Origin of the sequence: Streptomyces sp. NPDC018693, assembly GCF_044391385.1 — a bacterium.
Classification (GTDB): Bacteria; Actinomycetota; Actinomycetes; order Streptomycetales; family Streptomycetaceae; genus Streptomyces.
In genome coordinates, this window is sequence record NZ_JBIRZZ010000017.1 from 1 (window position 1) to 113,274 (window position 113,274).

Genomic DNA, 113,274 nt, shown 5'->3' on the forward strand with positions numbered 1-113,274 from the left:
CGACTGGCTGCACACCTACAATCACCACCGCGGACACACCGCGCTCAAGGGCCAGCCACCCGCCAGCCGCGTTCCGAACCTCACAGGGCAATACACCTAGGCGCGGTACAGGGCGTCCACCTCGTCGGCGTATGCCTTCTCGATGGCCTTGCGTTTCAGTTTCAGGGACGGCGTCAGCAGCCCCTGTTCCTCGGTGAAGGGGTGGGCGAGGATACGGAACGTGCGGACCGACTCCGCCTGCGAGACCTGGGTGTTGGCGGCGACCACGGCCCGGCGCACCTCGGCCTCCAGATCAGTGTCGCGCACCAGTTCGGCCGGGGTCATCCGGGGTGTGCCGCGCATGCGCAGCCAGTGCTCCACGGCCTCCTGGTCGAGGGTGATCAGCGCGGCGACGAACGGCCGGTCGTTGCCGACGACGACGCACTGGTGGACCAGCGGATGGTCGCGCACCCGCTGCTCCAGCAGGCCCGGCGAGACGCTCTTGCCGCTGGAGGTGACGAGGATCTCCTTCTTGCGGCCGGTGATGGTGAGGAAGCCGTCCTCGTCGAGGCTGCCGAGGTCGCCGGTGGCCAGCCAGCCGTCGCGCAGGGTCTCGTCGGTGGCGGCGGCGTTGTTGAGGTAGCCCTGGAAGACGGTGGCCCCGCGCAGCCAGATCTCCCCGTCGTCCGCGATGTGGACGGTCATTCCGGGGATGGGCTGGCCGACGGTGCCGTAGCGGGTGCGGCCGGGCGGGTTGGCGGTGGCGGCCGCCGTCGACTCGGTGAGCCCGTAGCCCTCGTAGATCTGGACGCCCGCGCCGGCGAAGAACAGGCCCAGCCTGCGGTCCATGGCCGAGCCGCCCGACATCGCCTGGCGCACCCGGCCGCCCATGGCCGCGCGCACCTTGGAGTAGACGAGCTTGTCGAAGAACTGGTGCTGCATCCGCAGGCCCGCCGAGGGGCCCTGACCGATGCCCCACGCCTTCGCCTCCACCGCGTCCGCGTAGTCCACGGCGACCTCGACGGCCTTCTCGAAGGCCCCGGTCCTGCCCTCCTGGTCCGCCTTGCGGCGGGCCGCGTCGTACACCTTCTCGAAGATGTACGGCACGGCCAGGAAGAACGTCGGCCGGAACGCGGCCAGGTCGGGCAGTAGCGCCGCCGCGTTGAGCTGCGGCTGGTGGCCGAAGCGGACCCGGCCGCGGATCGCGGCGACCTGCACCATCCGGCCGAAGACATGGGCGAGCGGCAGGAACAGCAGGGTCGCCGCCTCGTCGCCCTTCCGGGACCGGAACACCGGCTCCCACCGCTGGATGACGGTGTCCGCCTCGTGCATGAAGTTGCCGTGGGTGAGGAGACAGCCCTTGGGGCGGCCGGTGGTGCCGGAGGTGTAGATGACCGTGGCGACCGAGTCGGCGGTGACCGCCTCGCGGTGCCGGTGCACCAGCTCGTCCTCCAGGTGGGCGCCGGCGTCGTACAACTCCTGCACCGCGCCTGTGTCCAACTGCCACAGCCGGCGCAGCCGTGGCAGTCGGTCGATGACCGTGGCGATGGTCATCGCGTGGTCCTCGTGCTCCACCACCGCGGCGGTGACCTCGGCGTCGTGCAGCATCCAGTGGCACTGCTCAGCCGACGACGTCGGGTAGACCGGCACCACCTGCGCGCCGATCGTCCACAGCGCGAAGTCGAACAGTGTCCACTCGTAGCGGGTCCGCGACATGATCGCGACCCGGTCGCCGAACCGCACCCCCTGTGCCAGCAGCCCTTTGGCCAGCGCCAGCACCTCGTCGCGGAACTCGCCGGCCGTCACGTCGCGCCATCGGTCCGTCTCGTCCTTGCGGCCCAGGGCGATGCGGAGCGGGTCCTGGCGGGCGTGTTCGAAGACGACGTCGGCCAGGCCGCCCACCGGCGGTGCCAACGCCGACGCAGGATTGGCGAACTCACGCAAACCCGGCTCCCCGCTCTCTGGCCGCAGCGCGGTGAAAGCTACCCCACCCCGACAGGGGGCGGGAGGGGGCGCCACGGCGAGCAGGGCTCTCGTTCGCGCACGTCAGGGGAGGGGATTTGCGCCCATAAGCGGAGGTGTCGGACGCGGAACTGACGGTTCAGTAAGTATCGGCGTCATGATCTCCACCGAATCTGCTCGCTGTGCTCACGGGGCGGCCCTCAGCCCCGGCCGGCCGAGCGGCCGTCACTTTTGTCAGCGTACCGACGGACGGTGGCGTCACTCCTGGGTCCGGGGGCGACGGTCGGCTACCGGCGGTCGACCGTCGATCGTCGACCATCGACTACGGACTGTCTGCGATCGGTTGCCGGCTGTCGACCATCTGTCGCCTACCGTCGCCCATCGCCTGTCGACGGTCCCCTAACGCCGGTGCAGCCGGTCGCCGCCTCCCAGGATCGCCGCCGCCAGCGCGTCCGCGGCGCCCTGGGCCGCCGTACGTCGTCGGCCGTGCACCAGGACGAAGTCGACCCGGCCCAGCTCCGGCAGGCCGGCCCGGTCGGGCACGCGGACCAGGCCCGGGGGGATCAGGCCGCGTGAGTGGGCCATCACACCGAGGCCGGCGCGGGCCGCGGCGATCAGCCCGTTGAGGCTGCCGCTGGTGCAGACGATCCGCCACGGACGGCCCTGCCGCTCCAGCGCCTCCAGCGCGAGCGCCCGGGTGATGCCCGGCGGCGGGAAGACGATCAGCGGTACCGGTCGGTCCGGGTCGAGCCGCAGCCGGTCCGCACCGATCCACACCAGCTCGTCGTGCCGGACAAGCTCGCCGCGCGAGTCCTCGGGGCGCCGCTTGGCCAGCACCAGGTCCAGCTTTCCGGCCGCCAGCCGCTCGTGCAGTGTGCCGGAGAGCTCCACGGTCAGTTCGAGATCGACCTCTGGATGGTCGTAGCGGAAGCCCTCCAGGATCTCCGGGAGCCGGGTCAGGACGAAGTCCTCCGAGGCGCCGAAGCGCAGCCGGCCCCGTACGCGTGTACCCGTGAAGAACGCCGTGGCCTGCTCGTGCACCTCCAGGATCCGCCGGGCGAAGCCGAGCATCGCCTCGCCGTCCTCCGTGAGTTCCACGGAGTGCGTGTCCCGGCTGAACAGCGTCCGCCCGGTGGCGTCCTCCAGCCGCCGTACGTGCTGGCTGACCGTCGACTGACGCAGCCCGAGTCGGCGCGCGGCCTGCGTGAAACTCAGCGTCTGTGCCACCGTGAGGAACGTGCGCAGGTGAGAAGGGTCGTACACACTGTCTACGGTATCTCGGTCATTGCATACAGCGATGGCAGTCAGAGCGGTATGACGGATTCCCGATCACGGGTCAGGCGAGGACGATGGAGAGGGGATTCCCTACCCGCGATACGCGCACGTCCGAGCAAGTGGAGCACAGTGAAACGCCTGCAATGGCCGAGTTGGCTGCCGATCGACCCGTACATCCTGCTGTTGCTGGGCACGGTCGGGATCGCGGCGCTCCTCCCGGCGCGCGGCACCGGCGCCGACGTGGCGTCCGGCGCCTCGACGGCCGCGATCGCCTTCCTCTTCTTCCTCTACGGCGCCCGGCTGTCCACCCGCGAGGCGCTGGACGGCCTGCGGCACTGGCGGCTGCATGTCACCGTGCTGGCATGCACGTTCGTCGTGTTCCCGCTGCTGGGCCTGGCCGCCCGCGGACTCGTGCCGGTCCTGCTGACCCGTCCGCTCTTCGAGGGCCTGCTCTTCCTCACCCTCGTCCCGTCGACCGTCCAGTCGTCGATCGCCTTCACCTCCATCGCCCGTGGGAACGTTCCCGCCGCGATCTGCGCCGGCTCCTTCTCCTCCCTCGTCGGTATCGTCCTGACCCCGCTGCTGGCGGCCTCCTTGCTCGGCAGCAGCGGCGGGTTCTCCGCCGACTCGCTCATCGAGATCGTGCTGAAGCTGCTGGTGCCGTTCCTGGCGGGGCAGGTGCTACGGCGGTGGATCGGCACCTTCGTCGCACGGCACCGGAAGGTGCTCGGGTACGTCGACCGCGGCTCGATCCTCCTCGTCGTCTACGCGGCGTTCAGCGAGGGCATGGTGCAGGGCGTCTGGAGCCAGGTCAGCGCGGCGCGGCTCGGCGGGCTGCTCGCCGTGGAGGCGGTGCTGCTCGCGGTGATGCTGGCCCTGACCTGGTACGGGGCGAAGGCGCTGCGCTTCGGCCGGGAGGACCGCATCGCCATCCAGTTCGCGGGCTCGAAGAAGTCCCTCGCCGCCGGACTGCCCATGGCGAGCGTGCTGTTCGGCGCGCAGGCGTCGCTGGCCGTGCTGCCGCTGATGCTCTTCCACCAGATGCAGCTGATGGTGTGCGCGGTCATCGCCAGGCGGCGCTCCCGCGACCCGCTGCCCGAGCCGGACGGTCACGCGGCCGCGGACGGCGCGACGTCCGGGCGGCGGGGGCCGGGCGGTTCGCCGCCGTCGGGAGCGGCGTCACGGGCCGCGGTCGACACGAGGGCGCCTGGTTCGAGCTGATCCCGTAGGCCGGGGCGCGCGGCCCTACGGAACGAGCGCGACCGTTGCGGCTGTTCACGGGCGATCAGCGCCATCAGGAGGCCGTCGTCGGCACCCTCGACGCCGCCAACGACGACCTGCTCGTCCCGCTCGACGCCGCCGAACGCGATCAGTTCACGGGGTTGTTGATCCGGATTTCCGGTACGGAGGGCTGATGACGGATAACGTTCCGTCATGACCGCACCTCATGCGCTGGATCCCGCGCACACCGCTCTCGTCCTCGTCGATCTGATGGACCGGATCGTCGCATTGCCCCTGGAACCTCGCAAGGGCACCGAAGTGCTCGACACCGCCGAGGAGTTGGCGGCCGTGTTCCGCGCGGCCGGTGCCCTCGTCGTCCTCGTCCGTGTCGAGCGCCCCGGTGTCCCCGAACAGCCGCCGGGCAGCGGGCTGGTCCGGGGGCTGCTTCAGGACGGTGACCTCGAGGTCGTGAAGCGGACCGTCGGCGCCTTCCAGGGCACCGGACTTGACGAGCGGCTGCGCCGATTCGGCATCACCACCCTCGTGTTCGGCGGCATCGCCACCAACCTCGGCGTGGAGTCCACCGCCCGTGCCGCCGGCGACCTCGGCTACGACCTCGTCTTCGTCGAGGACGCCATGGCGGCGTTCACCGAGGCCGAACACCGGGCGTCGGTGACGCTGGACTTCCCGCGGCTGGGGTCGGTGGTGAAGGCGGGCCAGGTGACGTTCGCGAGGGCGTGAGCGTGCGGGACGTGGAGTACGGCGGGGCCCCGGCGGCGCAGGGGGCGCTCCCCGCCGGGACGGGGCCCCGCCGTCGTGCCGCGTGAACCTGTCAGCCCCGGGCAGCCGCCGTCCGCAGGTCCAGCCGGTGTTCGCCCGCGTACACGTTCATGGAACTGCCCCGCAGGAAACCCACCAGCGTCAGTTCCGTCTCCGCCGCCAGGTCCACGGCCAGCGAGGAGGGGGCCGAGACCGCCGCCAGCACCGGGATGCCCGCCATCACGGCCTTCTGCGCCAGCTCGAAGGAGGCCCGGCCGGACACCAGCAGGATCGTGCGGGACAGGGGCAGGTTTCCGCTCTGCAGGGCGCGGCCGACCAGCTTGTCGACCGCGTTGTGCCGGCCCACGTCCTCGCGGACGTCCAGCAGCTCGCCGTCCTCGGCGAACAGGGCCGCCGCGTGCAGACCTCCGGTCCGGTCGAAGACCCGCTGTGCCGCGCGCAGCCGGTCGGGGAGGCCGGCGAGCAGCTCGGGGTCGAGCCGGACCGGGGGAGTTTCGGCGAGGGGCCAGCGGGCTGTCGTACGCACCGCGTCCAGGCTGGCCTTGCCGCACAGGCCGCAGGAGGAGGTGGTGTAGACGTTGCGCTCCAGGGTGAAGTCGGGGAGCGTCACGCCGGGGGCGGTCTTCACGTCGACGACGTTGTAGGTGTTCGAACCTTCTGCAGTCGCCCCGGCACAGTAGACGATGTTCAGCAGATCGGATGCGGTCGACAGCGCGCCCTCGCTCACCAGGAAACCGGCGGCCAGCGCGAAGTCGTCCCCCGGCGTCCGCATGGTGATCGCGAGCGGCTTGCCGTTGAGCCGTATCTCCAGCGGTTCCTCGGCGACGAGGGTGTCCGGGCGAGTGGAGACCACGCCGTCGCGGATCCGGATCACCTTGCGACGTTCCGTGACACGTCCCATGTTCTGATCAGCCCCGGTTCTGTACGTGCTGGTAGCCGAAACGGCCCTTGATGCGGAGGTTGCCGTGGGTCACCGGGTTGTCGTGCGGCGAGGTGACCTCCACGACCTCATTGTCCTGCACAGGGAGCGTGAGGTTGCAGCCCACTCCGCAGTACACGCACGCCGAGTCGGTCGGGTCGTCAGTGGTGTGTGCGCGGGCAGTGAAGTCCCTGCGCGGGCTGAGCACTTGGAACCGAGAACTGCGACTTCCACCGGGAGCAGTCCGTTCGGATTGAGGGATACCGCGGAGGTGGGGGCGGGAGGTCAGGAGATCCGGGAGGCCGGGATCCGATCCCAGAGAGCGAAGGCTGTCGACGAAATATTGTCTACAGTATGGAGCCGACCCGGGCGGTCAGGGGTCTGAAAGAAGCCGACAACCCCGGCGCGCGTTTCCTGTCGCTTCACCTGCCCTCGTACCCGTGAGTCACTGATCAGACTGGTGGATCCCGCAGACCCAGGCAACAAGGGGGACCACTCCTATGAACGGCTCGCGCATCGCCGCCGTCGGCCACTACCAGCCCGCCAAGGTGCTCACCAACGAGGACCTGGCGAGCATGGTCGACACCAGCGACGAGTGGATCAGGTCGCGGGTGGGCATCCGTACCCGGCACATCGCGGGACCTGACGAACCCGTCGACGAGCTGGCCGCGCACGCCGCCGCCAAGGCGCTCGCCGCGGCCGGGCTCACCCCCGGTGACATCGACCTGGTGCTGGTGGCGACCTCGACGGCCGTCGACCGGTCGCCGAACATGGCCGCCCGGGTCGCCGCGCGGCTGGGCGTCCCGAGGCCGGCGGCGATGGACGTCAACGTGGTGTGCGCCGGGTTCACCCACGCGCTGGCCACCGCCGACCACACGCTGCGCGCGGGCGCCGCGACCCGTGCCCTGGTCATCGGAGCCGACAAGATGTCCGAGGTCACCGACTGGAGCGACCGCACCACCTGTGTGCTCGTCGGTGACGGGGCGGGGGCCGCCGTCGTCGAGGCGTGCCCGGACGGCGTCGAGCCGGGCATCGGGCCGGTGCTGTGGGGGTCGGTGCCCGAGATGGGGCACGCGGTCCGCATCGAGGGGCAGCCGGCGCGCTTCGCTCAGGAGGGGCAGAGCGTGTACCGGTGGGCGACCACGCAGCTGCCGCCGCTCGCCCGGCAGGCGTGCGAGCGGGCCGGACTCGCCCCGGAGGACCTCGCCGCCGTGGTGCTGCACCAGGCGAACCTGCGCATCATCGAGCCGCTCGCGGAGAAGCTGGGCGCCGTCAACGCGGTGGTCGCGCGCGACGTCACCGATTCGGGTAACACCTCCGCGGCCAGTATCCCGCTCGCCCTGTCCAAGCTGGTGGAGCGGGGTGCGGTCACCGGCGGTGATCCGGTGCTGCTGTTCGGGTTCGGCGGCAATCTGTCGTACGCCGGACAGGTCGTACGGTGCCCGTGAACGGGTGTGCGTGACCAGTGAGCGGTGTGCGGGCGTGGATGTGACGAGCCCAACGGCGCTCGGCTCTGGCTACTGTGGCCCGTGGACTGTAGACGAAAGACAAATACTGGGTCGTTGCCAGCTTTCGGTTGACTCGGGACCGCAAGTCCGTGGCGCAACCCAGGAGGGGGACCGCGATGTTGTCGACAGGACTGCCGCAGGGTTCGGTGCCCAGGCTGGAACGGCCGGGCCCGCTGCGCGACCGCGTCTACGAGGCGCTGCTCGAACTCATCACCACCCGTGCCCTGCAGCCGGGCCAGCACCTCGTCGAGAGCGAACTCGCCCATCACCTCGGTGTCTCCCGCCAGCCGGTGCGCGAGGCGCTGCAGCGGCTGAACACCGAGGGGTGGGTGGACCTGCGGCCCGCCCAGGGCGCCTTCGTGCACGAGCCGACGGAGGAGGAGGCCGACCAACTCCTCACTGTCCGTGCGCTGTTGGAGGCGGAGGCCGCCCGGCTCGCGGCCGTCAACGCGGACGAGGAGAGTATCGGGGACCTCGACAGGATCGTCGAGCAGGGCTTGTCGGCCGTCCTCGACGACGACGTGGAGGCCGCGGTCGCCCTCAACGCCCGCTTCCACGCCAAGATCATGGAGCTGGCCGGGAACGCGGTCCTGGCCGAACTCGCCGCCCAGGTCGACCGGCGGGTGCGCTGGTACTACACGCCCGTGGCCCGGCAGCGCGGACAGCAGTCGTGGATCGAGCACCAGCAGTTGATCACCGCCATCCTCAACCGGGACGAGCAGGAGGCCACGCGGCTGATGCGTGAACACACCGAGCACACCCGGCGCTCGTACCACGCGCGGCCGAAGTAACTCGCCTGTTCGTTCGGCTCCCTGAGGGCTCCCGGCATCCGCCGGGAGCCCTCGCGTGTAGGGCTGCCACCCCTCCTTTGTCCTGCGAGTGGAGAAAGTCTGGGGCAATCCATGCGCGACTTCTTCCCAGGCCCGGCAGCCGCTGCTACGTTCCCTTCGAAAGCCCGGCAGTGGTGGCCGAAACCAGGCGGGGAGGGGCTCGTGAGACGCATGACGGCTCGACCGGCGAACGCGCACCAGGCCCGCCTGCTCAAGCTGCTGCGGGACGGCGGCCCCAACTCCCGCGCCCAGCTGGGCGATCAGGTCGACCTGTCCCGGTCGAAACTCGCCGTGGAGGTGGACCGGCTGCTGGAGACGGGCCTGGTGGTGGCCGACGGACTCGCCGCCTCCCGCGGCGGCCGCCGCTCCCACAACGTCCGGCTCAATCCGCACCTGCGCTTCCTCGGCGTCGACATCGGCGCGACCTCGGTCGACGTCGCCGTCACCAACGCCGAACTCGAGATCCTCGGCCACCTCAACCAGCCCCTGGACGTACGCGAGGGACCCGTCGCGGTCTTCGAGCAAGTCCTCTCCATGGCCGCCAAGTTGAAGGCGACCGGGCTGGCCGAGGGGTTCGACGGCGCGGGCATCGGCGTCCCCGGACCGGTCCGCTTCCCCGAGGGCGTGCCGGTCGCACCGCCGATCATGCCCGGTTGGGACGGCTTCCCCGTGCGGGAGGCGCTCAGCCAGGAACTCGGCTGCCCGGTCATGGTCGACAACGACGTGAACCTCATGGCGATGGGGGAGCAGCACGCCGGAGTCGCCCGGACCGTCGCCGACTTCCTCTGCGTCAAGATCGGCACCGGTATCGGCTGCGGCATCGTCGTCGGCGGCCAGGTCTACCGCGGTACGACGGGCAGCGCGGGCGACATCGGACACATCCAGGCCGTCCCCGACGGGCGACCCTGCGCCTGCGGCAACCGGGGCTGCCTGGAAGCCCACTTCAGCGGCGCGGCCCTGGCCCGCGACGCGGTGGAGGCGGCCCAGCAGGGCCGGTCGGCCGAACTCGCGACCCGGCTGGAGGCGGGCGGCACGCTCAGCGCGGCCGATGTCGCCGCCGCGGCCGCCGCGGGCGACGCCACCTCCCTCGACCTGATCCGCGAGGGCGGCAACCGCACGGGCCAGGTCATCGCCGGCCTCGTCTCCTTCTTCAACCCCGGCCTGGTGGTGATCGGCGGCGGGGTGACCGGCCTCGGCCACACCCTGCTCGCCGCGATCCGCACCCAGGTATACCGCCAGTCGCTGCCCCTGGCGACCGGCAACCTGCCCATCGTCCTAGGGGAGTTGGGACCGACCGCCGGCGTGACCGGCGCGGCCCGGCTGATCAGCGACCACCTGTTCTCACCCGCGTAGGCAACTCCCGTACGACACCCAGCTCTTGTACGGCAACCAGCGACCGTACAAGACCCGCCCGTACAGCGCCCTGCTCTGCCCTGCCCTGAAACCGGCCCGCACGCCCGCCGAGGGGAACCGCCATGGCACCAGAACCACCGCTGCTCAGCATGTCCGGCATCACCAAGTCGTTCCCCGGCGTCCGCGCCCTGGACGGCGTCGACCTCGACGTCCAGGCCGGTGAAGTGCACTGTCTGCTCGGCCAGAACGGCGCCGGGAAGTCCACCCTCATCAAGGTCCTCGCCGGTGCGCACCAGCCGGACGGCGGCACCATCCGCTGGCGGGGCGAACCGGTCACCCTGCGCTCGCCGATCGCCGCCATGCGCCTGGGCATCGCCACCATCTACCAGGAACTCGACCTGGTGGAGCACCTGTCGGTGGCCGAGAACGTCCACCTCGGCCATGAGCCCACGGCCGCCGGGTTCGTCGTACGGGGAAAGGCAGCCAGGCGATCAACAGCCCTGTTGCTCAAGCGGCTTGGACACTCCGAGATCGATCCGGCCTGCCTGGTGGGGGAGTTGTCGGCGGCGCAGCAGCAGATCGTGTCCATGGCGCGGGCGCTGTCCCACGACGTCCGCCTCATCGTGATGGACGAGCCGTCCGCCGCCCTCGATCCCGACGAGGTCGACAACCTCTTCCGGATCGTCGGTGACCTGACCGCGGGCGGCGTCGCCGTCGTCTACATCTCGCACCGCCTGGAGGAGATCCGGCGCATCGGCGACCGGGTGACCGTACTCAAGGACGGGCGCGCGGTGGCGGGTGGACTTCCGGCGAAGACCACCCCGACGCGAGAGGTCGTGGCGCTGATGACCGGGCGGAACGTCGAGTACGTCTTCCCCGAGCGCCCGGCGTCGCCGCCTGCCGGTGCGCCGGTGCTGCAGGTGCGGGGGCTGACCCGGGAGGGCGAGTTCGCGCCGCTGGATCTTCAGGTGCGCGCGGGGGAGATCGTCGGGCTCGCGGGGCTGGTCGGGTCGGGGCGGTCCGAAATACTGGAGACGGTATACGGTGCGCGGAAGCCCACCGCCGGGCAGGTGATCGTCGGCGGTCGACCGTTGCGTGTCGGCAGTGTACGGGCGGCCGTCCGCGCCGGCCTCGGCCTCGCCCCCGAGGAGCGCAAGGCCCAAGCCTTGCTGATGCTGGAGTCCGTCACCCGCAACGTCTCCGTCTCCTCGCTCTCCCGCTTCTCGCGTGGCGGCTGGATCGATCGCGGTGCCGAGCGCGGCGCCGCCCGGTCCGCGACCCGCGAGCTGTCGTTGCGGCCCGACAACCCGGCCGTGCCGGTACGCACCCTCTCCGGCGGCAACCAGCAGAAAGCCGTTCTGGCCCGCTGGCTGCTGCGCGGCTGCCGGGTGTTGCTGCTCGATGAACCGACCCGCGGCGTCGACGTCGGCGCCCGCGCCGAACTGTATGCAGTCGTCCGTCGACTGGCGAACGAAGGTCTCGCCGTCCTCCTCGTCTCCAGCGAGGTCCCCGAGGTCCTCGGTCTCGCCGACCGTGTGCTGGTGCTGCGCGAGGGGCGCGTCGTCCACACCGCGCCCGCCCGTGAACTCGACGAACACCGCGTCCTCGACCTCGTCATGGAAGGAAGCCCGGCGTCATGACGCAGCCCGTCTCCCCGCCCCGGGACACTGCCGACAAGACACCGTCGGCCGGTCAACTCCCCGCCTGGCGCGGCCTGCTGGCCCGCGCCGACGTCCGCACCCTCTCGCTCCTCGGCGTCCTCGCCGCGCTCGTCGTCATCGGCGGCGTCACCAAGCCGGACGAGTTCCTCGACACCCGCAACCTCCAACTCGTGCTCACCCAGGCGTCGGTGATCGGTGTCGTCACCGTCGGCATGACCTTCGTCATCACCTCCGGGGGCATCGACCTGTCCGTCGGCGCGATCGTCGCGCTGGCCTCCGTGTGGGCGACCACCGTCGCCACCCAGGAGTACGGCTTCGCCGGCATCCTCTTCACCGCCGTGGTCGTCGGTGTCGGCTGCGGTCTGGTCAACGGGCTGCTCATCGCGTACGGCGGGATGGTCCCGTTCATCGCCACCCTCGCCATGCTCGCCTCGGCGCGCGGACTCGCACTCCAGATCACCGACGGCCGGACCCAGATCGTCACGGTGGACGGCATCCTCGAACTCGGCGAACGGGACTCCTACGTGCTGGGCATCCCGCCCCTGGTACTGGTCTTCGCACTCGTGACGATCGTCGGCTGGCTGGTGCTCAACCGGACCACCTTCGGCCGCCGCACCGTCGCCGTCGGCGGCAACGCCGAGGCCGCCCGGCTCGCCGGTATCGACGTACGCCGCCAGCGGCTCTACCTCTACCTGCTGTCCGGACTGTGCTGCGGCATCGCCGCCTTCCTGCTGATCATCCTGTCCGGCTCCGGCCAGAACACCAACGGCAACCTGTACGAACTCGACGCCATCGCCGCCGCGATCATCGGCGGAACCCTGCTCAGCGGGGGGCGCGGCACCATCACCGGCTCGGTGCTCGGCGTCCTGATCTTCACCACGATCACCAACATCTTCGCCCTGAACAACCTGCAGAGCGACGTCCAGCAGATCGCCAAGGGCGCGATCATCGTCGCCGCCGTGCTGGTCCAGCGCCGTACCGCGAGCTCGACCTGAGGAAAGGGTTCACCGCCATGACACAGCTCACCAGCCGCAGAGGACTGCTCTTCGGGACCGCCGCCGTGTCCGCCGGCTCACTTCTCGTGGGCTGCACCAGCAACGACACCAAGGACGACTCGTCGACGGCCGGAGACACCCAGCCCGCCGCCGACGACCAGCCCGGCAAGCCGGTCACCATCGGCTTCGCCGGCCCTCAGGCCGACCACGGCTGGCTCAACGCCATCAACGACAACGCCAAGAACCGGGCGAAGAAGTACTCCGACGTCACCCTGGAGATCACCGAGGGCTTCAACGACACCGCGCAGCAGATCGGGCAGATCGAGACCCTCATCAACAAGAAGGTCGACGTCCTGGTCGTGCTGCCCGCCGACGGCAAGGCCCTCACCCAGGTCGGACTGAAGGCGATGCGTGCCGGGATCCCAGTGGTCAACCTCGACCGGATCTTCAACTCTCCTCAGGCATACCGCTGTTGGATCGGCGGCGACAACTACGGCATGGGTCTCAACGCCGGGCACTACATCGGCGAGAAGCTCAAGGACAAGTCCGACGCCCGCGTCATCGAGCTGGCCGGACTCGACAACCTCGAACTGACCCAGCAGCGCACCCAGGGCTTCGACGACGCGCTGAAGAACTACCCCAACATCCGCAAGGTGGCCCGCCAGGCGGCCGAGTTCACGGTCGAGTCGGGGCAGGCCAAGATGGCCCAACTCCTGCAGGCCCAGTCCAAATTCGACGCCCTGTGGAACCACGACGACGACCAGGGCGTGGGCGCGCTGCGCGCCATCGAGCAGGCCGGGCGGGACGACTTCCTGATGGTCGGCGGGGCGGGCGCGCTCGCCGCGTTCCAGGCCATCAAGCAGGACAACGGCGTGCTGAAGGCGACCGTCCTCTACCCGCCCACCATGGCCGCCTCCGCCATCGACCTCGCCCGCGCCCTCGGCCAGGGCAAGGGCGTCGGGGGCCTCGCCGAGTTCGAGATCCCCGCGTCGATCACGCTCTACTCGGCCGTCGTCGACAAGGACAACGTCGATCAGTACATGTCCACCGGCTTCCGGTGAGGCGCCCGCCGTCAGCCCCCCCCACCGCGCGCCACGACGAAGAGGAGGACCACCGCATGGAACAGCCGCAGCAGTCATCGGGACCGGAGTCACCCTCCGGACCGCAGACGCCCGCCGGTCCCGGGGCCACCGGCTCGAAGACGGCCGGTCCGCCGACCTCTGCCCCGGAGACACCCGCCGGACCGCAGGCGAGGGCCGCGACCGACGGGCTGCCGCAGAGCGGGTCGCACGGCCCTGCTGCGACCGGCCGCCCGGTGGGGGCGTCGGCGGTCGGGTCTGCTGCCGACGAGCGGTGGGCGGTTGTCGGGTCGGATGTCGCCGTCGCCGTCGGCCGCGCTGCAGATGCTGGGCCAGGTCGGTCTGTTGGTGCTGCGGGGCCAGTAGGGGCGGGACCGGACGGGCGAGCCGCCGAGGAGCGGTCGGCGGGGCCTGTCGCGGCCGGCCGCCCCGCGGGCACCGAGGCAGGGGGGTTCGCTGCGGACGAGCGGTCGGCGGGTGCCGGATCGGAGGTGTCCGTCGCGGTCGGCCGCACCGAGGGCGCGGGATCGGGCGGGTTCGGCGGTGGCGAGCGGGTGGCCGGTGTCGGGTGGGAGGTGTCCGGCGGCGCGGTCGGGCGGCCGCCGCTGCGGGTCGGGATGGTCGGGTACGCGTTCATGGGTGCCGCTCACTCCCAGGGCTGGCGGACCGCCGGCCGGGTGTTCGAGCTGCCCCGGCAGCCGGTTCTGGCCGTGATCTGCGGGCGGGACGCCGACGCCGTGCGCGCGGCGGCCGAACGGCACGGCTGGGCGGCCGCCGAGACGGACTGGCGGGCGCTGATCGCCCGGGACGACGTCGACCTCGTCGACATCTGCACCCCCGGCGACAGCCACGCCGAGATCGCGATCGCCGCGCTGGCGGCCGGCAAGCACGTCCTGTGCGAGAAGCCCCTCGCGAACACCGTCGAGGAGGCTCAGGCCATGACCCGCGCCGCCGAAGAGGCCGAGCAACACGGTCAGTTGGCGATGGTCGGCTTCAACTACCGCCGGGTGCCGGCCACCGCGCTCGCCCGCCGCATGGTCGCCGACGGCAGACTCGGCGCCCTGCGCCACGTGCGAGTGACGTACCTTCAGGACTGGCTGGTCGACCCGGACTTCCCGCTGACCTGGCGGCTGCGCAGGGAACTGGCCGGCTCCGGCTCCCTCGGCGACCTCGGCGCGCACATCGTCGACCTCGCCCAGTACGTCGCGGGGGAGCGGCTGGCCGGCGTGTCCGCGCTCACCGAGACCTTCGTACGGCAGCGTCCGCTGCCCGCGGGCGCCGGCCGGGGCCTGACCGAGCCGGTGTCGGCCGCCGGCACCGGCTCGGTCACCGTCGACGACGCCGCCCTGTTCACCGGCCGCTTCGCCTCCGGCGCCCTCGCCTCCTTCGAGGCCACCCGGTACGCCACCGGCCGCAAGAACGCCCTGCGCCTCGAACTCAACGGCGAGCGCGGCTCGTTGGCCTTCGACCTGGAGCGGCTCAACGAACTCTGGTTCCACGACGGCACCGAACCGGGTGCCGAGGCCGGCTTCCGCCGCATCCTCGTCACCGAACCCGACCACCCCTACCTGGACGCCTGGTGGCCGCCGGGCCACGGCCTCGGCTACGAGCACACCTTCGTCCACCAGGCCCGCGACCTCGTCCACGCCGTCGCCGAGGGCCGCCGCCCCGAACCCTCCTTCGCCGACGGACTGCAGGTCCAGCGCGTCCTCGCGGCGGTGGAGGAGAGCGCCGAGAAGAACTCCGTCTACACCCCGATCGCGCACTGAGGAGGCCGTCCATGCCGCGCCCGTTCACCCTCTTCACCGGACAGTGGGCCGACCTGCCCCTGGAGGACGTCTGCCGTCTCGCCCGCGACTTCGGCTACGACGGTCTCGAACTCGCCTGCTGGGGCGACCACTTCGAGATCGACAAGGCACTCGCCGACCCCGCGTACGTCACCTCCCGCCACCAACTCCTCGACAAGTACGGCCTGAAGTGCTGGGCGATCTCCAACCACCTCGTCGGACAAGCCGTCTGCGACGCGATCATCGACGAGCGCCATCGGGCGATCCTGCCGAACGAGGTGTGGGGCGACGGCGATCCGGAGGGGGTGCGGCGGCGCGCGGCGGACCGGATGAAGGACACCGCGCGCGCCGCGGCCGCCCTCGGCGTGGACACCGTCATCGGCTTCACCGGCTCGGCCATCTGGCACCTCGTGGCGATGTTCCCGCCCGCGCCCGCGACGATGATCGAGCGCGGCTACACCGACTTCGCCGAGCGTTGGAACCCGATCCTCGACGTTTTCGACGCGCAGGGGGTGCGGTTCGCGCACGAGGTCCACCCGAGCGAGATCGCATACGACTACTGGACGACCGTACGCACCCTGGACGCGGTCGACCGTCGACCGTCGTTCGGCCTCAACTTCGACCCCTCCCACTTCGTCTGGCAGGACCTCGACCCGGTCGGCTTCCTGTGGGACTTCCGCGACCGTATCTACCACGTGGACTGCAAGGAGGCCCGCACACGTCTCGACGGCCGCAACGGCCGCCTCGGCTCCCACCTGCCCTGGGGCGACCCGCGGCGCGGCTGGGACTTCGTCTCCGCCGGCCACGGCGACGTCCCCTGGGAGGACGTCTTCCGCATGCTGCGCTCCATCGACTACCAGGGCCCCATCTCGGTCGAGTGGGAGGACGCCGGCATGGACCGGCTGCAGGGTGCCCCCGAGGCACTGGCCCGTCTCAGGGCGTACGACTTCGAGCCGCCGTCGGCATCGTTCGACGCGGCGTTCGGCGGCAACGACTAGGCCGCATCAGTGAGTTCCGGGATGACGGCGCATCCCGGCGTACCGCACCCGCCTGTACAACTCGCCCCATTATGGAGGCATCCGTGCACGGGAACGACCGCACAACCCGCACCGACGGGAACGAGACGCGCAGACGACGCCCGTTCCTCCGCAAGGCGGTGGCCCTGCTCACCGGGGCCCTGCTGGCCGGCGCGTCCCTCACCCTCACCGCTCACCCGGTCGGCGCAGCCGTCACCGACCGGGACACCACTGCGGCCGAGGACTTCCAGCAGGTCACCCTCGCCAAGGGCGAGCCGGAGGTCGGCGAGCCCATGTCGCTCGCCGTCCTCCCGGACCGCTCCGTCCTGCACACCTCCCGCGACGGCGAGCTGCGCCGCACCGACGCCGCCGGCAACACCCGCCTCATCGGCAAGCTCGACGTGTACACCCACGACGAGGAGGGCCTCCAAGGCATCGGTGTCGACCCGGACTTCACCACCAACCGGTTCATCTACCTCTACTACGCACCCCCGTTGGACACGCCGGCGGGCGACGCCCCGGAGACCGGCACCGCCGCCGACTTCGCCCCCTTCGACGGCGTCAACCGCCTCTCCCGCTTCGCCCTGAAGGACGACGGCACCCTCGACACCGCCGGCGAGACGAAGATCCTCGACGTCCCCGCCACCCGCGGCCTGTGCTGCCACGTCGGCGGCGACATCGACTTCGACGCGGCCGGCAACCTGTATCTGTCGACGGGCGACGACACCAACCCGTTCCAGTCGGACGGCTACACCCCGATCGACGAACGCGCCGACCGCAACCCCGGGTTCGACGCCCAGCGCACCTCCGCCAACACCAACGACCTGCGCGGCAAGATCCTGCGCATCAAGGTGAACGCCGACGGCTCGTACACGGTCCCCGACGGCAACCTCTTCGCACCCGGCACCGCGAACACCCGGCCCGAGATCTACGCCATGGGCTTCCGCAACCCGTTCCGCTTCAGCGTCGACCAGGAGACCGGCATCCTCTACGTCGGTGACTACGGCCCCGACGCCGGCACCGCCGACCCGGCCCGAGGGCCCGCAGGCCAGGTCGAGTTCGCCCGGGTCACCGGCCCCGGCAACTTCGGCTGGCCTTACTGCGTCGGCGCCAACGACGCCTACGTCGACTACGACTTCGCCACCGGCGGCTCCGGCGCCGCCTTCGACTGCGCCGCCCCAAGGAACACCTCGCCGCACAACACCGGCCTGACCGAGCTGCCGCCGGCCCAGCCCGCCTGGATCCCGTACGACGGCCCGTCCCTGCCCGACTTCGGCGACGGCTCGGAGTCCCCGATGGGCGGCCCGGTCTACCACTACGACCCCGACCTCGACTCGCCGGTGAAGTTCCCCGAGGCGTACGACGGGGACTTCTTCGCCGGGGAGTTCGGCCGCCGCTGGATCAAGCGGATCTCAAGCGACGCCGACGGGACCGTGCGCTCCATCGGAGACATCCCCTGGACCGGCACGCAGGTGATGGACATGGCCTTCGGGCCCGACGGGGCGCTCTACGTCCTCGACTACGGCGTCTCCTGGTTCGGCGGCGACGAGCACTCGGCCCTGTACCGCATCGAGAACGCGACCGACGGGCACTCCCCGGTCGCCCAGGCGTCGGCGAGCCGCACCTCGGGCCATGCCCCGCTGATGGTCCGGTTCTCCTCCGCGGGCACGACCGACCAGGACGGCGACGCGCTGACCTACCGCTGGGACTTCGGCGACGGTATGCAGTCGACCGACGCCAGTCCGCGGCACACGTACCGCAAGAACGGCACCTACACGGCGACCGTCACCGCTGAGGACCCCTCCGGCCGTACCGGCAGCGCCAGCGTGCAGATCGTCGTCGGCAACACCGCCCCCATCGTGGTGCTGGAGACCCCGAAGGACGGCAAGCTGTTCAGCTTCGGCGACCCGATCCCCTTCAGGGTGAAGGTCACCGACCCCGAGGACGGACGGGCCGTCGACTGCGCCAAGGTGAAGGTCACCTTCGTCCTCGGCCACGACACCCACGGTCACCCGCTCACCTCGGCCAACGGCTGCACCGGCACGATCCGGACCAGCGCCGACGGCGGCCATGACGAGAACGCCAACGTCTTCGGCGTGCTCGACGCCGAGTACACCGACGGCGGAGGCGGCGGCCAGGCCCCGCTCACCTCGCACGACCAGAACGTCCTGCAGCCCCGCCACCGTCAGGCCGAGCACTTCGACACCGGCTCCGGCGTCTCGGTGCTCGCCAAGACCACCGCACACGGCGGCAAGGTCGTCGGCGACATCCACGACGGTGACTGGATCTCCTTCACCCCCTACGCCCTGAGCGACGCCAGGAGCATCACCGCCCGCGTCGCCTCCGCCGGCGCGGGCGGCACCCTGGAGGTCCGGGCGGGCTCGCCGAGCGGCACCGTGCTGGGCCGGGCGACCGTGCCGGTGACCGGCGGCTGGGAGACCTTCCAGGACGTCGCCGCGGCCCTGTCCCGCGCACCGCGCGGCACCACCACGCTGTACCTGGTCTTCAGGGGTGGCAGCGGCGCCCTGTTCGACGTGGACGACTTCACCTTCACGACGGGATGAGAGGAGAACCGCATGCGCACAGTGAGTGCCCTCGCCGGGGCGGCACTGCTCCTCGGCGGTGTGTCGGCCGTACCGGCCGCCTCGCACCAAGTGGTCGACGGTAAACGGGTGTTGGTCTTTTCCAAGACGGCCGGCTTCCGCCACGACTCCATTCCCGACGGCATCGCCGCCGTCCGCGAGCTGGGGGCGACGGGCGGCTTCTCGGTCGACGCCACCGAGGACGCGGCGGCCTTCACCCCGTCCAACCTGCGGCGCTACGACGCCGTCGTGTTCCTCTCCACCACCGGCGACGTCCTCGACGCCGCCCAGCAGCGGGCGTTCGAGGACTACATCCACCGGGGCGGCGCCTACGTCGGCGTCCACGCGGCCGCCGACACCGAGTACGACTGGGCGTTCTACGGCGGCCTCGCCGGCGCCTACTTCGCGTCGCACCCGGCGATCCAGCCGGCGGTGGTGAACGTCGAGGACCACGCCCACCCGGCGACCTCGCATCTGCCGGGCGCCTGGGAGCGGACCGACGAGTGGTACAACTACCGCTCCAACCCCCGGGAACGGGCCCATGTCCTCGCCTCGCTCGACGAGTCGTCGTACACCGGCGGCACCATGGGCGGCGACCACCCCATCGCCTGGTGTCAGACCTACCAGGGCGGCCGCGCCTTCTACACCGGGGGAGGGCACACCAAGGAGTCGTTCGCGGATCCTTTGTTCCGGCGGCATCTGCTCGGCGGGATACGGTATGCGATCGGCGATGTACAGGCCGACTGTCGACCGGAGATTGCATACACCACTCTGTTCGACGGCACCTCGCTCGACGGCTGGCGCCAGGCCGGCCCCGGCTCCTTCACCCTCTCCGACGACGGCACCCTGACGTCGTCGGGCGGCATGGGCCTGCTCTGGTACGCCGACCGAAGCTTCCGGTCGTACTCCCTGAAGCTCGACTGGAAGGTGGCCGGCGACGACAACTCCGGTGTGTTCGTGGGCTTCCCGCCCTCGGACGACCCGTGGTCGGCCGTGCACCAGGGCTATGAGGTCCAGATCGACGCCACCGACGTACCCGCGAGGACCACGGGATCCGTCTACGGCTTCCGCTCCGCCGATCTGAGGAAGCGCGACCGCGCGCTGAACCCGCCGGGCGAGTGGAACACGTACGAGATCCGGGTCGAGGGCGAACGCCTTCGGATCTGGCTCAACGGTGTGAAGATCAACGACTTCACCAACACCGACCCGGCCCGGAGCCTGCGCGACGGACACATCGGCCTGCAGAACCACGGAGCCGACGACCAGGTGTCCTTCCGCAACGTCCGGATCAAGGAACTGCCCGCCAAGGGCCACTGAGACGGCGGCGGGCGGGAGACGCCGGACTCCCGCCCGCCGTCCCGAACCCGCGTCCCTCCCAAGGCAGTTCACGCACACCGCAGTTCGCGCACGACAAGGAGGCTGCCCATGTCCGCGCCCCGCTCCCGTCCCGCGCGCGTCGGCGTCTGGCTGATCGGGGCCCGCGGCTCCGTCGCGACCACCGTCGTGGCGGGCTGCGCCGCCCTGACCGCGGGCCTGCGCCCACCGACCGGCCTGGTCACCGAGACCCCGGACTTCGCCGGGAGCGATCTCGCCCCGCTGTCGGCCCTCGTCTTCGGCGGCCACGACACCACGGACTGCCCCCTGCCCAAGCGCGCCGAACACCTCGCCGCCGGCGGCGTCCTCCCGCCCGGCCTTCCCGCCGCCGTCACCGCCGACCTCACCGCGGCGGACCGCGAGATCAGAACCGGCGGCCCCCTGCCCGGCGACACCCGCGGCGAGGAGCAGCTGATCGCCGCGTTCACCGCGGACCTACGGGACTTCCTACGACGGCGGGAGCTGGACCGCGCGGTGGTGGTGAACGTGGCCTCCACGGAACCCGCCCCGACCGGGCCCGGCCTCCCGCCGAGCTCCCTGTACGCGGCCGCCGCCCTGCGCGCCGGGTGCCCGTACGTCAACTTCACCCCCTCCACGGGGCTGCACCACCCGCGGCTCGCCCCGTTCGCCGCGTCGAGCGGGCTGCCGTACGCCGGCCGCGACGGCAAGACCGGCCAGACCCTCCTGCGGTCCGTGCTGGGGCCGATGTTCACGCGGCGGGCGCTGGACGTGCGGGCCTGGTCCGGCACCAACCTCCTCGGCGGCGGGGACGGTGCCGCCCTGGCCGACCCGGCCGCCGCCGCGGCGAAGAACGCGGGCAAGGAACGCGTCCTCGCCGAAACCCTCGGCACCACGCCCGAGGGCGAGGTCCACATCGACGACGTCCCCGCCCTCGGCGACTGGAAGACCGCCTGGGACCACATCGCCTTCGACGGCTTCCTCGGCACCCGCATGGTCCTGCAGACCATCTGGCAGGGCTGCGACTCGGCCCTCGCGGCCCCCCTGGTGCTGGACCTCGCCCGGCTCGTCGCCCGCGCCCACAAGAGGGGGCTGACCGGCCCGCTGGGCGAGCTGGCGTTCTTCTTCAAGGACCCGGTGGGGCAGGCACCGGCGGGGCTGGCCGAGCAGTACACGTCGCTGACGGAGTTCGCGCGACGGCTGCGGGAGCAGGAGCACACCGCGGGCAGCCCCAAGGGAACCGCGGCCCCCTCGAGGGGAGGGGAGCGGGGATGAGCGGGGGAGCCATACGGGGGGAGCGCGCAGCCGCAACAGAAGCCGCCGTGGACGGCGCTGCCACGCAAGCCGCAGCCGCCGAGTCAGCCGCCGCCGTGAAACGCGCAGCCACGCAAGCCGTAGCCGCCGCGCCCCACACCGAGGGCCGGCCGCCTGCCCTCGCCGCCCGCTCCGGAGCCATGGCCGGCGCCCCGGGCACGGCCGCGCCGGCCCCGTTCGCCCGTCGGCCCGCGCGGCGGGTGAGCGTCACATGAGCCCCCTCCCGTCCGGCACCACCACCCCGCTCCGCTTCGGCTACGGCACCAACGGCCTCGCCGACCTCCGCCTCGACGACGCCCTCGTCCTGCTCGCCGACCTCGGCTACGACGGTGTCGGTCTGACCCTGGACCACATGCACCTCGACCCGCTCGCCCCCGGTCTCGCCGCCCGCACCGGGCGCGTCGCGCACCGCCTGGCCGAGCTGGGACTCTCCGTCACCGTGGAGACCGGCGCCCGCTACGTCCTCGACGCCCGCCGCAAACACGGTCCCTCCCTGCTCGACCCGGACCCGGACGCCCGGGCCCGACGCGTCGACCTGCTGCTGCGCGCCGTCCGTGTCGCCGCCGATCTCGGCGCCCACGCCGTGCACTGCTTCAGCGGCACCGTCCCGCCCACGACGGACCGCGCCACCGCCTGGGAACGCCTCGCCGCCTCCCTCACCCCCGTCCTGGACGCCGCCGCCACCGCCGGCCTCCCCCTCGCCGTCGAACCCGAACCCGGTCACCTCCTCGCCACCCTCGCCGACTTCCACGTGCTGCGCCGCGCCCTCGGCGACCCGGCGTCCCTCGGTCTCACCCTCGACATCGGCCACTGCCAGTGCCTGGAGCCCCTCCCTCCCGCCGACTGCATCCGTGCCGCCGCGCCCTGGCTGCGGCACGTCCAGATCGACGACATGCGCCGCGGCGTCCACGACCATCTGCCGTTCGGCGACGGCGAGATCGCCTTCCCGCCCGTCCTCGCCGCGCTCGCGGCGACCGGCTACCAGGGACTGACCGTCGTCGAGCTGCCCCGCCACTCCCACGCCGGCCCGCACTTCGCCGAGCTCTCCCTTCCCTTCCTCCGCCGCGCCGCGACCGCCCCCGCTTGCCCCGCCCCACCCGTCGAGCCCACCGCCGCCCCGGAAGGGAGTGCCCCATGACCCAGCCCCGCACCGGCCCGGGCATCCCGGGTGCGGGCACCGAGGGTGCCCGCACCCCGGCCTCCCCCGAGACCCTGCGCCGCCACCTGGACGCGCACCTGCCCGCCCCGGCCCGCGCCTGGCTCGCCCGGGCCCTGGACGAGGCGGCCGCGCATCCCGGCACCCACGGCCCCATCTCGGTGTGGGAGCTGCGCCTGGCCGAGGCAGGCCGCCGCTGCGGCCGCCGCTACGCCGACGCCGTGCGCGTGCTGATCCTGCACGCGGCCCGCGCCGACGCGGACGCCGTCACCCGCGTCTACTTCCAGGGCACCGCGGACGAGCGCCGCGCCGTCCTGCACGCACTGCCCCACCTCGTGCCCGGCCCCGAGGCCCTCCCGCTGGTCGAGGACGCCCTGCGCACCAACGACACCCGCCTCCTCTCCGCCGCCGTCGGCCCCTACGCCGCCCGGCACCTGGACGCCCACGCCTGGCGGCACGCCGTACTGAAGTGCCTGTTCACGGGGGTGCCCGTGGACGTGGTGGCCGATCTGGCGGACCGCGCCCGCGGGGACGCCGAACTCGCCCGCATGCTCGCCGACCACGCGGCCGAACGCACCGCCGCCGACCGCCCCGTCCCCCAGGACCTGTACCGCGTCCTGGCCCTGACCGACACCGCCGAAGCCGGGAGCGCGACCACCCCCACCGATCTCCTCCCGCCCCGCGACACGGACCACCACCCCCACGGCAAGGAGTCCTGATGCGCCTCTTCGACCCCCACATCCATATGACCTCCCGCACCACCGACGACTACGAGGCGATGCGCGCCGCCGGGATCCGCCCTGGTCGAACCCTCCTTCTGGCTCGGCCAGCCCCGCACCTCCCCCGCCTCCTTCCTCGACCACTTCGACTCCCTCCTCGGCCGGGAAGCCTTCCGTGCCGCGCAGTACGGCATCGCCCACCACTGCACGCTCGCCCTCAACCCCAAGGAGGCGAACGACCCGCGCTGTGTGCCCGTCCTGGACGAGCTGCCCCCGTATCGGCCATGAGCACGCCTCACGCCACCGGTCCCACCTGCTCCGCCTCTCCCTCCGACCCGACCGCTCACCAGTGAAGCACTCACCACTGACAACGCCCTCCGAACCCGAGGAGCTCCAGGCATGAGCCGCATTCAGCCCGACCTCGAACTCACCCACCGCCTCACCAGACGAGGCATGCTCGGCGTGGCCACCGGCGCCACCACCGCCGCCCTGCTGGGCGCCGCCGCGATCCCCGCCGCTGCCGCGACCCGCGCCGCCGAGACGGCCGTAGGCCGCGGTCGCCCCGTCCTGCCGCCGGGCCGCCTCGGCATCCAGCTGTACAGCCTGCGCGACAAGGTCTCCACCCTCGGCTTCGCCCCCGTCTTCGCCGAGCTGGAGAAATACGGCTACGACGAGGTCGAGTTCGCCGGCTACACCCAGGGCTCGGCCGGCCCGATCACCCTCGCCCAGCTCAGACGGCTGGCCAGGAACCACGGCCTGAACCCGATCGGCAGCCACGTCGGCTACTACTCCAGCGACCCCAACGCCTACACCTTCGCCCAGAACCTCACCAAGGTCCTCGACGACGCCGAGGCCCTCGGCCTCAGACACATCGGCACCGCCGCCGGACCGTTCCGCTACGGCGACACCATCGACGCGTGGAAGCGGGCCGCCGAGGACTTCAACACCTACGGCGCGGCGGCCCGGGCGCGCGGCATGAAGTTCTACCAGCACAACCACTCCGACGAGTTCGGCTTCGCGAGCGACGACCCGACGGTCCGTCTCTACGACGTCCTGCTCGCCGAGACCGACCCCGACCTGGTGTTCCTGGAGATGGACATCTTCTGGGCGTACGCCGGCCAGTTCCGTTTCTCGCGGCGGCCCGACGGCACGCCCGCCCCCTTCGACCCGCTGGACTACGTACGGAAGCAGCCGCACCGCTACCCGCTGTTCCATGTGAAGGACGGAGTCAGCGACCCGGACAACCAGTTCGGGTACCGCATGGTCGACGTCGGCGACGGCGACATCGACTACCGGCGGTTCATCTCGGCCGTGACCCGGCTGCCCGGTGAGCGTTTCGCCCACCACTGGCAGGCCGAACACGACCAGCCCGCCGAGTCGTTCACCTTCGCCCGGCGCTCCAGCGCCCATCTGCGCTCGCTGCGGGAGAAGTGCTGACCGCACCACATGAGGAGGGCCTCCCCGATACCCGGAGAGGCCCTCAGAGTCAGCGCCGTTGTCGGTGACGGCGTCGGACAGCAGGACGCCGCTGCCGCCGGCCCCCGTGATGATCACGAGGTTGTCCCCGGACGACGACCGGCTTCTTCGGTACGGTCGCCCGCGGGGCCTCGACGAAGGCGCGCCCGTCCTTGAGGTCCTCCAGGTGCGTCGCGATGCACTCGGTGTGCGGGTCCTCGCCGAACCAGGTCAGCAGGTCGTCCTCGTCCAGGTCCCACTCGTCGCCGAGGCCGACGATCGCCGAGACACAACGGCGCGCTGCTCGCCACGCTGTCCACGGACGACCGTACGACGTACGAGCGGCTCGCCCCGCAGATCCGCGCGTTCAAGGTCGGGCACGGCACGGCGCGCTCCCGTGGCGATCCGCACCCGGCGGGTGCCGGTCGGCCGGGGCCGCCGGGTGTGAGCCGTTGCCGCAGCCGGAGGTGGTCTTGCCGCGGAGGAGCCCACCGACGGGTGATCGAGGGATCACCCGCAGTGATGATCGACAATCACCGGCCGGCCGGCGCCCGCAGGGGGCCCTGCCTGCGGATACGCAGGTGAAAGGCACTGCGAAACCTTGGTATGGTTGTCCATGTCGCCGCGGGGAACACTCCGCGAACGGCAGACACCTCGTCCGGGTGGCGGAATGGCAGACGCGCTAGCTTGAGGTGCTAGTGCCCTTTATCGGGCGTGGGGGTTCAAGTCCCCCCTCGGACACATCGTTGATCCACCGTGTGCGGGTCGAGGGAAACCTCGACCCGCACACGGTGTTTTTCGTGCGTTCCCCCCTTCTTCCGGAGTCCTTCCCACCGCGTCAAGCACAAGCAAAATCGTGTATTCGTGCGACTGGGGGCAACCGATGGGGCTCGTCGGTGGTCTGAGCAAGGTGAGACGTCCGGGTCTTCCGTACGTATGTCAACAGGGATGCAGAGTTCGGCCGTCCGGCGAGAACCCGCGCCGGAGCGATCGGGCGCGGCGCACGACGGCGGCGACGGCCGGGCGGAGGGGCGAGCGAGGGTGGGCGGAACGGGCAGGCGCAGGGCGACGAAGTCCGGCACAGGTGGCGGCAGGCTCACGCGGCGGGGCCGGATCCTGGTGTGGGGCGCGGGCGTGACCGGCGTGGTCGTCCTCGGTGTGGTCGGGGTGGGTGCCTGGATCTACCAGGACCTCAACGACAACATCACGTCGGCCAAGGTCGACGACAAGCTCGGCGAGGACCGCCCCGAGAACCTCAGCCCCGGCTCCAAGAACATCCTGGTCGTCGGCTCCGACACCCGCAAAGGCGCCAACGCCAAGTACGGGAAGAACCTGGACACCATGCAGTCGGACACGCTGATGGTGCTGCACATCCCCGCGAACCGGGAGTGGGCCACCGTGGTGTCCTTCCCGCGCGACTCCTGGGTGCGGATACCGGCGTGCGAGAAGGGCGACGGCAGCACCTCCGACCCGCACCACTTCAAGATCAACGAGGCGTTCGCGCTCGGTGGCAGCACCGGCGATCCCGCCTCGGCCGCCGCCTGCACCATCAAGACCGTGGAGGCCAACACCGGGCTGCGCATGGACCACTTCATGGCGGTCGACTTCCAGGGCTTCAAGGGGATGGTGGACGCCCTCGACGGCATCGAGGTCTGTCCGGAACAGGCCATCCACAACAAGGCCGCGAAGCTGGACATCGAGCCCGGCTGCCAGACCGTGAGCGGCGAGAAGGCGCTGGGCTACGTCCGGGTCCGTTACGGCGTCGGCGACAACTCCGACATCGGGCGCATCGGACGCCAGCAGGAGTTCATGGACGCCCTGGCCAAGAAGGCGAAGTCCAAACTGACCGACGCCCAGGCGATGTACAGCTTCCTGCAGGCGGCCACCAAGTCCCTGACCACCGACCCCCCTCTGGCCGGCATCAAGCCGCTGACCGGTCTCGCCAACGAGCTCAAGGGCATCCCGAGCGACCGGCTCACCTTCCTGACCGTGCCCAACTACCCGCGTGAGGCCGACAAGCCCAGTGACAAGGCCAACGTGGTCTGGCAATTCCCGCAGGCCGCCGACCTGTTCACCTCCCTCGCCCACGACAAGGAGGTGACCAAGGAGCAGTTGACGGCCCAGACGAAGAATCTGGTCTACGCCTCCAATGTGCGCGTCCAGGTCCTCAACGGCACCGGCATCGGCGGGCGGGCCGCCGATGTCGCCGCGAAGCTGACCGCCGCCGGCTTCACCGTCGTCGGCACCGGCAACGCCCCGCAGAACGCCGCCAGTACGACGGTCAGTCATCCGGCCGGCCTGGAGGGGCAGGCGCGGGTCCTGTCCACCTGGCTGCCCAAGGCCACCACGGCGCAGGACGCGCAGGCGGCCGCCGGAGTGGTGACCCTCGTCGTCGGCAAGGACCTCGACCTCGAAGCCCTGCGCTGAGAGTCGTACGTCTGGATTGGCGTCCGATGGGGCGGAAGCCCGTTTATCGGTTGTCTTGTCGCGGTGGCACCAAACCGTCAACTGACCGGTCGTCAATGTTCAAGCATCGCGGCTAACTGACGGTCAGTGACTGGTTCCTGCGATGATACGATCACGCTCGCTTGTAGAGCGGGCGGATGGGTGCAGGACGACATCCCCGACTGCGGGGACGGTCCGGGCGGTTGACCCCGGTGCGGGCGGTCCGCCGGTCCACCCGCGTTGACGGGAATTCAGCAACTGTCCGTCAGTCGCCTGAAGAGAGTCTTATGACGCATTACATACCGGACCCTGTGGCCTGGGTTCTCTTTGTCGCCGTCATCGCCGCCGTCGCCCTGATCGTTCGTCAGCGCAGGGTGGCGCGCACGTTAAGGCAGGAGGTCTCAGGGCTCAGGACTCACTACTCCGAGCTGGAGAACGAGTACACGCAGTCCGTCGCGGCCGCCCAGGAGCGCGCCGAGGAGGCGACGAAGACGGTGCTGAAGTCGGCGATGCGCACCCTGCAGGGTCTCGCCGCCGAACAGCAGTTGATCGTCTCCCGGCTGCAGACCAAGTACGGCGAGTCGGTCATCCTCCAGGACCTGCTGGAGATCGACCACACCAACTCCCAGTTCGGCCGCCGCGCCCAGTCCATCGCCGTCCTGTGCGACGGCTGGCTCGGCCGCCAGCGCGACGTGGCCTCCGTGTACGACGTGGTGCGCAGCGCCCAGGGCAGGATCCGCCATTTCCGGCGGGTGGAGATTCTCTCCCAGGTGGACTTCGGCATCACCAGCCGCGCCGTCGAGCCCGTGGCACTGGCGCTCGCCGAACTGCTCGACAACGCCACCAGCTATTCCAGCCCCGACACGGTCGTCGAAATCAATATCCGCACCGTGCCCAAGGGTATTTGCATCGTCGTCGACGACGCCGGTGTCGGCATGAACGACGAGGAGCGCGCCCGCGCGGAGAAACTCCTCTCCAGCGAACGAGTCTCCGGGGTCTCCGGCCTCGGTAACCCGCCGCAGTTCGGCTTCGCCGTGATCGGTGTGCTCGCCGAGCGCTTCGGCTTCGAGGTGTCCGTCGACTCCACCTCCCCCTACGGCGGTGTCCGCGCCGTCCTCCTGTTGCCGCACGACCTGCTCACCAGCGCGCCCGAGCAGAGGGAGCCCGCGCCGGTCCTCCCCACCGTCGCCGCCGCCTCGGTCAACGGCGGCCCCGAGCCCGCGCTGGCCGGCGCCACCACCACCGCCGACGGCCTGCCCAAGCGGCGCCGCAAGCGGCCCATGGCGGTCGTGCCGAACACCCCCACCGCCGCACCCGCACCCGCACCCGCACCCGCCCCGGCCGCCCCGGCCACCGCGTCCCGGCGCACCGGCGCGGAATCGGCGGCGATCATGGGCGCCTTCCAGCGCGGCACGCAGTCGGGCCGGGCCACACAGGGCGGCGCGGCGGACCAGACGAGCAGCACACGTGGTGCGAGCAGTGAAGGGCATGAGGTCTCGTGAACGACGATCTGTCATGGATGCTTGACAGCGCCCTGGAGATTCCCGGGGCCCTGCACGCGGTCCTGATCTCCGCCGACGGCCTGTTGATGGCCCGGACGAAGGACTTCGACAAGGACAACGCCGACCGGGTGGCCGCCGCGATGAGCGGGGTGCAGTCACTCAGCCGCTCCCTCGGCTTCTTCTGCGAGGACCCCGGCCACCGCTGGCGGCAGACCCTCGTCGAGTTCGACGGCGGCTGGGTGTTCCTGATCTCCGCGGGGGAGGGTGCCTACCTCGGCGTGTCGGCCACCCCGGACGTCGATATGCAGGACATCACCTTCCGTATGCAGCAGCTCGTCGCCCAGCTCGGCAAGGCGCTCACCACGCCGCCGCGCGAGAACCTCGGCGCGCGCTCATGACCGGGTTCGACGAACTGGAGCCGCAGACGCCGGAGTTAGTGCGACCGTACGTCATCACCAAGGGACGCGGGCTGCCCGACGAGGAGCAGCTCTCCCTGATCACCCTGGTCACCGCGGCGGCCGACACCCAGCAACGGCCGACCCGCCTGTCACCGGAGGAACAGAACCTGTTGGAGCTGTGCTCGGCCGGCTACCTGTCGGTGGCCGAGATCGCCGGACACACCCACCTGCCGCTCGGCGTGGTCAAGATCCTCCTCGCCGCCCTCACCGAGGGCGGCTACCTCATCACCCGCCCGCCGGTGCAGCGGGCTCCCCTCGCCGACAGGGAGATCCTGGAGGAGGTGCTGAATGGTCTCAGGGCCAAGTTTGGATGAGGCGGCGTATGTGCGGGCCGGCGAGAGCCAGACCGCCGTGAAGATCCTCGTGGTGGGCCACTTCGCGGTGGGCAAGACCACGTTCATCGGGGCGATCTCGGAGATCGAGCCGCTGTCCACCGAGGAGACGATGACCCGGGCCGCGGAGGCGGTCGACGACCTCAAGGGCGTCCAGGGCAAGACCACCACCACGGTCGCCATGGACTTCGGCCGGCTCACCATCAGCGACCGCGTGGTGCTGTACCTGTTCGGCACGCCCGGACAGCAGCGCTTCGTGCAGATGTGGGAGGACATGGCCCGCGGCGCGCTCGGCGCGCTGGTGCTCGTCGACCCCGAGCGGCTCGCCGACTCCTTCGCCGTGATCGACCTCATCGAGCAGTACGGACTCGACTACGCCATCGCCGTCAACCACTTCGACGGCGCCCCGCTGCGCGACGAGTCCGCCCTGCGCGAGGCGCTCGACCTCCTCGACGACACCCCCGTCGTCACCTGCGACGCGCGAGACGAGAGGTCCTCGGCCGACGCGCTCATCACCCTCGTCCGCCATCTGCAGGAACGTGCCCACTAGGAGCAACCATGGACGCCCAGTCAACCCCCGTGCCCCCGCCCGGGTGTCCCGCACACCACACCGGCGCCCGAGTACCGCTGTACGGCCCGGAGTTCGCCGCCGACCCGCAGGCGTACTACGCCTACCTGCGTCACTACGGCGCCACCGCTCCCGTCGAGCTCGCTCCCGGCGTGGAGGCCACCCTCGTCACGGACTACGGCGCGGCCCTGCAACTCCTCCAGGACTCCGCCTCGTTCCGCAAGGACGCTCGGCGCTGGCGTGCCCTCAATGAGGGCAAGGTGGCCCCCGACAGCCCGGTCGCACCGGTGCTGGCCTACCGGCCGAACGCCATGTTCAGTGATGGCGCGGAGCATCTGAGGCTGCGTCAGGCCATCGCGGACAGCATGGCCAAGGTGGACGGCCGCCGGGTGAGCCAGTCCACCGAGCGCGTCTCCGACTTCCTCATCTCCCAGTTCAGCGCGCGCGGTTCGGTCGACCTGCTGAACGACTACGCCAAGCAGCTGCCGCTGTTCGTGTTCAACGAACTGTTCGGCTGCCCCGCGGACATCGGCGACCGCGTGGTGTTCGGCATCACCAACATGTTCGACGGTGTCAACGCCGAGAAGGCGATGGGGGTGCTGTTCCAGGCCGCCGGTGAGCTGGTCGCGCTCAAGCGGTCCAGGCCCGGCGAGGACGTCACCACCTGGCTGATGCAGCATCAGGCCAGGCTGACCGACGAGGAGATGGTCCACCAGCTGGCTCTGCTGATGGTCGGCGGCAACGAACCGCTGCGCAACCTCATCGGCAACACCCTGCACCGGCTCCTCACCCACGACGCGTACGCCAACCAGGGCGGACTCATCGACGAGGCGATCGACGACACGCTGTGGGAGAACCCGCCCATGGCGAACCTGGCACCCCACTACCCGGTCGCCGACATGGAGTTCGCCGGGCAGCACCTGCAGGCCGGCGACCTGGTGCTGGTCAGCTTCGCCGCCGCCAACACCGGCCCTGCGCTGTCCGCCGCCCGGCAGGCCGGCAGCAACCGGGCGCACCTGGCGTGGAGCGCGGGCCCGCACGCCTGCCCCTCCAAGGAGCCCGCCCGGCAGATCACGGTCACCGCCATCGAGAACCTGCTCAACAGGCTCCCCGACGTCGAACTCGCCGTCCCCTCCGACAGCCTGACCTGGCGCCCCGGCCCGTTCAACCGTGGTCTGGTCACGCTGCCCGCCCGGTTCACCCCGGTGGAGGCCGTACGGCGGACCGCTCCGCAGGTGCGCACCGAGGCACCGGCGCAGCACGAGTCGGCGTCAGGCCGCAAGACCGAACGCGCCGGCATGTGGAGCCAGTTCCTCAACTGGCTGACGAGGTGATTCACACAACACCCGACAACTCTCCACAGCTGCATGACAATTCAACCTCTGGGGTAGTGAGGAACGCGTCAATCCGCGTTACTCACGATTCGAAGGAGGTGTCGTGGACCTCATATTCCCCGACGCCGCTCACCTACAACGCCCCAGCGTCATGCGTCCCCTGATACCCGCCGAGAACGGCGGGTATCTTCTTGTCCGCTCCGGCTTTGTCGCCTCCGGCCAGTGGTGGGAGGCGCGGTGATGTCCTTCCGTCACGGCGCACCGGCCGTTCCCGACGCGGACACCCTCGGCGGTCACACCACACGCCAGCTGCTGCGGCTGTGCGAGGTCGCGGGTCTGGGCGGCGGCGACGCCTCCGTCTACGCGCGCATACTCCTCGGGGCGCTGGGCCCGGTGGCCGAGCGCCCGCTGGACCTGCCGCCCGCCACCGCCAGCTTCCTGTCCGACGACCACACGCCGGTGGAGTTCTCGCTGTCCTGTGTGCCGAACGCCGCCCCGACCCTGCGGGTGCTGCTGGAGCCGGGGTGCGGCGCAGGCACCCTGGCCCAGAACGGTCGTGCGGGACTGGCGTTCCTCCGCGAGGCGGCACAGCGCTGGGACTTCGCCACGGACCGGCTCGACGAGCTGGAGGACCTCTTCTTCCCCGACGCACCCGAGGGGCCCCTGGCGCTCTGGCTGGCGCTGGAGCTGCGGCCCGGCGGGGTGCCCAAGGTCAAGGTGTATCTGAACCCGGCGGCGTCCGGGCCGGAGCGGGCCGCCGACACGGTGCGTGAGGCGCTGGAGCGGCTCGGCCACCGGGAGGCGTTCGACGCCCTGCCCGAGGGGGACCGCCATCTCTTCTTCGCCCTGGACCTCGGCGACTGGGACGAACCCCGGGTGAAGGTCTACCTCGCCCACCATGACCTGTCGGCCCCGGAGGCCGGCGGGCTGTCCCGCATGCCGGGCGGGCCCGACGCGGCGGACACAGAATCGTTCTTTCGCATGGCGGGCGGGCTCGACGGTGACTCAGGGCCGGACGGACGTCTGGGCCGCAGGCCGGTCCAGTCCTGCCACGCGTTCACCGAGACGGCGACCGGGCTGCCCAGCGGCTTCACGCTGTACGTCCCGGTCCGGGACTACGCCGCGCATGACGGCGAGGCGCTGGAGCGCGCCACGGCGCTGCTGGAGCGGTACGGCATGGATGCGGGGTCGCTGCGCTCGGCTGTCGCCGCCGTGTCCGAGCGGAGGTTGGAGGACGGGGTGGGGCTTGTCGCCTATGTGTCCGTCGCTCACCAGTTGGGGCGTCCGCCGCGCGTGACGGCGTATCTCTCGTCGGAGGCGTACCGTGTGCGTCCGCCGGTCGCACAGGGTGGGTCTGTGGCCGTGCGGTGACGTTTCGTCCGTGTGTCCGTTGTGGCTGGTCGCGCCCCTGCGGCCAAGCCGCACAGTGATACCGCCCCGCGCCCCTTCGGGGCGCGGTGGCACGACACCTTCCTACTCCGCCCGCAGCTCCTGCAGGTACGGTGCGACGTTGACCTGGATCGAGGTGCCCTCGCGGTCGCCGTACTGGCCGGCGATGGCGCTGAGGTGGGTACTGATCTCCTTGCGCATGACCTCGGGCGCAGGGAGCACCGCCTCGCCGGCGGCGAGGCGGGCCATCCAGCGGGCCTGCGCCTCCACGAGGCGGGTGATCGACCCGTGCGGGCGGACCAGGCCGATGAAGGACAGCCCCGCGTGGTCGGGCGCCACCACGCGCTTGTACAGCTCGACCGAGCCGCCCGCTCCGACGGGGCAGCCCTCGGGCAGGAAGGGGTAGCTCATGCGGTAGCCGGTGCAGTAGACGATGGCGTCGGCGCGTTCGGCGGTGCCGTCGGTGAACAGCACGCGGTCACCCTCGACGCGGTCGATCGCGGGTCTGGGGATCACTCCGCCGTGGCGGATACGGCTGAGTATCTCGTCCGAGAGTGTCACGGCCGAGGCGAAGACCGGGTGGTCGGGCTCGGGCAGCCCGTAGTCGGCGAGCTTGCCCCGCGCGACCAGCAGGGCCTGTTCGAGGAACCTGCGCTGTTCCTCCAGCGACATCGCGGTCCACCAGGGGGCCTCGGCGATCTCGTCCAGGGGCATGCCGAAGATCTGCTTGGGCAGGATGTGCAGCCCCCGGCGCACCGAGAGCAGGGTCCGCTCGGCGTGCCGGGAGAGGTCGGCGGCGATGTCCACCGCCGAGGCGCCCAGGCCCACGACGACGACGCGCTGTCCGTCGTAGTCGCCGCCGTCGCGGTAGTCGAAGGCGTGGAGAATCGTTCCCTCGAACGTCTCGTGCCCCGGCGGCAGGGCCGGCATGACGGGCTCGGTGTTGTGTCCCGAGGCGACCACGACCTGGGTGAAGGTGCGGGTGCGGGCCGTCCCCGCGGCGTCCCGGCTGACCACCGTCCAGGTGCCGTCGGGCCGCTGCCGCACGGACTCCACCGCGGTCTCCAGCTCGATGTGGTCCAGGACCCCGGCCCACTCGGCGTACGCGCGCAGATAGGCGGCCATGTCGCTGTGGCTGGGATACACCGGATAGGACGCCGGCATCGGGAAGTCGGCGAACCCCGTCAGCTGCTTGGTCGAGTTGAGGTGGAGGGACAGATAACCCGGCCCGCGCTCGCCGGCGTCCGGCTGGCGCCAGATACCGCCCACACCGGGAGCCTTTTCGAGGCAGACGAAGTCGACGCCCCGGGCCTTGAGGGCTCGGGCCGTCGCCAGCCCCGACAGACCTGCACCGATGAGGCACACACGCACGGCTTCCCTCACAGGAACGACACCATCCTTTCGCGCACGGGCATTGACTGCCCAACCGGCACTCTTCTCACACCAGCGACAAGGATCACAGCAGGGCGCTCTTGCGCCGGGGCCGGGGGTGTGAAGGACGGCTCTGACCGGGGGTTTCGTCCCTTCGACGGTGGCTGATGACCCGTCAGTCGCCGTCCGCGGCCCACAGACCCCGCACATGCCCGAGGTGACGGGTCATCACCTCGCGCACGGCGTGCTCGTCACGCGCCAACAGGGCGTCGAGGAGCTCCAGATGCTCCTCGGCGGAGGCGAGCAGCCGGCCCGAGGCGGAGAGCGCGGTCAGACCGTAGAGGCGGGCGCGGCCGCGCAGATCGCGGACCACCTCCACGAGATGGGCGTTGCCGGCGAGGGCGAGCAGCCCGAGGTGGAAGCGGGTGTCCGCCTCGACGTACGCGATGAGGTCGCCGGCGGCGGCCGCGCTGACGATCTCCCGGGCGGCGGGCCGCAGCGCCTCCAGCGACACCGGGTCGGCGCCGGCGGCCAGCGCGACCACCGTCGGGATCTCGATCAGCGCACGGACATGGGTGTACTCGTCGAGCTGCCGGTCGGAGACGTCCGTCACCCGGAAGCCCTTGTTGGGCACCGCGTCGACCAGGCCCTCCTTCGCCAGGTCGAGCATCGCCTCACGCACCGGGGTCGCGGACACCCCGAAGCGGGCGGCGAGCGTGGGCGCCGAGTACACCTCGCCCGGCCGCAGTTCGCCCGCGATCAGCGCGGCGCGCAGCGCGTCGGCGACCTTCTCGCGGTAGCTGCTGCGGCGGCCGCCCAGCCGGGGGAGCGCGGGTGCGGCAGACGGGGGGCTGCTGCGCTGGGCGGTCATGGAGGTCTCCTCGGGGTCCGGCGGGTGCGACCCGCGGGTGCTATGTCACGCACCACCAGTATCTACGTCACAGGACGAACCCCGCCGGGAAGGGATCCGTCGGGTCCAGCAGGTACTGGGCCGTGCCCGTGATCCAGGCGCGGCCGGTGAAGCTGGGCAGCACGGCCGGGAGACCGGCGACCTCGGTGGTGCCGAGGAGACGACCGGTGAAGCGCGTACCGATGAAGGACTCGTTCACGAACTCGGTGTGCAGCGGGAGTTCGCCGCGCGCGTGCAGCTGCGCCATGCGCGCGCTCGTCCCCGTCCCGCAGGGTGAGCGGTCGAACCAGCCCGGGTGGATCGCCATCGCGTGCCGCGAGTGACGGGCCGTCGCACCGGGCGCGTACAGATGGACGTGGTGGCAGCCGCGGATGGACGGGTCCTCGGGATGCACCGGCTCCGCCTCGGAGTTGATCGCCTCCATCAGGGACAGCCCCGCCCGCAGGATGTCGTCCTTGTGGGCGCGGTCGAAGGGCAGCCCGAACTCCTCCAGCGGCAGAATGGCGTAGAAGTTGCCGCCGTACGCGAGGTCGTAGGTCACCGTCCGCCCGTCCGCGAGGGTGATCTCGCGGTCCAGGCCGACGGAGTACGACGGCACGTTCCGCAGGGTGACCGCCTTCGCCGCGCCGTCCTCCACCGCGACCTCGGCGACCACCGGGCCGGCCGGGGTGTCCAGCCGGATGGTGGTGACCGGCTCGACGACCTCGACCATGCCCGTCTCGACGAGGACCGTCGCCACCCCGATCGTGCCGTGCCCGCACATCGGCAGACAACCGGAGACCTCGATGTAGACGACGCCCCAGTCGCAGTCCGGCCGGGTCGGCGGCTGGAGGATCGCGCCACTCATCGCGGCGTGGCCGCGCGGCTCGTTCATCAGCAACTGCTTGATGTCGTCGCGGTGTTCACGGAACCACAGCCGCCGCTCGTTCATCGTCGCGCCCGGGATGGTGCCGATCCCGCCGGTGATCACGCGGGTGGGCATGCCCTCGGTGTGCGAGTCGACGGCGTGCAGGACGAGCTTGCTGCGCATGTCGTGTCTCCTTCCCGTCGCCCTGCCCTACGCCAGCCCCGCGGCGGCGGCCTTCTCGGTGGCCGCGCGGACCGCCGCGTCCTGCTCGGGCAGCAACGGGACCCGGGGCGGCCGGCAGGGCCCGCCGTACCGCCCGACGACGTCCATGGACAGCTTGATCGACTGCACGAACTCCACGCGTGAGTCCCAGCGCAGCAGCGGGTGCAGCGCGCGGTACAGCGGCAGCGCGGTGGTGAGGTCACCGGCCAGGGCGGCACGGTACAGCTCGACGCAGGCGCGCGGCAGGGCGTTCGGATACCCGGCGACCCAGCCCTTGGCGCCCGCCACCGCCAGCTCCAGCAGCACATCGTCCGCACCGATCAACAGATCGAGCTCCGGGGCGAGTTCGGCGATGCGGTAGGCGCGGCGGACGTCTCCCGAGAACTCCTTGACGCCGTGCACCAGCCCTTCGGCGTGCAGTTCGGCGAGCAGCTCCGGCACGAGGTCGACCTTGGTGTCGATCGGGTTGTTGTACGCCACGACCGGCAGGCCCGCCTTCGCGACCTCCGCGTAGTGCGCGACCACCGAACGCCGGTCGGCGCGATAGGCGTTGGGCGGCAGCAGCATCACGGCACCGCAGCCCGCCTCGCTCGCCTGCTCGGCCCAGCGGCGGGCCTCCGCCGAACCGTACGCGGCGACCCCGGGCATCACCCGCGCGCCGCCGACCGCGGCCACGGCGGTCTCCACGACCCGCGCCCGCTCCTCGGGCGTGAGTGCCTGGTACTCGCCCAGCGAACCGTTCGGCACGACCCCGTCGCAGCCGCTCTCCACCAGCCAGGCACAGTGCTCGGCGTAGCGGTCGTAGTCGATCGAGAGGTCGTCGTGCAAGGGCAGCGCGGTGGCGACGAGGACGCCCCGCCAGGGGCGCTGATCGAGGGTGTTCGTCATGGGCGGGTCCCCTTTCCGAGGGCCGGTGGGAGGCACGGTGGCGTGGTGCGATCAGGGTCTTCGGACGGCGGTACGGCGGCCAGGGCGCCCAGCGGAACCGGCCGGGCCAGGAAGCGGCGCGCGGGGGTGGGCGCACAGCCCGCGACACCGGCGACTCCCGGCTCGCAGATCCGGCCCTGGCACCAGCCCATCCCCGCCCGCGTCAGCAGCTTCACCGTGCGCAGATCGCCCGCGCCCAGCGTGTCGACGGCCTCGCGGACGGAGCCCGCGGTCACCTCCTCGCAACGGCACACGACCGTCTCGTCGGTGACCTGGTCCGCCCAGCGCGCGGGCGGGACGTAGACGTCGTCGAGCGCCGCGAAGAAGGCCCGCAGCCGGGTACGGGTCCGGGCGGCCGCCGTCCAGCCGTGCGGGTCGGGCGCGGTGCCGTGCAGGCGGGCGGCGGCGGAGCGGCCGGCGATATGGCCCTCGGCGAGGGCGAGGACCGCGCCGCCGATGCCGGTGGTCTCCCCGGCCGCCCACACGCCGGGCACATCGGTGCGCTGTTCGTCGTCGACCCGGACGGCCGGGCCGTCGAGCCGGCAACCGAGTCCCTCGGCGAGGTCGGTGTGCGGCAGCATGCCGTGGCCGACGGCGAGCGTGTCGCAGACGAGGCGCCGCTCCGTGCCCCGTACGGGCCGTCCCTCGGCGTCGAGCGCGGCGACTGTCACGGCCTCCAGGCGTTCCTCGCCGTGCGCCTCCAGCACGGTGTGACGCATCATCACCGGCACGCGATGACGCAGGAGTTCGGCGGCGAACACCGCGCCCTCGATCAGCTTGGCGGGCTGTGCGGTCAGGGCGCGGGCCCGTCGTGGAAAGCCCTTCGGGTCGGCGGAGTCGACGAGCGCGGCGACCCGGGCGCCCGCCGCCGCGAGCCCGGTCGCGACGGGCAGCAGCAGCGGCCCGGTACCTGCCACGACAGCGGTGCGCCCCGGCAGGACGAGGCCGCCCTTCAGCATGGCCTGGGCACCGCCCGCCGTGACCACGCCGGGCAGGGTCCAGCCGGGGAAGGGCAGCACCTTCTCGTATCCGCCGGTCGCCAGGACGACCCCGGACGCGCGGACGGTGACGGGGTCCCGCTGCTCCGGGCCGAGGAGCGCGTGGACTGTGAGGGCGGTACCCGACTGGCGTTCCACGGACCAGATGTGATGGCCCGCCATGTGGCTGATCCGTCCGGCGGCGATGTGGGTGTCGAGGCCGGTGCGCAGCCGTTCCCAGGTGCGCCACTGGTGGTGCAGGGCCTGCGGGCGGCGCGCGCCGAGGGCGGGCGCGGGCTGCCGGTAGAACTGGCCGCCCGGCTCGGCGGCGGAGTCCAGCAGGGCGACCCGGACCCCTCGTGCGGCGGCGGCCAGCGCGGCGGCGAGCCCGGCGGGCCCGGCGCCGATCACCGCGAGCAGCGGCGGCTCAGTCATCGTGGCCCGACCCTTCCTGGGTGCTGGTGTCCGCGTGGCCTGTCCCTTCCTGGGTGCGGATGTCCGCGCCGGGTGTGGCCGGTACCAGGCAGGCCCGCTGGTTGGGGTGGCCGTCTACCGTCACCAGGCAGTCGAAGCAGACGCCGATCCCGCAGAAGACCCCGCGCGGCCGGGCGGCCCCGCGCGTGGTGCGCCAGGCGGTGACGCCGGCCGACCAGAGCGCCGCGGCGACCGTCTGCCCGGGCAGCGCCTCGATCTCCCGGCCGTCGAAGGTGAGGGTGAACGGGGTGCCGGGGCGGGCCCGGGCGAGTTCCAGCGGGCCCGGGGCCCGGCGTGGCTGGGGCGGATTCACTCGGTGGCCTCCTCGGCGAACCGGTCGGGGCGGAACGGGTCGAGGTCGAGTGCGGGCCGTTCACCGGCCAGCTCCTGGGCGACGAGCCGGCCGGTGCCGGTCGCCAGCCCGATGCCGGCGCCCTCGTGCCCGCAGGCGTGGAACAGCCCGGGCAGGCGCGGGTCGCGGCCGATGGCCGGCAGATGGTCCGGCAGGTAGGGACGGAAGCCCAGGTACGTACGCATCGCCCGCACCTGCTCAAGGAACGGGAACAGGTGCACCGCCCCGGCCGCCAGGGCCCGTACGGCAGGCAGCGAGAAGGAGCGGTCGAAGCCGACGCGTTCGCGACTGGCGCCGATCAGGACGGGCCCGGCCGCCGTGCCCTCGACGACCGGCGAGGTCTGCAGCGCCGCCGAATCGCTGGCCACGTCGGCCACATAGTCGGCGGCGTACACCTTGTGCCGTACCCGGCGCGGCAGCGGCTCGGTGACCAGCACGAAGCCGCGGCGGGGGAGGACCGGCAGCCGCAGTCCGGCGAGCGCGGCCACCTCGCCGCCCCAGGCCCCGGCCGCGTTCACCACCGCGGGCGCGTGCACGTCGCCGCGGTCGGTGCGTACGCCGCGCACGGTGCCGTCGGCGCCGCGCAGCACCTCGGTCACCGTGCGGCCGGTCTCCACCCGGGCGCCCGAGGCGCGCAGCAGGTGGGCGGCGGCCAGGGCCGGCATGACCTGGGCGTCCTGCGGGTAGAGCATGCCGCCCGCGAGTCCCGGGGCCAAGTAGGGTTCAAGGGCCCGCAGTTCGTCGGACGCGACGGCCACTGCCTCGACCCCGGCAGCTTTCTGACCGGCCGACAGCTCGGTGAGCGCGGCAACGCTGTCCGGGGTGGACGCGACGACGAGGCCGCCCTTGGTCTCGTACTCGACGGACCGGCCGAACTCCTCAGCCAGCTCACGCCACAACCGCACGGACAGCAGGGCGAGTTCCAGTTCCGGTCCCGGCTCCTTGTCGGACACGAGCAGATTTCCCTCGCCCGCGCCGGTCGTCCCGCCGGCGACCGGACCACGGTCCACCACGACGACGTCGAGCCCGGCGCGGGCCGCGTACAGCGCACAGGCGGCACCGATCATGCCGGCGCCGACGACCACGACATCGCAACTCGGTCGCTTGGTCACAGCAGTAATATGTCACATGGCGCCCTCGGCCGGAACACACCGGAAAAATGTGAGGTGAGCGAGTCGCCCGGCACGGCACGATGCAGGGCCAACACCAGCGGGGACATGGGGGACGGAATGACTACGACGACCGTCGACAACATCCTGCTGTCCGGCGTCGTCGGCTCGACGGCGTACGGGCTGGCGCACGCGGGATCCGACGTGGACCGGCTCGGCCTGTTCGCCGCGCCCACCGAGGAACTGCACGGCCTGCACCCGCCGAAGGAGTCGCATGTCAGCACGGCTCCCGACCGCACCCTGCACGAGGCCGCCAAGTGGTGCCGGCTCGCCCTCGGCGGCAATCCGACCGTCATGGAGCTGGTCTGGCTGCCGGAGGACCTGTACGAGGTGCGCACCCCGCTCGGCGAGGAACTGATCGGCATCCGCGCCTCGTTGCTGAGCGCCGCCCGGGTCCGCGACGCCTATCTCGGCTATGCCACCCAGCAGTTCAGGAAGCTGCAGAGCCGTGGCGACGGCTCCTTCTCGGCCGACACCCGCAGGCGCACGGCCAAACACGCCCGGCACCTCAAGCGGCTCTGCCACCAGGGGTACGAGCTGTACGCGACCGGACGGCTGACCATCCGGGTCGAGGACCCCGAGAGCTACCACCGGTTCGGCGAGCGGGTCGCCGCCGACCCCGAGGCCGCCCGGCCCCTGCTGAACCGCTTCGAGACGGCCTTCGCGGAGACGCGCAGCGTGCTGCCGGAGCGCCCGGACGAGCGGGCCGCCGACGCGTGGCTGCGCCGCGTGCGCCGGCACTTCTATTAAATCGCGCGCCCCGCACGGCTGTTCCTCTCTACACTCACCCCCACGTGTGCCGCCCACGACCGGTGGCCGCGCATCACCGTGACGAACGAGACGACGAAGGGAGCCCGGCCATGTGTGCCCACAGCGCCGTCATCGCTCCCTCCTTCCGTACCGAGGTGATCCTCGTGTCCTCGTTCGTCCGGTGCTCGCTGCGCGGCCGGCACCGGATGACCTGACGAACCCGCCCTGTAGACGCTGACCGACCCCGCTCTCAAGGTCGGTCGGTGCCTCACGTCGGCTTCGCCGGGAACATCGCGCTGCCCGTTCTCCGGATCACCCCGAAAGGCCGAGGGCCATGCGCACCTCACACCTCTCCGCCGTACGCAACCTGGGCATCCTCGCCCATGTCGACGCGGGCAAGACCACCGTCACCGAACGGATCCTGTATGCGACCGGCACCACACACAAACGCGGCGAGGTCCACGACGGCACCACCGTCACCGACTTCGACCCTCAGGAGCGCGACCGCGGCATCACCATCTTCGCGGCGGCCGTCAGCTGCGACTGGGACGGACACCGCGTCAACCTGATCGACACCCCGGGCCATGTCGACTTCGCCGACGAGGTCGAGCGTGCGCTGCGAGTGCTCGACGGCGCGGTCGCGGTGTTCGACGCCGTCGCCGGGGTGGAGCCGCAGAGCGAGTCCGTGTGGCGGCAGGCCGACCGGCACGGTGTGCCGAGGATCGCCTTCGTCAACAAGATGGACCGCGCGGGCGCCGACCTCGACACCGCCGTCGCCTCCCTGCGCGACCGGCTGCACCCGGCCCCGCTGGTGGTCCAGCTGCCGATCGGCGCGGAGGACGCCTTCACCGGCGTCGTGGACCTGGTCCGGCTGCGCTCCCTGGTCTGGGCCGACGGCGCCGACACCGCCGTCGAGGGTGCCGTACCGGACGACCTGAGGGAGGAGGCGCTGCGCAGGCGCCGGCTCCTGGAGGAGGCCGTCGCGGAGCGCCACCCGGCGGCACTGGAGGAGTTCTGCGAGCGGGACACGCTCTCGGCGCACACCCTCACCGGCGCCTTGCGGGACCTGACCCACAGCGGCGACGGGCTGGTCGTGCTGTGCGGCTCCGCCTACCGCAACCGCGGGATCGAGCCGCTGCTGGACGCGGTGGTGGCGTATCTGCCGTCGCCGCTCGATGTGCCCGCTGTATGCGGTATCCGCCCAGCCGACCCAGCCGCGCCCTTCGCCGCCCTCGTCTTCAAGGTGAACGCCACCCCCACGGGCCGCCTGACCTACCTGCGCGTGTACTCGGGAACCATCGAGAAGGGAGACACCGTGTGGGACTCGGGTGCCCGGCGTGCCGAGCGCATCGGACGTATTCTGCGCGTCCAGGCGGACCGGCACGCCCCGCTGGAGCGGGCACTCGCCGGGGACATCGTGGCTGTGATCGGGCTGAAGTCGGCCCGCGCGGGCGCGACCCTGTGCGCGCCGGACGCCCCGCTGCTCCTGGAACCGCCGGGCGCGGCCGAGCCGGTCGTCTCCGTGGCCGTCGAGGCGCGCCGCGGTGCCGACGGCGACCGGCTGGCCTCCGCGCTGGCCCGCATCGCCGAGGAGGATCCGTCGCTGGTGGTCCGGACCGACCCGGAGACCGGTCAGACGCTGCTGTCCGGCATGGGCGAGCTGCATCTGGAGGTCGCGGTGGAGAAGATCCGCCGCAGCCTCGGCATCGAGGTCGCCGTCGGGCGGCCCGGGGTGACGTACCGGGAAACCGTCGGGCGGGGCGTGACCGGTGTGGTGTACCGGCACGTCAAACAGGACGGCGGCGCCGGGCAGTTCGCGCACGTCGTGCTCGATGTGGAGCCGCTGGAGGAGGAGTTCGCCTTCCGGTCGGCCGTCGTCGGGGGCCGGGTGCCGCAGGAGTACGCGCGCGCGGTGGAGGCCGGCTGCCGGGACGCGCTCGCCGAGGGGCCGCTCGGCGGTCACCGGGTGACCGGGCTGCGGGTCACCCTGACCGACGGGGCGACCCATGTGAAGGACTCCTCGGAGGCGGCCTTCCGTACGGCCGGGCGGTTCGCGCTCCAACAGGCCCTGCGCGCCTGCGAGATGGTGCTGCTGGAGCCGGTCGCCGAGGTCACGGTCACCGTGCCCCAGGACGCCGTCGGCGCCGTCCTCGGTGATCTCGCGGCCCGGCGTGGCCGGGTGGCCGGCTCGGCGGTGCGCGGCGGGTCGGCGGTGGTCACGGCCACGGTGCCGCTGGCGGAGCTGTTCGGCTACGCCACCCGGCTGCGCGGCCGCACCCAGGGCCGCGGCACCTTCACGGCCCGGCCCACGGGTTACGCCCCGGCGCGGACGGCGGTGCCGGCGCCGTAGCGGGCCGATCGCCGGGGCCGGCACGCCCCACGGACCCACCACGGCCGTGGGGCGTGCCCGCCCCGCCTGCCCAGCCGTGAGAGCAACGGCCCCTGCTCAGCTGTAGGACGGCCACTGCCCAGTCGTAAGAACAGCGGCCACTGCGCAGCCGTAAGAACAGTGACCACTGCTCCGCCGTGGAACGACCACTGCTCAGCCGTACACCGAGACAAGAACCCCCAGCAGCGCCACCGAGAGCACCACCTCCACCGCCCCCACCACGCCGACCCGCACCCGCCCGAGCGTCGGCATGAGCAGCGCACGGCCGAGGCAGACGGCGAAGAACACCCCGACCCACGGGCTGAGCACGACCCCGACGGCCAGCGCCACGGCGTGGTAGGCGCCCGACGCCCAGCGGTACGCGGCGCTGCCCCGCTCGCGGATCATGGTCTTGACGTAGAGGACCGTGCCCGCGAAGTACAGCAGACAGGTCAGCGTCGCCGCCCGGCCGAAGCCGCCGCCCCCGAGATGCAGGGCGACCGGCAGCATGCCGCACGCCGGGACCACCGCGACGAGCCCGTTGAGCGTGGCCCGCTCCCGGTTGCGCGCCGCGTACCAGCAGTTCACCGCCAGGAACGGCAGCGCGGCGAGGGCGGCGAGCAGCAGCCACGGCGCGTGCACGACGAGGGCCAGGCCGGGCGGCGCCAGGGCGGCGCCGAAGACGACGAGCGGCCGGACATGGCGGGCCGGCGCCTTCGGGTTGCGCGACACGCGGCGCAGCCGCAGCCACTGCTGGAGGTGATAGGTGGCGAGATACGCGAGCAGCCAGGCCAGGAGGAGCAGGACGTGCCAAGGGGACGGCGTCCCCAGGAACATCCCCGCCAGGAACGGTACGACGAGCATCGCCCAGGCCCCGTGCTGCTGCGGCAGCCAGCGCCGTACGACCCGTGACGCCGCCATGCCGACCACTGCTCCCTTCCTCGCCCTACGCCGCGCCGCCGCGTCTGTCCTTCGCGCGCGCCACCCACAGGCTGGCACGATCGCACCGGCTCCGACGATGGGCCGAAGGTCCGCCACGGGTGGGGCCGTGCGGCGGGTCGTCTGGACGAGTGCGACCAGTTCTTCGAGGCGGACGCCCCTTGGCTCGCCCAGCCCGCCGACCCCGCACCGATCGCCGATGTGGGCTGTCGGCGACCGGCGGCGACCGGCGGCGACCTGGTGGTGATCTTCACCTCCTCCTTAATGCATATGATGTGCAGGTGCATGAGATGAGCCATAGCGGGGCGTACCGCATCAGGACCGCCGGCCCCGACGACCTCGACGGGGCCCGGGCCGTCATGCTCGACACCGTCTACCGCGACTTCGGCACCGGGTATGTGCCGCACTGGCACGGTGACATCGTCGACCCGGCGGCCGCCTATCTGACGCCGGTCCGGCACACGCTGCTGGTCGCCGTCGACGGGGGCGGCACGGTCGTGGCCACCGGGGCGCTCGACTCACGTGGCCCCGCGCACCCGCCGAACCCCGCGCATGTCGCCGCCCGCTACCCGTCCGGCACCACTGCCCAGCTGCGCCGCGTCTACGTCCGCCCCGAGGACCGCAGGCGCGGTCTCGCCCGGCTGCTGGTCGCCGAGTTGCTCGCGTTCGCGGCGGCGGACGGCGGATACCGCGCCGTGTATCTGCACACCGACCCGGCCGTGACCGGCGCGGAGCCCTTCTGGCGCTCCCTCGGCACGGTCGTCCACGACGAGCGCGCCGACCAGGCCGGCGGCCAGGGCATCGTCCACTTCGACATCCCCCTCGAAGCCCACAGGCCGGCCACCCCTCAGCTCTCCTCGGCCCCGCCCCACTAGCCCCCGCCCTGACGGCCCCTTCGCCCTCCCACCCCCCACCCCCCACTCCCTCACGACAAGCCGGTGACCATGCCCTCCCCTCGTCGTCCGCGTCCGCGCGCCCTCACCGTGCTGCGCGCCCGCTCGCCCGAACGCACCCCCGACCCGGCCGTCCTCGCCGACATCCGCGCCCAACGCGGCCTCAGCGACAGCCCGTTGCGCCTCCTGGCGCAGTGGTTGGGCGGGCTGCCGCACGGTGACGCCGGCCGCTCCTTGATCTCCGGCGCCGAGGTCACCCCCGCCGTCCTGCAGGCCCTCGGCGTGTCCCTGCTGCTCGAGTGGGGGCCTCCTCCTCGCCGAGAACCAGCCCTACGCCGAACACGCCCCGCCCCCGCCGCCCTTCTCGCCCTGCTCGGCGCGCTCGCGGTGACGGCCGCGGGCGGCGTGCGCGGCCGTACCCCCGCACGCACATCACGCCGGGCAGACCGATGACCACAGCCCCCACCCGCCCTCGCCTGCGACGACTCCCCTCCCTCCTGCGCCTCCTGATCCTCACTCAACTAGCCTTCAACATCGGCTTCTTCGCCGTCCTGCCCTTCCTCGCCGACCACCTCGGCGGGGCGATCGGCATGGCGGGCTGGCTGGTCGGCTTCGTGCTCGGACTGCGCACCTTCAGCCAGCAGGGGCTGTTCGTGGTGGGCGGCGCACTCGCCGACCGGTACGGCGTCCGGCCGGTCGTGCTCGCCGGTTGTGCCCTGCGGATCGCCGGGTTCGTCTGGCTCGGATTCGCCGGGCGGACCTGGGCGGTGGTCGGCGCGGTGCTGCTGATCGGGTTCGCCGCCGCGCTGTTCTCGCCGGCCGTCGAGTCCGAGGTGGCCCGCCAGGCCGTGGTCTGGGAGGAGGCCGGAGGCGGGGCCCGCACCCGGGTCCTCGCCCTGTTCACCGTCGCCGGTCAGGCGGGCGCCTTCGTCGGACCGCTGCTCGGCGCGCTGCTGCTGTCGGTCGACTTCCGGACGGTGTGCCTGGCCGGGGCCGGGATCTTCGTCCTCGTCCTCGCCGGCCACGCGGCGCTGCTGCCGCAGCACATCCCCGGCCGCGTCCGCGTGCCGGTCCGCGGCGGCATCGGGCCGCTGCTGCGCAACCGGCGCTTCCTCGCCCTGTGCGGCGCGTACGGGGCCTACCTGCTCGCCTACAACCAGCTCTATCTCGCCCTGCCCGCCGAGGTGGAGCGTGCGACCGGCTCGCAGGCGGCGCTGGCCTGGCTGTTCGCCCTGTCCTCGCTGCTGGTGGTGACCGCGCAACTGCCCGTCACCCGGTGGGTGGGGGAGCGGCTCAGCGCGCGCCGGTCCATGGCGGCCGGGCTGGCGCTGATCGCCGCCGGGTTCGCGGTGGTGGCCGCCGCCCTGCCCGCCGCCCGCACCGGGACGGCCGGACTGCTGCCCGCGGCCGCCTTCGTCGTCCTGCTCACCCTCGGCCAGATGCTCGTCGCCCCGGCCACCCGGGCCTGGGTCCCCGACCTCGCCGCGGACGGCCGTCTCGGCCTGTACACGGGGACGGTGTCCTCCGTGTCGGGGCTGATCGTCCTGGTCGGCAGTGCCGCCACCGGCACCCTCCTCGACGCGGAGCTGCCCGCGCCGGTGCCCTGGCTGTTGCTGGCCGCCGTACCGGCCGCGGCGATCGCACTGCTGCCGCGCCGACGGTGATCCCGCGGGGCGGTCAGCGGACGGCTGTCGCCGGCAGCGGGTGACCGGCGGTGGCAAGAGGGGGACAGCGGTGTCCATGGGTGGCTGGCGCCGACCACGGGCGTCCGGCGCCGGCAGCGGGCGGCAGGTGGTGGCAACGGGCGGCCGACGCCGGCAGTGGGCGGCAGGCGGTGGCACGGGCGGCCGACGGTGTCCACGTGCAGCCGGTGCTGTCAACGGGCGGCCAGTGCCAGCTCCTTGCTCCGCCCCGCGGTACCCGCCGCCCCCGCCGTCACCCGGGAGGTCCGCCACAGCCACAGCACATCCCGCCCGAACGACCACACCAGCGAGCCCAGCGCGACCAGTGCCACCGCGAAGTTCACCGCGTGCGGCAGGAGTTCGGCGCCGGCGAGCAGCAGTGCGACGCCCTGCAGCGCGGCGACCGTCTTGCGGGCCATCGACGGCGGCAGCGGGGCGTTGAGCCAGGGCGCGACGCGCGCGGCGGCGACGAACGCATACCGCATACCGCCGATCAGCAACACCCACGGGCCCAGCTGCGTCGAGACGTACACGCTCAGCACCAGGATCAGGAACGCGTCGACCTCCATGTCGAAGCGCGCGCCCAGCGCGGTCGACGTACCGGTGCGGCGGGCGACCTTGCCGTCGACGCCGTCGAGGATCAGCGCGACCGCGGTGAGGGCCACGAGCAGGGCCACCGGCGGCGCGCTCGCGAAGGAGTCCGCGACCAGCGCGGTCACCCCGCCGACCAGGATGGTCCGCCCGAGGGTGACCCGGTTCGCCGGACCGAAGGAGCGCGGCCGGGTGCGGTGCAGGGCGCGGGAGAGCACCGCCCAGGTCGCGAGGGCGAAGGCCAGGCCGGTCAGCCAGCCCGCGGGGCCCATGCCGATCGCCGAGCCGAGCAGTGCGAGCAGCAGGATCTGCACACCCGCTCCCACCGCCGTCTCCTGCTGGACGAGCCTCGCGTCGTACGTGTTGTTCAGGGCCACCGCACACCCTCCGGCCGTGTGACAGAGTCGATCAACGCCGCGTACTGTGCGCGGCCTGTGCACACCTCGGTACGTGAACAGGTTCCCGATCGTTCAGGGAGGACGCGGATGAAGCGCACCGCACGTGCGTTCTGGGTGGGTCGGCCGGGTGAGGGCGAGATACGCGAGGCCCCGCTGCCGGACCCGAGGGAGGGCGAGGTGCTGGTGCGCGCCCTGTACTCCGGTGTCAGCCGCGGCACCGAGACCCTCGTCTTCCGCGGCGGAGTGCCCGCGAGCCAGCACACCGCCATGCGGGCACCGTTCCAGGAGGGCGACTTCCCGGCGCCCGTGAAGTACGGCTACCTCAGCGTCGGCGTGGTGGAGCAGGGACCGGCGGACCTGCTCGGCCGTACGGTCTTCTGCCTGTACCCGCACCAGACGCGGTACGTCGTCCCGGCCGCCGCCGTCACCGTCGTACCGGAGTCCGTGCCCGCCGAACGGGCCGTCCTCGCCGGGACCGTGGAGACCGCCGTCAACGCGCTGTGGGACGCCGCGCCGCTGGTCGGCGACCGGATCGCGGTGGTCGGCGGAGGCATGGTCGGCTGCTCCGTGGCCGCGCTGCTGGCCCGCTTCCCGGGCGTACGGGTGCAGTTGGTGGACGCCGATCCGGGGCGGGCCGCGACGGCTCAGGCGCTCGGCGTCGACTTCGCGCCGCCCGAACGGGCCCTCGGGGACTGCGACCTCGTCGTGCACGCCAGCGCCACCGAGGCCGGCCTCGCCCGCGCGCTGGAACTCCTCGCCGCCGAGGGCACGGTCGTCGAACTGAGCTGGTACGGCGACCGGCGGGTGAGCCTGCCGCTCGGCGAGGCGTTCCACTCCCGGCGGCTCACCGTCCGCAGCAGCCAGGTCGGCACCGTCTCCCCGGCCCGCCGCGCCAGCCGCACCTACGGCGACCGGCTGGCCCTCGCGCTCGAACTGCTCGCCGATCCCGCCCTGGACGCGCTCGTCACCGGGGAGAGCGCCTTCGAGGAACTGCCGGACGTCATGCCGAAACTGGCCTCCGGCGCGATTCCCGCGCTCTGCCACCGCGTGCGGTACGGCGACGGCACCTGACCTGCGACGGAAAAGAGTGAGCGGCGGCTGAACACGGGGAAGCGAAGAGCCGTACTACTCGGCATCCACCGGCAGCAAGGGGCCGGAGGACCTCGACGCACCGCACCTGGAGGGTCGTCCGTTGTTCAGTGTCACCGTCCGCGATCACATCATGATCGCCCACAGCTTCCGTGGCGAGGTCTTCGGGCCCGCACAGCGCCTGCACGGAGCGACGTTCCTCGTGGACGCCACGTTCCGCCGGGAGCAGCTGGACGACGACAACATCGTCGTCGACATCGGACTGGCCACCCAGGAACTCGGTGCCGTCGTCAGCGAGCTGAACTACCGCAACCTCGACAACGAGCCCGATTTCGCCGGGATCAACACCTCGACGGAGTTCCTCGCCAAGGTCGTCGCGGACCGGCTCGCCGAGCGCATCCACAAGGGCGCGCTCGGCGAGGGCGCCAAGGGCATCGCGCAGATCTCCGTCACGCTCCACGAGTCGCATGTCGCGTGGGCGAGTTACGAGCGTGCGCTGTGACCGAGACGACCATCGAGCGGGACCGGCGGCTGGACTACGTGCCCGCGCAGACCCCGGCGCCCGCCTTCAGGAACGGCGACCTCATCCCCATGTCCCTGAACACCGTGCACTTCGTGATGCCGGGCGGCGTCGACGACCCGGCCCGGCCGAGCGGCGGCAACGCCTACGACCGGCGGATCTGCCTGGACCTGCCCGGCTTCGGCTGGTCGGTGCGCCGACACCTGGTGGACGGTGCCTGGCCCTCACCGGGGGCGGCGGCCCGTACGGAGCTCGCCCGCACCCTGCGGGAGTTGCCGGACGGCACGGTCGTACTGCTCGACGGGCTGGTCGCCTGCGGGGTCCCGGAGATCGTCGTCCCGGAGGCCGCGCGGCTGCGCCTGGCCGTCCTCGTCCACCTTCCCCTGGGCGACGAGACGGGGCTCGCGGCGGAGGTGGCCGCCGAACTCGACGCCAAGGAGCGGACGGTGCTGCGGGCCGTCCCGGCGGTGATCGCCACCAGCGAGTGGGCGGTCCGCCGCCTGGTCTCCCACCACGGGCTCGCCCCCGACCGGGTCCATGTCGCCGCCCCCGGCGCCGACATCGCCCCCCTCGCCTCCGGCACCGACGGTGTCTCCCGGCTGCTGTGCGTGGCCACCGTGACCCCGCGCAAGGGCCAGCACCGGCTGGTCGAGGCGCTCGCCGCGGTCACCGACCTGCCATGGAGCTGCGTGTGCGTGGGCGGGCTGGAGCAGGACCCCGAGTACGTCGCCCATCTGCGGGGCCTCATCCGCCAGTACGGGCTGCAGGACCGCCTGCACCTCGCGGGCCCGCAGGCCGGGGCCGAACTCGACGCGAGCTACGCGACGGCCGACCTGATGGTGCTCACCTCGTACGCGGAGACGTACGGCATGGCGGTCACCGAGGCGCTGGCGCGCGGCATACCGGTGCTGGCCACGGACGTCGGCGGGCTCCCCGAGGCGGTCGGCCGCGCTCCCGACGGGGGCGTGCCCGGCATCCTCGTCCCGCCGGAGGATCCGGCCGCCCTCGCCGCCGAACTGCGCGGCTGGTTCGGCGAGGCCGACGTACGACGCCGGCTGAAGGCCGCCGCGCGCGGCCGCCGAGCCGCCCTGAACGGCTGGGCCACCACCGCCCGGAGCGTGGCCGGCGTACTGCTCCGGCTCCCCGACGAACCCCGGAGGGCAGCATGAGGAAAACCACGGCGACACCGACACCGGCGGACCTCGCCCGGCGAGCGAGCCAGATCCCGGCCCAACCCGGGCCACGGGAAGGAGCCGTTGGGGCTCCGGGAGGTGCTGCGTCGGAGGGCGACGACGGCCTGGGCACGGCAGAGGCACACCTGCCTGAGAACGGCGCCGTCGCCGCCGCGGCCGCGGGTACCGGACGCGCAGGCGCGGGCGTGGGCTCTGGTGGGTCCGCTGCGGTGGCGGGGGTGATCCTCCCGGGTGGAGTCGCCGAGGCGGCTGGCCCGCGTGCGGTGGCGGAGGTGGCTGGGTCCGGCGTGGTGGCCGAGGCGGTCGGCTCCGGCGTGGTGATGGAGGTGGCCGACCGCGGTGCGGTCACGGAGGCGGCTGGCTCTGGTGCGGTCACGGGAGTGGCCGGCCCCGGCGCGGTCGCGGGAGCGTCCGCCTCCGACGCGGGCGGCGGTGTCGGGGTGGAGGGGGTCGTCCCCGGGGCCGGGCCGGTCGTGCGATCCGGTGAGCGGGCCACCGTACGGTTGCGCGACGCCGGGCCCGAGGACCCGCCTCGCTACGCGCCGGAGTGGCTGCAGTTGCGGGAGGGGGCCGACGCGGCCGCGCGTGCACTGGACCTGCTCGACCCGCTGCGGATCCGGCTCGCCAACCTGCCGGGGCGCTCCGGTGGGCTCGTCGTGCACGACGTGGGGTGCGGCACCGGCTCGATGGGCCGCTGGCTCGCCCCCCGCCTCGACGGCGCCCAGCACTGGGTCCTGCACGACCGCGACCCTTACCTCCTGCACTTCGCCGCCGTCGCCTCCCCGCGGGCCGCCGCCGACGGCAGCGGCGTCACCGTGGAGACGCGGCGCGGAGACGTCGCCCGGCTGACCCCGGACGCCTTCGCCGGCGCCTCGCTGGTCACCGCCTCCGCGCTGCTCGACGTCCTCACCCGCGAGGAGGTCGACGCCCTCGCCGCGGCCTGCGCGGGCGCGGGATGCCCGGCGCTGCTGACGCTCTCCGTGGCGGGCCGGGTCGAACTCACCCCCGAGGACCCGCTGGACGCGGAGATCGCCGCCGCCTTCAACGCCCACCAGCGGCGTGACGGACTGCTCGGCCCCGACGCGGTCACCGTCGCCGCGGAGGCGTTCGCCCGGCACGACGCGACGGTGAAGGTGCATCCGAGCCCCTGGCGGCTCGGCCCGGCCGAGGCCGCGCTGACCGCCCAGTGGCTGCGCGGCTGGGTCGGCGCGGCGGTGGAACAGCGCCCGGAACTCGCCGCCCGCGCCGAGCCGTACCTGGCCGCCCGCCTGGCCGCCTGCGCGGCAGGCGACCTGCACGTCACCGTCCACCACAACGACCTCCTGGCACTGGCCCGTCCGACCGGCGGCGCGCGATGAGCGCGGAGACGGCGGGCGCGCGCGTGCGGCCGACGACGCCGCCGGCCCCCGCGGTGCGCGGCGAGGACACGCGGACGCCGGCTGCTCTCGTGGTGCGGGGCGAGGGCGTGCGGACGTCGGCTGCTCAGGCGGTGCGTGGCGAGAGCACGCGAGCGCCGATGGCGCCGATGGTGCGGGGCGAGGGCGCGAGGACGCCGATGGGTCCGGCCGTGTGCGGCGAGGACACGCGGGTGCCGGCGGCTGCTGTGGTGCGGGGCGAGTGTGCGCGGACGTCGGCTGCCCAGGCGGTACGGGGGAAGACCGCGTGGACGCTCGTACGGCGGTCGAGGCGCCCTCTGCCGCCCTCGCGTGACGCCGCCGCGGCATCGCCCGCGTCCGGCGCGCGGCTCTCGTCAGCCGTGCGCCACGACGCCGACGTACCGCCCGTGTCCGGTTCCGAGTCCCTGTCACCCGTGTGCCACGGCACCCCACCGGCTCCCATGGGCGGCAGGACCGCTGTCGTGGCGGCGCTTCCCGGGACCATCGGTGACCTGGCCCCCCGGCCGGCGGTAACGTCCCCCGCCCAACCGTCGGTCGCGCCGGGCCGCGTCGCCGTTGGACCGGCCGCCGCGTCCCCCGCGGTGGCCCCCTCCCGCATCGGCGTCATCGTGACCGCCCCCCGCGCCGGAACCGACGTCCCCCGCCCCCGGGCGCGCGCCGCGCTCGTGGCCCTGCGCCCCCACCTCGGTACCCTCGCCGGTGTCCTGATCCTCGGTGTCCTGCTGTGGCGCATGGGCACCGGCTCCCTGTTGGACGGGCTGCGGCGGATCGACGTACCGGCGCTGGTCGTGGCGCTGGGGATCGGGGCGGGCACGACCGTGTTCAGTGCGTGGAGGTGGGCGCTGGTGGCCCGGGGGCTGCGGATCCGGCTGCCGCTCGGGCCGGCCGTCGCCGACTACTACCGCGCCCTGTTCCTGAACGCGGCGCTGCCCGGCGGTGTGCTGGGCGATGTGCACCGGGCGGTGCGGCACGGGAAGAGCGAGGGAGACGTCGGACGGGGCGTGCGCGCGGTGGTGCTGGAGCGCGCGGCGGGACAGATCGCGCTGGCCGTCGTAGGCGTAACGGTCCTGCTGGTCGCGCCGTCGCCGGTCAGGGCGGACGTACGGCAGGTCGTGCCACTCGCCGCTCTGGCCGCCGTCGGCGCGCTCGCCGTCGGCCTGGCGCTGCGCATGAACCGCGCCCCGTCCGCCGCCGCCCGCCGGGGGCGCCGCGCGCGGGCGCTGCTCGCGGAGGCACACGAGAGCCTGCTGTCGCGCCGCAACGGGCCGGGGGTGGCGCTCTCGTCGCTGGTCGTGCTCGCCGGACATGTGGCGATGTTCGTCGTGGCGGCGCGTGTCGCGGGCTCCGCGGCAGGTGTGCTCGTTCTGCTGCCGCTGGCCGTGCTCGCCCTGCTCGCGATGAGCCTGCCGCTGAACGTCGGCGGCTGGGGCCCGCGCGAGGGCGTCACCGCCTGGGCGTTCGGCGCGGCCGGCCTGGGCGCGCAGACGGGGCTCGCCGTGGCCGTCGTCTACGGGGTGCTGAGCCTCGTGGCCGCGCTGCCCGGCGCCGTCGTCCTGGTCGCCCGCCGCTCCACAGGCGCGGGCCGCCCCGGCCCCGGGCACGCGCCGGACGGGCGCTACCCGCGCTCGCCCCCCGCGGAATCCGCGTTCCCCGAGGCCGAGGTCAGCAGCGAGAAATACGGCGCGAAGGAATCCGTGAGGCTCGCCAGCAGTTCCTTGCCCTTTTCCGCGGACCCCAGGGAAGGACGGCCGATGACGCCCGAATCGGTATAGGCGGACATTCCCGTGGTGAGCAGATGACGGCGGTCGTCCGCGACGAAGTCCGCGGACTCGAATCCGGGACGGACCACCTCCGGGTCGGAGTGCAGCAGGATCGAGGTCTCGATCTCCCCGGCGTGCATGTCGGTGAGCAGCGAGGTCACCACCCCGGCCCGCTCACGGGCCGCCTCCCAGTCCTCCGGGGCAGGGAACAGCGCCATCCGCTCCCCGCGCGCGGACGCCTCCTGGACGACGTTGCCGAGCACGTAGTTCCCGCCGTGCCCGTTGACCACCACCAGGGCCTCGACGCCGGAGCGGCGCAACGAGTCCGCGATGTCCCGTACCACCGAGTGAAGGGTCACGGAGGAGATGCTGACGGTCCCCGGCCAGGCCACGTGCTCGTGCGAGCAGCCGACGGTCACCGGAGGGAGGAGATGCACCGGGTACGCGGCCGCGATCTCCCGCGCGACGGCGCAGGCGACGAGCGTGTCGGTGGCCAGCGGAAGGTACGGCCCGTGCTGTTCGAAGCTGCCGACCGGAAGGACCGCCACCCGCGTCGAGACGGCCGCGCCCCGCCTGCGTACATCCTCCGTGGTGTCCGTCGGCAGTATTCCGTATGCGGCCGACCGTATGTCCGAACCACTCATCTTTTCCCGGCCTTTCGTCTGAAACTTAGGAACCAGATCATGACAGAGAAGATTGGCGTACTCGGCAAGAAGGCAGCACCGCGTACCGGTGTGGAACGCGTGGTGAATGCGCCGCTGCCGACCGTGTACGGGAAATTCCAGGCGATCGGCTACCTGGACCACGACCGCGGCGACGAGCAAGTGGCCCTGGTCCACGGCGACATCGGCACCGAGAACGTCCTCACCCGGCTGCACTCCGAATGCCTCACCGGCGACGCCTTCGGCTCCCAGCACTGCGAGTGCGGCGACCAACTCGCGTCCGCGCTGCGGGCGGTGGCCGCCGAGGGCCGCGGCATCGTGGTGTACCTGCGCGGACACGAGGGCCGCGGCATCGGACTGCTCGCCAAGCTGCGCGCGATGGCCCTCCAGGCGGAGGGCCTGGACACCGTCGAGGCGAACCTGGCGCTCGGCCTGCCGGTGGACGCCCGCGACTACGGGGTGGCCGCCGAGATCCTGCGCGACCTCGGCGTCCGCTCGGTCCGGCTGATGTCGAACAACCCGCGCAAGCGGGAGGCGCTCACCGACAACGGCATCGACGTCGCCGAGACGGTCCCGCTGCTCATACCGCCGTGTGAGAACAACATCACCTATCTGCGGACGAAGCGGGAGCGCATGGACCACCATCTGCCCCACCTGGACGCCGTGGCCCACTGGTCCTGAGTGCCCCTCCCGTCACCAGGGGTAGGGATCAGGCATGAACACACATGCCTCGGTCGTCGTCATCGGCGGCGGAGTGGTCGGCACCAGCATCGCCCACCACCTCGCCGCCGCGGGCGTGCGCGACGTCCTGCTGGTGGAGCGGGACCAGTTGGGCGCCGGATCCAGCTCCAAGGCCGCGGGCGGGGTGCGCGCCCAGTTCTCCGACGAGGTCAACATCCGGCTCGGGGCGCGCAGCCTGGAGGCGTTCGCCCGCTTCCGCGAGGAGACCGGCCACGACATCGGACTGCACCGGGTCGGCTATCTCTTCCTGCTGTCCACGCCCGAGGAGGTCGCCTCCTTCGAAGCGGGCGTCGCCCTGCAGAACTCCCTCGGGGTGCCGAGCCGCATGATCGGCCCCGAGGAGGCCGCCCGGCTCTCCCCGCTGATCACCACCGACGGGCTGCTGGCGGCCGCCTTCTCGCCCGACGACGGCCACTGCACCCCGGAGGCGGTCGTCCACGGCTACGCGGCCGCCGCCCGCCGCCACGGCGCGCGCATCCTGCGCCACACCGAGGTCACCGGCATCGAACTGCACGGCGACACCGTCACCGCCGTCCACACCACCCGCGGCCGCATCGCCACCGACACGGTGATCTGCGCGGCCGGCGCCTGGTCCCGCGCCGTCGGCGCGATGGCCGGCGTCGACCTGCCGGTGCAGCCGCTGCGCCGCCAGATCGCGGTCACCGGGCCCGTCCCCGGCCTGCCGCCCCACCTGCCCATGACCATCGACTTCACCAGCACCTTCTACTTCCACGCCGAGGGCCCCGGACTCCTCGTCGGCCTCTCCGACCCCGACGAACGCCCCGGCTTCGCCACCGACCCCCACGACCGCTGGATCCCCCGCCTCGCCGAGGCCATGGCGCGCCGCGCCCCCGCCCTGCTCGACCTGCCCCGCACCGGCGGCTGGGCCGGCCTGTACGAGGTCACCCCCGACCACAACGCCCTGATCGGCGAGGCGACTTCGGTATCCCGTTTTCTGTATGCGACCGGCTTCTCCGGGCATGGCTTCCTGCAGTCACCGGCCGTCGGCGAGGTGGTCCGCGACCTGTACCTGGGCCGCGTACCCTTCGTGGACGTCACGCCCCTGAGCGCCGGCCGGTTCGCGGCCGACGCCCCGCGTCCGGAGGCCAACCGCGTATGACGCACCTTCACCTGTGGCTGCGCCACGAAGTCCGCGCCACCGAACGGCGCACCCCGATCGTGCCCGGCGACGCCCGCCGGCTCGTCGAGCAGGGCGTCCGGCTGACCGTCGAGGAGTCCCCGCAGCGGATCTTCCCCGTCGAGGAGTACGAGGCCGTGGGCGCCGGCGTCGCCCCCGCGGGCTCCTGGCTGTCGGCCCCGCCCGACACGGTCGTCCTCGGTCTGAAAGAACTCCCCGACGAGCCCGGGGAGTTGATCCACCGGCACATCTACTTCGGGCACGCCTACAAGCGGCAGCCGGGCGCGGCCGATCTGCTGCGCCGGTTCACCGTCGGCGGGGGCACGCTCCTGGACCTGGAGTACCTGGTGGACGACCAGGGCCGCAGACTCGCCGCCTTCGGCTTCTGGGCGGGCTACCTGGGCGCCGCCTTGGCGGTGCTCCAGCACCGGGGCCGGCTGACCGCCCCCCTGCGGCCCACCGACAAGGGAGAGCTGGACGAACTGCTGCTGCCCGCCCCCGGCGACGCGGACTTCACCGCCCTCGTCGTCGGCGCCCTGGGCCGCAGCGGCCGGGGCGCCCGCGTCGCACTCGGCACGGCGGGCGCCGAACCCACCTGCTGGGACCTCGCGGAGACCCGCGCCCTGGACCGCCGCGCCCTGCTCGACCACGACGTGCTGGTCAACTGCGTCCTCGCCACCAGCCCCGTCCCGCCCTTCCTCCGCGAGGAGGACCTCGACGCCCCGGCCCGCCGCCTGCGCACCGTCTCCGACGTCACCTGCGACGTGGGCTCACCCCTCAACGTCCTTCCGGTGTACGACCGTACGACCGAGTGGACCGAGCCCGTACGGCGGCTGCACAAGGAGCCCCCGCTCGACCTGATCGCCATCGACAACCTGCCGTCGCTGCTGCCCCGCGAGTCCAGCACCGACTTCTCGGCGGCCCTGCTGCCGCAGCTGCTCGCCTTCCAGGTGAGCGGCGCCTGGGGCCGCTGCGTCGACCGGTACCACCAGGCGTGCCGTGAACTCGGCATCGCAGAAAGGGAGTCGGACCATGACTGAGCGAGTCGCGGCGAACGGCACCGTCCACTGGGTCGGCGCCGGGCTGTCCACCGGCAGTGGCCTGGCGGCGCTGTGCGCCCGCGCCGAGCGGGTCCTGCTGTGGCACCGCACCGAGGAGCGGGCCGCCGGAGCCCTGGAGCGGCTCGGACTGACCGGCCGCGCCGAGCCGCGCCCGTACACGCGTAACGCGCTCACCGCCGCACTGGCCCCCGGCGATGTCGTGGTGTCGATGTTGCCCGCGCCGGAGCACCCCGCACTGCTGGCGGCCTGTGTCGCACGGCAGGCCCACTTCGCCTGCTCCAGCTATGTCTCCGAAGCGGTGCTGGAGCAGGTGCCCGAGGCCGAGAAGGCCGGCCTGGTGGTGCTCACCGAGGCCGGCCTGGACCCCGGCATCGACCACCTCTTCGCGCACAGCCTGGTGGCCCGCGCCCGGACGGCGATCGGGGACACCACCTCGGCGGCGTACCGCCTCACCTCCTACTGCGGGGGCGTCCCGGCCGTCCCCAACGACTTCCGCTACCGCTTCAGCTGGGCACCCCTCGGCGTCCTCAACGCCCTGCGGTCGCCCGCCCGTTACCTCGAAGGCGGCTCCGAGACGACCGCCGAGCGGCCCTGGGAGGCCACCCGCGAGCACCTCGTCGACGGCGAGCGCTTCGAGGCGTACCCCAACCGCGACAGCGTCCCCTTCATCGAGCAGTACGAGCTGCCGGACGCCTGGCGGCCGGTCGACTTCGTGCGCGGCACCCTGCGCCTGGACGGCTGGCTGCGCGCCTGGCAGCCCGTGTTCGACGAGCTGAGGACGGGCGACGACGTCCGGATCGCCGCCCTCGCCGGGGAGCTGGCGGCGGCCCACCCGACCACGGACGCCGACCGCGACCGCGTCGTACTGGCGGTCTCGCTGGCCGTACGGGCCGACAACGGCGAGGCGTGGGAGGGCGGTTACTCCCTCGACCTGATCGGCGACGAGGAGGAGAGCGCGATGGCCCGCTGCGTCTCCCGCCCGCTCGCCCTCGGCGTCCGCCACATCCTCGACGGCGACCTCCCGGCGGGACTGAACCGAGCCGCCGGGACGGCGGCCCGGTCGGAGGAGTGGCTGGCCGAACTGGCCGAGGAGGGTGTGCACTTCACCGTTCACACCATGTGACGGCTCAGTCGGTGACCGCCTCGTGCACCAGCCGCTTCAGGTCCTGGTACAGGGGGCGTGACGACCTGGGCCGCACCTGCGTCATGAACTGGACGGTCAGATCACGTCCCGGGTCCACCCAGAAGGTCGTGGTGGCCACCCCGCTCCAGCCGTAGGTGCCGAGCCCGGCCGGCGCACGGGTGCGGTGCGGGTCGATCACCACCGACACGCCGAGCCCGAAACCGACGCCCTCGTTGTTGGGCTCGTCATGGGCCGGACGGCTGCCGAAGGAGCGCAGGTCGGCGCCGCCCGGCAGATGGTTGCGGGTCATCAGGTCGACCGTCTCGGGAGCCAGCAGCCGCACCCCGTCCAGCTCGCCGCGCCGTCGCAGCATCTCCATGAAGCGGTGCATATCGTATGCAGTCGCCGCCAGGCCGCCGCTGCCCGACAAGAACCGGGGCCGACCGCCGCGCAGCGGCAGCCCCGGGACGGGCCGGATGCCGCCGTCCTCGGTCTCCCCGTACAGCTCCGCCAGCCGCCCGGCCTGCGCGTCGCTCACCCAGAACCCGGCGTCGGACATGCCCAGCGGGCGGAGGACGCGCTCGGCGAGCACCTCGTCCAGGGACCGGCCCGCCACCACCTCCAGGACCCGGCCGAGCACATTGGTGGCGACCGAGTAGTTCCACTGTGTGCCCGGCTCGAACTGCAGCGGCAGCGAGGCGTACACGTCGACCGTGCCGGCCAGGTCCGTACCCGGCTTCACCGCCGACTCCAGACCGGCCTCCCGGTACAGCGCGTCGACGGGATGCGCGTGGTAGAAGGCGAAGGTCAACCCGGCGGTGTGGGTGAGCAGATGACGGATCCGGACCGGCCCCCGCGCCGGACGCGTGACGAGATCCGCGCCCGAGCCGCTCACGTAGACGCGCGGCCCGGCAAAGGCCGGCAGGTGGTCGAAGACCGGGTCGTCCAGCGACAGCCGGCCCTCCTCCACCAGCGTCAGCGCGGCGACCGTGGTGACCGGCTTGGTCATCGAGTAGATCCGCCAGAGCGTGTCGGACTCGACGGGCAGCCCGGCTGCGACATCGCGGTGGCCGTAAGTGGTCAGGTGGGCGATCCGGCCCCCGCGCGCCACCGACACGAGGAAGCCGGGCAGCCGGCCCTCGTCGACCAGACGGGCCGCATACCGGTCCAGACGGTCCAGCGCTTGCGCGTCCAGCCCGACCTCCCTCGGGTCGACCTCTTGTCGCAGCTGTGCCATCGCTCTCCTTAGGTGCGTTCGTCGAGGTCGGAAGGGGCGTACCCCATCTGGATCACCTCAGACCTCATCGTGGCGCAGAGAACGCCGGGACGGACCCGTTCGGCCCCGAGTCCGGTGTGCGCCGCGTCGCGGCGAGCGGCGCGTGCGCGGTTGCCTGGACCCCGGCAGCACGAGGCGAGCAGCGCGCCGTCCGGCGCCGCCGACACGGCCACCAGCACACCGAGCGCGGCCCGCACCGCCGGCACCACGACCACATCGCCCCCTGCCACCGGACACGCCACACGCCACACGCGCTCGCCGACGAAGGCGAGCCCGACGGCGAACAGCCTCATACGAGTCGGCAGGACAGCGCGACGAGGGTGTTGCATGGCTGATCCCACGTCATCTTCCGTGTAACCCGCTAGGGTTGATCCACTTGTCGGAGCACGGGGAGTGGGGGAGCACACCGCATGCTGGATCCGGTGTCCATGGGAGCCATCGGCGCGGTCCTCGGAGCCGTCGGGTCGGGCATGGCGAACGAGGCGGGCCGCTGGGCCTGGGAGACGGCCGGCGGGCTGGTCCGCCGTGTCGCCGGGCGGGAGGTGCCCGCCCCCACCACCGCCGGAGAGCTCGACGAGGTGGCCCGGCTGGTGCACGACGGAGTCCGGCGGGACCCGCAACTCGCCCGCGCCTGGACGCTGTTCGCCCGCGAGGTGAGCGTCCCCGGTGGTCCGCGCAGCCCCCGGCGCCCGACCCTGCCCGCCGCGCCGAGCTTCTTCACGGACCGCCAGCAGGCCCTGAAAGTCCTGGACAAGGAGGCCGCCCGCGCCTTCGCGGGGCGCCCCCGGCTCGCCCTGCTGCACGGTCCCGACGGCATCGGCACCAGCACCCTCGCCCTCCACTGGGGCTGGCGCCACACCGCCCGCTACCCGCACGGCCAGCTCTACGCCGATCTGCGCGCCCTCGCCCCCGAGGCGGCCCTCGGTACCCTGCTGCGCGAACTCGGCCTGACCGACGAGGAGATCCCCCCGTCCGCCGAGGACCGCGCCACCCTGTTCCGGCGCTGCGCGGCCGACCTGCGGCTGCTCGTCGTGCTCGACCACGTCCGCTCCGCCGCGCAGCTACGGCCCCTGCTGGTACCCGCGCCCGGCGTGTTCACGATCGTCGTCGCCCGGCAGCCGCTCGTCGGCGTCGACGCCGTCCGTGTCCCCGTCGGACCGCTCGCCCGCAAGGACGCCGTGCGGCTGCTCACCGACCTCGTCGGCAAGCCGGCGATCGGCGCCGCCCGCGCCGCCCTGCCCGGGGTCCTCGACCGCTGCGCCGGCTCGCCCTACGCCCTGCGTGCCGCCGCGCCCCGGCTGACGGCACCCGCCGCGACCGCCCCCGCCCCGACGGTCGCCGAGGACCCGGTGAGCGCGGCCGCCGAGGACTCCTACCGCCTGCTCGGCCCCGCCGCGGCCCGTCTGTACCGGCTGGCCGGAGTGCAGGAGTGGCCCGCCCTGGACGCACCCGCGGCCGCCCGCGCCGCGGACATCGAACCGTCCGCCGCCGAGGCGCTGTTGGAGGAGCTGGCCGACGCGCTGCTCGTCGAGCGCACCGACACCGGCCGCTACCGCTACCGGCCCGCCGTACGCGCCCACGCCGAGCGCACAGCAGCGGCCGTCGACGGCATCGCCGCCTGCTCGGCCGCCGTCACCCGCGTGATCGGCCACCACCGCGACCTCGCGGTCGGCGCCGCCCGCGCCGCCCTGCCGGAGAGCTGGCGCGTCCCCTCCGCCGCCTCGCCCGTCCCCTTCCCCGACCGGGGCACCGCGGTCGCCGCACTCGCCGCCGAGGCACCCAACCTGGTGCAGGCCGTTCGGGCGGCCGACGCCTTCGACGACCACGACACCGTCCTGCTGCTGTGCCAGGCGCTGTGGCCGCTCCAGCTCAAGGCCGGCCACCACGATGTGCTGCTGCCCGCCCTGCGCACCGGCGCCCGCACCGCCGACCAGCACGCTCCCGGCACCCGTGCCGCCGGCGCCCTGCACGCCCAACTCGCCCATACCTTGACCGAGTTGCGGCGCTGGGACGAGGCCGAGCCCGAGGCCCTCGCCGCGGCGCGGGCGGAGCGGGCCGCCGGGCATGTACGCGGCCACGCCTCCGCGGTGGAGTTCCTCGGGCTGCTGCGCCTGCGACAGTGGCGGTTCGAGGAGGCGTACGAGTGCTTCGACGAGGCCGGCCAGATCCTCGACCGCATCGGCCCCGACGACGAGGGCGCCGCCGACCTGCCGCGCGCCCGCGCCCTGCTCGAACGCCACCGGGGCCGCGCCCTGCGCGGACTCGGCCGCCGCGCGGAGGCGCTGGACCGCCTGGAGCGCGCCCTCGGCTTCTTCCGCGCCCGGGGCGAGGCGTACAACACCGCCCGCACTCTCACCGACCTCGCCGAGACCCACCTGGACGGCGGCGCGCCGGAGGCCGCGCTGCCGCTGGTCGAGGAGGCGCTGTCGGCGCTCTCGCGGGAGAACGCGAGCCATCACGTGGCGTATCTGCGCACGCTGCGGGAGCGCTGCCTCACCGAGGAGTGACGTCGCCGGCGCGCACGACGACCGCGTGGACGGCCTCGCCCGTGCGGACCGTCAGCCCGTGGGAGACCAGGTCATCCGCGCTCTTCCCGGCCGCCAGCCAGGCGTGCAGGGCGGAGGCGCCGACGGCGGGGTCGAGGTCCGCGCCCACCCCGGTGGTGAGGTGGAACAGCTCCCCGGAGCGGACGCGCACCACACAGGAGCCCGGCCCGGTGACCCAGGCGGCGAGCGCGCTGTGCGGGAACCGGCGGAGCGTCTCGGCCGTCCAGTCGGCAGGCGGGCCGAGGCGCGGGTCGTCGGCGGCGCCCTGTCGGAACACCACGTCGGCGCTGGCGAGTTGGTCGCTCTCCCGGGTGTCCTCATGCACGGCGAGATGCGCCTCGCCCGTCATCACGCACGGTGCCGGATGCGGGCCCGCGTACCGGCTGACCGCGACCTCCCCCGAGCCCAGCAGCCGGGTCTCCACCTGCAACGGCACGGTGAGCGGGGCCGGTTCGTACGGCGGCAGCGGGAGTGGTTCGAGCCGGGCCGACTCCTCCGGTTCGGGCAGGTCGAGCATGCCGTAGAAGAGCCGGCGCAGCCGGGCGGCCGACTCGCCGGGCACGGAGGTGATGAACTCCCGTGCCTCTTCGCGGGGTTGGTGGCGTGTGACGAGGCTGTCGAGCTGGGGACGCAGGGGCATGGCGGCGTCCAGCCGGGGAGCGGTGCGCACGAAGGCGTGGACCGGGGCGTCGGGGTCGAGACCGTCGAGCGGGGCGGCGCCGAGCAGGACGGGTGTGCCGAGCGCGGCCGCGTAGTAGGTGACGGAGCCGTGGTCGCCGATGACGGCGTCGGCGGCCAGCAGGGCCTGACGCCAGCCGTGCAGCGGGTCGACCAGGACCATTCCGGCGCGGCGGGCGCGGTCCAGCCAGGCGCGGATCTGGCCGGGGCCGTGGCCGTGCCAGGCGTTGGGGTGCAGCACGGCCGCGAGTCGGTACTCGTCGGCAGGGAGCTCCGAGGTCAGCCGGGGCAGCAGGGAGGGCAGCAGGTCGTCGCCGCCGTCGCCGAACAGCGACTCGGGGTTCCAGGTGGAGTTGAGCAGCACCAGCCGCTGCCGGCGGCCCACCCCGAGGGCGCGGCGATACCGGTCACGGTACGGCCGGGCCGCCAGCACGCGGTCCCAGCACGGGTCCCCGGCGAGGGCGGCCGTGTGCGCGGCCTCGGGACAGACCGTGCGCAGCCGCTCGTACTGCTCGGGGTGCGACAGCACGAGCGCGTCGGCGACGGGCGTCCCGTCCGCGCAGAGCAACCACTCCGGAGACATCCCGAACACCGGCGCCCCCGGCCCGACTTCCGCCACCAGGCTGCCGGGTGTTGGGTGTTGGGTGTTGGGTGTTGGGTGTCGCCAGCCTTTTAGTGTATCCGACACCGTGTGACAGGATGGCCAACTTCCCTGAGAATCGCTCGATTTGACCACCAAAACTTGACGAGACCGCCAGCGACACCTCCGTCTCGACGGCCTGCTCCCACGGCACCACCGGCAGACCCATGTCCGACAGCAGATCCGCCACCCCCGCCTGGAAGGCGGACGACCCGGTGCACGTCACCAGCGTCTGCACCCTGAAGTCGTCGTGGAACAGCGGCAGGACGTCCAGCAGCCGGGTCGCCGAGGTCACGTTGTGGACGACGAACAGCACCTTGCGGGTGCGCCCCCGGGTCGCCCACCGCGCCGCGTCGTCCCCCACGGGCACCCGTATCCACCCCGCCCCGGTCACCCCGCACCGCCTCCCGCCTGGCCTTCTCACCGTTCGTGAGCGGGCCACGATAGCCGAATCACTGGCGGCTGACCGTCCGGGTCACGCCCGCGACGACCGTCGTGGCCAGGATCCAGCCGGTGACGACGAGGACGTACGACAGTGTCTGGTACCAGCCCCGCGGCGCGAACGCGCCCTCCTGCCCGAAGGAGATCACCGGCAGCAGCAGGTCGAGGGTGTAGAAGACCGGGTTGAACGGTGGTGCCTCACCCGGCTTGAGGGGCGCGGGGTGGTGCACCGCGAAGGCGACGGAGCCGACGGCGAGCAGCGACAGCAGCCAGCCCAGCGCACGCAGCGGCCGGAAGCCGTAGCCGACGGCGGCGTCCTGGAGGCGGCCCCACGCCCGGCCGTACCAGGGGAGCGTCCGGCGGTGCCGGCGCTGCTTGGCGAGCTGCACCAGCCGGGCGGCCCGGTCGTCGCCGATCCGGCGGTACGCGGCCGTCAGCTGCTCGTAGCCGTGCGGGTCGAAGGTGCCGCCGTCGCGCTCCAGCATCGGCAGCCGGCGCTCGACGGGTTCGTGCGGGGTGAGGAAGGTGTAGGTGAGGTCGAGCAGCCTGACCTCGTCCGGCAGCATCTCCGGTTCCAGGTCGAGTTGTTCGATCTGGGAGCGGCGCAGATTGAGTCTGCCGACGACCGGGGGGCCGCCGCGCAGCCACAGTTCGCCGATGACGCAGCTACTGGCCCGCAGGACCGTGCCGCCGGGGTTGGACAGGGCCGTGCGCAGCAGGTCGACCCGCCCGGGGACGCGGGCGCCGCGCAGATCGATCCGGCCCTGCGCACGCAGTCGCCGGCCCAGGACGTTGGCACCCACGTCGAGGGCTTCGGCGTCGATGACATTTCCGCCAGGGTGCCGCAGGTCGGCGTCCTCCAGATTGATCGACCCGGCCACGGTCGCGCCGTTGAGCCGCGCCTCGCCGTGCGTGCGCAGCCCGGGCGCGCACAGCTCGTCCTCGACGGTCACCTGGCTGAGTTGGAGCACCGGCTCCGCCGAGCCGGCCGGTGCGGTCAGTTCGGCCCGCTCCAGGAACAACGTCCCGCAGATCTGCGCCCCACCGAGGTGGACCGGGCCGCGGAACCGGCACCGGCTCAGCCGCAGGCTGCCGTCCACCCGGGTGCGTGCCCCGGACAGCCCCGGCAGTTCGGAGTCGCTGAGATTGAGGTAGCTCACCTGGGAGCCGGAGAGATCCGGGACCTCGTCGAAACGGCAGTGACTGAGGCGTACGACATGGTCGACTCTCGCGTACCGCAGGTCCAGTACGCCGGTGATCCGCGCTCCTATGACCTTGAGGGCCGCTATCTCGCCGGGCTCGTGCGGGCCGTTGAGGAGCAGGCCCCGCAACACGGCGGCGCGTACGGCCTGCTCGCCCTCCTCGCGGAGGTCCACCGTCGCGCCCGTGGAAAAGGCCCGCCAGACGCGCTGTTCAGCTGGTGTCAGATCGTCGATCTCCATCAGCCGCGACTCTGACGGGCGCTCAACCCGCTGTCAACCGACTACGGTCGGCTGTTCCACTCCGCGACGACGGGCCACCCGTGCTCGGTCGACAGCCGGCTCATCGTGCCGGTGGCCAGCTGGAACAGCCGGCCACCGGAGGGCGGCAGGCCCAGCCGCCGGGCCGTGAGGACTCGCAGGAAGTGGGCGTGGGCGACGAGGACGACGTCACCGTCGGCGAGCGCCGCGTCCACCCGGGACAGCACGCGGTCGGCGCGCAGGCCCACTTCGGCCGGGGACTCGCCGGGGTGACCGTCCCGTCCGGGCGGTACCCCGTCCGTCCACAGGCACCAGTCGGGGCGGGTGCGGTGCACCTCGGCGGTGGTGATGCCCTCGTAACCGCCGTAGTCCCACTCGTGCAGGTCGGGGTCGGTCACGACCCCGTGGATGCCCGCGAGTTCGGCGGTGCGGACGGCGCGCCGCAGCGGGCTGGTGAGTGCGAGAGAGAGGGTCCGGCCGGAGAGGAGCGGAGCGAGGGACCTGGCCTGGTCGTCGCCGCGTGCGGTGAGCGGCAGATCGGTCCGGCTGGTGTGCCGTTCCGACGCGCTCCACTCCGTCTCCCCGTGGCGGACCAGCAGGAGATCCCCCACGGCTCGGCCTACTTCTTCGACTCGACGGCGTGACCGCCGAACTGGTTGCGCAGCGCGGCGATCATCTTCATCTGCGGGGAGTCGTCCTGACGGGAGGCGAACCGCGCGAAGAGGGAGGCCGTGATGGCGGGCAGCGGCACGGCGTTGTCGATGGCGGCCTCGACCGTCCACCGGCCCTCGCCGGAGTCCTCCGCGTAGCCGCGCAGCTTGTCCAGGTGCTCGTCCTCGTCGAGGGCGTTCACGGCGAGGTCCAGCAGCCAGGAGCGGATGACGGTGCCCTCCTGCCAGGACCGGAAGACCTCCCGGACGTCGGTCACCGAGTCGACCTTCTCCAGCAGCTCCCAGCCCTCGGCGTACGCCTGCATCATCGCGTACTCGATGCCGTTGTGGACCATCTTGGAGAAGTGCCCGGCGCCGACCTTGCCCGCGTGGACATAGCCGTACGGGCCCTCCGGCTTGAGCGCGTCGAAGATCGGCCGGAGCCGGTCCACGTGCTCCCGCTCGCCGCCCACCATCAGGGCGTAGCCGTTCTCCAGGCCCCACACTCCGCCGGAGACGCCCGCGTCGACGAACCCGACGCCGTTGGCGCCGAGTTCGGCGGCGTGCTTCTCGTCGTCCGTCCAGCGGGAGTTGCCGCCGTCGACGACCGTGTCCCCGGCCTGGAGGAGATCGCCCAGCTCGTCGATGACGGACTGGGTGGGGGCGCCGGCCGGCACCATCACCCAGACGGTCCGCGGCGCTTCGAGCCGGTCGACGAGCTCGGCGAGGCTCGCCACGTCGGAGAGTTCGGGGTTGCGGTCGTAGCCGACGACGGTGTGGCCGGCGCGGCGGATCCGCTCACGCATGTTGCCGCCCATCTTGCCGAGGCCGATGAGTCCGAGCTGCATGGTCCTGCTCACTTTCCGAGATCGCGGTACGCGGCCACGAGGGCGGCGGTGGAGGGGTCGAGACCGGGCACGTCGGCGCCCTCGGTCAGCGCGGGTTCGACGCGCTTGGCGAGGACCTTGCCCAGCTCCACGCCCCACTGGTCGAAGGAGTCGATGTTCCAGATCGCGCCCTGGACGAACACCTTGTGCTCGTAGAGGGCGATGAGCTGGCCGAGGACCGACGGTGTCAGTTCCCGGGCGAGGATGGTCGTCGTCGGGTGGTTGCCCTTGAAGGTGCGGTGCGCGACCTGCTCCTCGGGCACCCCATCCGCGCGGACCTCGTCGGCGGTCCTGCCGAAGGCGAGCGCCTGGCCCTGTGCGAACAGGTTGGCCATCAACAGGTCGTGCTGCGCCTTGAGTTCGTCGCTCAGTTCGTCGACCGGGCGGGCGAAGCCGAGCAGATCGGCCGGGATCACCTTGGTGCCCTGGTGGATCAACTGATAGTAGGCGTGCTGCCCGTTGGTGCCGGGTGTGCCCCACACCACCGGACCGGTCTGCCACTCCACCGGTCGGCCCTCGCGGTCCACCGACTTGCCGTTGGACTCCATGTCGAGCTGCTGGAGATACGCGGTGAACTTGGACAGGTAGTGGCTGTACGGCAGGACGGCGTGCGACTGCGCGTCGAAGAAGTTGCCGTACCAGATGCCCAACAACCCGAGGATCAGCGGGGCGTTGGACTCGGCGGCGGCGTTGCGGAAGTGCTCGTCGACGATGCGGAAGCCGTCGAGCATCTCCTGGAAGCGGTCCGGGCCGATGGCGATCATCAGGGAGAGGCCGATGGCGGAGTCGTAGGAGTAGCGGCCGCCGACCCAGTCCCAGAACTCGAAAATGTTGGCCGTGTCGATGCCGAAGTCCGCGACCCTCTCGGCGTTCGTCGACAGGGCGACGAAGTGCCGGGCGACCGCCTTCTCGTCGCCCCCGAGGCCGTCCAGCAGCCACTTGCGGGCCGAGGTCGCGTTCGTGATCGTCTCGATGGTGGTGAACGTCTTCGACGCGACGATGAACAGGGTCTCCGCCGGGTCCAGGTCGCGCACCGCCTCGTGCAGGTCCGCGCCGTCGACGTTGGAGACGAAACGGAACGTCAACTCCCGTGCCGTGAAGGCGCGCAGTGTCTCGTACGCCATGGCCGGTCCGAGGTCGGAGCCGCCGATGCCGATGTTGACGACGTTCTTGATGCGCTTGCCGGTGTGGCCGGTCCAGGCGCCGGAGCGGACCTGGTCGGCGAAGGCGGCCATCTTGTCGAGGACGGCGTGCACGGCCGGGACGACGTTCTCCCCGTCGACCTCGATGACCGCGTCCCGGGGCGCGCGCAGCGCGGTGTGCAGCACTGCCCGGTCCTCGGTGATGTTGATCTTCTCGCCGCGGAACATGGCGTCCCGCAGCCCGAAGACGTCGGTGGCGGCGGCCAGCTCCTGCAGCAGGGTCAGCGTCTCGTCGTCGACCAGGTGCTTGGAGTAGTCGATGCGCAGATCACCGACGCGCACCACGTACCCCTCCGCGCGCCCGGGGTCGTTCGCGAACAGCTCACGCAGATGGGCATGCCATTGGGCACGGTGATCCGCCAGCGCGGCCCACTCCGGCCGCCGGGTGAGCGCAGGGGACACGGTGGGCACAGGGGTGTCAGACATGTGCGGGAGTCTCCTTGGTGGCCTCGCCCCGCAGGGCGACGGCGTACATCTCGTCCGCGTCGAGGCGCCTGAGCTCCTCGGCGATGAGTTCGGAGGTGGGGCGCACCTTCAGGGCGAGGGTGCGGGAGGGCTGGCCGGGCAGGGAGAGGGTGGCCAGGGGGCCCTCGGGGCGGTCGATGACGATCTCGCCGTCGGCGGTGCCGAGGCGGACGGCCGTGACGACCGGGCCCGGGGTGACCACCCGCTCGACCGGCACGTCCAGCCGGGCGTGCAGCCAGCGCGCCAGCAGCTCGGCGCTGGGGTTCTCGGCCTCGCTCTCGACGGCCGCCGAGGTCACCCGCATCCGGGCCTGGTCGAGGGCCGCCGCCAGCATCGAGCGCCATGGGGTGAGCCGGGTCCAGGCGAGGTCGGTGTCGCCGGGCGCGTAGGACGTGACCCGGGTCTCCAGGGCCCGCAGCGGGTGCTCGACGGCGTACATGTCGGTGATCCTGCGCTGTGCCAGCGCGCCCAGCGGGTCCTTGGACGGGTTGTCCGGGGCGTCCACCGGCCACCACACCACGACCGGCGCGTCCGGCAGCAGCAGCGGCAGGACCACGGAGTCGGCGTGTTCGGACACCTCGCCGTACATCCGCAGCAGCACCGTCTCGCCGGTGCCGGCGTCGGAGCCGATGCGGACCTCGGCGTCGAGGTGGGAGTGGGTGCGGTCGCGCGGGGTGCGGGCGTGCCGCTTGATGACGACCAGGGTGCGTGAGGGGTGCTCGTGGGAGGCGTCCTCGGCCGCCTTGATCGCGTCGTAGGCGTTCTCCTCGTCGGTGACGATCACCATCGTCAGGACCATGCCCACGGCGGGCGTGCCGAGGGCGCGGCGGCCCTGCACCAACGCCTTGTTGATCTTGCTTGCCGTGGTGTCCGTCAGGTCGATCTTCATGGCCTGCGCCAGCTCCGTCCGTCTCGTGCGAGCATCTCGTCGGCCTCCTCGGGTCCCCAGCTGCCCGACGCGTACTGGGCCGGCCGGCCGTGTGCCGCCCAGTACTCCTCGATCGGGTCGAGGATCTTCCAGGACTCCTCCACTTCCTGGTGACGCGGGAACAGGTTGGCATCGCCGAGCAGCACGTCCAGGATGAGGCGCTCGTACGCCTCCGGGCTGGACTCGGTGAAGGACTCGCCGTAGGCGAAGTCCATCGTGACGTCCCGGATCTCCATCGAGGTGCCCGGCACCTTGGAGCCGAAGCGGACCGTCATGCCCTCGTCCGGCTGGACGCGGATGACGATCGCGTTGGCGCCGAGTTCCTCGGTGGCGGTGGAGTCGAAGGGGGAGTGCGGGGCCCGCTGGAAGACGACCGCGATCTCCGTGACCCGACGCCCGAGCCGTTTGCCGGTGCGCAGGTAGAAGGGGACGCCCGCCCAGCGCCGGTTGTCCACGTTCAGCTTGATGGCCGCGTACGTGTCCGTCGTCGAGGCCGGGTCGATGCCCTCCTCCTGGAGGTAGCCGGGCACCTGGGCGCCGCCCTGCCAGCCGGGCGCGTACTGTCCGCGCACGGTGTGCGCGCCCAGGTCCTGCGGCAGCCTGACCGCCTTGAGCACCTTGAGCTTCTCGGTGAGCAGCGAGGACGCGTCGAAGGAGGCCGGCTCCTCCATGGCGGTGAGCGCCATGAGCTGGAGCAGGTGGTTCTGGATGACGTCACGGGCGGAGCCGATGCCGTCGTAGTAGCCGGCGCGGCCGCCGATGCCGATGTCCTCGGCCATGGTGATCTGGATGTGGTCGACGTACGACCGGTTCCAGATCGGCTCGAACATCTGGTTGGCGAAGCGCAGCGCCAGGATGTTCTGGACGGTCTCCTTGCCCAGGTAGTGGTCGATCCGGAAGACCTGCTCCGGGTCGAACACCTCGTGCACGATTCCGTTCAGCTCGCGCGCGCTGGCCAGGTCGTGCCCGAACGGCTTCTCGATGACCGCCCGCCGCCAGGATCCCTCCGGGGCGTCCGCCAGCCCGTGCTTCTTCAGCTGCTGGACGACCTTCGGGAAGAACCTCGGCGGTACGGAGAGGTAGAAGGCGTAGTTGCCGCTGGTACCGCGGGCCGCGTCCAGGTCGTCCACCGTCTGGCGCAGCTGCTTGAACGCCGTGTCGTCGTCGAAGTCGCCGGGGATGAACCGCATGCCCTCGGCGAGCTGCTGCCAGACCTCCTCACGGAAGGGGGTGCGGGCGTGTTCACTCACCGCGTCGTGCACGACCTGTGCGAAGTCCTGGTCCTCCCAGTCGCGGCGGGCGAAGCCGACGAGCGAGAAGCCCGGCGGCAGCAGACCGCGGTTGGCCAGGTCGTACACGGCCGGCATCAGCTTCTTGCGGGACAGGTCACCGGTGACTCCGAAGATCACCAGCCCGGACGGGCCGGCGATCCGCGGCAGGCGCCGGTCGCGCTCGTCCCGCAGCGGGTTGGTCCACACGGGGGTCGTCCCCACGGAGCTGGTCATTCCGCGTCAACTCCCTTGCTGTCCAGCGACTTGGCGACCGCGTCCAGCAGGTCCCGGGCGGGGCCGGATGGGTGGCGTGCCTCTTCAGGGTCTCGGCCCAGGCCGGCGCGGTCTCGTCGGCGTCCGCCGGGCGGACGACGCCGGGGGAGAGGGCGAAGCGGGCGCGGCCGGTCCACTCGGGTTCCACGGGATCGGGCTGCGTCACCTTCTGAAAGAGCTTGCACGCGGCGGGCGCTCATCCGAAAGCGATCCCTTCATGAGTTCAAGAGGTCATCGATTACCGGCTCCTGCTGGTCAACCGCGTTCGACCTTAAAAGTCTGACTTTTATGGCGGAAGGGCGGGGTGTGTCAGCCTGTGGTGAAAGTGGGACACCCGCGGGCCAGGGCGAAGCACCTTGAGCGGGGCGAGCGACAGAAGAGCGGCGCGAGTAGGACATGGCGGACAGAGACAACCCGGCCGACGGCCGCGAGATCAGAACGTTTCCCTTCCCGGTCGACCGCAGCGTCGGTGGTGTGGGTATCCAGGTCGGCCCGATGGACACCGAGGGGGGCTGGCACGCCGACGCGCCGCTGGACCGTGTCCACCGGATCGACTTCCATGTGGTGATGCTCTTCGCCGAGGGGCCCGTCCGGTACATGGTCGACTTCGCCGAGTAGGAGGCGGCGGCCGGTGACCTGCTGTGGATCCGCCCCGGGCAGGTGCACCGCCTCTCGCGTGACTGCGAGTACCGCGGCACCGTCCTCGCCATGCAGCCCGGCTTCCTGCCCCGCGCCACGGTCGAGGCCACCGGCCCGCACCGCTACGACCTGCCGCCCCTGCTGCGCCCCGACCCGGAACACTGCCACCAACCCGGCATCCGGTTGGCTCTTCCCCGGCCGCCGGGCGGGTCAGCCGTTCCGCCCCGACCACCTGTCCGCGCTTCTGAACGAGGTCGGGGTCCCGGCCACCGCCGCCCGCGGTGCCGCCATCCGGCAGCAACTCCTCGAACTGCCTGCCCCCGTCGTCGCGGAAGCCCTCGGCTACCACGACAAGACCACCACCCGCTCCTCAAGGAGACCGGCGGGACATGGAGCCGTTACGCCGAAGGCGACCACACACGGTGACAATGCACATGCCCAGACCTGTGCCGCCCGGTCCTGTACCCCTGGGCAAGTGAACGGCAGGCCCGCATTCACCTGCTAGAATCCCCGTCAGCAGTGAGCCTTCCTGGCCCGGATACAGCATCCACCAGGGAGGCTTTTTTCATGCCCCGGGGCCCGCTTACGGGGCCCAGCGCTGATCATACGGGTGCCCTCCGCCGTCGAGACCGAGACCTGGCGCTCCCGAACCGGGTATGCGGCGCTCGCCGGTTGACCACCTCTGCAAAGGAGTCTCGTGCCAGACGTATCCATTCGCCTCGCAGGCATTGCCGACCGCCCCATAGTGGAGCGGCTGTGGCTGATGTTCCGCCATGACATGTCGGAGTTCGACGGTCTGCTGCCCAACGCTGACGGAACCTTCCGCAGTGACCGGCTCCACATGGCATTCTCTGAGCCCGACTGGGCGCCATACCTCCTCACAAGCGGTGACAGCCCGGCTGGGTTCGCTTTCGTCCGCAGTTTGAGCGCCCCTACGCGCGTGCTGAACAGCTTTTTCGTGGTGCGCGGCGTACGGCGGACAGGGATCGGGCTGCACGCTGTTCAGGAGATCGGGGCCAGGCACCCAGGCTCGTGGGAAGTCGCGTTTCAGGAGGCCAACATTTCCGCTGTGCACTTCTGGCGTCGCGTCGCCACGGAGATCGACGACGCATGGACAGAGGAACGCAGATCGATACCAGGTCGGCCCGACTCGCCTCCTGACGTCTGGATCTCGTTCAACACCCCGGCGTTGACTCACGACTGAGCAACAAGTAGGGAAGCCGCCGAGCACACTCGGCGGCACGGCCCACGTCGGCCTGGGCAAGACATTGGGCCACCGAGTCACTTGCGGCTACACACCGTCAGATCGCCCTCGCCTCCCCCGAGAACTGGCGACAGTTGCATACGCGAGCCCACCAGTATCAACCCCGGACTTCGCCGTCAACCACAGCGTCAGCGCTACGCCCTCGGCTATCGGACAGTGGCGACGCGGAGCGTCTCGCAGACTCATGTCCGGCGCCGCCGGACACCGCGGTTCGTCGCGAGGGCTGCTCCCAGCGGAGCCGAACGTTGCTCACACCGGCCGGTTCTGCTGTTCGATGTACTGCCTGGCCACGGGAAGCGGGGCGCCGCCGATGGTTCCGGCGAAATAGGACCCGGACCAGAGCTTATTGGTCCGCCAGTAGTGGCGCACCAGGTCGGGAATCTCCTGGCGCAGGCGGCGGGAGCAGACGCCCTTGAGGGGGTTGACCAGCTTGGTCACGGCGACTTGGGCGGCAAGTTCACCAGCAGGTAGACATGGTGGCCCTCGCCCTTGAACTCCACCAGGTTGCGCTCGAAGTCCGTACACACCGAAGCATGATCTCCTCCATCCACCTCAAGTGTGCATTGGTGAACACCTGGTGCCAGAACCTGGCCGCGAAGACCACGTGCACATACATCACGAAAGCACAGTGGCGACCAGTTCTGATCTCCTGCATCTCACCCATAACCCACGTATGTAGGGTGCCGGTCATGCAGCTCAGGTACAGCTTCCGCCTGTACCCGGACACCGGTCAGCAGACTGCGTTGGCGAAGGCGTTCGGGTGCGCCCGGGTGGTGTTCAACGACGCGGTCCGCGCCCGTGAAAGACGCCCGAAAGGCCGAGCAGCCGTTCCCGACAGCCGGTCAGCTGTCCCGGAAGCTGATCACCGAGGCGAAGCGGACAGCCGAGCGGTCCTGGCTCGGCGAGGTGTCCGCGGTGGTGCTCCAGCAGTCCCTACGGGACGCCGAGAAGGCGTACCGCAACTTCTTTGCCTCCCTCAAGGCCACGCGCGAGGGACCGAAGATGGGAGCACCACGGTTCAAGTCCCGCAAGGACACGCGGCAGTCGATCCGGTTCACCGCCAACGCCCGCTGGAACGTCACTGGCGGTGGCCGTCTGAACCTGCCGAAGATCGGCGCGGTGAAGGTGAAGTGGTCCCGCACCCTGCCCGCCATCCCCACCTCCGTCACCGTCATCAAGGACGCGGCCGGCAGGTATTTCGCCTCCTTCGTCATCGACACCGATCCCGCCGCCGACGCGACCCGGATGCCCGAGACCGACCACACCATCGGCATCGATCTCGGCCTCACCCACTTCGCCGTCCTCTCCGACGGCACGAAGATCGACTCCCCGCGCTTTTTGCGGCGCGTGGAGAAGAAGCTGAAGAAGGCCCAAAAGGAACTGTCCCGCAAGCAGAAGGGATCAAAGAACCGGGCCAAAGCCCGTCTCAAGGTCGCCCGCGCGCACGCCAAGGTCGCGGACGCACGCCGTGAGTTCCACCACCAGCTCTCCACTAAGCTGATCTCCGAGAACCAAGGGATCGCCGTGGAGGACCTGTCGGTGGCGGGACTGGCCCGCACGAACCTGGCCAAGTCCGTGCACGACGCCGGATGGTCATCGTTCATCAGCATGCTGGAGTACAAAGCACAACGGTACGGCCGCACACTGGTCAAGATCGGCCGGTTCACACCGACCTCCCAGATCTGCTCCACCTGCGGCGCCCTGGACGGACCCAAACCCCTAAACGTCCGGGAATGGGACATGTACCGCCTGCGGCACCGTCCACGACCGGGATACCAATGCCGCGATCAACGTGAAGACGGCCGCCGGACTGGCGGTATCGGCCTGCGGAGCGCCGGTAAGACCAGGAGTAATTCCGGCACAGTGCGAAGAAACAGGAAGCCACGGATTCCCGACCGAACCCCGTGCCGCGTAGCGGCACAGCAACAAGTCGAGAAGGCCAGAATCGTCGGGCTTCAGTCAGAGGAGCAAGTCAATCCCGCCGCACCCTGGTGCGCTCGGTGCGCGCCGCAACCGGACTGACGCCCAAGGCGTTCATCGACCGCCGCGTCGTCCTGGAGGCCAAGCGCCTCCTCGTCCACACCGACCTGCCGATCGGCCGGGTCGGCGCCGCCGTCGGCCTCCCCGACCCGGCGAACTTCTCCAAGTTCTTCCACCAGCACACGGACCGGACACCGGCCGCGTTCCGCGCCGAACTGCGCTGCGCCAGCGAGGAGTTGCACACGACGACGGCCGGGACAGCCTCTCGGTGTCCCGGCCGCGCGCCACGGCTTCAGCGGCCGAAGGTGAACCAGTTGACGTTGACGAAGTCCGCCGGCTGTCCGCTGGTGAACGTGAGATACACGTCGTGCGTGCCGGTCACCCCGGTGATGTTCGCCGGGATCGTCCGCCAGGACTGCCAGCCGCCCGTGTTGCCCACCGCGAAACTGCCGACGGGCGCGTTGGTACGGCTGTCCAGGCGCACCTCGACCAGTCCGCTGACGCCGCCGGGCGCACCGCTGGCGACCCGCGCGGAGAACTGGGTGGCAGCCTGGGAGCCGAAGTCGACGCCCCGGTAGAGCGCCCAGTCGCCGTTGGCGGCCCAGCCGACGTTCTGGCCGCCGCCGGTGTCGGAGGTGGTCTCGGTGTTCAGCCCGGACTGGCCGTCGTAGGACTCGGCCTGGATGGTGCCGTAGGCGTCGCGGTTGCCGGTCGGCGGGGGTGTGGTACCGCTCCCACCGGCCGACAGCACCTGGACGTAGTCGACGACCATCGGATGCCCTGGCTGGGTCGCGGCGTCGGGGCCGCCGCCGAAGGCGTCCGGGAAGGCGCCGCCCATCGCCACGTTGAGGATGATGAAGAACCCGTGGTCGGTGGCGTTGCGCCAGGTCGTCGCGTCGACCTGGTCGGCCCGCACGGTGTGGAAGTGGGTGTTGTCGATGGAGAAGCGGATCTCCTCCGGGCTGGTGGAGCGGTCCCACTCCAGTCGGTAGGTGTGGAAGCCGGCCTGGCAGGTGGTGCCCGGGCAGGTGGTGGAGGAGCCGATGCCGACATGCTCGTTGCAGGGGCCGCCCGGCGCGGTGCCGCAGTGCATCGTCGCGAACACCGTGTTCTGGCCCTGGGTGTTCTCCATGATGTCCAGCTCGCCGACGCTGGGCCAGTTCCAGTAGTCGCCCCGGTAGGGCGCGCCCAGCATCCAGAACGCCGGCCAGTAGCCCCTGGCGGCGGCCCCGGTGACGTTCGGCACCTGTATACGGGATTCGACACGCAGTATGCCGCCCGCCGGGGGCTGGAAGTCGGTGCGGTTGGTCTCGATACGGCCGGAGGTCCAGTTGCCGGCCGCGTCGCGGCGCGGGGTGATGCGCAGATTGCCGTTGCCGTCGAGCGAGACGTTGTTGGTGCTGTTCGTCATCGTCTCGATCTCGCCGGTGCCCCAGTTGGCGGGACCGCCGGGATACGAAGTGCCGGTGGCGTACTGCCAGTTGGCGGTGTTGACGCCGCTGCCCGCCGGGCCGTTGAAGTCGTCCAGGAAGACCTGGGTCCAGCCCGAGGGGGGCGGGGGAGCGGTGGCGTTCGCGGTGGGACTGATGGCCGTGGCGGCGAGCGCCGCCAGCCCGAGGGTGCTCAGGACGGCGACGAGCGCCCGCCGCAGGCGGGGCCGTCGTCGGTGGGGTGTGCCGGAGGTTTCACTCATCGAAGGTGCTGCCTCTCGGGTACGGGGTGTGGGTGCGCAGGTGCCCTCGACAGCGCTTGAGAGCGCTCTCAAGGTGCCGACAATGTGCTCCCCGTCACTGCGGACGTCAAGGGTTGAAGCAGTGAAACTCCCTATTGAGGGCGGGAGTTCACGCCCTGAAGGCGGCGAAACGGCCCCAAAGCGCGCCTGCCGCCCCCCGATGACCCCGTCGGCGTCGGGGTCACACGCTCGTCGTGGCCGTCGGGCGGGCCGGCTCCGCATCCTCCCGCAGCCCGGACCGGTCGTGCCCCCGCCGCAGCGGCGCCGGCGCCCACCAAGCCCGCCGGCCCAGCACGGGCGACTTCGAGTGCCTGCTCCGATGCTGCTGGTGCCCGCGCCGATGGCACGCCCCGGATACGCTGCGGACGACCCGTTACCCGGACGCCGCCGTCGAGCACCTGCGGGGCCTGCCTGTGCATGAGAGGAAGCACGCCGTCGTGGACGAGGGCGTGGCCCGCCTCTCGCCGACCCGCTCAAGCGCGCCAACCTCAATCGCCTGGGCGCTACGGCTTCGCCGCCCGCCTGCCAAGGGAGGGGCTGCGGCCTCGTCGCGACCCGGCAACTGCCGACCTCTACGGGGACGACGACTCGTAGCAGCGGACCGAACAGCTCCCTCGCCCTGTCCGGCCGGCACCCCCGGATGCCGGTGGGCGCCGCGGCTCAGGAACGGGAGGAGGAGGGGACGCTGCCGGACTGGGCGCGGTTGGCGCGGATCTCGTCGTGGTGGTCGGCGGCCCAGCCGATCAGCTGCATGACGATCTCGTGCAGGCCGCGGCCGAGCGGGGCGAGCGCGTACTCCACGCGCGGCGGGACCTCGGCGTAGGCAGTGCGCGTGATCAGGCCGTCGTCCTGGAGTTGGCGCAGTGTGTGGGTGAGCATGCGCTGGGAGATGCCGGGGATCTGGCGTTGCAGGTCGGTGTAGCGCCGGGGGCCGTCCTGGAGGACGGCGATGATCAGCATGCTCCACTTGTCGCCGACCCGGTCGAGGACCTGCCGGATGAAGGCCATGTGGTCGGCGGGGATGCTCGCGCACGGCCCCGCCGCGGCCGCCATCTCCATACCTGCGCTGTCCTGCATGGCGCCCGTTCCTCTCTGTCGCCCACACCGATGTGCCTTTTGTACCGCCTTCCATACTGGCGCATCATGGCGTTACGAACAAATGAGAGGAATTGGAGGCCAGGGCTATGAGGGTAGAGATCTGGGCAGAGGTCACCTGCCCTTGGTGCGGGCTTGGCAGCCACCGTGTGGACCGAGCCGTGGAGCGGTTCGAGCACAGCGATCAGGTGGACGTCGTCCACCGCTCCTTCCCGCTGGGTGGCGGCTTCCCCACCGACCGCACGGTCAGCGTCCGCGAGGCCCTGCTGAGCAAGCACGGCATCAGCGGCGCGCAGGCAGAGGCGGCGACCCGGCAGATCGAGACACTCGCCGGCGCCGAGGGCCTGAGCCCCTACCGGGTGCTGGACAACGTCGTCGGCAACACCGAGCTGGCCCACGAGTTCTCCTCTCCGGCGAGTTGGGCCTCGACCGCGACCTGACGCGCCAGGTCCTCACCGACCGCCGCTACCGCACCCAGGTGAAGGACGACGCCCGCCGCGCGCAGCGCCTGGGCGCCACCGGAGCCCCGTTCATCGTCGTCGACGGCCGCTACGGCGTCCCCGGCGCGCAGGACAGCGACACCCTGCTCGACCTGCTGCAAACGGCCTGGGACGAAACCCACCCCATCACCCTCACCCCCGCGGGCGACGCCCCGGGCTGCGGCCCCGACGGCTGCGCCGTCCCCGCCCGCCCCTGACCCCTCACCCATTCCCCCCGTCTCGCTGAAAGGCGCCACCACCATGTCGTACCTGCTGCACATCGACTCCTCCTCGCTCGGCGAAGCCTCCGTCTCCCGCCAGGTCGCCCAGTCCTTCCGCGACCAGTGGCAGGGCCCGGTCGTCCACCGCGACCTCGCCGTCTCGCCGGTGCCCCACCTGAGCGCCGCGGGCATCACGGCCCGCATCACCGACCCGGCGCAGCACACCCCCGAGCAGGCGAAGGCGGCCGCGGTCCAGGACGAGCTGATCGAGGAGTTCCTCGGCGCCGCGGCCTACCTGTTCACGGTGCCGATGTACAACCTGTTGATGCCCTCGGTGTTCAAGGCGTGGCTGGACCAGATCATCGTCACGGACCGCACCCTGCGCCACACCGGCACTTCCCCGGCGGCGGGCCGGCCGGCCGTGCTGATCTCCGCCCAGGGCGGGGGCTACGGCCCCGGCACCCCGAAGGAGGGCCTCGACTACGTAGTGCCCACCCTGGAAGCCGTCCTGGGCCGCGACGACCTCCTCGGCCTGGACGTCACCACCGTGATACCCGAGCTGACCATGGCCCCCATCGCCCCGGCCCTCGCCCCGCTCCTTCCCGTGCACGAAGCATCCATGGCCTCCGCCCACGACCAGGCCCGCCGCCTCGCCACGGCCATCGGCGCACCGCGTGCCGCCTGACTCTCTCCAGGTGATCCCCATGACTGACCTGCTTGTCCTCGGCGGCAGCGGCCGCACCGGAATCCACGTACTCCGGGAGGCCGCCGCCCGCGGCCACCGCGTCCGCGCCCTGGTACGCAACCCCGACGCGGTCCGGGCCCCGGCCGGCGTCGAACTCGTCCAGGGCACGCCCGCGAACATCGACGATCTCCGTAAGGCCGCCCAGGGCACCGAGGCCGTGATCAGCGTGCTCAACAACGCCCGCGCCTCGGACAACCCCTGGGCCAAGCCCGTCAGCCCGCCCGCCTTCATGACCACCGCCGCCCGGGACACCCTGACCGTGATGGACGAGCAGGACATCCATCGGATCGTCCTGGCCTCCACGCAGGGCGCCGGCGACGACTGGGCCCACCTCAACCCGATGATGAAGGCGTTCATCAAGGCGTCCAACCTCAGGGCCGGCTTCGCCGACCACGACGGAGTCGACCAGGCCGTCCGCACCTCGCACGCCGACTGGACCCTGGCCCGTGCCGTCGCCCTCAGCGACAAACCGGCCAGCGGCCAGGTGAAGGCTGCCGAACGCGGCACCGGCAAGCCGGCCATGCGGATCAGCCGCGCCGACTTCGCCGGCTTCCTGATCGACGCCGTGGAGAAGGCCGCCTGGATCCGCCAAGCCCCACTGGTGTGGAACGCCCGGGGCTGACAGACGGACCGTTCGGCGGTGTGGACTGCGCATGCAATCCGCACCACCGATCCATGCGATGGATCTGTTCTCAGAACCCGCTCTCACTCAAAGGCAGGACGGACCCCCTTCTGCGAACAGCACGCCTGTCAGAAGTGTGACGCCCGGCCCGGCTCGCCCTGCCGCTCGCGCGGCGGCGCGGTCGCCTCCGTCTACCACACCCGCCGCTTCGCCATGGTGCCCCGGCTGAAGAAGGCGCTGCGGGTGCTCACCCCGGCCGCCGTCGACTCAGACCTGTCGAGCGCGGACATCCGCATCGGCTACGCGAGGTGCTTGACGCTCGGGCGGGAACTCGGCTCCCAGCCCGACGCGCTCAGCAAGCACAGCATCCCGAGGGACAAGATCTTCAGCGAGAGGATCAGCACCCGCGTCCGCGACGGCCCGCCTTCGAGGAGGCTCTTCGTACGGCGCGAGATCAAGGCGCACGCCCCGCACTGCCGGGTCATCTTCACCGTGTACGAGATGAAGCGGCCCGGCCGCGACGCCGCCGAACTCGCCGCGTTCGCCGACCACCTCACCGCCACGGCCTGGTTCCTGAGATGCCCGCCCGGCCCCAACGGCCCGGGGCAAGAGGCTGTTCGCGTTCCTCGCGGCGATGGCGGAGACCTAGCGCGAGAAGATCCGCGAGTCCACGACACCAAGTCGCTGTGCGCGGTGGGCACGGTCAGCCAGTTCGTCGGCACCCGCATCGAGCAACTCACCGAGGACTGGCTGACGTTGGACCAGATGTACGTGCTGGCCGGCCCCGACGAGATCGGGCTTCCCTGTCCTGCAGTAGCGCGGCCTCCTCGACGAGGTGATCCCGGCCGAGACCGCGGCCGCCACCCGCCGGGCCTACTGCGCGGCCGGCATCCCCACCCAGTCGGTGCCCTACCCCGGCGACCACCTCCTCACCGACCCCATGGCCGTCCACCCCACGCTCACCTGGCTCGCCGCCCGCTTCCTGGGCAGCCCCTCGTCCACGACCTGCTGATCCCCCGGTCGTCCCCGCGCCGGAGCCCCACGGCGCGGGGACCTTCGTCGGGGTGCCGGTAGTCTCGCCGCCGTGAACGGGGGAGAGGCAGTGGCGGTGGGGGAACGGCTCGGGCGGCGGCCTCGGCAGCCGTGGGTGACGGGACTTCGGCGGGGCGTCGTCGCAGGTGGCCTGACATCGCTGGGTGTCGACCGTCGTCATCGCCAAGGTGTGGGAGACGTGCGACACAGGCGTCAACGCATCCGCGAACTCCCTCACGCTCCTCTTCCTTGTGCCGGTCATCTGGCCGGCCGCGGCGCTGCACTGGCTCGTCGTCCACGGTGCCCTCGGTGGCCGTTGGCCTGCTGTCGCCCTCGCGGCAGGAGTGGGCTCGGTGTGTGGTTCGCGTGGTTCCTGGTGACATGGCTCGGCATCATGGACGGCTGTCCGGATCCTCGGTGCCCGGGGAACGTGCCGCCGTGGTGGCCGGGCTTCCTTCCCTCCCAGGGCGCCATCCCAGTGCCCGGGAGACCCCCAGGGCGGCGAGGCGTACGGCCGGTACGAGCATGCTGACCTGGCTGTCCTGCGCGGGTACGACCACTGAGACGGCGGCGGTCACCGTACCGTCGGGGGCGTGTACCGGGGCGGCCACGGACAGGGCGTCGTCGGTCACTTGGCGGTCGCTCACGGCGACTCCGATGCGGCGGACCTCGGCGAGGGAGCGACGCAACCGGGCGGGATCGGTGACGGTGTGGGCGGTGAAGGAGGCCAACGGGCCGGCGCAGTAGGACTCCTGGAACGCGGGCGGGCTGTGAGCGAGGAGGACCAGGCCGACTCCCGTGACATGGAGGGGCCAGCGGGCGCCGACCCGGATGTGCACGCCGACCGCCGAACGGCCCGAAAGCCACTCGGTGTAGACGACCTCGCCGCCGTCACGGACCGCCAACTGCACGTTCTCATGCGTGGCTTCGTACAGGTCCTCCAGATACGGCAGCGCGATCTGACGCAGGGCCAGGCCGCGCGGCGCGAGGGCGGCGACCTCCCACAGCCGCAGCCCCACGTGGTACACCCCGGACGCGTCGCGCTCCAGCGCGCCCCACTCGGTCAGGGCGCCCACCAGCCGGTGCGCGGTGGTCAGGCTCAGCCCGGCCCGCCGGCTGATGTCGGTCAGCGTCAGCGCCGGATGCTCGTGGTCGAACGCGGCGAGCACGGACAGCAGCCGGTCGGGCGCGGAACGGGTCGTCATGGCAGGAGGTCTCCCGGGCGCGATGCCGTGCTGCCGGGCGCCGCCCGGCCGGGGAGGCGGCTCATCCCGGCGCCCCCTCACGGGCCGCGGTAGTGGCCCTGGGCGCCGGTGCGTCCAGGGCGTCCGTGTGCGTCTCGCGCATCCGCCACACCGTGAGCGCGGTGATCGCCGCACCCCCGCACAGCAGCAGGGACACCGGCGTACTGCTGCCGCCGCCGTCGGCGGCCAGCAGACTGCTCGCGATCAGCGGCGAGAAGCCCGCACCGATCAGGGTGGCCGCCTGGTAGCCGAGGGAGGCGCCGGTGTAGCGCACCCGGGTGCCGAACATCTCGGTGAGCAGCGCGCCGAGCGGCCCGTACATCGTGGACTGCGCGACACCGTGCCCCAGGACGAGGGCCAGGATCAGCAGGCCGTGAGAGCCGGAGTCGACGAGGGCGAGCACCGGGAAGGCCAGCGCGGCCGAGGCGACCGCCCCGGCCAGCACGACCGGACGGCGGCCGACCCGGTCGGACAGCGCGGAGGCGACGGGCAGCACCAGCAGCGCGACACAGGAGGCGACGGTCACGGCGGTGAGGACCTGCGGGCGGCTGTATCCACGGTCGACCGCATACGAAATCATGAATCCGGTCAGCAAGGACTGCGCCGTGAAGGCCCCGATGCCGACGCACGCCGCGAGCAGCACAGGCTTCGGCCGCCGCAGCACCTCCAGCACCGGCGGCCGGTCGTGCCGCTCGGCCGGCTGGAACAGCGGGCTCTCCGCGACCCGCAGCCGCACGAACAACCCAACCGCCAGCAGGGCCACGCTCAGCAGGAACGGCACCCGCCAGCCCCACGCCCGGAACTGCTCGTCCGGCAGAGCGGCGACCAGCGTGACCACCCCGGCCGACAGCACCGAGCCGAGCGGCGCGCCGAGCTGGGTGAAACTCGACCACAGGCCGCGCCTCGATCCCCGTACCCGCTCGGCGTGTTCGACGACCATCAGGGTCGCCCCGCCCCACTCGCCGCCGATCGCGATGCCCTGCACGACCCGCAGGGCGACCAGCAGGACGGGGGCCCACACGCCGATCGCGTCATAGGTGGGCAGCAGGCCGATCAGGAAGCTGCCGACGCCCATCAGGGTCATCGTCACCAGCATCATCGACTTGCGGCCGAGCCGGTCGCCGAAGTGACCGAAGACCAGACCGCCCACCGGGCGGGCGACATAGCCGGCGGCGAAGGTGCCGAATGCCGCGACGGTGCCGACGGCGGGGTCGGCCTCGGGGAAGAACAGATCGCCGAAGACGAGCGCGGCGACGGTTCCGTAGACGAGGAAGTCGTAGAACTCCACCGCCGTGCCGAGCAGCCCGGACAGGGCGACCCGGCGCAACTGGGTGGAATCGGCGGGCGGTTGGCGGTCGGGCGGAGGGGATGGCTGCACAGTGCGCTCCTGGGGACGGTGCCGACGGTGCCACGGTCGCTCCGTGAAGTTAGGCAGCTCCTCTCCGGCCGTCAATCAGTTGCACAACATCAGTTGAGTCCGTCCTCCGCGACACGCAGCAGCAGGGCGTGCAGGGTCTCCCGCTCGGCGGGGGAGAGCGGGCCGAGCAGTTCCTGTGTCACTCGCAGCCCCGCCTCGTCGGTGTCGCGCAGAAAGCCCCGGCCGGCATCGGTCAGGACGACGATCCGGCTGCGCCGGTCCTCCGGGGCCGGACGGCGCTCGGCGAAGCCCAGCTTCTCCAGGTCGTCCACCAGGCCGACGATCGCGCTCGGGTCGTAACCGAGCCGGTGGCTCAGTTCGCGCTGGAGGGCGCCCTCGGCGGTGGCGAGGAAGCGCAGCACCGCATAGTGGCGCAGCCGCAGCCCCGACTCCTGGAGGCAGGCGTTGAAGAGCTGCCCCGAGCGCAGGCCCAGCCGGTACAGCAGATAGCCCGTGTCCGCGTGCAGTTCACGCATCCACGGCTCGTCGGCGTCGAGGGCGGCGGGGTTCTGGAGGTGCTGCTGGCGGGCGATGGCGGGCTCCCTGGTCGAGGCCCCGGCGGGGCGTGTGCGGTGTACTCGGCCAGTGTCGCGCACTCCGGCGGACGGCAACAACTATTGACGTCAACAATTATTGCTCTTAGCTTCGATCTCGGCTTCGATCTCCCGGCAGCCCTCCCGGCGCCGATCACGTGAAGGGACTCGCTCGTGCCCAGCATCGATCTCACCGGCAAGGTCGCCGTCGTCACCGGCAGTGGCCGGGGCCTCGGCCTCGCCTACGCCCGGGCCCTGGCCGCCCACGGCGCGTCCGTGGTCGTCAACGACGTCGACGAGACCGTCGCGGAACAGGCCGTGAAGTCCATCGCCGAGACCGGCGGCAGCGCGGTCGCCGAGGTGGTCCCCGTCGGCACCACCGAGGCCGCCGACCGGCTGGTGGACCGCGCGGTGGACGAGTTCGGCCGGCTCGACGTCCTGGTCACCAACGCGGGCATCCTGCGCGACAAGGTGCTCTGGAAGATGACCGACGACGACTTCGACGCGGTGATCACCACCCACCTCAAGGGCACCTTCACCTGTGCCCGCGCCGCCGCCGTCCGCATGCGCGAACAGGGTGAGGGCGGCAGCCTGATCCTCGTCGGCTCCCCGGCCGGCCAGCGCGGCAACTTCGGCCAGACCAACTACGCCGCCGCCAAGGCCGGCATCGCCGCGATGGCCCGCACCTGGTCGATGGAACTGGCCCGCGCGGCCATCACCGTCAACGCGATCGTGCCGGTCGCCGCGACCGCGATGACCGAGACGATCCCCGCCTTCGCCCCCTACATCGAGGCGATGAGGAACGGTGCGCCGCTTCCGGACTTCCTGCGCAAGGGCGAAGGCTTCGGCACCCCCGAGGACTGCGCCGCACTCATCCCCTTCCTCGCCTCCGACGCGGCACGGGGCGTGACCGGTCAGTGCATCGGCATCGGTGGCGACCGGGTGGCACTCTGGTCCCATCCGCAGGAGATCAGGGCGGCCTACGCCGACGGCGGCTGGACCCCCGACGCCCTGGCCGACGCCTGGCCCACCTCGGTCGGCGCGGAACCGCAGACGGTCGGTATTCCCGCGCCCCAGCTGCCGGAGGTCTGATGGACATCGACAACCTGGTCGCGATCGACGTCCACACCCACGCGGAGGTGTCCTCCAAGGGCCACTCCTCCCTCGACGACGACCTGCACGACGCCTCCTCCGCCTACTTCAAGGTCGAGGGCAAGCGCAAGCCCACCCTGGAGGAGACGGCCGCGTACTACCGCGAGCGGAACATGGCCGCCGTGATCTTCACGGTGGACGCCGAGTCCGCGACCGGCACCGCGCCCGTCCCCAACGAGGAGGTCGCCGAGGCCGCGGCCGCCAACGCGGACGTCCTCATTCCGTTCGCTTCCGTCGACCCCTTCCGGGGACGGGCGGGCGTACGGCAGGCGCGGCGGCTGGTCGAGGAGTACGGGGTGAAGGGGTTCAAGTTCCACCCCAGCATCCAGGGCTTCTTCCCCAACGACCGGTCGGCGGCGTACGGCCTGTACGAGGTGATCGAGGAGACCGGCAGCATCGCCCTCTTCCACACCGGCCAGACGGGGATCGGCGCCGGAGTGCCCGGGGGCGGGGGCATCCGCCTGAAGTACTCCAACCCGCTGCACGTGGACGATGTCGCGGCCGACTTCCCCCATATGAAGATCATCCTGGCGCATCCGTCCTTCCCCTGGCAGGACGAGGCGCTCGCCGTCGCCACGCACAAGCCGGGCGTGCACATCGACCTGTCCGGCTGGTCGCCGAAGTACTTCCCGCCGCAGCTCGTGCAGTACGCCAACACGCTGCTGAAGGACAAGGTCCTCTTCGGCTCGGACTTCCCCGTGCTCACCCCCGACCGCTGGCTCGCCGACTTCGCGAAGCTGCCGGTCAAGGACGAGGTCCGGCCGAAGATCCTCAAGGAGAACGCCGCCCGCCTGCTCGGGCTGACGAAGCCATAGGGGGCCGTAGATGCGCAACGAGGGACTGGGGTCATGGCCCGCACGCCGGGCCCGGAAGACACCGCGTCGGGTGGCGCTGGTCCACGGTGGACTGTCCGCCGCACGCGGTGGCCCGTCGACGGATGACGGTGGGCCGTCCACCGAGTGCGGTGGCCGGTCGGCGAATGCCGGTGGGCCGTCCACCGAGTACGGTGGCCGGTCGGCGAATGCCGGTGGGCCGTCCACCGAATACCGTGGCCGGTCGACGAGCACCGGTGATCTGTCCACCGACTACCGCACATTGCATACACGCGTCACTCGCCTGGCCCACGCCCTGCGTACCCGGGGCATCCGCCGCGGCGACCGCGTCGCCTACCTCGGCCCCAACCACCCCGCCTACCTGGAGACCCTCTTCGCGGCCGGCACGCTCGGCGCGGTCTTCGTTCCGCTCAACACCCGACTGGCCGGCCCGGAGATCGCCTACCAGCTCACCGACTCAGGAGCCAAGGCCCTCGTCCACGCCCCCTCGCACGCCGCGGTCGTCGCCGGACTGCCGGGGCACACCGACGTCCGTACCTACATCGAGGTCGGCACCGAGTACGAGCAGGTGCTGGCGGCCGCGTCCGAGGAGCCGATCGACGAACCGGTCGGCCTCGACGACACCTGCATCATCATGTACACCTCGGGCACCACCGGCCGCCCCAAGGGCGCCATGCTCACCCACGGCAACCTCATCTGGAACGCCGTCAACGTCCTCGTCGACACCGATCTGATCGCCGACGAACGCGCCCTGGTCTCCGCCCCGTTGTTCCACACCGCCGGCCTGAACATGCTGACCCTGCCGGTGCTGCTCAAGGGCGGCACCTGCGTCCTGGTCGAGTCGTTCGACCCGGCGGCCACCCTCGACCTGATCGAACAGCACCGGATCACCTTCATGTTCGGGGTACCGACGATGTTCGAGCAGGTGGCCCGCCACCCGCGCTGGGCGGACACCGACCTGTCCTCCCTGCGCATCCTCACCTGCGGCGGCTCCCCCGTCCCCACCCCGCTCATCGCCGCCTACCAGGAACGCGGCCTGACCTTCCTCCAGGGCTACGGCATGACCGAGGCCGCCCCCGGCACCCTCTTCCTGGACGCCGAACACGCCGTGAGCAAGGCGGGCTCGGCGGGCGTGCCGCACTTCTTCAGCGACGTCCGCGTGGTCCGGCCCGACTTCACCCCCGTCGACGTCGGCGAGACCGGCGAGATCGTCGTACGCGGTCCGCACGTCATGCCCGGCTATTGGGGACTGCCCGAGGAGACGGCCGCCTCCTTCACCGACGGCTGGTTCCGCAGCGGCGACGCGGCGCGCGTCGACGAAGACGATTACGTGTACATCGTCGACCGCATGAAGGACATGATCATCTCCGGCGGGGAGAACGTCTACCCCGCCGAGATCGAGGACCTCCTCCTCGCCCACCCGGACATCGACGAGTGCGCCGTCATCGGCGTCGCCGACGACAAGTGGGGCGAGGTGCCGCGAGCGGTCGTCGTGCCCCGCGAGGGCGCCGCGCTCGACCCCGACGAGGTGCTCGCCTCCCTGGCCGGCCGCCTCGCCAAGTACAAGATCCCCAAGTCGCTGGTGGTGGCGGACGAACTCCCGCGCACCGCCTCCGGAAAACTCCTCAAGTCCCGGGTGCGCTCCCGGTACGGCAACAACCCCCAAGCGAAGGACGCCACATGAGCATCACCGTCAACGGTCTCGACGAGCTGAAGAAGCTGGCCGGAAGCGACCTCGGCACCAGCGAGTGGATCGAGGTCACCCAGGAGCGCATCGACACCTTCGCCGACGCCACCGGCGACCACCAGTGGATCCATGTGGACCCCGAACGCGCCAAGGAAGGCCCCTTCGGCGCCCCCATCGCCCACGGCTACCTCACCCTCTCCCTCTTCATCCCCCTGTTCACCGAGCTGCTGGACGTGCAGGGCGTCACGACGAAGGTCAACTACGGCCTGAACAAGGTGCGTTTCCCCGCGCCGGTCAAGGTCGGGTCCCGTATCCGGCTCGCGGGGAGGCTGGCCGAGGTCGAGGAGGTGCCGGGCGGGGTCCAGATCACCGTCGACGGCACCATCGAGATCGAGGGCGGCGCCAAGCCGGCGGCGGTGCTGCAGAGCCTGTCCCGGTTCTACGCCTGAGCGGCGCCGGCGCGCGAGGGCACGCGGTCGAGGAGGCGTTCCGCCGAGGCGTCGGCGAACGGGGTGAGCCGGTCGTACACGGTGCGGAACGTCGTCTCTGCCCGCTCCGCCGGCCAGCCGGCGGGCAGGTGCTCGACCGGGAGCCGCGGGTCGCGGCGGACGATGCGCAGCCACTCCGTCTGCAGCAGCAGGCGCCGCGCGAGCGCGTCGTCGCCCTCCGGCTCCGCCGACTCCCACGGCTGCCACCGCCGTACGAAACCGTCGTAGCGGTCGGCGAGTTCGGACAGTTCCCAGGTCTCCTCGATCATCGCGCCGATGTCGGTGCCGGTGTCGGCGTGGGCGCGGAACACCTTCACATGGGCGGCCAGCCCCAACTCGGCGACCAGCTCGGCCACATCCACCTCGCCCGGGGCGATCCACAGGCCGCCGAACAGCGGCCCGAAGCCGCTCCAGGTCAGCTTGGAACGCAGGTCGTGGCGCTGGCGCTGCCAGGACTCGGGCAGGGAGAAGCCGAGCAGGGTCCAGGTGCCGTCCCACTCCCGGTTGACGGCACCGGTCTGCCAGATGCGGCGTTCGCCGTCGCGCAGTACCGCCTCGGAGTGCTCGGTCAGGCCGAAGTACATCCGGCGGCCCTCGCGTTGGCGGCGCAGCAGCCCGCGGTGGACCATCCGGGTCAGCGTCGATCGCGTCGCCTGTTCGCCGACACCGGCGCGCGCGAAGACGTCGATGACGCTGCCCGAGTACACGCACACATCGCGCCCGAGCACCTGGTCGCCCAGGAAGGTGAGCATCAGGGACTGGGGCCGCAGCGACTCTTCCGTGGTCACGCGGCCCACCGTACGCCCTCGGTGATCAGCGCGTGACCTGGAGGTACGCGCTCCGGGCCCGGCAGTCCCGCGCCGTCACCGGACGCCCGCCACGTGGACGAAGACCGGGTGGGAGGAGAACCAGGTGTCGGCCCACGGATCGCCGTCGCCGGGTGCGTGTGGACCGGTCCGTGGTGCGGCTCGACCGAGGCGCCCGGGTGGCCCGCGCCGTGCTGGTTTCCGTCGCCGGGGACACTGGGCGTCCGCATGACGGCGAGCGGGAAGCAGCGGCTGTCGGGATCGGGCCGCCGGCCGGCGCCCGCCTGGGGCGTGGTCATGCGAAGTGCACACGTCTGCTCCGTGAAGGGGTGGACTCGATGGGCCCCCAGTGAGTCGGTGCGGACGAGTAGGGTCGGGGTGGGCCGGCGAAGTGATGACACGGACTCGGTGGCGGGAGAGGTGCAGGCGTGAAGCTGACGATTCTGGGCGGCGGCGGGTTCCGGGTGCCGCTGGTGTACGGGGCGCTGCTGGGGGACCGGGGCGAGGGACGGGTGACGGACGTCGTTCTGCACGATCCGGACGACAGTCGACTGTATGCAGTCTCCCGTGTGCTGGCCGAACAGGCGTCGACCGTCGACGACGCCCCCCGCGTGACCGCCACCACCGACCTCGACGAGGCCCTGCGCGGCGCCGACTTCGTCTTCTCCGCCATCCGCGTCGGCGGCCTGGAGGGCCGCGCGAACGACGAGCGGGTCGCCCTGGCGGAGGGCGTCCTCGGTCAGGAGACGGTCGGCGCCGGCGGCATCGCCTACGGTCTGCGGACCGTTCCCGTCGCCGTCGACATCGCCCGACGGGTCGCCCGCCTCGCCCCCGACGCTTGGGTCATCAACTTCACCAACCCGGCCGGCCTGGTCACCGAGGCCATGTCCCGCCACCTCGGCGACCGCGTCATCGGCATCTGCGACTCACCGGTCGGCCTCGGCCGCCGTATCGCCCGCGTCCTCGGCGCGAAGAACCCGGGCGAGGCGTGGATCGACTACGTCGGCCTCAACCACCTCGGCTGGGTCCGCGGCCTGCGCATCGCCGGACGCGACGAACTCCCGCGCCTGCTCGCCGACCCGGACCTGCTCGGCTCCTTCGAGGAGGGCAAGCTCTTCGGCGTCGACTGGCTGCGGTCGCTGGGCGCGATCCCCAACGAATACCTGCACTACTACTACTTCAACCGTGAGACGGTCCGCGCCTACCAGGAGGCCGAGAAGACCCGCGGCGCCTTCCTGCGTGACCAGCAGGCCCGCTTCTACGCCGAGGCCCGGCGCGCCGACGTCTCCGCCCTGGACCTCTGGGACCGCACCCGCGCCGAGCGCGAGGCCACCTACATGTCCGAGAACCGGGAGGCCGCCGGCGCCGGCGAGCGCGACACCGACGACCTGTCCGGCGGCTACGAGAAGGTGGCCCTGGCCCTGATGCGGGCCATCGCCCGCGACGAACGCACCACCCTGATCCTCAACGTCCGCAACCGCGGCACCCTCTCCGTCCTCGACACCGACGCCGTCATCGAGGTCCCCTGCCTGGTCGACGCCAACGGCGCCCACCCGGTCGCGGTGGCCCCGCTGCCCGGCCATGCCACCGGGCTCGTCTGCGCGGTGAAGGCGGTCGAGCGCGAGGTGCTGGCCGCCGCCGAGTCGGGCTCCCGGGCGACGGCGGTGAAGGCGTTCGCGCTGCACCCGCTGGTCGACTCGGTGAACGTGGCCCGCAGGCTGGTGGAGGGCTATCGGGCCGTCCACCCGGGCCTGGCGTATCTTGGCTGAGCGCCGACGGCAAGCGCTTACCGCCAGGCTTGCCGCCGGACGGCTTCCCCACTGGTCCCCGGGAGAGACCCCATGCACGACGAACGCCGCCGGATCGAGGAGCGCGTCGAGCGCCTCCACACCCAGCGCATCAGGCCCGCGCTCTACGCCGCCACCGTCCCCTTCGAGGTCGCGGCGTGGCAGGCGCCGGGGGAGCCGGTCCCCTTCGAGGAGGCCGCCACCGCGGCCTTCGAGCCCTTCGCGATGGACACCCCGTGGGGTCCGCCGTGGGGCACCACCTGGTTCCGGATGCGGGGCACGGTCCCGGTGGAGTGGGCGGGCCGACGCGTCGAGTCGGTGATCGACCTCGGCTTCCACGACGCCTGGCCGGGCGGCCAGGCCGAGGCCCTGGTCCACCTGACCGACGGGACGCCGCTGAAGGCGGTGAACCCGCTCAACCAGTACGTGCCGGTCGGCAACCCGGCCGTCGGCGGGGAAGTCGTCGACTACCTGGTCGAGGCGGCGTCGAACCCGGACATCCTGGCGCATGGCTTCGCCGAACCGACGACACTCGGCGATGTACTGACGGCAGGCGACCGTCCACTGTATACATTCCGCCGCGCCGACCTCGCCGTCCTCGACGAGACCATCTTCCACCTCGACCTCGACCTCCAGGTCCTGCGCGAACTGATGGCCGAGCTGGGCGAGCACGACCCCCGCCGGCACGAGATCATGCACGCCCTCGACCGGGCGATGGACCTGCTCGACCTGGACGACATCGCCGGCTCGGCGGCCGACGTCCGCGCCGCCCTGCGGGAGGTGCTCGCCAAACCCGCGAACGCCAGCGCCCACATCGTCTCCGGCGTCGGCCACGCGCACATCGACTCCGCCTGGCTGTGGCCGATCCGCGAGACCAAGCGCAAGACGTCCCGCACCTTCTCCAACGTCACGGCCCTGGCGGAGGAGTACGAGGAGTTCGTCTTCGCCTGCTCGCAGGCCCAGCAGTACGAGTGGGTCCGCGACCACTACCCGCAGGTGTGGGCCCGCATCCAGGAGTCGGTGAAGAAGGGCCAGTGGGCGCCGGTCGGCGGCATGTGGGTCGAGGCCGACGGCAACCTCCCCGGCGGCGAGGCCATCGCCCGCCAGCTGATCCACGGCAAGCGGTTCTTCATCGAGCACTTCGGCATCGAGACCAAGGGCGTCTGGCTGCCGGACTCCTTCGGCTACAACGCCGCCTACCCGCAGCTCGCCAGGCTCGCCGGCAACGAGTGGTTCCTCACCCAGAAGATCTCCTGGAACCAGACCAACAAGTTCCCCCACCACACCTTCTGGTGGGAGGGTATCGACGGCACCCGCGTCTTCACCCACTTCCCGCCCATCGACACCTACAACGCCCGCTTCAGCGGCACGGAGATGTCCCGGGCCGTGCGCAACTACGCGGAGAAGGGCGGAGCCACCCGCTCCCTGGCCCCCTTCGGCTGGGGCGACGGCGGGGGCGGCCCCACCCGCGAGATCATGGAGCGGGCCCGGCGCCTGAGGAACCTGGAGGGCTCGCCCCGGGTCGAGATCGAACACCCCGACGCGTTCTTCGCCAAGGCGCGCGCGGAGTACCCCGACGCCCCGGTGTGGGTCGGTGAGCTGTATCTGGAGCTGCACCGCGCCACCTACACCTCGCAGGCGCGTACCAAGCAGGGCAACCGCCGCTCCGAACACCTGCTGCGCGAGGCCGAGTTGTGGGCGACCACCGCCGCGCTGCACGCGCCGGGCTACACCTACCCCTACGAACAGCTGGACCGCCTGTGGAAGACCGTCCTGCTGCACCAGTTCCACGACATCCTGCCGGGCTCCTCGATCGCCTGGGTGCACCGCGAGGCGGAGGCCGAGTACGCCAGGGTGGCCAAGGAGCTGGAGGCGCTGACCGCCGAGGCGATCACCGCGCTGGGCCCGGGGAGCGGGGCGGGCGGGTCGCGGGTGTTCAACACCAGCCCCTACGACCGCGCCGAGGTGGTACGTACCCCTGAGGGCGCCCCCGTGTACACGGAGGTGCCCGCGAACGGCAGCGCACCGCTGGCGGGCGGTGCCGAGCCGCCGCGGCCGGTGATCGTCACCGAGGGGCGGGTGCTGGACAACGGGCTGGTGCGGATACAGGTGGCGGGCGACGGCACACTGTCGTCTGTATACGACCTACGGGCGGACCGTGAAGTCCTCGCCGACCCCGGCAACCTCCTCCGTCTCCACACCGACCTCCCCAACAACTGGGACGCCTGGGACATCGACAAGCACTACAAGAACCGCTGGACGGACCTCCTCGACGCCGAGTCGGTCACCGTCGTCGAGGAGGATCCCCTCATCGGCGCGATCCGTGTGGAGCGCGCCTTCGGCAAGGGGTCGAGGATCACCCAGACGATCACCGTCCGCGCCGGCAGCCCCCGCGTCGACATCGTGACCGACATCGACTGGCACGAGACCGAGAAGATCCTCAAGGCGGCCTTCCCCGTGGACATCAGGGCGCCGCACTCCTCGGCCGAGATCCAGTTCGGCCACGTCCAGCGCCCCACGCACACCAACACCACCTGGGAGGCGGCCCGTTTCGAGGTCTCCGGCCACCGCTGGGTGCACATCGGCGAACCCGGCTACGGCTTCGCCGTCCTCAACGACTCGACGTACGGCCATGACGTCTCCCGCACGGTCCGTGAGGACGGGGGCACGACCACCACCGTCCGCCTGAGCCTGGTCCGCGCCCCCCGCGTCCCCGACCCGGAGGCCGACCAGGGCCGGCACCGCTTCACCTACGCCCTGCTCCCCGGTGCGAGCATCGAGGATGCGGTCGCCGAGGGCTACGCCCTCAACCTCCCCCTGCGCCTGGCCGACGCCGCGGGCGCCCCGGAGCCGGTGGTCTCGGTGGACGGCGAGGGCGTGACGATCGAGGCGGTCAAGCTCGCCGACGACCGCTCCGGCGATGTCGTCGTGCGCCTCTACGAGTCCCGCGGCGGCCGCGCCCGGGGCACCCTGCGCACCGGCTTCCCGCTGGTCGGCGCCGAGGTGACCGACCTGCTGGAGCGCCGCCTGGAGGACGCGGAACTCGACGGCGACCGTGGCGTCCCCGTCACGCTGCGGCCCTTCCAGATCCTCACGCTCCGCCTGCGGCGGGCGGACGCGGGCTGAGCGCGATGCCGAGGTGAACGCTTCGGGCCGGCCGGCCACTCCCCGTGACAGCGGCCGGCCGGCCCGATCCCCCGTTCCCCGTAGACCCCCGCGGTCCCCGGTGCTTCCCCACGTTCCCCCTGTTGTCCCCCCGTTGTGCCTTTCCCTCTTATGAGCACCGGGACCGCCGCCTGATACACCCCCCCACGAAAAAAATCCCCCCGGTCGGGAGACCGGGGAAAAGGCGGGGGGAAAGCCGGAGGAAGCGCGCTGTTCGGCAGCGGGCAACCCGCCCGGCTAGATCGGCAGAGCCTGAGCCGCTTCGGTCGAGCCGACGGAGTCGACCGGCGTGGGAACCGCCGCCAGCAGCGTCTCGGGCTCCTCGACCCGCTGCTGAGGCAGCGTCACCGGCCGCAGCGGCCGCGGCCCCGACACCACCGTGTAGTCCTGCCCCAGGAACGGCGGCACGATCTCGCCCTGGTCCTCGCCGAGCGCCAACTGGACGGCGGCCCAAGGGGCGTTGACCCCGCACAGGGACAGCTGGTGAAGCCCGCCCGCGGGCCGTGTGTTGACGTCCATGAGGACCGGCCGCTCACCGAACATCCGGAACTGGATGTTGGACAGATAGTGCAGCCCGAAGCCCTCGGCGATCCGGCGGGCCGGTTCCAGCCACTGCTCGTGCAGCGTGAAACCGCGCCGCCGACCGTTCTTGGTGCGGCCGATGGCCAGCCGGACGACGTTGTCCGGGCCGGTGAGGCAGTCCACCGACACCTCCGGCTGCTCCAGCCGCGGCATGACCAGCAGGTCCACCGGCTGGTCGGCGCGGCGCAGCGCGTCCACGACCAGATCGAGGTGGACGTAGGGGCTGGGGAAGCCGTTGAGGTGCACCAGCGAGAAGGGGGCCCGGGTGACGACGCGGAAGCCCACGCCGCCCGCGCCGGACGCCGGCTTGAAGCACGCCTTGTGCCCGGCGCCCTCCAACTCCTCCACGGCGGCGATGAGTTCGTCCGCGTCACGCACCCGCCACCACGGCGGCACGGGCACGCCGATCGCCTGCACGGCCTCGTAGGCGATCACCTTGTCCTGGAAGACGGCGACGGCCTCCGGGAGCGGCGCCAGCAGCGCGGTGCCGACCGCCTCGAAGTCGGCGCGGTGGGTGACGATCGCGGACTGGTGCAGCCGGGGCACGAACACGTCGATGCCGCGGCGCCGGCACTGGGCGAGCGCGTACTCGACGTAGGCGGCGGGGGAGAGGCCCTCCGGCTCCAGCTCCGCCGTGTCGGCGGCGGCCAGCACCGGGGAGTCGGCGTCGGCGTGCGTGGCATGGATCTCGACGGCGCGATCGCTCGGATTTCGGCGGAGCTGATCCATGAAGAACACGTTCTCCGCGTACGTGCGGTTGAGCCAGACGCGTACGCGAGAGACCATGCAGGCCGCCTTTCATGGTTCGCGGGCAGGGCGAAGCAGGCCCGGCCCGGGCAAGGGGGATTGGAGGGACACCGAACCGCCCTGCGTGAAGGGACGTTCATGGCGGTGGTGTGTGGGGCGATCATACGGCTTCCGGAAGCCCACGCGTGCAACGCCGGTGTTACGGAATTTCCGATCACGTTCCCGCGGGTCGACGGAGTGTGCGGCGGGTTGTGCGGCGGGTGTGCCGCGGTGCGCGCGGCCGGGTGACGAGCGTCGGTTTCCCGTCCCGCGGTCCGCTGGTACGCGCCCCCTGCGCGCCCGGTGGTGCGCTTACGGCGCATTGCGGCACGGAGTGGGCGACGGGCGAGACCACACGCCGATACGAGCGCCGCCGTACGCCGGCGGGCCGGGCGGGCCCGGCTTGATCCACCCTTGTCCCGGCCCCCCGAATGTGCTGTCGTGGTGCGGTTGGTGTGCTCGTGAGGGGCGCGTGTGGTCGGGAGCGGGGGTTCCGGGACGATGGTGACGAGCGGGGAGACGGGGCGGCTGCTGGCCATCAGCGACCTGCACGTCGGGTATGCCGAGAACCGGGCACTGGTCGAGGAGATGCGGCCGGAGTCGGAGCACGACTGGCTGATCGTGGCGGGGGACGTCGCGGAGACCGTGGCGGACATCCGCTGGGTGCTGAAGACCCTCGCGAGCCGCTTCCGCAAGGTCGTCTGGGCCCCCGGCAACCACGAGCTGTGGACCCACCCCAGAGACGCGGTCACCCTGCGCGGCGTGGAGCGCTACACCCACCTGGTCGACCTCTGCCGCGACCTGGGCGTCACGACGCCCGAGGACCCGTACCCCGTCTGGGAGGGCCCCGGCGGCCCGGTGGCCGTCGCGCCGCTGTTCCTGCTCTACGACTACTCGTTCCTGCCGCCTGGCTGCACGACCAAGGCGCAGGGCCTGGAGTACGCCCACGGCACCGGCGTCGTCTGCAACGACGAGTACCTGCTGCACCCGGACCCCTACCCGACCCGCGAGGACTGGTGCCGCGCCCGTGTCGCCGAGACCGAGCGCCGGCTCGCGGGGCTGCCCGGCGACCTGCCCACGGTGCTCGTCAACCACTACCCGCTGGACCGCCACCCCACGGACGTCCTGTGGTACCCCGAGTTCGCCATGTGGTGCGGCACCCGGCTCACCGCGGACTGGCACCGCCGCTTCCGGGTCGCCGCCATGGTCTACGGCCATCTCCACATCCCGCGCACCACCTGGCACGAGGGCGTCCGCTTCGAGGAGGTCTCCGTGGGCTATCCCCGCGAGTGGCGCAAACGCCCGGGACCGCCAGGCCGGCTGCGCCGCATCCTGCCCATGGAGGGGACGACGGACGGGACCGCGGGGGGACAGGCGGAGGGGGAGAAGGCGTGATCGAGGAGCTGCTGCCGGAGCCGGTGGTCGTCGTGGAGGCGTACGGCGCCGAGGCCGCCGACGCGAACGCGGTCGCCGCGCTGTACCCGCAGGAGGCGGCGCTGGTGGCGCGGGCGGTCCCCAAGCGGCGCCGGGAGTTCGCCGTCGTACGCTCCTGCGCCCGGCGTGCCATGGAGAAGCTGGGCGTGGCCCCGCACCCCGTGCTGCCCGGTGAACGCGGAGCGCCGAGCTGGCCGGACGGTCTGACCGGCAGCATGACGCACTGCGAGGGCTACTGCGCCGCCGCCCTGGTCCGCGCCGCCGACCTGGCCTCCGTCGGCATCGACGCCGAACCCCACGACCGGCTGCCGGAGGGCGTGCTGGACGCGGTGGCGCTGCCCGCCGAGCGGGAGCGGCTGCGCCGCCTGGCCGTGGACCGTCCGGAGGTGCACGGGGACCGGCTGCTGTTCAGCGCCAAGGAGTCCGTCTACAAGGCGTGGTTCCCGCTCACCCGCGAGTGGCTGGACTTCTCCGAAGCCGACATCGACCTCACGCCGGCGCCCGGCGGAGCCGCGTACGGCACCCTGCGCGCCCGTCTGCTCGTCCCGGGCCCGGTGGTCGCCGGCCGGCGCCTCACCCAGTTCGAGGGCCGCTGGACGGTCCGCCAGGGCCTGGTGGCCACGGCGATCACCGTGCCGTACGCCTGAGGCGATCACCGTGCCGTACACCTGAACCCGGTCGAACCGTCCGGCCGTTCGTCCCTCAGCGCTCGGGGCACCAGCTCCGCAGCAACCGGAAGAACCCCTCCTCGTTCCCCGCCAGTCCCGCTCCGGTCAGGGCCTCGTCCGCCTCCTGGAGAACCGCGGGCGGAATCACCGGAGGCAGCGGATGGCGCGGCGGGTCCGAGTCCTCGGCGCCCGTGTCGTCGAACGCGGCCCGTACGGTGTGCAGGAGCCGCAGATATGCCTGGACGGCGGTGCGCTCGCGGTCGGTCAGTACGGCAGTGGGCATCGGTCGGCTCTCCCCGTGTCGGCGTCGGTTCCCACGCGCCCGGGCGGGCGCGACACCGCCGTACGGCGGCGCACTCCCCAGCTTGCCGCCCACCACTGACAATCCGGCCTCGATGCGCCCGGGTTCGCCCGCTCAGCGGAGGCGAAACCGCACCGCGAACGCGTATGAGGCGCTCAGCCCTGGGGCCCCAGATAGCCCAGCGACGCCTCGATCCGCCCCGCCAGATGGTCCCGTTGTCCGCGTCCGCGTCCCGACGAACCCGCCAGCCAGGTGCGGCATCTGCTGGCGAGGAGGAGCCCGAAACGCTCGGCGTCCCGCTCGTCGGAGAGGTCGAAACGGGTGCGCGCGGCGACCTTGTGCACGGTCGCCTGGAGGTCGGCGCCGTCGGTGAGTAAGCGCGCGGCGACCGCGGCGCCCTCGACGTGATGGCTGCAGTGCCCGGCCTGCATGTGCCACAGCTCGTGGCCGAGGATCACCAACTGGTGGTCGGGGGCGGTGCGTTCCTCGATGACGACGAGGTCCTGGTCTGCCATGTCGAGCCAGAGCCCGCTGGCGGTGCCCACCGGGAAGGCGGCCGTGCGGAAGTGGACGGGGCGGCCACGGCGTCTGCTCATCGCCGCGCACAGCGCGGAGTACAGGTCCGCCGGCACCGCCGGGGCGGGGAGGGTCACCTCCGCGACCAACTCACCGCACAGACGGCGCATTTCCCTACCGATGCCCACAGTCCTCCCCCGGCTCACGTCTCGGGTCGCTTCACGCTCTCCAGGAGCATGTCCAGCCACTCGGCGACCTTGTCGCGGTGCTGGTCGGTGGGCAGCTGGGCGGCCCGCCAGGCGATCCCGCGCACCCCGTGGTCCTGCAGCAGGCGCTCCAGCGGGTCCTCGGCGGCGGCCTCCCGCTCGGCGAGCCGCTGCAGCAGCTCCTGCTCGGTGTGGCGCAGGGTGCCCGCGAGCGCCTCCGGGTCCTCGGCCGTGAGGAACCCGGCGTGTACGTGGAAGAAGCGCTGCAGGGCGTCGCAGTGCTCCATCGTGGGGCGGCGGTCGCCGTTGATGAGGGCGCCCGCCTGCTGCCTCGACATCCCCGCGCCGTCGGCGATCTCCTGCTGGGTGTACTTGCGCCCGTTGGGCTTCAGTCGGGTGCGGCGCAGCAGGTCCAGGCGCTGCAGGAAGCGGGCCTGGACATCCCGTTCGCCGGCCGGGCGACCGCTCAGCAGGGCCTTCACCACGGACTCCGGGACACCGGAGGCGACGGACAGCCGCCCGGTGTCGAAGACCTCCGCGTGCGGCACGCCGAGCCGGTCGGCGAGCGCGGCGACACGGGTGACGACGGCCGACAGCGAAGCCGTCGCCGCGGCGCCCGTAACCTCGAAGCCATCCGTCACCGACAGGTCTCCCACGTCTCTCACTGCCCTCTCACCGGGCCCTCTCACCGGCACAGACGGTCGTCGTGAACTGCGGGGAGACTAACGGGTGTTTCGAACTCACATCCAGGTCTCGCCACAACTGTGGCCAATTTCAGCCGTCAACGAGCGTGGAATGCCACGATAGTTGACATCGATCGTCTGCGGGCAGCAGGATCGGGGCGCCGCGTGAAGGCCGCATCAGGCAAGAGGGGTGACCTCCCGATGGCATATCAGGCAGGAGGGCAGCGGTCCGCACCGCGGCCCGTCCCCGAGAGTCCCGACACCCAGGCGTATCTACGGGACTACGCCACGCTTCTGGAAGCCGTCCCCTTTCCCTCCGTCGTGCTGAACCGCCGCTGGGACGTCGTTCTGGCGAACGCCGCTTTCGAGACACTCTTCCGGGAGGTCGACCCGCATCCGACGGCGATGCCGGGCGACAACTTCCTCAGATTCGTCCTGTTCCACCCGGACGCGGCCTCGGTCCTCGGCGACCACGAGGCGAGCTGGTTCCTGCCCGCCCTGGCCCACTTCTCGGCCGCCCTGGAGCGGCACGGCCATGACCACGGTCTCCAGGCGATCCGCCGGGAGATCGCCCAGGACCCGATCATGGAGGCGGCCTACCGGCAGGGCCTGCCGCACTGGCTGCGCGCGGTCGGCGCGCAGGCCGCCGAACTCGACGGGGCGGTGCGTCTCCTGGCCCACCCCGACCCGCGCCGGGGCGCCACCGAGTGCCGGATCGTCCGCGAGACCCCGAAGGGCCTCGCGGACATGGACTGCACACGGCTGACGATGGTGCTGCGCGAGACCCGCTCCACGCCCGCGCCGCGCCGCACCCGCCGCCCGCGCCGCGCGGCCGGTCATCTCACCGTGGTCCCCGCGCCCGAGGTCTGACCGGCCGGGCACCGTCGGCGTTCAGGTCGCCGACGGTGCCGGGCCGACGCCGTCATGTGCCGCGCTCACAGATCCAGCACAAGGCGCTTCCCCGCACACCGGGACACACAGATCATCATCGTCTCCCCGGCCGCCCGCTCCTCGGCGGTGAGGACCGAGTCCCGGTGCTCCGGTGTGCCGTCCAGCACGTCCGTCTCACAGGTGCCGCACGTGCCCTCGGCGCAGGAGTAGAGCACCTCGACGCCCGCCTCCCGCACCGCGTCCAGCACGGACACGTCCGCCGCGACGGTCAGCGTACGACCGCTGCGCGCCAGCTCGACCTCGAACTCGCCGTCCGCAGCGTGCTGTTGGGGCCGTGCCTGGAAGCGTTCGATGTGCAGTGCCCCGGGCGGGCAGCGCCGCTCCACCGCGTCGAGGAGCGGGCCCGGGCCGCAGCAGTACACGAGGGTGCCGGCGGGCAGGTCGTCCAGGACGCGGTCCAGGTCGAGCAGACCGGTCTCGTCCTGCGGGGCCAGGGTCACCCGGTCCCCGTAGCGGGCCAGTTCCCCCGTGAACGCCATCGACCGGCGGGTGCGTCCGCCGTACAGCAGGGACCAGTCGGCGCCGGCCGCCTCGGCCGCCGCCAGCATGGGCACGATCGGGGTGATGCCGATGCCGCCCGCGACGAAGCGGTAGCGCGGGGCGGGCCGCAGCGGGAAGTGGTTGCGCGGGCCGCGTACGCGCACCTTCTCACCGCTGCCCAACTGCTCGTGCACGTACGTGGATCCGCCCCGCCCGTCCGGTTCGCGCAGCACGGCGATGCGCCAGGAGGAGCGGTCGGCCGGGTCGCCGCACAGCGAGTACTGCCGTTCCAGGCCGGGAGCGAGGAGCAGGTCGATGTGGGCGCCCGGCTCCCAGGCGGGGAGGTGTTCACCCAGCGGGTGCCGGAGGACGATCGACCGTACCCCGTCGGCGGCCGACTGTATGCAGTCGACGGTCAGCTCGGCTTCGTACACGGTCATCCGTCGACCTCCGACAGCGCCTGCGCGGGTGACCCGCCGTCACCCGAACCCTCGTGCCCCACCGGATGCCCGAGCATCCACTCCCACATCTCCACAGGATCCTCGGCGGTGTGCTCGGCACCGCAGTGACACGTGCCGTGCAGGACATCGGTGCCCGGCAGCCAGTCGATGCGGTAGATCTCACGGATCGGTGCGTTCACCGGACCTGCTCCACGGGCTTCTCGCCCTCCTCGACCAGCCGGGCGAGGATGCGGCGGGCGGCCAGGCCACCGGTGTCGATGTTGATGCTCAGCTCCTGGTAGCCGGCCCGCTCGCCGCCGAGGGTGCGCTGCAGCAGGTTCAGCGCGTCGACGTCCTGCATCACCACCGTGTGGTTGTTGGCCCGCAGGAACTCGGTGACCTCGGCGTCGCCCGTCGCCCAGTCGCGGGAGACCATCCAGAAGTCGTACACCTTGCCGTCGCACGAGGGCGTGATGGCGTAGGTGATCTCGGTGTGGAAGCCGTGCGGGTCGCTGCCGTCGGCCTCCGGCACCACGCCCACCGGCGCGATCCGGCTGTGCAGCAGATACAGACAGGGCGCGTGGTACTCGATGTCCTGCCAGCGGGTGATCCGCCCCTCGATCCCGGTCGAACGGGCGTAGAACGGCGGACACTCGGCGTCGTCCATGTGCCGGCTCACCCGTACGACGCCGGCGCCCTCGTCGACCTCCGTGGTGATCGGGGTCTCGGCGACCTCCGGGGTGCCGATGTAGCCGCCGTGCAGATACGTCTCGTGGGACAGGTCGAGCAGGTTGTCCACCAGCAGCCCGTAGTCGGCGTCGATCGGCTCCATGCCGCGGACCGTGACCCAGCCGGGCGAGTCGAGGTGGCGGGCCCGGGGGATCGTCTGCGGGTCGGCGAGCGCGGGGTCCCCGATCCACACCCAGATCAACGAGTCCCGCTCGACCACCGGATACGAAGCGACCCGGGCGGTGCGCGGAATGCGTCGCTGCCCCGGCACATACACGCACGCGCCGGTCGTGTCGTACGTGAACCCGTGATACCCGCACACGATGCGGTCACCGTCCAGCCCGCTCTCCGACAGCGGATACCGGCGGTGCACACACCGGTCGTGCAGCGCGACGGGCCGGCCCTCCTCCTCGGTCCGGTACAGGACGAGCGGCTCACCGAGGATCGTCCGCCCGAGCAACTCCCGCCCGACCTCCTCGGCGTAGGCGGCGACGTACCACTGGTTCCTGGCGAAGGCGGTCATGTGCGGCATGAAGGTTCCCGTCCCTGTCGGCGGGGCGCCCTCGCCCCGCGTGCCGTGGTTGGGAACAGGTTCCTGACGGCTGCGGTGGCCACGCAAGGCGGCTTCCGTCTGGCGGAATGGATCCACCCGGCGCAGAAGCAGTGAGGAAGCACAGAAGCGCAGAAGTGCCGAGGACCCCTGCGGCAGCGGCCCACAGCAAGGGGCGGCCCCCGGCTCCCGTACGCCTCAGGGCCCGGGGGCCCATTCACCGCATGGATGGCCCGGATACGGGATCCCGATCGCGCAGAGGATGGCGACAGGGCCCCGAACTGTTCATAGTCGTCCCTACCCGCACGCCGCTGTCCGGATCAGCCGACACGTGCGGCTCTCCGCCGGCATGCCGAGCGCCGTCGGCGCCTGCGAAAGGCGTGCCCGCTCCCTTACACCGTCCCTGGAGTCGCCATGCCCGGTTCCGCCCCCTCGCCGTCCCCTGCCGCGGTCGACGACGCCGCTCCCTCGCCCGTCACCGTCTCGGGCCCGGCCCATCAGCTGCGCGTGATCCTGCTGATGGCGGGCAGCTGTCTGCCCATCCTGGGGGCGGTGCTGATCGCTCCGGTGCTGCCGAAGATGGAGGACCACTTCGCGTCGGTCCCGGGGGCCAAGGCGCTCGTTCCCCTGGCACTGACCGTTCCGGCCCTGTCACTGGCACTGCTGGCACCATTCGCCGGGGTCATCGTGGACCGGCTGGGCCGCAAACGCCTGCTGATCGTGGCGACCGTGCTGTACGCCGTGTTCGGCACGGCACCGCTCTGGCTGGAGTCGCTGGGCGCGATCATCGTGAGTCGCGCCCTGGTCGGTGTGGCCGAGGCCGCCATCATGACCTGCTGCACCACCCTCATCGGTGACTACTACAGCGGTCGGCAGCGGGTGAAGTACCTGACGCTGCAGACCATGTGCGCCTCGGCGTCGGCCACCGCCTTCTTCGTGCTCGGCGGCGCCGTCGGCTCGGCGGGCTGGCGCATGCCTTTCTGGATCTACGCCGTGAGCCTGCTGATCGCCCCGCTGATGGCCATCGCCCTGCCCGACCCGGAGGCCGGCCCGGCCACCGACGATGCCCCGGCCCGGGCGGAGACCCGCCGGGCATTCCCATGGCGGCGGCTGGCAGGCATCTGCGCCCTCACCTTCTTCGGCGCAATGGTCTTCTACACCGTTCCAGTGGAGATGGCGTACCTCCTCGACAATGTCGGGGTGGAGAACTCCGGCGTGATCGGCATGGCCACAGCTGCCGCGAGCGCTGCCACGGTGGCCGGTGCGATCGTCTTCGCCCGGCTGAAGCGCTCTCCGGACCCGATGCTGCCCGCCGTCTTCGCAGTCTGCGCGGCCGGATTCGGCGTGATGTCCCTCGCGGGCAACGCCCCACTGCTGGTCGTCGGAGCGGTGATCAACTGCCTGGGCACCGGCATGCTGCTGCCGGCCCTCCTGACCAGTGCCATGTCCCGGTTGGCGTTCGAGGACAGGGGTCGGGGCACCGGCCTGTGGACGGCGGCCTTCTTCGGCGGTGAGTTCGTCTGCCCGCTGGTGCTGCTCGCCGTGGAGTCACAGGTCGGCAGCCTTGCCCGTGCGGTGGGTTTCCTCGGACTGGCCGCCGGCCTCGTCGCGGCGGGACTGCTGGCGGCCCGCCGTCGCGCAGGCGCCGCGGACCCCCGGCCGTTGCCGCAACAGTTGGCCTGAGGGGAGGAAGGCCGACGGTCGGGGAGAGCCGCAGAGTGTGTCCCCGCCCGGCCCGCCCCGGCGCCCGGTCACGTGCCCTCCGCACCGGGTGCGGAGGGCACCGCCTCGCCGTCCGTCAGCGTCGCGCCTACCTCCGCGGCCTTCTGCCGCAGCCAGATGTGGGCCGCGTCCTGGGTGTGTACCGGGTGCCACCACAGGGCTTCCCGGACCGGAACGGCCTCGAAGGGGCAGGGAAGGACGCGCACCGCGGCGGAGCTGACCGCCGCCCGGGCCAGATGCTCCTGGATCATCGCGACCCGGCGGGTGCCCTCGACCATGTGCGGCAGCAACTGGAAGGTCTGCACGGAGACCTCCACCCGAGGGCTGACGCCGATCATGCTGAGCTGGCGCGCCACCGGTGCGTCGTAGGGGCGCTGGTAGACGGCCCAGGGAAGGCGCGACAGCTGGCCCAGGGTGAGTTCGTCGCCGATCTCGGGGTTGTCGTCGGCGACCAGACACAGCCAGCGGTCGCTGAAGAGCTCGACGGCGGGGAGGCCGTTGATGACGCCGTGCGGCATCAGCAGTCCGTCGACGGTGCTCAGCACCGTCGCGGCGTTCTCCACGACGGAGGGCGTCGGATGCTGGAAGGTGAACCGGATCCCGGGCGCCTCGCGGTGCACGGCACGGGCCAGCGCGGCGCCGAACACGGCCACGCCGTAGTCGGAGGCGAGGAGCGTGAACTCGCGGGTCTCGGCGCCCGGGTCGAAGTCCGCCTGACTCGAGAAGACTCGCTCCAGGAGGTCGCAGGCGGTCGCGCTGCGATCGCGCAGGGCGGCACCGAGCGGCGTCAGCTCATAGGAGTTGCCGGTCCGGGCGAGCAATTCGTCGTCGAAATGGCGGCGCAGCCGGGACAGCGCCGCGCTCATCGCCGGCTGACTCAGGCCGATGCGCTCCCCGGCCCGGGTGACGTTGCGTTCCTCCAGCAGCGCACGCAGGGCGACGACCAGATTGAGGTCGAGTCGCGACAGGTTCACCAAGCACCACCCAGCAGCCAGACGAAGTATCCATCGTGTGGATTACCCGCATCCACAGGATTGATTTCCGTGATTCGTTGATCGGGGTCAGAGTAGACCGCAACCCAGCGGGAGGACATCTCATGGCGACACTCGCGCAACCTGCCGGCCCGTTCGCGCTCGGCACGTTCTCGGCCCCGGACGGGGAGCCGTTCCCCGGACTGATGACCACGGGCCGGGTCCTCGACCTGAGCCAGTCCCTGGCCTGGGAGCCGGCCGGCATACGCGCCGTACTGGAGCGGTGGGAGGAGGCCCTCCCGGTGCTGCGCACCCTCGCCAACGAGGATGCCCTCGACTGGCGCCCCTTGGACGGCCTGCGGGTGCACGCCCCGGTCGAGCCGCGCCAGATCTTCCAGTCCGGCGCCAACTACCGCCAGCACGTGATCGACCTGGAGGTCGCCCACCGCGCCCCCGACGACCCGCGCACCGTCGAGGAGGCGCGCGCGGAGATCGCCGCCGTCATGGACCGCCGGGCCGCGGAGGACCTGCCGTACGTGTTCATCGGCCTGCCCAGCACCATCGCGGGCCCGTACGACGACGTCGTACTGCCCGCCTGGGCGCACCAGCCGGACTGGGAGCTGGAGTTGGCGGCCGTCATCGCCAAGCCCGCCTACCGGGTTTCCGTGGAGGAGGCCCTGGAGCATGTCGCCGGGTACACGATCGCCAACGACCTCACCGACCGGGCGACCGTGTTCCGGCGGGACATGCCCGCCATCGGCACCGACTGGCTGCGCTGCAAGAACGCCCCTGGCTTCACGCCGCTCGGCCCCTGGATCGTGCCGGCGGAGTCCATCGCCGACCCCGGTGACCTGCGGGTCACCCTCAAGGTCAACGGCGAGACCATGCAGGACGAGTCCACCAAGGACATGCTCTTCGGGGTCGCCCGTCTGGTGTCGTACATCTCCCAGACCGCCCGGCTCCTGCCCGGCGACCTGGTGTTGACGGGTTCCCCGGCAGGCAACGGCATCCACTGGGGGCGGCTGCTGCGCGACGGCGACGTCATGGAGGGCTCGATCACCGGTCTCGGCGTGCAGCGCACGCGTTGCGTGGAGGAGAAGGCATGAGCCTGGACCGCCACGACCCCGAGGGCGCGATCGCCGAAGCCGCCAAGGCGTACTCCAACTGGGGACGCTGGGGTGAGGACGACGTGCTGGGCACGCTCAACTTCCTCGACGAGGCCAAGCGGCGCGAGGGCGCGGCACTCGTCCGGCGCGGAATCAGCTTCTCCCTCTCGCAGCGGTTCGACATGAACGGGCCGCAGAAGGGTTGGCGCCGGCGCACCAACCCGGTGCACACCATGCTGGACACGGGCACCGACGCCGCCCTGGGCAACCAGGGTTTCCCCCACGGCATCGGCGGCGCGGACGACGTGATCGCGATGCCGTTGCAGTGCTCGACCCAGTGGGACGGGCTCGGGCACATCTTCGACCACGGCAATGCCTGGAACGGGCGCAAGGCCGAGCAGGTCGTCACCTCCGACGGCGATCTCGTCACCGGCATCGAGCACATGGCGCCGCACGTCGCCGGGCGCGGCGTCCTGCTGGACGTGGGCCGCGTGGTCGGTGAGGACGGCGAGCTGCCGGACGGGTTCGCCATCACCGAGGAGCATCTGACCGCGACCGCCGAGGCGCACGGAGTGACCACGGGCCGCGGGGACATCGTCCTCGTCCGTACCGGACAGCTCGCCCGCGTCCGGCGCGAGGGCTGGGGCGACTACGCGGGCGGCCCCGCGCCCGGCCTGTCCTTCACCACCGCGGGCTGGCTGCACGGCACCCAGATCGCCGCGATCGCCACCGACACCTGGGGCTTCGAGGTACGGCCCAACGAGTTCGAGAACGCCTTCCAGCCGCTGCACCAGGTCGTCATCCCCAACATGGGCCTGCTGATCGGCGAGATGTGGGACCTCGACGCCCTCGCCGCCGACTGCGCCGACGACGGCGTGTACGAGTTCTGGCTCACCGCCGCGCCCCTGCCCATCACCGGGGCCGTCGGCTCACCCGTCAACCCCGTCGCCGTCAAGTAGCTCTCTCAGCCACCGGATGCGCTCCTCCCCGGACAGCGACAGCGCATCCGGCCCGTACCTCGCACCGATCCCCCTGCCCGCGCTCCCAGCGGGCTCGAGCCGCACCCCCGCCGCCCGAAGCCGCGCGGCCCAACCCGGGAGGTTCCCCGACATGGCTGACCGCCTCACTCTCCCCCAGCCTCCGGCCGGGGGCACCCCCAGCGTCCTGGTCATCGGCGGAGGCGCCTCCGGCAACGCCGTCACCATCCTGCTGCGCCGCGCCGGCATCGCCGTCGACCTGATCGAGGCGAAGCCCGACTGGAACGCCACCACCGGCTCCGGCATCACCCTCCAGGGCAACGCCCTGCGGGTCCTGCGCGAACTGGGCGTGTGGGAACAGGTGGAAGCCTCCGGATACCCCTTCGGCTCGCTGGGTGTCACCGCCCCCGACGGCACCGTCCTGTTCGTCGCCGAGGACATCCGGACCGGCGGCGAGGACCTGCCCGCCACCCTCGGCATGCAGCGCCCCCAGCTCCAGCAGATCCTCATCGACGCGGTCCGCGTCTCCGGTGCCGGCGTTCGCCTCGGCACCACCGTCGAGGCGCTGGAGCAGGACGCCGACGGCGTCGCGGTGCGCTTCAGCGACGGCGGCGAGGGCCGCTACGACCTGGTGATCGGCGCCGACGGTCTCAACTCCGCCACCCGCGCCGCGATCGGCATCACCGACAAACCCGAGCCCACCGGCATGGCGATCTGGCGCGTCGCCGCCCCACGGCCCGAGACCGTGACGCGCACCGACCTCGCCTACGGCGGCCCCGCCTACATCGCCGGCTACTGCCCCACCAGCGAGAACACCATCTACGCCTATGTCGTCGAAGCATGCCGCGACCGCGCGTCCATCGACCCGTCCACCTACGCCGACGAGATGCGCCGCCTGACGCTGGCCTACGGCGGGGTCTGGCCGCAGATCACCGAGCACATCACCGACCCGAAGAAGGTCAACTACACCTGGTTCGACCGCCTGCTGGTCGAGGGCTCCTGGCACCGGGGCCGGGTCGTGCTGATCGGCGACGCCGCCCACTGCTGCCCGCCCACCCTCGCCCAGGGCGCGGCCATGTCCCTGGAGGACGCCTCCGTGCTCGCCGAGCTGCTCACCAGCGGCCGTGACTGGGACGACGAGCTGCTCCAGACCTACCACGACCGGCGCGCCCCCCGGGTGCGCACCGTCGTCGACGCGTCCGTGCAGATCGGCCAGTGGCAGCTGGACGGCGTGCGCGACGCCGACATGGCCGGACTGATCGGCCGCACCATGAACCTCCTCAAGGAGCGCCCGTGACCGCGCCGGCGTCCTCCGTGCCCACCATCGACGTCCACGCCCACCTCCTGCTCCCCGACGTCGAGGAGGCCGTCGCCGGTCATCCCGACCTCGCGGAGGCCCGCACCCTCGACGCCCGCCGCAACGGCCCCGCCGCCCTGGCGGTCAGCGGTCCCATGGTCGGCGCGCGGGTGCCACGGCTGACGGATGTCGCGGTGCGCCTGGCGGCCATGGACGCGGCCGGTGTGGACCTGCAACTGGTGAGCCCTTCGCCGAACCACTACCACTACTGGGCCGAGCCCCGGCTGGCCGAGCGGGTGTGCGGGCTGGCCAACGAGGGCACCGCCGCGCACTGCGCCAAGGCCCCCGACCGGTTGCACGGCCTCGGCCTGGTCCCGCTCCAGCACCCCGACCTCGCGGTCGCTCTGCTCGACCACGCACTGGATCAGGGACTGAGGGGCGTGGAGATCTCCTCGCACGCTCCGGGGCCCGGGGGGACGCGAGAGGTGGAACTCTCCGACCGGCGTCTCGGGCCCTTCTGGACACGTGCGGAGGAGACCGGCGCCCTGGTCTTCCTGCACCCGTTCGGCTGCACGCTCGACGAGCGCCTGGACCAGTGGTACCTGTCCAACACGGTCGGCCAGCCCACCGAGAACGCCGTCGCGCTCTCCCACCTGATCTTCTCCGGTGTCCTGGACCGCCATCCTGGGCTGAAGCTGATCGCGGCACACGGCGGCGGCTACCTGCCCACCCACATCGGCCGCTCCGACCACGCCTGGCGGGTCCGCCCCGACGCCCGGGGCTGCTCACGGAAGCCGAGCAGCTACCTGCGGCAGCTGTACTTCGACTCCCTTGTTCACGACCCCCACGTACTCCGAGCCCTGATCAGCACCGTCGGCGCCGACCGGGTGCTGCTCGGCTCCGACTTCCCGTTCGACATGGGCACCGAGGATCCGTTGGGCGCGCTGCGCGCCGCCGATCTGCCCGACCAGGACTTTCACGCGGTGCGGGGCGGCAACGCCGCCGCCCTGCTCAACCTCGCCTGAGGAGGCCCCCATGAGCACCCGCCTGCTCACTCATCTCCGGCACGTCGACCTCGCCGTGCCCGACCACGACAAGCAGCTCGACTTCTACGCCGGCGTCTGGGGCCTGACCGAGGTCGCCGAGGACTCCGGCATCTCCTTCCTGGCCGCCGAGGGCAGCCCCGAACAGTACGTCGTACGGCTGCGCCAGGCCGAGGAGAAGCGCCTCGACCTCGTTTCCTACGGTGCCGCGAGCGCGACCGACGTCGACACGCTCGCCGAACAACTCCTCGCGGGCGGCGTGCAGTTGATCTCCCAGCCGGGGAAGCTCGACACTCCCGGCGGCGGTTACGGCTTCCGCTTCTTCGACGTCGACGGCCGCACGATCGAGGTCTCCGCCGATGTCGAGGCCCGGCAGCACCGCAGGATCGAGGAGAAGGAGTCGATCCCGGTCCGCCTGTCGCACGTGGTCCTCAACTCTCCCGACCTGAACAGGACGAGGGAGTGGTACGAGAACCACCTCGGCTTCCGCCTCTCCGACACGCTCAGCTCGCCGCACATGGGCGAGGTCATGCACTTCATGCGGATCAGCAACCAGCACCACTCGATGGCCATCGCGCAGGGCCCGCACACCGCACTCCACCACGTCTCCTTCGAGATGCGCGGCCTGGACGAGTACATGCGCGGCTCCGGCCGGGTCATGCGTGCCGGATTCAGGAAGGTGTGGGGTCCCGGCCGCCACATGGCGGGCGACAACACCTTCACGTACTTCCTCGACCCGCACGGCAACACGGTCGAGTACACCACCGAGCTGGAGGAGCTGGACGAGGACACCTGGCACCCGCACGTCTACGACTTCTCCCAGCCCGAGGTCACCGACCAGTGGGGCACGGCCAACCCGATGAACGAGCTGGTCGCCAAGGAGTCGTTCAACGACCCCGACCGCGGCTGCTTCGTCGCCCCGCCGGTCTGACCGGCGAGCGCCCCACTCCCCGGGGGCGCGGTGGCCCTGTCAACCGCCCTGACTCCCCGCTCCGCGCCCCCGGCCTCCGTGCCCGCCCCTCACGCCGACAGGAACATCCCCATGCGTTTCGCCTCGTACGAGTACCAGAACCGACGACGTGTGGCTGTCGTCGCCGAGGACGGGACGCTGCGCCCGCTGCCCGGTGTCCAGTCCCTGACCGGACTGCTCGCCGAGGGGGGCGGCCTGCCGCACCTGCTCGCCGCGGGCGCCGCGGCTCTCGGCGCCCCGACCGGTCCCCATGTCTCCGACGTACGCATGCTGCCCCCTCTCCAGCCGCCCACCGTGCGGGACTTCGTCACCTTCGAGGAACACGTGGAGGGCGTACGACGGTCAGTGGACGGCGCCACCGGTGTGCCGGAGCGGTGGTACGCGGCCCCGACGTTCTACTTCGGCAACCCCTATGCCGTGTACGGCCCGCACGACGAGGTTCCCCTGCCGCCGGGGTCGAGCGTGCTCGACTTCGAGCTGGAGGTCGCCGCCGTGATCGGTCAGGAGGGCCGCGACCTCACCCCCGAGCAGGCCCGCGACCACATCGTCGGCTACACGATCTTCAATGACTGGTCCGCCCGTGACCTGCAGTCCGCCGAGATGAAGGTCGGCCTCGGCCCGTGCAAGGGCAAGGACACCGCCACCACCCTGGGCCCGTACCTGGTCACCGCCGACGAACTGGAGAAGTACCGCGACGCGGACGGCTTCCTGCGCCTGGCGCTGACCGCCGAGATCAACGGCGAGGTGGTCGGCAAGGACCTCCTGTCCAACATGAGCTGGACGTTCGAGGAGATGGTCGCCTACGCCTCGCGGGGGACGTGGGTGCGTCCTGGCGACGTCCTCGGCTCGGGCACCTGCGGCAACGGCGGCTGCCTCGCCGAGCTGTGGGGCGTACGAGGCCGGCAGGACCCGCCGCCGCTCAAGCCGGGCGACACGGTCACACTCACCGTCGAGGGCCTCGGCGCCGTCTCCAACATCGTGGTGACAGGGCCTGAGCCCGTGCCGGTCCCGGTCGCCCGGCGCCGCCCCCGGGAGCGGCCGTGAGCGACCTTCCATCCAAGCGACTCCTCGGCAAGGTCGTGGTCGTCACCGGCGCGGCCCGTGGCCAGGGCGCCGCGGAGGTCGAGACGCTGACCCGCGAGGGCGCCCGCGTCATCGCCACCGACGTGACCGAGGCATCCGGTTGCCGCCGCCTCGATGTCACCAGCGAGAAGGACTGGGCGCGGCTCGCCGCCGAACTGCGCGAGGCTTACGGACAGGTGCACGGCCTGGTCAACAACGCGGGCGTCACCTGGCGCGCCCGCATCGACGACGTACGCCCCGAGGACATGGCCCGCGTCTACGCCGTCAACGTCACCGGTCCCCTCCTGGGCATCCAGCACCTGGTTCCGCTGATGCGCGCGGGCGCGTCGATCGTGAACGTCGGTTCGTCGGCGGCGCTGACCGCCCACTACCCGGTCGCGTACACCGCCAGCAAGTGGGCGCTGCGCGGACTGTCGAAGACCGCCGCCATGGAACTGGGGCCGCGCGGCATCCGTGTGAACACCGTCCACCCCGGCTTCGTCGAGACGGAGATGACCGCCTCCGCCGCGCCCGCGTTCCGCGAGGCGAACCTCCGGGGGACGCCCCTCGGCCGCACCGGAACCGTCGACGACGTCACTCCGCTCGTCACCTTCCTCCTCTCTGACGACGCGTCCTTCATCACCGGTGCGGAGATCCCCGTCGACGGCGGCCTGACCGCGCACGGCGGCGCCAGACCGATCTCGGACGCCCTGCGTGAGGACGCCTGAACCCGAAGACAAAGAAGGGCACTTCTTCTCATGGACAAGGTCTGGGCGAGCGCTGAAGAGGCGGTCGCCGACATCTCCGACGGCGCGTCGCTGGCTGTCGGCGGCTTCGGCCTCAGCGGCATCCCCGACGTGCTCATCCAGGCCCTCCACGCCCAGGGCACCACCGGCCTGGAGGTCGTGTCGAACAACTGCGGAGTGGACGGGCGCGGACTGGGAGTCCTGCTGACCGATCGCCGGATCACCCGTGTCACCGGCAGTTACGTGGGCGAGAACAAGGAGTTCGCCCACCAGTACCTGTCGGGCGAACTGGAAGTGGAGCTGGTGCCGCAGGGCACACTGGCCGAACGGCTGCGTGCCGGGGGAGCGGGTATCCCCGCCTTCTACACCCCGGCCGGGGTGGGCACCCAGGTCGCCCATGGCGGACTGCCCTGGCGCTACGCGGCCGACGGCACCGTCGCCGTCGCCTCGCCTCCCAAAGAGACGCGCGACTTCGCCGGCCGCACCTACGTCCTGGAGCACGGCATCACCACCGACTTCGCCCTCGTACGGGCCTGGCGCGGCGACCGCCACGGGAACCTGGTCTTCCGTAAGTCCGCCGCCAACTTCAACCCGCTGGCCGCGATGGCCGGCCGCGTCACTGTCGCGGAGGTGGAGGAACTCGTCGAGCCGGGCGCGCTGAGCCCGGACGAGGTCCACCTGCCGGGCGTTTTCGTGCAGCGGATCGTGGAACTGACCGCTGCTCAGGCCGCCGACAAGCCGATAGAGAAGAGGACCGTACGAGCATGAGCGCCCCTGTCCGTACCCCGCTGGGCTGGACCCGACGACAGATGGCCGCCCGCGCCGCCGCCGAACTCGCCGACGGCTCCTACGTCAACCTCGGCATCGGCCTGCCCACCCTCATCCCCGGCCACCTCCCCCCGGACGTCCAG

General features: G+C 71.9%; 102 protein-coding genes, 1 tRNA gene and 10 pseudogenes (1 of these 113 only partly in view). 72 read left to right on the forward strand and 41 right to left on the reverse strand.

Annotated elements, in window-relative coordinates:
- Positions 1-100, forward strand: a pseudogene (locus ACH5AC_RS31760) (IS481 family transposase); the annotation flags it as partial.
- On the opposite strand, the gene ACH5AC_RS31765 reads toward ACH5AC_RS31760, so the two are convergent.
- Positions 97-1,923 (reverse strand): AMP-dependent synthetase/ligase, encoded by a 1,827-nt coding sequence (locus ACH5AC_RS31765; RefSeq protein WP_398865713.1) that lies wholly within the window; start codon positions 1,921-1,923, stop codon positions 97-99. The pseudogene ACH5AC_RS31760 and the gene ACH5AC_RS31765 sit on opposite strands and share 4 nt — an antisense overlap.
- Positions 1,924-2,340: 417 nt before the next feature.
- Positions 2,341-3,204: a LysR substrate-binding domain-containing protein gene (locus tag ACH5AC_RS31770; RefSeq protein ID WP_398865714.1), complete on the reverse strand. Its 864-nt coding sequence runs from the start codon at positions 3,202-3,204 to the stop codon at positions 2,341-2,343.
- Between the two features lie 141 nt (positions 3,205-3,345).
- Between ACH5AC_RS31770 and ACH5AC_RS31775 the strand changes: the two genes are divergently transcribed.
- From ACH5AC_RS31775 to ACH5AC_RS31785, 3 genes and pseudogenes are all read left to right on the forward strand, one after another.
- Positions 3,346-4,437 carry a bile acid:sodium symporter family protein gene (locus ACH5AC_RS31775; protein ID WP_398865715.1) on the forward strand — a complete coding sequence of 364 codons (1,092 nt, stop codon included), beginning with the start codon at positions 3,346-3,348 and terminating at the stop codon, positions 4,435-4,437.
- Positions 4,438-4,541: 104 nt separating this feature from the next.
- Positions 4,542-4,631 (forward strand): annotated as a pseudogene (locus ACH5AC_RS31780) (MarR family transcriptional regulator); the annotation flags it as partial.
- A gap of 19 nt (positions 4,632-4,650) precedes the next feature.
- The gene (locus ACH5AC_RS31785) at positions 4,651-5,178 is read left to right on the forward strand and encodes an isochorismatase family protein (protein ID WP_398865716.1); all 528 of its coding nucleotides are present in this window, start codon (positions 4,651-4,653) and stop codon (positions 5,176-5,178) included.
- A 91-nt stretch (positions 5,179-5,269) separates the two neighbouring features.
- On the opposite strand, the gene fdhD is transcribed toward ACH5AC_RS31785, so the two are convergent.
- Together fdhD and ACH5AC_RS31795 are read right to left on the reverse strand one after the other, a co-directional pair.
- Positions 5,270-6,118, reverse strand: coding sequence for a formate dehydrogenase accessory sulfurtransferase FdhD (gene fdhD / locus ACH5AC_RS31790; RefSeq protein ID WP_398865717.1), 849 nt, complete (start codon positions 6,116-6,118; stop codon positions 5,270-5,272).
- A gap of 7 nt (positions 6,119-6,125) precedes the next feature.
- Positions 6,126-6,341: pseudogene (locus ACH5AC_RS31795) on the reverse strand (Fe-S-binding domain-containing protein); the annotation flags it as partial.
- Between the two features lie 295 nt (positions 6,342-6,636).
- Here ACH5AC_RS31795 and ACH5AC_RS31800 point away from each other — a divergent pair.
- From ACH5AC_RS31800 to ACH5AC_RS31870, 15 genes and pseudogenes are all read left to right on the forward strand, one after another.
- Positions 6,637-7,584 (forward strand): beta-ketoacyl-ACP synthase III, encoded by a 948-nt coding sequence (locus ACH5AC_RS31800; RefSeq protein WP_398865718.1) that lies wholly within the window; start codon positions 6,637-6,639, stop codon positions 7,582-7,584.
- 176 nt (positions 7,585-7,760) lie between these two features.
- A complete protein-coding gene (locus tag ACH5AC_RS31805) occupies positions 7,761-8,435 on the forward strand; it encodes a GntR family transcriptional regulator (RefSeq protein ID WP_398865719.1) in 675 nt (224 codons plus the stop codon).
- Positions 8,436-8,645: 210 nt separating this feature from the next.
- Positions 8,646-9,827 carry an ROK family protein gene (locus tag ACH5AC_RS31810; RefSeq protein ID WP_398865845.1) on the forward strand — a complete coding sequence of 394 codons (1,182 nt, stop codon included), beginning with the start codon at positions 8,646-8,648 and terminating at the stop codon, positions 9,825-9,827.
- Between the two features lie 122 nt (positions 9,828-9,949).
- Positions 9,950-11,467, forward strand: a complete 1,518-nt coding sequence (locus tag ACH5AC_RS31815) for a sugar ABC transporter ATP-binding protein (protein ID WP_398865720.1) — start codon at positions 9,950-9,952, stop codon at positions 11,465-11,467.
- Positions 11,464-12,483, forward strand: a complete 1,020-nt coding sequence (locus ACH5AC_RS31820) for an ABC transporter permease (protein WP_398865721.1) — start codon at positions 11,464-11,466, stop codon at positions 12,481-12,483. Before ACH5AC_RS31815 ends, ACH5AC_RS31820 begins: the two co-directional genes overlap by 4 nt.
- Before the next feature lie 17 nt (positions 12,484-12,500).
- Complete coding sequence (locus ACH5AC_RS31825) at positions 12,501-13,544, forward strand: substrate-binding domain-containing protein (RefSeq protein WP_398865722.1); 1,044 nt, start codon at positions 12,501-12,503, stop codon at positions 13,542-13,544.
- A 635-nt stretch (positions 13,545-14,179) separates the two neighbouring features.
- Positions 14,180-15,331 carry a Gfo/Idh/MocA family protein gene (locus ACH5AC_RS31830; RefSeq protein WP_398865846.1) on the forward strand — a complete coding sequence of 384 codons (1,152 nt, stop codon included), beginning with the start codon at positions 14,180-14,182 and terminating at the stop codon, positions 15,329-15,331.
- 11 nt (positions 15,332-15,342) lie between these two features.
- Entirely contained in the window at positions 15,343-16,347 is a 1,005-nt protein-coding gene (locus tag ACH5AC_RS31835) for a sugar phosphate isomerase/epimerase family protein (RefSeq protein WP_398865723.1), read from the forward strand.
- An 83-nt stretch (positions 16,348-16,430) separates the two neighbouring features.
- Complete coding sequence (locus tag ACH5AC_RS31840; RefSeq protein ID WP_398865724.1) at positions 16,431-18,929, forward strand: PQQ-dependent sugar dehydrogenase; 2,499 nt, start codon at positions 16,431-16,433, stop codon at positions 18,927-18,929.
- Positions 18,930-18,941: 12 nt separating this feature from the next.
- Entirely contained in the window at positions 18,942-20,264 is a 1,323-nt protein-coding gene (locus ACH5AC_RS31845) for a ThuA domain-containing protein (RefSeq protein WP_398865725.1), read from the forward strand.
- A 108-nt stretch (positions 20,265-20,372) separates the two neighbouring features.
- Complete coding sequence (locus ACH5AC_RS31850) at positions 20,373-21,554, forward strand: inositol-3-phosphate synthase (protein ID WP_398865727.1); 1,182 nt, start codon at positions 20,373-20,375, stop codon at positions 21,552-21,554.
- A 250-nt stretch (positions 21,555-21,804) separates the two neighbouring features.
- Positions 21,805-22,731, forward strand: coding sequence for a sugar phosphate isomerase/epimerase family protein (locus tag ACH5AC_RS31855; protein ID WP_398865728.1), 927 nt, complete (start codon positions 21,805-21,807; stop codon positions 22,729-22,731).
- Entirely contained in the window at positions 22,728-23,468 is a 741-nt protein-coding gene (locus tag ACH5AC_RS31860; RefSeq protein ID WP_398865729.1) for an EboA domain-containing protein, read from the forward strand. Before ACH5AC_RS31855 ends, ACH5AC_RS31860 begins: the two co-directional genes overlap by 4 nt.
- A pseudogene (locus ACH5AC_RS31865) lies at positions 23,468-23,747 on the forward strand (hydrolase TatD); the annotation flags it as partial. The gene ACH5AC_RS31860 and the pseudogene ACH5AC_RS31865, both read left to right, overlap by 1 nt.
- Before the next feature lie 120 nt (positions 23,748-23,867).
- Entirely contained in the window at positions 23,868-24,905 is a 1,038-nt protein-coding gene (locus ACH5AC_RS31870) for a sugar phosphate isomerase/epimerase family protein (protein WP_398865730.1), read from the forward strand.
- Positions 24,906-24,959: 54 nt separating this feature from the next.
- Here ACH5AC_RS31870 and ACH5AC_RS31875 read toward each other — a convergent pair.
- A pseudogene (locus tag ACH5AC_RS31875) lies at positions 24,960-25,230 on the reverse strand (CoA-binding protein); the annotation flags it as partial.
- Positions 25,231-25,579: 349 nt separating this feature from the next.
- Between ACH5AC_RS31875 and ACH5AC_RS31880 the strand changes: the two are divergent.
- The 9 genes from ACH5AC_RS31880 (at position 25,580) to ACH5AC_RS31920 (ending at position 32,933) form a co-directional block, all read left to right on the forward strand.
- Positions 25,580-25,664: transfer RNA gene (locus tag ACH5AC_RS31880), tRNA-Leu, on the forward strand.
- 207 nt (positions 25,665-25,871) lie between these two features.
- Entirely contained in the window at positions 25,872-27,350 is a 1,479-nt protein-coding gene (locus tag ACH5AC_RS31885; protein WP_398865732.1) for an LCP family protein, read from the forward strand.
- Between the two features lie 305 nt (positions 27,351-27,655).
- Entirely contained in the window at positions 27,656-28,870 is a 1,215-nt protein-coding gene (locus ACH5AC_RS31890; protein ID WP_398865733.1) for an ATP-binding protein, read from the forward strand.
- Positions 28,867-29,268 (forward strand): roadblock/LC7 domain-containing protein, encoded by a 402-nt coding sequence (locus ACH5AC_RS31895; protein WP_398865735.1) that lies wholly within the window; start codon positions 28,867-28,869, stop codon positions 29,266-29,268. Before ACH5AC_RS31890 ends, ACH5AC_RS31895 begins: the two co-directional genes overlap by 4 nt.
- Complete coding sequence (locus tag ACH5AC_RS31900) at positions 29,265-29,642, forward strand: DUF742 domain-containing protein (protein ID WP_398865736.1); 378 nt, start codon at positions 29,265-29,267, stop codon at positions 29,640-29,642. The genes ACH5AC_RS31895 and ACH5AC_RS31900 overlap by 4 nt, the downstream gene beginning before the upstream one ends.
- The gene (locus ACH5AC_RS31905; RefSeq protein ID WP_398865737.1) at positions 29,617-30,210 is read left to right on the forward strand and encodes a GTP-binding protein; all 594 of its coding nucleotides are present in this window, start codon (positions 29,617-29,619) and stop codon (positions 30,208-30,210) included. The genes ACH5AC_RS31900 and ACH5AC_RS31905 overlap by 26 nt, the downstream gene beginning before the upstream one ends.
- 8 nt (positions 30,211-30,218) lie before the next feature.
- Complete coding sequence (locus ACH5AC_RS31910) at positions 30,219-31,562, forward strand: cytochrome P450 (RefSeq protein ID WP_398865738.1); 1,344 nt, start codon at positions 30,219-30,221, stop codon at positions 31,560-31,562.
- Between the two features lie 103 nt (positions 31,563-31,665).
- The gene (locus ACH5AC_RS31915; protein ID WP_398865739.1) at positions 31,666-31,803 is read left to right on the forward strand and encodes a hypothetical protein; all 138 of its coding nucleotides are present in this window, start codon (positions 31,666-31,668) and stop codon (positions 31,801-31,803) included.
- The gene (locus tag ACH5AC_RS31920) at positions 31,803-32,933 is read left to right on the forward strand and encodes a tryptophan dimethylallyltransferase family protein (RefSeq protein ID WP_398865740.1); all 1,131 of its coding nucleotides are present in this window, start codon (positions 31,803-31,805) and stop codon (positions 32,931-32,933) included. Before ACH5AC_RS31915 ends, ACH5AC_RS31920 begins: the two co-directional genes overlap by 1 nt.
- A 102-nt stretch (positions 32,934-33,035) precedes the next feature.
- On the opposite strand, the gene ACH5AC_RS31925 is transcribed toward ACH5AC_RS31920, so the two are convergent.
- The 7 genes from ACH5AC_RS31925 to ACH5AC_RS31955 form a co-directional block, all read right to left on the reverse strand.
- Positions 33,036-34,322 carry a flavin-containing monooxygenase gene (locus ACH5AC_RS31925; RefSeq protein ID WP_398865847.1) on the reverse strand — a complete coding sequence of 429 codons (1,287 nt, stop codon included), beginning with the start codon at positions 34,320-34,322 and terminating at the stop codon, positions 33,036-33,038.
- Positions 34,323-34,497: 175 nt separating this feature from the next.
- Positions 34,498-35,193, reverse strand: a complete 696-nt coding sequence (locus tag ACH5AC_RS31930) for a GntR family transcriptional regulator (RefSeq protein WP_398865741.1) — start codon at positions 35,191-35,193, stop codon at positions 34,498-34,500.
- Positions 35,194-35,260: 67 nt separating this feature from the next.
- Positions 35,261-36,262, reverse strand: a complete 1,002-nt coding sequence (locus tag ACH5AC_RS31935; RefSeq protein WP_398865742.1) for a proline racemase family protein — start codon at positions 36,260-36,262, stop codon at positions 35,261-35,263.
- A 27-nt stretch (positions 36,263-36,289) separates the two neighbouring features.
- A complete protein-coding gene (locus ACH5AC_RS31940; RefSeq protein WP_398865743.1) occupies positions 36,290-37,189 on the reverse strand; it encodes a dihydrodipicolinate synthase family protein in 900 nt (299 codons plus the stop codon).
- Positions 37,186-38,640 (reverse strand): FAD-dependent oxidoreductase, encoded by a 1,455-nt coding sequence (locus ACH5AC_RS31945; RefSeq protein ID WP_398865744.1) that lies wholly within the window; start codon positions 38,638-38,640, stop codon positions 37,186-37,188. Before ACH5AC_RS31945 ends, ACH5AC_RS31940 begins: the two co-directional genes overlap by 4 nt.
- Positions 38,633-38,992: a (2Fe-2S)-binding protein gene (locus tag ACH5AC_RS31950; protein ID WP_398865745.1), complete on the reverse strand. Its 360-nt coding sequence runs from the start codon at positions 38,990-38,992 to the stop codon at positions 38,633-38,635. The genes ACH5AC_RS31945 and ACH5AC_RS31950 overlap by 8 nt, the downstream gene beginning before the upstream one ends.
- Complete coding sequence (locus tag ACH5AC_RS31955; RefSeq protein ID WP_398865746.1) at positions 38,989-40,143, reverse strand: NAD(P)/FAD-dependent oxidoreductase; 1,155 nt, start codon at positions 40,141-40,143, stop codon at positions 38,989-38,991. Before ACH5AC_RS31955 ends, ACH5AC_RS31950 begins: the two co-directional genes overlap by 4 nt.
- Positions 40,144-40,260: 117 nt before the next feature.
- Between ACH5AC_RS31955 and ACH5AC_RS31960 the strand changes: the two genes are divergently transcribed.
- Both ACH5AC_RS31960 and fusA read left to right on the forward strand, forming a co-directional pair.
- Positions 40,261-40,950 carry a DNA polymerase beta superfamily protein gene (locus ACH5AC_RS31960; protein WP_398865747.1) on the forward strand — a complete coding sequence of 230 codons (690 nt, stop codon included), beginning with the start codon at positions 40,261-40,263 and terminating at the stop codon, positions 40,948-40,950.
- Between the two features lie 334 nt (positions 40,951-41,284).
- A complete protein-coding gene (gene fusA / locus ACH5AC_RS31965) occupies positions 41,285-43,300 on the forward strand; it encodes an elongation factor G (protein WP_398865748.1) in 2,016 nt (671 codons plus the stop codon).
- A gap of 192 nt (positions 43,301-43,492) precedes the next feature.
- On the opposite strand, the gene ACH5AC_RS31970 is transcribed toward fusA, so the two are convergent.
- Positions 43,493-44,239: a YwiC-like family protein gene (locus tag ACH5AC_RS31970; protein ID WP_398865749.1), complete on the reverse strand. Its 747-nt coding sequence runs from the start codon at positions 44,237-44,239 to the stop codon at positions 43,493-43,495.
- A 308-nt stretch (positions 44,240-44,547) separates the two neighbouring features.
- On the opposite strand from ACH5AC_RS31970, the gene ACH5AC_RS31975 reads away from it, so the two are divergent.
- From ACH5AC_RS31975 to ACH5AC_RS31985, 3 genes and pseudogenes are all read left to right on the forward strand, one after another.
- Positions 44,548-45,132: a GNAT family N-acetyltransferase gene (locus ACH5AC_RS31975; RefSeq protein ID WP_398865849.1), complete on the forward strand. Its 585-nt coding sequence runs from the start codon at positions 44,548-44,550 to the stop codon at positions 45,130-45,132.
- Positions 45,133-45,201: 69 nt separating this feature from the next.
- Positions 45,202-45,447 (forward strand): annotated as a pseudogene (locus tag ACH5AC_RS31980) (ABC transporter permease); the annotation flags it as partial.
- Positions 45,448-45,599: 152 nt separating this feature from the next.
- A complete protein-coding gene (locus tag ACH5AC_RS31985) occupies positions 45,600-46,814 on the forward strand; it encodes an MDR family MFS transporter (protein WP_398865750.1) in 1,215 nt (404 codons plus the stop codon).
- A 212-nt stretch (positions 46,815-47,026) separates the two neighbouring features.
- Here the strand turns inward: ACH5AC_RS31985 and ACH5AC_RS31990 are convergent, their stop codons facing one another.
- Positions 47,027-47,800, reverse strand: a complete 774-nt coding sequence (locus ACH5AC_RS31990; RefSeq protein WP_398865751.1) for a CDP-alcohol phosphatidyltransferase family protein — start codon at positions 47,798-47,800, stop codon at positions 47,027-47,029.
- A gap of 108 nt (positions 47,801-47,908) precedes the next feature.
- Between ACH5AC_RS31990 and ACH5AC_RS31995 the strand changes: the two genes are divergently transcribed.
- From ACH5AC_RS31995 to ACH5AC_RS32010, 4 genes are all read left to right on the forward strand, one after another.
- The gene (locus tag ACH5AC_RS31995; protein ID WP_398865752.1) at positions 47,909-48,892 is read left to right on the forward strand and encodes an NAD(P)-binding protein; all 984 of its coding nucleotides are present in this window, start codon (positions 47,909-47,911) and stop codon (positions 48,890-48,892) included.
- Positions 48,893-49,013: 121 nt separating this feature from the next.
- Positions 49,014-49,412, forward strand: a complete 399-nt coding sequence (locus ACH5AC_RS32000; protein WP_398865753.1) for a 6-pyruvoyl trahydropterin synthase family protein — start codon at positions 49,014-49,016, stop codon at positions 49,410-49,412.
- The gene (locus ACH5AC_RS32005; protein WP_398865754.1) at positions 49,409-50,599 is read left to right on the forward strand and encodes a glycosyltransferase family 4 protein; all 1,191 of its coding nucleotides are present in this window, start codon (positions 49,409-49,411) and stop codon (positions 50,597-50,599) included. The genes ACH5AC_RS32000 and ACH5AC_RS32005 overlap by 4 nt, the downstream gene beginning before the upstream one ends.
- Before the next feature lie 344 nt (positions 50,600-50,943).
- Positions 50,944-51,981: a methyltransferase domain-containing protein gene (locus ACH5AC_RS32010; protein WP_398865850.1), complete on the forward strand. Its 1,038-nt coding sequence runs from the start codon at positions 50,944-50,946 to the stop codon at positions 51,979-51,981.
- Positions 51,982-52,105: 124 nt separating this feature from the next.
- Here the strand turns inward: ACH5AC_RS32010 and ACH5AC_RS32015 are convergent, their stop codons facing one another.
- Positions 52,106-52,447 carry a hypothetical protein gene (locus ACH5AC_RS32015; protein ID WP_398865755.1) on the reverse strand — a complete coding sequence of 114 codons (342 nt, stop codon included), beginning with the start codon at positions 52,445-52,447 and terminating at the stop codon, positions 52,106-52,108.
- Between the two features lie 304 nt (positions 52,448-52,751).
- Between ACH5AC_RS32015 and ACH5AC_RS32020 the strand changes: the two are divergent.
- Positions 52,752-53,504 (forward strand): annotated as a pseudogene (locus tag ACH5AC_RS32020) (YbhN family protein); the annotation flags it as partial.
- 131 nt (positions 53,505-53,635) lie between these two features.
- On the opposite strand, the gene ACH5AC_RS32025 reads toward ACH5AC_RS32020, so the two are convergent.
- Positions 53,636-54,424, reverse strand: coding sequence for a creatininase family protein (locus ACH5AC_RS32025; RefSeq protein WP_398865756.1), 789 nt, complete (start codon positions 54,422-54,424; stop codon positions 53,636-53,638).
- Between the two features lie 39 nt (positions 54,425-54,463).
- Between ACH5AC_RS32025 and ribA the strand changes: the two genes are divergently transcribed.
- Genes ribA through ACH5AC_RS32045 form a run of 4 tightly spaced genes read left to right on the forward strand, consistent with a single transcriptional unit; the run spans position 54,464 to position 58,505 of the window.
- Positions 54,464-55,123 (forward strand): GTP cyclohydrolase II, encoded by a 660-nt coding sequence (gene ribA / locus ACH5AC_RS32030; RefSeq protein WP_398865758.1) that lies wholly within the window; start codon positions 54,464-54,466, stop codon positions 55,121-55,123.
- A gap of 34 nt (positions 55,124-55,157) precedes the next feature.
- Positions 55,158-56,303 carry an NAD(P)/FAD-dependent oxidoreductase gene (locus ACH5AC_RS32035; protein ID WP_398865759.1) on the forward strand — a complete coding sequence of 382 codons (1,146 nt, stop codon included), beginning with the start codon at positions 55,158-55,160 and terminating at the stop codon, positions 56,301-56,303.
- Positions 56,300-57,361 carry a saccharopine dehydrogenase gene (locus ACH5AC_RS32040; RefSeq protein ID WP_398865760.1) on the forward strand — a complete coding sequence of 354 codons (1,062 nt, stop codon included), beginning with the start codon at positions 56,300-56,302 and terminating at the stop codon, positions 57,359-57,361. Before ACH5AC_RS32035 ends, ACH5AC_RS32040 begins: the two co-directional genes overlap by 4 nt.
- Complete coding sequence (locus ACH5AC_RS32045; protein ID WP_398865761.1) at positions 57,354-58,505, forward strand: saccharopine dehydrogenase family protein; 1,152 nt, start codon at positions 57,354-57,356, stop codon at positions 58,503-58,505. The genes ACH5AC_RS32040 and ACH5AC_RS32045 overlap by 8 nt, the downstream gene beginning before the upstream one ends.
- Positions 58,506-58,509: 4 nt before the next feature.
- On the opposite strand, the gene ACH5AC_RS32050 is transcribed toward ACH5AC_RS32045, so the two are convergent.
- Positions 58,510-59,742, reverse strand: coding sequence for a serine hydrolase domain-containing protein (locus tag ACH5AC_RS32050; RefSeq protein WP_398865762.1), 1,233 nt, complete (start codon positions 59,740-59,742; stop codon positions 58,510-58,512).
- 8 nt (positions 59,743-59,750) lie between these two features.
- A complete protein-coding gene (locus ACH5AC_RS32055) occupies positions 59,751-60,074 on the reverse strand; it encodes a hypothetical protein (RefSeq protein WP_398865763.1) in 324 nt (107 codons plus the stop codon).
- Between the two features lie 117 nt (positions 60,075-60,191).
- On the opposite strand from ACH5AC_RS32055, the gene ACH5AC_RS32060 reads away from it, so the two are divergent.
- The gene (locus ACH5AC_RS32060) at positions 60,192-62,288 is read left to right on the forward strand and encodes a tetratricopeptide repeat protein (RefSeq protein WP_398865764.1); all 2,097 of its coding nucleotides are present in this window, start codon (positions 60,192-60,194) and stop codon (positions 62,286-62,288) included.
- On the opposite strand, the gene ACH5AC_RS32065 is transcribed toward ACH5AC_RS32060, so the two are convergent.
- The 7 genes from ACH5AC_RS32065 to zwf form a co-directional block, all read right to left on the reverse strand.
- Positions 62,275-63,588 carry a hypothetical protein gene (locus ACH5AC_RS32065; RefSeq protein ID WP_398865765.1) on the reverse strand — a complete coding sequence of 438 codons (1,314 nt, stop codon included), beginning with the start codon at positions 63,586-63,588 and terminating at the stop codon, positions 62,275-62,277. The two genes, ACH5AC_RS32060 and ACH5AC_RS32065, sit on opposite strands and share 14 nt — an antisense overlap.
- Positions 63,589-64,097: 509 nt before the next feature.
- Positions 64,098-65,528 carry a membrane-associated oxidoreductase gene (locus ACH5AC_RS32070; protein WP_398865766.1) on the reverse strand — a complete coding sequence of 477 codons (1,431 nt, stop codon included), beginning with the start codon at positions 65,526-65,528 and terminating at the stop codon, positions 64,098-64,100.
- A 41-nt stretch (positions 65,529-65,569) separates the two neighbouring features.
- Entirely contained in the window at positions 65,570-66,157 is a 588-nt protein-coding gene (locus ACH5AC_RS32075; RefSeq protein ID WP_398865767.1) for a histidine phosphatase family protein, read from the reverse strand.
- 8 nt (positions 66,158-66,165) lie between these two features.
- Complete coding sequence (gene gnd, locus ACH5AC_RS32080; RefSeq protein WP_398865768.1) at positions 66,166-67,044, reverse strand: phosphogluconate dehydrogenase (NAD(+)-dependent, decarboxylating); 879 nt, start codon at positions 67,042-67,044, stop codon at positions 66,166-66,168.
- Positions 67,045-67,052: 8 nt separating this feature from the next.
- Positions 67,053-68,711 (reverse strand): glucose-6-phosphate isomerase, encoded by a 1,659-nt coding sequence (pgi, locus tag ACH5AC_RS32085; protein WP_398865769.1) that lies wholly within the window; start codon positions 68,709-68,711, stop codon positions 67,053-67,055.
- Positions 68,704-69,639: a glucose-6-phosphate dehydrogenase assembly protein OpcA gene (gene opcA, locus ACH5AC_RS32090; protein ID WP_398865770.1), complete on the reverse strand. Its 936-nt coding sequence runs from the start codon at positions 69,637-69,639 to the stop codon at positions 68,704-68,706. Before opcA ends, pgi begins: the two co-directional genes overlap by 8 nt.
- Positions 69,636-71,183, reverse strand: a complete 1,548-nt coding sequence (zwf, locus tag ACH5AC_RS32095; protein ID WP_398865771.1) for a glucose-6-phosphate dehydrogenase — start codon at positions 71,181-71,183, stop codon at positions 69,636-69,638. The genes opcA and zwf overlap by 4 nt, the downstream gene beginning before the upstream one ends.
- 435 nt (positions 71,184-71,618) lie before the next feature.
- Here zwf and ACH5AC_RS32100 point away from each other — a divergent pair.
- Both ACH5AC_RS32100 and ACH5AC_RS32105 read left to right on the forward strand, forming a co-directional pair.
- Positions 71,619-72,014 (forward strand): annotated as a pseudogene (locus ACH5AC_RS32100) (AraC family ligand binding domain-containing protein); the annotation flags it as partial.
- 544 nt (positions 72,015-72,558) lie between these two features.
- Entirely contained in the window at positions 72,559-73,065 is a 507-nt protein-coding gene (locus ACH5AC_RS32105) for a GNAT family N-acetyltransferase (protein ID WP_398865772.1), read from the forward strand.
- Between the two features lie 309 nt (positions 73,066-73,374).
- On the opposite strand, the gene ACH5AC_RS32110 is transcribed toward ACH5AC_RS32105, so the two are convergent.
- Complete coding sequence (locus ACH5AC_RS32110) at positions 73,375-73,563, reverse strand: transposase (RefSeq protein WP_398865773.1); 189 nt, start codon at positions 73,561-73,563, stop codon at positions 73,375-73,377.
- A gap of 251 nt (positions 73,564-73,814) precedes the next feature.
- Between ACH5AC_RS32110 and ACH5AC_RS32115 the strand changes: the two are divergent.
- Positions 73,815-75,040 (forward strand): annotated as a pseudogene (locus ACH5AC_RS32115) (RNA-guided endonuclease InsQ/TnpB family protein).
- A 61-nt stretch (positions 75,041-75,101) separates the two neighbouring features.
- A pseudogene (locus tag ACH5AC_RS32120) lies at positions 75,102-75,326 on the forward strand (helix-turn-helix transcriptional regulator); the annotation flags it as partial.
- 71 nt (positions 75,327-75,397) lie between these two features.
- On the opposite strand, the gene ACH5AC_RS32125 reads toward ACH5AC_RS32120, so the two are convergent.
- The gene (locus tag ACH5AC_RS32125; protein WP_398865774.1) at positions 75,398-76,798 is read right to left on the reverse strand and encodes a glycoside hydrolase family 16 protein; all 1,401 of its coding nucleotides are present in this window, start codon (positions 76,796-76,798) and stop codon (positions 75,398-75,400) included.
- 699 nt (positions 76,799-77,497) lie between these two features.
- Positions 77,498-77,914: a winged helix-turn-helix transcriptional regulator gene (locus ACH5AC_RS32130; RefSeq protein WP_398865775.1), complete on the reverse strand. Its 417-nt coding sequence runs from the start codon at positions 77,912-77,914 to the stop codon at positions 77,498-77,500.
- A 167-nt stretch (positions 77,915-78,081) separates the two neighbouring features.
- Between ACH5AC_RS32130 and ACH5AC_RS32135 the strand changes: the two genes are divergently transcribed.
- From ACH5AC_RS32135 to ACH5AC_RS32150, 4 genes are read left to right on the forward strand one after another with little or no spacing between them, the layout of a single operon-like run.
- Positions 78,082-78,372, forward strand: a complete 291-nt coding sequence (locus tag ACH5AC_RS32135) for a hypothetical protein (protein ID WP_398865776.1) — start codon at positions 78,082-78,084, stop codon at positions 78,370-78,372.
- Positions 78,351-78,629 (forward strand): DsbA family protein, encoded by a 279-nt coding sequence (locus ACH5AC_RS32140; protein WP_398865777.1) that lies wholly within the window; start codon positions 78,351-78,353, stop codon positions 78,627-78,629. The genes ACH5AC_RS32135 and ACH5AC_RS32140 overlap by 22 nt, the downstream gene beginning before the upstream one ends.
- A 43-nt stretch (positions 78,630-78,672) precedes the next feature.
- On the forward strand, positions 78,673-79,317 hold the full coding sequence (locus ACH5AC_RS32145) for an FMN-dependent NADH-azoreductase (RefSeq protein WP_398865778.1): 645 nt from the start codon (positions 78,673-78,675) through the stop codon (positions 79,315-79,317).
- A gap of 19 nt (positions 79,318-79,336) precedes the next feature.
- Positions 79,337-79,999 (forward strand): NAD(P)-dependent oxidoreductase, encoded by a 663-nt coding sequence (locus ACH5AC_RS32150; RefSeq protein WP_398865779.1) that lies wholly within the window; start codon positions 79,337-79,339, stop codon positions 79,997-79,999.
- A gap of 299 nt (positions 80,000-80,298) precedes the next feature.
- Here ACH5AC_RS32150 and ACH5AC_RS32155 read toward each other — a convergent pair whose 3' ends face one another.
- Complete coding sequence (locus ACH5AC_RS32155) at positions 80,299-80,562, reverse strand: hypothetical protein (protein ID WP_398865780.1); 264 nt, start codon at positions 80,560-80,562, stop codon at positions 80,299-80,301.
- A gap of 272 nt (positions 80,563-80,834) precedes the next feature.
- Here ACH5AC_RS32155 and ACH5AC_RS32160 point away from each other — a divergent pair, with 272 nt between their 5' ends.
- Positions 80,835-81,011, forward strand: coding sequence for a hypothetical protein (locus tag ACH5AC_RS32160; protein WP_398865781.1), 177 nt, complete (start codon positions 80,835-80,837; stop codon positions 81,009-81,011).
- A 184-nt stretch (positions 81,012-81,195) separates the two neighbouring features.
- A complete protein-coding gene (locus tag ACH5AC_RS32165; protein ID WP_398865782.1) occupies positions 81,196-81,411 on the forward strand; it encodes a hypothetical protein in 216 nt (71 codons plus the stop codon).
- A 12-nt stretch (positions 81,412-81,423) separates the two neighbouring features.
- On the opposite strand, the gene ACH5AC_RS32170 is transcribed toward ACH5AC_RS32165, so the two are convergent.
- The 3 genes from ACH5AC_RS32170 to ACH5AC_RS32180 all read right to left on the reverse strand — a co-directional run bounded on the left by ACH5AC_RS32170 (position 81,424) and on the right by ACH5AC_RS32180 (position 84,168).
- Complete coding sequence (locus tag ACH5AC_RS32170; protein WP_398865783.1) at positions 81,424-82,236, reverse strand: IclR family transcriptional regulator; 813 nt, start codon at positions 82,234-82,236, stop codon at positions 81,424-81,426.
- Between the two features lie 61 nt (positions 82,237-82,297).
- Positions 82,298-83,653, reverse strand: a complete 1,356-nt coding sequence (locus ACH5AC_RS32175; protein ID WP_398865784.1) for an MFS transporter — start codon at positions 83,651-83,653, stop codon at positions 82,298-82,300.
- An 89-nt stretch (positions 83,654-83,742) separates the two neighbouring features.
- A complete protein-coding gene (locus ACH5AC_RS32180; protein ID WP_398865851.1) occupies positions 83,743-84,168 on the reverse strand; it encodes a MarR family winged helix-turn-helix transcriptional regulator in 426 nt (141 codons plus the stop codon).
- Between the two features lie 231 nt (positions 84,169-84,399).
- Here ACH5AC_RS32180 and ACH5AC_RS32185 point away from each other — a divergent pair, with 231 nt between their 5' ends.
- The 4 genes from ACH5AC_RS32185 to ACH5AC_RS32200 are packed head-to-tail and all read left to right on the forward strand — an operon-like array spanning position 84,400 to position 88,346.
- Complete coding sequence (locus tag ACH5AC_RS32185) at positions 84,400-85,317, forward strand: SDR family NAD(P)-dependent oxidoreductase (protein ID WP_398865786.1); 918 nt, start codon at positions 84,400-84,402, stop codon at positions 85,315-85,317.
- Entirely contained in the window at positions 85,317-86,192 is an 876-nt protein-coding gene (locus tag ACH5AC_RS32190) for an amidohydrolase family protein (RefSeq protein WP_398865787.1), read from the forward strand. Before ACH5AC_RS32185 ends, ACH5AC_RS32190 begins: the two co-directional genes overlap by 1 nt.
- 10 nt (positions 86,193-86,202) lie before the next feature.
- Positions 86,203-87,894 carry an o-succinylbenzoate--CoA ligase gene (gene menE / locus ACH5AC_RS32195; RefSeq protein WP_398865788.1) on the forward strand — a complete coding sequence of 564 codons (1,692 nt, stop codon included), beginning with the start codon at positions 86,203-86,205 and terminating at the stop codon, positions 87,892-87,894.
- On the forward strand, positions 87,891-88,346 hold the full coding sequence (locus ACH5AC_RS32200) for a MaoC family dehydratase (protein ID WP_398865789.1): 456 nt from the start codon (positions 87,891-87,893) through the stop codon (positions 88,344-88,346). Before menE ends, ACH5AC_RS32200 begins: the two co-directional genes overlap by 4 nt.
- Here the strand turns inward: ACH5AC_RS32200 and ACH5AC_RS32205 are convergent.
- Positions 88,337-89,173 carry a PaaX family transcriptional regulator C-terminal domain-containing protein gene (locus tag ACH5AC_RS32205; protein WP_398865790.1) on the reverse strand — a complete coding sequence of 279 codons (837 nt, stop codon included), beginning with the start codon at positions 89,171-89,173 and terminating at the stop codon, positions 88,337-88,339. The genes ACH5AC_RS32200 and ACH5AC_RS32205 overlap by 10 nt on opposite strands.
- Positions 89,174-89,619: 446 nt before the next feature.
- Here ACH5AC_RS32205 and ACH5AC_RS32210 point away from each other — a divergent pair, with 446 nt between their 5' ends.
- On the forward strand, positions 89,620-90,960 hold the full coding sequence (locus ACH5AC_RS32210) for a 6-phospho-beta-glucosidase (RefSeq protein ID WP_398865791.1): 1,341 nt from the start codon (positions 89,620-89,622) through the stop codon (positions 90,958-90,960).
- Between the two features lie 72 nt (positions 90,961-91,032).
- A complete protein-coding gene (locus ACH5AC_RS32215) occupies positions 91,033-94,104 on the forward strand; it encodes an alpha-mannosidase (RefSeq protein ID WP_398865792.1) in 3,072 nt (1,023 codons plus the stop codon).
- A 276-nt stretch (positions 94,105-94,380) separates the two neighbouring features.
- Here the strand turns inward: ACH5AC_RS32215 and ACH5AC_RS32220 are convergent, their stop codons facing one another.
- A complete protein-coding gene (locus tag ACH5AC_RS32220; protein ID WP_398865793.1) occupies positions 94,381-95,511 on the reverse strand; it encodes an ATP-grasp domain-containing protein in 1,131 nt (376 codons plus the stop codon).
- Positions 95,512-96,012: 501 nt separating this feature from the next.
- On the opposite strand from ACH5AC_RS32220, the gene ACH5AC_RS32225 reads away from it, so the two are divergent.
- Positions 96,013-96,906 carry a metallophosphoesterase family protein gene (locus ACH5AC_RS32225; protein WP_398865794.1) on the forward strand — a complete coding sequence of 298 codons (894 nt, stop codon included), beginning with the start codon at positions 96,013-96,015 and terminating at the stop codon, positions 96,904-96,906.
- Positions 96,903-97,592 (forward strand): 4'-phosphopantetheinyl transferase, encoded by a 690-nt coding sequence (locus ACH5AC_RS32230; protein WP_398865795.1) that lies wholly within the window; start codon positions 96,903-96,905, stop codon positions 97,590-97,592. The genes ACH5AC_RS32225 and ACH5AC_RS32230 overlap by 4 nt, the downstream gene beginning before the upstream one ends.
- Positions 97,593-97,647: 55 nt before the next feature.
- On the opposite strand, the gene ACH5AC_RS32235 is transcribed toward ACH5AC_RS32230, so the two are convergent.
- The 3 genes from ACH5AC_RS32235 to ACH5AC_RS32245 form a co-directional block, all read right to left on the reverse strand.
- Positions 97,648-97,896 carry a hypothetical protein gene (locus ACH5AC_RS32235; protein ID WP_398865796.1) on the reverse strand — a complete coding sequence of 83 codons (249 nt, stop codon included), beginning with the start codon at positions 97,894-97,896 and terminating at the stop codon, positions 97,648-97,650.
- A 173-nt stretch (positions 97,897-98,069) separates the two neighbouring features.
- The gene (locus ACH5AC_RS32240) at positions 98,070-98,600 is read right to left on the reverse strand and encodes a toxin-antitoxin system, toxin component (RefSeq protein ID WP_398865853.1); all 531 of its coding nucleotides are present in this window, start codon (positions 98,598-98,600) and stop codon (positions 98,070-98,072) included.
- A gap of 32 nt (positions 98,601-98,632) precedes the next feature.
- Positions 98,633-99,277, reverse strand: coding sequence for a helix-turn-helix domain-containing protein (locus ACH5AC_RS32245; protein ID WP_398865854.1), 645 nt, complete (start codon positions 99,275-99,277; stop codon positions 98,633-98,635).
- Positions 99,278-99,520: 243 nt separating this feature from the next.
- On the opposite strand from ACH5AC_RS32245, the gene ACH5AC_RS32250 reads away from it, so the two are divergent.
- Positions 99,521-100,189, forward strand: a complete 669-nt coding sequence (locus tag ACH5AC_RS32250) for a hypothetical protein (RefSeq protein WP_398865797.1) — start codon at positions 99,521-99,523, stop codon at positions 100,187-100,189.
- Positions 100,190-100,254: 65 nt separating this feature from the next.
- Here the strand turns inward: ACH5AC_RS32250 and ACH5AC_RS32255 are convergent, their stop codons facing one another.
- The 3 genes from ACH5AC_RS32255 to ACH5AC_RS32265 are packed head-to-tail and all read right to left on the reverse strand — an operon-like array spanning position 100,255 to position 102,451.
- The gene (locus tag ACH5AC_RS32255) at positions 100,255-101,190 is read right to left on the reverse strand and encodes a PDR/VanB family oxidoreductase (RefSeq protein ID WP_398865798.1); all 936 of its coding nucleotides are present in this window, start codon (positions 101,188-101,190) and stop codon (positions 100,255-100,257) included.
- The gene (locus ACH5AC_RS32260; protein ID WP_398865799.1) at positions 101,187-101,390 is read right to left on the reverse strand and encodes a hypothetical protein; all 204 of its coding nucleotides are present in this window, start codon (positions 101,388-101,390) and stop codon (positions 101,187-101,189) included. The genes ACH5AC_RS32255 and ACH5AC_RS32260 overlap by 4 nt, the downstream gene beginning before the upstream one ends.
- Positions 101,387-102,451, reverse strand: a complete 1,065-nt coding sequence (locus ACH5AC_RS32265) for a Rieske 2Fe-2S domain-containing protein (RefSeq protein WP_398865800.1) — start codon at positions 102,449-102,451, stop codon at positions 101,387-101,389. The genes ACH5AC_RS32260 and ACH5AC_RS32265 overlap by 4 nt, the downstream gene beginning before the upstream one ends.
- A gap of 432 nt (positions 102,452-102,883) precedes the next feature.
- Here ACH5AC_RS32265 and ACH5AC_RS32270 point away from each other — a divergent pair, with 432 nt between their 5' ends.
- Entirely contained in the window at positions 102,884-104,152 is a 1,269-nt protein-coding gene (locus ACH5AC_RS32270) for an MFS transporter (protein ID WP_398865801.1), read from the forward strand.
- Positions 104,153-104,220: 68 nt separating this feature from the next.
- Here ACH5AC_RS32270 and ACH5AC_RS32275 read toward each other — a convergent pair whose 3' ends face one another.
- Positions 104,221-105,165: a LysR family transcriptional regulator gene (locus ACH5AC_RS32275; protein WP_398865802.1), complete on the reverse strand. Its 945-nt coding sequence runs from the start codon at positions 105,163-105,165 to the stop codon at positions 104,221-104,223.
- A gap of 122 nt (positions 105,166-105,287) precedes the next feature.
- On the opposite strand from ACH5AC_RS32275, the gene ACH5AC_RS32280 reads away from it, so the two are divergent.
- From ACH5AC_RS32280 to ACH5AC_RS32320, 9 genes are all read left to right on the forward strand, one after another.
- The gene (locus ACH5AC_RS32280) at positions 105,288-106,268 is read left to right on the forward strand and encodes a fumarylacetoacetate hydrolase family protein (protein WP_398865803.1); all 981 of its coding nucleotides are present in this window, start codon (positions 105,288-105,290) and stop codon (positions 106,266-106,268) included.
- A complete protein-coding gene (locus ACH5AC_RS32285; RefSeq protein ID WP_398865804.1) occupies positions 106,265-107,227 on the forward strand; it encodes a cyclase family protein in 963 nt (320 codons plus the stop codon). Before ACH5AC_RS32280 ends, ACH5AC_RS32285 begins: the two co-directional genes overlap by 4 nt.
- Before the next feature lie 151 nt (positions 107,228-107,378).
- Positions 107,379-108,542 (forward strand): FAD-dependent oxidoreductase, encoded by a 1,164-nt coding sequence (locus ACH5AC_RS32290; RefSeq protein ID WP_398865805.1) that lies wholly within the window; start codon positions 107,379-107,381, stop codon positions 108,540-108,542.
- Positions 108,539-109,567 carry an amidohydrolase family protein gene (locus ACH5AC_RS32295; protein WP_398865806.1) on the forward strand — a complete coding sequence of 343 codons (1,029 nt, stop codon included), beginning with the start codon at positions 108,539-108,541 and terminating at the stop codon, positions 109,565-109,567. The genes ACH5AC_RS32290 and ACH5AC_RS32295 overlap by 4 nt, the downstream gene beginning before the upstream one ends.
- A gap of 10 nt (positions 109,568-109,577) precedes the next feature.
- Positions 109,578-110,516 carry a VOC family protein gene (locus tag ACH5AC_RS32300; protein ID WP_398865807.1) on the forward strand — a complete coding sequence of 313 codons (939 nt, stop codon included), beginning with the start codon at positions 109,578-109,580 and terminating at the stop codon, positions 110,514-110,516.
- A 111-nt stretch (positions 110,517-110,627) separates the two neighbouring features.
- Positions 110,628-111,599, forward strand: coding sequence for a fumarylacetoacetate hydrolase family protein (locus ACH5AC_RS32305; RefSeq protein WP_398865808.1), 972 nt, complete (start codon positions 110,628-110,630; stop codon positions 111,597-111,599).
- On the forward strand, positions 111,596-112,345 hold the full coding sequence (locus ACH5AC_RS32310) for an SDR family NAD(P)-dependent oxidoreductase (protein ID WP_398865809.1): 750 nt from the start codon (positions 111,596-111,598) through the stop codon (positions 112,343-112,345). Before ACH5AC_RS32305 ends, ACH5AC_RS32310 begins: the two co-directional genes overlap by 4 nt.
- Positions 112,346-112,375: 30 nt before the next feature.
- Complete coding sequence (locus tag ACH5AC_RS32315; protein WP_398865810.1) at positions 112,376-113,131, forward strand: CoA transferase subunit A; 756 nt, start codon at positions 112,376-112,378, stop codon at positions 113,129-113,131.
- 20 nt (positions 113,132-113,151) lie between these two features.
- Positions 113,152-113,274: the beginning of a 3-oxoacid CoA-transferase subunit B gene (locus ACH5AC_RS32320; protein WP_398865855.1), read on the forward strand. 564 nt of this gene lie beyond the right edge of the window; the window shows 123 of its 687 coding nt (coding positions 1-123); it begins with the start codon at positions 113,152-113,154; its stop codon lies beyond the right edge, outside the window.

Coding starts and splice junctions, on each gene's coding strand:
- ACH5AC_RS31785 (WP_398865716.1), top strand. CDS start 4,651: ATGACCGCACCTCATGCGCTGGATCCCGCGCACACCGCTCTCGTCCTC.
- fdhD (WP_398865717.1), bottom strand. CDS start 6,118: ATGGGACGTGTCACGGAACGTCGCAAGGTGATCCGGATCCGCGACGGC.
- ACH5AC_RS31800 (WP_398865718.1), top strand. CDS start 6,637: ATGAACGGCTCGCGCATCGCCGCCGTCGGCCACTACCAGCCCGCCAAG.
- ACH5AC_RS31805 (WP_398865719.1), top strand. CDS start 7,761: ATGTTGTCGACAGGACTGCCGCAGGGTTCGGTGCCCAGGCTGGAACGG.
- ACH5AC_RS31810 (WP_398865845.1), top strand. CDS start 8,646: ATGACGGCTCGACCGGCGAACGCGCACCAGGCCCGCCTGCTCAAGCTG.
- ACH5AC_RS31815 (WP_398865720.1), top strand. CDS start 9,950: ATGGCACCAGAACCACCGCTGCTCAGCATGTCCGGCATCACCAAGTCG.
- ACH5AC_RS31820 (WP_398865721.1), top strand. CDS start 11,464: ATGACGCAGCCCGTCTCCCCGCCCCGGGACACTGCCGACAAGACACCG.
- ACH5AC_RS31825 (WP_398865722.1), top strand. CDS start 12,501: ATGACACAGCTCACCAGCCGCAGAGGACTGCTCTTCGGGACCGCCGCC.
- ACH5AC_RS31830 (WP_398865846.1), top strand. CDS start 14,180: ATGGTCGGGTACGCGTTCATGGGTGCCGCTCACTCCCAGGGCTGGCGG.
- ACH5AC_RS31835 (WP_398865723.1), top strand. CDS start 15,343: ATGCCGCGCCCGTTCACCCTCTTCACCGGACAGTGGGCCGACCTGCCC.
- ACH5AC_RS31845 (WP_398865725.1), top strand. CDS start 18,942: ATGCGCACAGTGAGTGCCCTCGCCGGGGCGGCACTGCTCCTCGGCGGT.
- ACH5AC_RS31850 (WP_398865727.1), top strand. CDS start 20,373: ATGTCCGCGCCCCGCTCCCGTCCCGCGCGCGTCGGCGTCTGGCTGATC.
- ACH5AC_RS31855 (WP_398865728.1), top strand. CDS start 21,805: ATGAGCCCCCTCCCGTCCGGCACCACCACCCCGCTCCGCTTCGGCTAC.
- ACH5AC_RS31860 (WP_398865729.1), top strand. CDS start 22,728: ATGACCCAGCCCCGCACCGGCCCGGGCATCCCGGGTGCGGGCACCGAG.
- ACH5AC_RS31870 (WP_398865730.1), top strand. CDS start 23,868: ATGAGCCGCATTCAGCCCGACCTCGAACTCACCCACCGCCTCACCAGA.
- ACH5AC_RS31885 (WP_398865732.1), top strand. CDS start 25,872: ATGCAGAGTTCGGCCGTCCGGCGAGAACCCGCGCCGGAGCGATCGGGC.
- ACH5AC_RS31890 (WP_398865733.1), top strand. CDS start 27,656: ATGACGCATTACATACCGGACCCTGTGGCCTGGGTTCTCTTTGTCGCC.
- ACH5AC_RS31900 (WP_398865736.1), top strand. CDS start 29,265: ATGACCGGGTTCGACGAACTGGAGCCGCAGACGCCGGAGTTAGTGCGA.
- ACH5AC_RS31905 (WP_398865737.1), top strand. CDS start 29,617: ATGGTCTCAGGGCCAAGTTTGGATGAGGCGGCGTATGTGCGGGCCGGC.
- ACH5AC_RS31910 (WP_398865738.1), top strand. CDS start 30,219: ATGGACGCCCAGTCAACCCCCGTGCCCCCGCCCGGGTGTCCCGCACAC.
- ACH5AC_RS31920 (WP_398865740.1), top strand. CDS start 31,803: ATGTCCTTCCGTCACGGCGCACCGGCCGTTCCCGACGCGGACACCCTC.
- ACH5AC_RS31930 (WP_398865741.1), bottom strand. CDS start 35,193: ATGACCGCCCAGCGCAGCAGCCCCCCGTCTGCCGCACCCGCGCTCCCC.
- ACH5AC_RS31935 (WP_398865742.1), bottom strand. CDS start 36,262: ATGCGCAGCAAGCTCGTCCTGCACGCCGTCGACTCGCACACCGAGGGC.
- ACH5AC_RS31940 (WP_398865743.1), bottom strand. CDS start 37,189: ATGACGAACACCCTCGATCAGCGCCCCTGGCGGGGCGTCCTCGTCGCC.
- ACH5AC_RS31945 (WP_398865744.1), bottom strand. CDS start 38,640: ATGACTGAGCCGCCGCTGCTCGCGGTGATCGGCGCCGGGCCCGCCGGG.
- ACH5AC_RS31960 (WP_398865747.1), top strand. CDS start 40,261: ATGACTACGACGACCGTCGACAACATCCTGCTGTCCGGCGTCGTCGGC.
- fusA (WP_398865748.1), top strand. CDS start 41,285: ATGCGCACCTCACACCTCTCCGCCGTACGCAACCTGGGCATCCTCGCC.
- ACH5AC_RS31970 (WP_398865749.1), bottom strand. CDS start 44,239: ATGGCGGCGTCACGGGTCGTACGGCGCTGGCTGCCGCAGCAGCACGGG.
- ACH5AC_RS31975 (WP_398865849.1), top strand. CDS start 44,548: ATGAGCCATAGCGGGGCGTACCGCATCAGGACCGCCGGCCCCGACGAC.
- ACH5AC_RS31985 (WP_398865750.1), top strand. CDS start 45,600: ATGACCACAGCCCCCACCCGCCCTCGCCTGCGACGACTCCCCTCCCTC.
- ACH5AC_RS31995 (WP_398865752.1), top strand. CDS start 47,909: ATGAAGCGCACCGCACGTGCGTTCTGGGTGGGTCGGCCGGGTGAGGGC.
- ACH5AC_RS32010 (WP_398865850.1), top strand. CDS start 50,944: ATGGAGGTGGCCGACCGCGGTGCGGTCACGGAGGCGGCTGGCTCTGGT.
- ACH5AC_RS32025 (WP_398865756.1), bottom strand. CDS start 54,424: ATGAGTGGTTCGGACATACGGTCGGCCGCATACGGAATACTGCCGACG.
- ribA (WP_398865758.1), top strand. CDS start 54,464: ATGACAGAGAAGATTGGCGTACTCGGCAAGAAGGCAGCACCGCGTACC.
- ACH5AC_RS32035 (WP_398865759.1), top strand. CDS start 55,158: ATGAACACACATGCCTCGGTCGTCGTCATCGGCGGCGGAGTGGTCGGC.
- ACH5AC_RS32040 (WP_398865760.1), top strand. CDS start 56,300: ATGACGCACCTTCACCTGTGGCTGCGCCACGAAGTCCGCGCCACCGAA.
- ACH5AC_RS32045 (WP_398865761.1), top strand. CDS start 57,354: ATGACTGAGCGAGTCGCGGCGAACGGCACCGTCCACTGGGTCGGCGCC.
- ACH5AC_RS32050 (WP_398865762.1), bottom strand. CDS start 59,742: ATGGCACAGCTGCGACAAGAGGTCGACCCGAGGGAGGTCGGGCTGGAC.
- ACH5AC_RS32055 (WP_398865763.1), bottom strand. CDS start 60,074: ATGAGGCTGTTCGCCGTCGGGCTCGCCTTCGTCGGCGAGCGCGTGTGG.
- ACH5AC_RS32060 (WP_398865764.1), top strand. CDS start 60,192: ATGCTGGATCCGGTGTCCATGGGAGCCATCGGCGCGGTCCTCGGAGCC.
- ACH5AC_RS32065 (WP_398865765.1), bottom strand. CDS start 63,588: ATGTCTCCGGAGTGGTTGCTCTGCGCGGACGGGACGCCCGTCGCCGAC.
- ACH5AC_RS32070 (WP_398865766.1), bottom strand. CDS start 65,528: ATGGAGATCGACGATCTGACACCAGCTGAACAGCGCGTCTGGCGGGCC.
- gnd (WP_398865768.1), bottom strand. CDS start 67,044: ATGCAGCTCGGACTCATCGGCCTCGGCAAGATGGGCGGCAACATGCGT.
- pgi (WP_398865769.1), bottom strand. CDS start 68,711: ATGTCTGACACCCCTGTGCCCACCGTGTCCCCTGCGCTCACCCGGCGG.
- opcA (WP_398865770.1), bottom strand. CDS start 69,639: ATGAAGATCGACCTGACGGACACCACGGCAAGCAAGATCAACAAGGCG.
- zwf (WP_398865771.1), bottom strand. CDS start 71,183: ATGACCAGCTCCGTGGGGACGACCCCCGTGTGGACCAACCCGCTGCGG.
- ACH5AC_RS32125 (WP_398865774.1), bottom strand. CDS start 76,798: ATGAGTGAAACCTCCGGCACACCCCACCGACGACGGCCCCGCCTGCGG.
- ACH5AC_RS32130 (WP_398865775.1), bottom strand. CDS start 77,914: ATGCAGGACAGCGCAGGTATGGAGATGGCGGCCGCGGCGGGGCCGTGC.
- ACH5AC_RS32145 (WP_398865778.1), top strand. CDS start 78,673: ATGTCGTACCTGCTGCACATCGACTCCTCCTCGCTCGGCGAAGCCTCC.
- ACH5AC_RS32150 (WP_398865779.1), top strand. CDS start 79,337: ATGACTGACCTGCTTGTCCTCGGCGGCAGCGGCCGCACCGGAATCCAC.
- ACH5AC_RS32170 (WP_398865783.1), bottom strand. CDS start 82,236: ATGACGACCCGTTCCGCGCCCGACCGGCTGCTGTCCGTGCTCGCCGCG.
- ACH5AC_RS32180 (WP_398865851.1), bottom strand. CDS start 84,168: ATGCGTGAACTGCACGCGGACACGGGCTATCTGCTGTACCGGCTGGGC.
- ACH5AC_RS32190 (WP_398865787.1), top strand. CDS start 85,317: ATGGACATCGACAACCTGGTCGCGATCGACGTCCACACCCACGCGGAG.
- menE (WP_398865788.1), top strand. CDS start 86,203: ATGCGCAACGAGGGACTGGGGTCATGGCCCGCACGCCGGGCCCGGAAG.
- ACH5AC_RS32200 (WP_398865789.1), top strand. CDS start 87,891: ATGAGCATCACCGTCAACGGTCTCGACGAGCTGAAGAAGCTGGCCGGA.
- ACH5AC_RS32215 (WP_398865792.1), top strand. CDS start 91,033: ATGCACGACGAACGCCGCCGGATCGAGGAGCGCGTCGAGCGCCTCCAC.
- ACH5AC_RS32220 (WP_398865793.1), bottom strand. CDS start 95,511: ATGGTCTCTCGCGTACGCGTCTGGCTCAACCGCACGTACGCGGAGAAC.
- ACH5AC_RS32225 (WP_398865794.1), top strand. CDS start 96,013: ATGGTGACGAGCGGGGAGACGGGGCGGCTGCTGGCCATCAGCGACCTG.
- ACH5AC_RS32235 (WP_398865796.1), bottom strand. CDS start 97,896: ATGCCCACTGCCGTACTGACCGACCGCGAGCGCACCGCCGTCCAGGCA.
- ACH5AC_RS32240 (WP_398865853.1), bottom strand. CDS start 98,600: ATGCGCCGTCTGTGCGGTGAGTTGGTCGCGGAGGTGACCCTCCCCGCC.
- ACH5AC_RS32250 (WP_398865797.1), top strand. CDS start 99,521: ATGGCATATCAGGCAGGAGGGCAGCGGTCCGCACCGCGGCCCGTCCCC.
- ACH5AC_RS32255 (WP_398865798.1), bottom strand. CDS start 101,190: ATGACCGTGTACGAAGCCGAGCTGACCGTCGACTGCATACAGTCGGCC.
- ACH5AC_RS32265 (WP_398865800.1), bottom strand. CDS start 102,451: ATGCCGCACATGACCGCCTTCGCCAGGAACCAGTGGTACGTCGCCGCC.
- ACH5AC_RS32270 (WP_398865801.1), top strand. CDS start 102,884: ATGCCCGGTTCCGCCCCCTCGCCGTCCCCTGCCGCGGTCGACGACGCC.
- ACH5AC_RS32280 (WP_398865803.1), top strand. CDS start 105,288: ATGGCGACACTCGCGCAACCTGCCGGCCCGTTCGCGCTCGGCACGTTC.
- ACH5AC_RS32285 (WP_398865804.1), top strand. CDS start 106,265: ATGAGCCTGGACCGCCACGACCCCGAGGGCGCGATCGCCGAAGCCGCC.
- ACH5AC_RS32290 (WP_398865805.1), top strand. CDS start 107,379: ATGGCTGACCGCCTCACTCTCCCCCAGCCTCCGGCCGGGGGCACCCCC.
- ACH5AC_RS32300 (WP_398865807.1), top strand. CDS start 109,578: ATGAGCACCCGCCTGCTCACTCATCTCCGGCACGTCGACCTCGCCGTG.
- ACH5AC_RS32305 (WP_398865808.1), top strand. CDS start 110,628: ATGCGTTTCGCCTCGTACGAGTACCAGAACCGACGACGTGTGGCTGTC.
- ACH5AC_RS32315 (WP_398865810.1), top strand. CDS start 112,376: ATGGACAAGGTCTGGGCGAGCGCTGAAGAGGCGGTCGCCGACATCTCC.